The following is a 112,334-nucleotide window of genomic DNA, read 5'->3' as shown; positions in this document are numbered from 1 at the left end:
GCCATGAGCGACAAGTCGATTATCGGACTGTCACGCCTGATGGCGCTGCAGCAGGCGGTGGACAGTATCGCCAACAATGTCGCCAACCAGGGCACGGTGGGCTTCAAGGCCGAGCGGCTCAATTTCCGCGAATATCTGTCGGCGGAACGGGAGCGGCCGGACGAGGACTGGCCGGCCCGGCGCAGCTCGCTGGTCGATATCAGGAGCTTCACCGATTTTTCCAGCGGGCCGGTGAGTGCGACCGGCCATCCCCTGAACGCGGCGGTCGCCGGCGACGGCTTTTTCGTGGTGCAGACGCGGGCCGGCGAGCGCTATACCCGCAACGGCGCGTTCCAGGTCGATCAGGCCGGGCGGCTCGTCACCAATGCGGGCGATCCGGTGCTGACGGCGAGCGGGCCGCTGACCCTGTCGCCGCAGGACCAGGCGCCGTCGATCAGCGCGGATGGGTCGATCATCGCTTCGGGCAAGGTGGTCGGCCGGCTGCGTGTGGTGCGTTTCGCCGATCCGCGCGGCCTGTCGCCCGAGGGCGGCAACCTGTTCCGCGCGGCCCGGCCGCCGGAGGAGGTCGCGGTGGGCGCGGTCCGGCTGGTGCCGGGCAATCTGGAAAAGGCCAATGTCAGCGCGGTCATGGAAATGAGCCGCCTGATGGAGGTGAGCAATGCCTATAAGCTCACCGCCGCGGTGGTGCTGAAAGAGGATGCGGATAACGAGCTCGGGCGTCTCGCCGGCACGGAATAAAGCGGGGCGCAGGCGGCAGATTTTTTTGGTCAGCGAATCTCGTTGGGCGCCACCCAGAAGGTGCGGCGGCCCTGGGTGACTTTGACCGGGCGGTTCGGCCCGGCCGGGCTATAGCTGACGCGGGCGCCTTCCTCGACCAGCCGGCAGTCGCGGTAGATCCGCTGGTGGGCCTCCTCGCGCTCGCCATTGTCGAGGCCCTCGGGCCCGACCGGCTCCTTCGATGCGCGCCAGGCGAGCATTTGCGCCACTGGTTCCGGCGAGGGGCAGCCATAGACCTCGGAGCCGACGCGGCCGCGGCGCTCTGCGGCGGTGGCCGGCGCGAGCGACAGCGTCAGCAGGGCAAGCGCGGCGGCGAGGGGCTTCAGCATCGGTCATTCCCAGGGCATGGCGGGCAGGGCCGGGATGTGCCGGGGGAAACGGGCGAAAACGGGGCGTGGGGACGCGATGCAAGGCGGGGTTGCGGCGCGTACTGGACAGTTGGTCTGGAAATGGCGAACTTCGGATCGCTGATGGGGGCCGCCGCTGATGGCGGACAGGGGATGACGGCATGGGTCTGTGGGCGCGTCTGAAGATTGCCTTGCGGGTGGTCGCCGACATGCACGCGCAACGTCCCCGGCACAGGATGTTCATCGCGAAGAGTCTGGCATTGGAGGGGCAAGCGCTACGGCTGCGCATGACGGCAACTGAATATCGCGGGCACTACAGCTTCGGGCTCTGGTGCGACGACGAGGCGGGCTCGCGGGTCTGCACGATGACCGAGGCCGATATCATGGGGCTGCGCGTGCTGTTGGACCAGCTGGCGGCGGATGTGCGCGACGATCAGAGACGCATCAACACCTTCGCGGCGGATTGACTGCCGGTAGCGCGTCAGGCGGACAAGGGATCCAGCCCGGGCGGCGATGGGCCCACCTCCCCCCGGCGGGGGGAGGTCGGCGCGCCAGCGCCGGGAGAGGGGGAATTGCAGATTCAGAACAAAGCGCTGCGCGCGCCGCGTGGTGATCTTTTCGGCGAGCGCCCAGCCCCCTCTCCCGGCCTTCGGCCGACCTCTCCCCGCTGGGGAGAGGTGAAGGTGCTGGTTCGCGTGCGCGCCCTTTCGCGCGAAGAGAGCGCGTGTTCCGCCGGCTCCGTGCCCGCGGCCGTTCGTTCCTCGGCTCACGCCCCGGACTTCAGCTGCGCCGGGTCGATCGGCAAGGTGCGGATGCGCTTGCCGGTGGCGGCGAAGATGGCGTTGGTCACCGCCGGGCTGACGGCCGCGGTCGCCACTTCGCCGATGCCGCCGGGGGCTTCGGCGCTCCTCACCAGATGGGTCTCGACCACCGGTACTTCGTCGATGCGCATGGGCAGGTAGCTGTCGAAATTGCCCTGCTCGACCCGGCCGTCCTTCAGCGTGATGGCGCCGTGCAGCGCGGCGGTGAGGCCGAAAATGGCGCCGCCCTGCACCTGCGCCTCCACCGTGTCGGGATTGACCACCAGGCCGGCATCGACCGCGCAGGTGAGGCGGTGGACGCGCACCTGGCCGTCGGACGCGACCTCCACTTCCGCCGCCAGCGCGACATAGCTGCCGAAGGCGAATTGCACGGAAATGCCGCGGCCGCGCCGGGCCGGCAGCGGGCCGCCCCAGCCGGCCTTTTCCGCCGCCAGGTCGAGCACGGCGAGCGCCCGCGGATTGTGGCCGAGCAGCGCCCGGCGATAGGCCAACGGGTCCTGGCCGGCGGCTGCCGCCAGCTCGTCGATGAAGCTTTCCACCACGAAGACATTGTGGGTGGGGCCGACGCCGCGCCACCAGGAGGTGGGAATGCCCGGCGGCTCCACCCGGACATAGTCGACATGAATGTTGGGGAAGGCATAGGGCGGCTCGGCCGCGCCCTCCACCGCGTCGGGGTCGAGCCCATTGACGAAGGCGGCGGGGATATAGCGCGCCATGATCGACGAGCCGGCGACGCGGTGGGTCCAGGCCACCGGCTTGCCCGCGGCATCCAGCCCCGCGGCGAGCCGGTCGTAATAATAGGGCCGGTACATGTCGTGCTGGATGTCCTCCTCGCGGCTCCAGACCACTTTCACCGGGCCCTGCACCTGCTTGGCCACCTTCACCGCCAGAATGGTGCCGTCGACATCCAGCCTGCGGCCGAAACCGCCGCCGAGCAGGTGATTGTGCACCTTGATCTTGTCCTTGGGCAGGCCGGTGACCGCGGCCGCCGCCGCCACCGTGAAGGTCGGCACCTGCGTGCCCACCCAGATGTCGCAGCCGTCGGGCCGGACATGCACGGTGCAGTTCATCGGCTCCATCGTGGCATGGGCCAGGAAGGGCAGCTGGTAGACCGCTTCGAGCCGCTTGGCGGCGCTGCCCAAGGTCTTGGCCGCGTCGCCCTCGTTGCGCGCCACCACGCCCGGCTGGCGCGAGGCCTCGTCGAGCTGGCGCACGATATCGGCGCTGGAGACCTTGGCGTGGGGGCCGTCGTCCCACTGGATATTGGCGGCGGCGAGGCCTTTCTTGGCGGCGCCCATATGGTCGGCGACGACCGCCACGGCCTCGTCGATGACGACCACCTGGCGCACGCCCTTCACGGCGCGGGCGGCGGCCTGGTCCACCGTCTTCGGCTTGCCGCCGAAGACCGGCGAAACGGCGATGGCCGCGATCGCCATGCCGGGCACCTTCACGTCGATGCCGTAGAGCGCGTCGCCGGTGACCTTTTCGGCGGCGTCCAGGCGCTTGGCCGGCGTGCCGATCAAGCTGAAGGTTTTCGGGTCCTTCAGCGGGGCATTGGCCGGCAAGGCCAGGGCCGCTGCGGCTTCCGCCAGTTCGCCGTAACCCAGATGGCGGGTGCCCGCGCCGTCCGAGACCACGCCGTGGCGGGCCCGGCAGGTCGCGGGCTCGACGCCCCATTGCCTGGCCGCGGCCATCACCAGAAGCGTGCGGGCATTGGCGCCGGCTTGGCGCAGCGGTGTCCAGAAGCCGCGTACCGAGGTGGAGCCGCCGGTCATCTGGGCGCCGAGCAGCGGATTGCCGTAAAGCTTGTCGTCGGGCGGGGCATGTTCGAGTTCGACCTCGCCGAGATCGACCTCCAACTCCTCGGCCAGCAGCATGGCGAGCGCGGTATAGGTGCCCTGGCCCATTTCGACCATGGGCATGACCAGGGTCACCGTGCCCTGGTTGTCGATGCGGATGAAGGCATTGGGGGCGAAACCGGGGCCGCCTTGCGCATGGGCCGCGGTGAGGCCGGCGGGCATAGCGAGCGCGACGATCAGGCCGGCGCCGGATTTCAGGATGTCGCGGCGGTCGAGGCGGGGAGCGAGCGTGGTCATGACCTTCTCCCCCTCAGGCGGCGGCGTGGTGAATGGCGGCGCGAATGCGCTGATAGGTGCCGCAGCGACAGACATTGCCGGTCATGGCGGCATCGATATCGGCATCGGTCGGTTTCGGCGTCTCGGCCAGCAGGGCGGCCGCCGACATCAGCTGGCCGGACTGGCAGTAGCCGCATTGCACCACTTCGAGATCGAGCCAGGCCTGTTGCAGCGCCTTGCCCTTGGGCGTCTCGCTCAGGGCCTCGATGGTGGTGACCTTGGCTGTGCCCAGGCTCTCCACCGGCGTGATGCAGGAGCGCGTCGCGACGCCGTCGACATGCACGGTGCAGGCGCCGCAGAGCGCCGCCCCGCAGCCGAACTTGGTGCCGGTCAGCCCGATGACGTCGCGCAGCACCCAGAGCAAAGGCGTGTCGCCGTCGACATCGACGTTATGGGCGGTTCCATTGATGGTGAGGGTAAAAGCCATGGCTGCCTCGCGGAGCTTCAGGGAGATTGGAAGCGCTCCAACATAGGCTGGCGGCCAGGTGATGGCAGCCGGCGCGGGGCCGTGCTCGCGAAGAGTTGTAGGGGCGGGGGCGGTGGGCGGGGCGAGCTTTGGCCGCGCGCCTCAAAGGGACCCTACGTCACCCCCGGCGAGCGAAGCGAGGGAAGGGGGTCCAGAGGTGCAGGGCAAATTGTTTGACGCAGCGAAATCACCTCGATGCCATGCGCTCAGATCGCGGCCCGGCGGCCCCTGGGCCCCCTTCCCTCGCCTCCGCAGAAGCAAGGGCTTCTGCTCCGGCTCGCCGGGGGTGACGTCGGGTGGTTCGGGTGTGTCGCTTGCCGCGGTTTCGGCCCATGCCTGTGCGAACGAGGCAGCAAACCGGCTTGATTTCCAAGCCCCCACGAAGGGATGGTGGGCCCTAGGTAGCGCAAGGCCGGAGGAGGCCCCACCCTGTATTACGTGTACATGATGGCGAGAGACCGTAACGGTACCCTTTATGTCGGCGTCACCAACGATATCGCGCGGCGCGCCTATCAGCACCGGACCGGCGCAGGTGCCGCTTTCACGCGCAAATATGGCGTTCTGAAGCTGGTCTGGATGGAGCCGCACGACAGCATCGTCGAAGCCATCGGTCGGGAGAAGCAGATCAAGGGCTGGAACCGCGCCTGGAAACTGAAGGCGATCGAACGCGACAATCCGCGCTGGGACGATCTCGACGAGAGCTTGAACGGGCGGCCGGATTGAGGGCCGTCCGACCTTTGCGTGGGCCTCGACGGCGCGCGCGAGAACCACGACGTCACCCCCGGCGAGCCAGAGCAGAAGCCCTCGCTTCTGCGGAGGCGAGGGAAGGGGGGCCAGGGCCACTTCACGGCGCCCTCAGCCCATGCGGTTTGGGAATTTCGCGGCGTCGGGGAGGAGCCCTGCAACTCCTGGACCCCCTTCCCTCGCCTCCGCAGAAGCAAGGGCTTCTGCTCTGGCTCGCCCGGGGGTGACGTATCTGGTTCACGCACCAAACCTCGCCGGACGATCGGCCTCGATGGTGCCCCTTATCCCGGCCCGTTGGCGAGCCGCCGTTCCCAGGCATAGGCGTGCTCGACGATCTCGCCGAGGTCTTCATGCGCGGGCACCCAGGCGAGCTTGGCCTTGACGCGCGAGGGATCGGCGACCACGGCGGCGGCGTCGCCCGGGCGGCGGGGGGCGTAGTCGGTGCGGAATTCGACGCGGGTCACCTTGCGCACCGTGTCGATCACCTCCTGCACCGAATAGCCCCGGCCGTAACCGCAATTGGCCACCATGCTGGCGCCGCCGGCGCGCAAGTAGGCGAGCGCGGCGGAATGGGCGCGGACGAGATCGGTAACGTGGATATAGTCGCGCACGCAGGTGCCGTCGGGGGTGGGGTAATCGGTGCCGAAGACGTCCATCTTCTGGCGCAGGCCGAGGGCCGTCTGCACCGCCACCTTGATCAGGTGGGTGGCGTTCGGCGTCGACTGGCCGGTGCGCCCCTTGGGGTCGGCGCCGGCGACGTTGAAATAGCGCAGTACGACATAGGTCAGGTCATGGGCGGCGGCGGCGTCGCGCAGCATCCATTCGGTGACCAGCTTGGAGGTGCCATAGGGGCTTTCCGGCCGGGTCGCCGCGTCCTCGTTCACCGGCATGACCTCGGGCGTGCCATAGACCGCCGCCGTCGAGGAAAAGATGAAGTTCTTCACGCCGGTGGCGACAGCCGCGGCCATGACCGCGCGGGTCTTGACCGTATTGGCGAGGTAATAGCCCAAGGGATCGGAGACCGAATCCGGCACGACGATGCGCGCGGCGAAATGGATGATGGCGTCGGCGCCGTGCTGGCGGATGACCCGCTCGACAAAATCCTGGTCGCCCATGTCGCCGACCACGAGCGTCGCGCGCTTGTCGACCGCCCAGGCGAAACCGGTGGAGAGATTGTCGAGGACGATGACCGGCTCGCCGGCATCAAGCAGTTCGAGGACCATGTGGCTGCCGATATAGCCGGCGCCGCCGGTGACGAGCACTGTCATGCATAACTCCGTTAACCACCCAGCCCAACCTGGCGACCCTCACCCGATAGCCGGGAGAGGTCAAGAAACCGCTAGGAGACCTTGTTGCATTGCAGCGAATGGCTGGTGCCCGGTCAAAGGCATGGCCTCGGGGCTCACGCCGCGGCCGACCGAGACATAACGCAGGCCCGCCCGTTCGGCGGCGGCCGGATCGAACAGGTTGCGCAGGTCGACCAGCAGCGGCGTCTTCAGGCTCTCGCGCAACTGGCCGAGGTCGAGTGTCCGGAACTCCGCCCATTCGGTGATCAGCACGGCGAGATCCGCTTCGCGCGCGGCGGCGAGCGCGCTCTCCGCCATCTGAACGCCGGGCAGCAGCGGCGCGGCTTGCGCCATGCCGGCCGGGTCATAGGCGCGGATGCGTGCGCCCGCCTTGATCAGCCGGGGCAGGATGATCAGGGACGCCGCCGAGCGCATGTCGTCGGTGTCGGGCTTGAAGGTGAGGCCGAGCACGGCGATGGTCTTGCCGGCGACCGAGCCGCCGGCCGCGCGAATGATCTTGCGCACCATCTCGCCCTTGCGCGCATCGTTGACGGCCACCGCCGTTTCGACCGAGCGCAAGGGCATGCCGTGGTCCTGGGCGGTCTTCATCAGGGCCAGCATGTCCTTCGGGAAACACGAGCCGCCGAAACCCGGGCCGGCTTTCAGGAACTTGGCGCCGATGCGGCTGTCGAGGCCGATGCCGCGCGAGACGTGCTCGACATCGGCGCCGACCTCCTCGCAGAGATTGGCGATCTCGTTGATATAGGTGATCTTCAGCGCCAGGAAGCAATTGGCGGCATATTTGATCAGTTCGGCGGTGCGCCGGTTGACGCTGACCAACGGCGCGCCGGCCGCCGTCAAGGGCGCGTAGAGTTCGGCCATCAGGCGGAGCGCCGCGTCGTCCTCGCCGCCGATGACGATGCGGTCGGGACGCATGAAGTCGGCGATGGCGACGCCCTCGCGCAGGAATTCCGGATTGGAGACGACGGCGAAGCGCGCATCGGGACGGATGTCGCGGATGATCGCCTCGACCTCGTCGCCGGTGCCGACCGGCACGGTCGACTTGGTGACGACAAGGGTGAATTGGTCGAGCGCGCCGGCGATCTCGGCGGCGACCGCATAGACGCTGGACAGATCGGCATGGCCGTCATCGGGGCGCGGCGGCGTGCCGACGCAAATGAACACGGCTTCGGATGTGGCGACGGCCGGGGCGAGGCCGGTGGTGAAGGTCAGGCGCCCGGCCGCGACCGTCCCGGCGACCAGAGCCTCGAGACCGGTTTCGTAGATGGGCATGACGCCGCGCTTCAGGGCCTGGATCCGGCCATGGTCGCGGTCGACCACCGTCACCCGATGGCCTGACCCGGCAAGGCAGGCGCCGGTAACGAGACCGACATAACCCGCTCCCACGATGGTGATGTTCATGACGTCGACCCCCGGCGCTGGCGGCGGCTTCGGGACGGGCAGTGAATCGGCCCGAAGGCTGGTCAAAGGTCAGTGCCAGCAAGCCATGACAGGGGGACGACAGGGGGAGCAGCTCCGGCCAAGGCGAAGCACGGGAACCACCGACGTCACCCCCGGCCGAGGCGAAGCCGAGGGGAAGGGGGTCCAGGAGTCGACAGGCCGCGCGATCAGCGCATGCTGTCAGGTGATTTCGCGGTGTCGGGGGAGGGGCCCTGCAACCCCTGGATCCCCTTCCCCTCGGCTTCGCCTCGGCCGGGGATGACGTATGAGTCTGTGGGCGATGGCAGCGCGAGCCTCGAAGGACAGCTGTGCGCCGTGTAGGGCTTTCAGCCCCTTGCGCCCACCACCCGCTTCGGCTTGGCCGCGCTACGCTCGCCGAGGCAGCGCATGGCGATGTCGAGGCTGGCGAGGCCGTCGGCGCCGCCGACGACGGGGGCGGACTGGCTCTTCACCGCATCGACAAAGGCGACCAGCTCGGCGCGCAGCGGCTCGGCATAGGCGACCGAGAGGTGGCGCATGGAATAGCTGCCGTCGGGCTTGTAGTCGAAGCACTCGGTGACCTGGCGGGTGATCAGGTCGCCGGTGATGTATTTGTTGCGGGTGGCGACATGCACCGTGCGCGCCTTGAAGGGGGTGAGCCAGTTGGTGTTGATATGGGCGAGCACGCCCGACTCGGTGCGGAACTGCAAGAGCGCGATGTCCTCGCGCGCCGCATGGATCGAATTGGTCTGCGGCTGGATCTCGGCGATTTCCGAGCCGGTGAACCAGCGGATCAGGTCGATGTCGTGAACCGCGAGGTCGATGACCACGCCGATATCGGACATGCGCGGCGGGAACGGCCCGACGCGGGTGATCTGGATCGACAGGATCTCCTCGTCGGCGACCGCCTGCTTGATCGACTGGACCGCCGGATTGAAGCGCTCGACATGGCCGACCATCAAGGTGACGCCGGCCTTGGCCGCGGCGGCGATGATGCGGGTGCCTTCCTCGACCGACTGGGCGATCGGCTTTTCGACCAGCACATGGACGCCGCGGGCGATCGCCTCGAGCGCGATCGGCGTGTGCAACTGGGTGGGGGCGGCAATGGTCAGGGCGTCGATGCCGGCATCGAGCAGCGCCTCCAGCGTCGCGAAACCGCCGCAGCCGAGCCGGCTGGTGACGAATTCGACCTGTTCGGCATCGGGATCGGCGACGCCGATCAGGCTGACGCCGGCGAGTTCCGAGAAGACCCGGGCGTGGTTCTTGCCCATCACGCCGCAGCCGATAACGCCTACGCGCAGGGGTGCCCCGCCGTCCTGGATCCTGGTCATGCTGGTCTTTTCCTTAAAACGCGCTGCGCCGGGCAAAGGCCGCGGGCGCCCTCCCTATACAGTTTCCCGCGCCGCCCGCGCAAATGGCCCGCCATCACGCTTGCTTACCGATTGCGTCCCCCCGGATACAAAACGGCCGGTGGCGAGCGACCTGTGCGGGGACGACCGGGCGACGGCGGCGGCTCGCCGATTTCGGCGTTGGACAGGCGCGCGCCCGTTCCTTAAACACGTCGCCAACGGTATCGAGGGAGGCGGTCATGCCTGTTCTGGCGGATCTCAAGATCAAATTGTACACCGACGGGGCCGAGAAGGCCTCGATCCTGGAAATGGTGCAGAAGCCGTGGATCCAGGGCTTCACCACCAATCCGTCGCTCCTAAAAAAGGCCGGCGTGGTCGACTACGCCGCCTATGCCAAGGATCTGGTCGCGGCGGTGCCGGACCATCACATTTCCTTCGAGGTGTTTTCCGACGACCTGAAGGAAATGGAAGCGCAGGCGCGCGTCATCGCGACCTGGGGCAAGAATGTCTATGTCAAGCTGCCGGTGACCAATACCGCCGGCGAGCCGCTCTACGACCTCATCCACAAGCTGTCGCGCGAGGGCGTGAAGATCAATTTCACCGCGCTTTATACCGAAGGCCAGGTGAAGGCTTCGGTCGATGCGCTGCGCGGCGGCGCGCCGTCGATCATCTCGGTCTTCGCCGGCAGGCTGGGTGACGCCGGCCACGACTATATGCCGGTCATGAAATATGCCGTGGGCCTGGCGCGCGGCACCGATACGATCGAGGTGATCTGGGCCTCCACCCGCGAGGTCTGGAACGTCATCGAGGCCGACCGCATCGGCTGCCACATTATTACCGCGCCGGCGGATATCCTGAAGAAGCTGGAAGGCCTCGGGCGGGCGGCGGAAGCCATCTCGCTGGACACGGTCAAGGGTTTCCGCACCGACGCGCTGGCGGCGGGCCTGACGCTGAAGGTTTAGTCGCCTGCAGAAAGGTCGGCCGTCCATCTTGGGCGGCCGTTGCATCAGGGGAGGCCGTCCTTCGAGGCTCGCTACGCGGGAGGTGCGAGCGAAGCGAGCCTCGAAGGACGGCCAACCTCGATGCCATATGCTTCGATCCGAAACGATCACTCTCCAACCAGCCGGGCCCCTCGTTGATCAAGAGCATCTTCTCGGTCTCGGCGCTGACGCTGGTCAGCCGCATCATCGGCTTCGTGCGCGATGTGATGCTGGCGAGCGTGCTGGGCGCCGGCACCGTGTCGGACGCCTTCAACGTGGCGTTCCGGATCCCCAACCATTTCCGCACGATCTTCGCCGAAGGCGCGTTCAACGCCGCCTTCGTGCCGGCCTTCGCCAAGGTGGCGGCCAAGCGTGGCCATGACGCGGCGCTGGTCTTCGCCGACCGGATCTTCGCCTATCTGATGATCGTGCAGATGCTGTTGCTGGGCGGCGCGCTCATCTTCATGCCGGCGGTGGTGTCGCTGCTGGCGCCCGGCTTCGTCGGCGACGATGCGCGCTATGGCCTCGCCGTCGAGCTGACCCGCATCACCTTCCCCTATCTTGCCTTCATCTCGCTGGTGGTGCTGGTCGGCGGCGTGCTGAATTCGGTCGGCCGGTTCGCAGCACCTGCCGCCACCGCCATCCTGCTCAATCTCGCGATGATCGTGGCGCTGCTGCTCTCGGGCTATTTCCCGACCGCCGGCCATGCGGTCGCCTGGGGCGTGCTGGTCTCGGGCGTGCTGCAATTCGTGCTGGTGGCGGCCGATGCGCTGCGCGCCAATGTCATGCTGGAATTCCGGCTGCCCAAGGTCACTCCCGAGGTGAAGCAGTTCTGGTCGACCTTCCTGCCGGCGGCGGCCGGTTCGGCCGGCAGCCAGATCGCTGTTTTCGCCGACACCATCATCGCCAGCTTCCTGGTCGACGGCGCCATCACCTGGCTCTATTTCGCCGACCGGATGAACCAATTGCCGGTCGGCGTCATCGCGGTGGCGGTCGGCACCGTGCTCCTGTCGGAAATGAGCCGGCGGATCGCCGCCGGCGACGAGGCCGGCGCGCGCCACGCCCAGATGCGCGCCATCGAGCTGACCCTGGTGTTCACCTTGCCGGCGGTGGCGGCCTTCATGATCCTGCCGGACACCCTGATGGGCGCGCTGTTCGTCCACGGCAAGTTCACCGCGGCGGATGCGCTGCAATCGGCCCGCGCCTTGTCGGCCTATGCCTTCGGGCTTGCCGCCTTCGTGCTGATCCGCACCTTCACCGTGACCTTCCATTCGCGCGGCGACACGCGCACGCCGGTCATCGCCATGGTCATCGCGGTGCTGCTCAATATCGGCCTGAAGCTGGTGCTGATGCGGCCGCTCGGCCATGTCGGCCTGGCGCTCGCCACCGGCGCGGGCGCCTGGATGAACCTGATGCTGCTCGGCTGGTTCGCCCGGCGCCAGGGCCTGATGGCGCTGGACGCACGGGCGAGGCGCGTGCTGCCGCGCCTGCTCATCGCCTTCGTCGTGCTGTGCGCGACGCTGGTGCTCGGCGGCCAGGGCCTGAAGGCGCTGATCGGCAGTGGCGCCGGCGCCGACCGCATCGCGCTGGTCGTGCTGATGGCGCTCGGCGCGGTGGCTTATGGCGGCGCGCTGATCGCCCTGTTCGGCCGCGAGTTCATCCCCGAGCTGAAGCGGCTGCGGCGTGGCGTGGGGACGACGGAAGGGTAAGGGCACGACGTCACCCCCGGCGAGCGAAGCGAGGGAAGGGGGTCCAGGAGCCGACGGGCTGCGCCATCAGCGTTTCGGTCGAACGGATTTCGCAGCGTCGGAGGACCAACTCTGCAACTCCTGGACCCCCTTCTCGCTACGCCCGGCCGGGGGTGACGTAGAGGTTCTCGGGCCAATTTCGGCCGCCCCAATCCCCCTACCGCTTCCGCTCCGTCGGCGTGACGCTGGCATAGGCGATCTGGCCGCCGCGCAGATAGGTCACCTCGACCGGCCGGCCGATGCGCGCCGAGACCATCAGCCGGATGACGTCGTCGGCGCCGGTCACCGGCGTGCCGTCGATGAGCAGCATGACGTCGCCTTCGCGCAGGCCCGCGCCCGCCGCCGGGCCGTCGCTGTCGACGGAGGCGATGCGCGCGCCGCTCTCGGCGCCGAGATTGAGCGCCAGCACCACCCGGCGCGGGATCTGCACCTGCTGGGCGCCGATGCCGAGATAGGCGCGCCGGACATGGCCGTGGCGGATCAATTCGCCGAGCACGACCTGGGCGGTGTTGGAGGCGACCGCGAAACAGATGCCCTGGGCGCCCATGATGACGGCGGTGTTGATGCCGACCACCTCGCCCGCCGACGACACCAGCGGCCCGCCGGAATTGCCCGGGTTGAGCGCCGCGTCGGTCTGGACCACGTCGTCGATCAGCCGGCCGGTCTGGGCGCGCAAGGAGCGGCCGAGCGCCGAGATGACGCCGGCGGTGACGGTCGATTCAAAGCCCAGGGGGTTGCCGATGGCGACCACCAGCTGGCCGCGCTTCAAGGCCTTGGAATCGCCGAGCCTTGCCGCCGGCAGCAAGGCGGGATCGTCGACCCGCACCAAGGCGAGGTCGGTGTCGGGATCGTCGCCGACGAGGCGGGCCGACAATTCGCGGCCGTCCTGCGTCGCCACCTTGATGGCGCGGGCACCGCCCGCCACGTGGCTGTTGGTGAGCAGGAGGCCGTCGGGCGAAATGATGACGCCCGAGCCGGTGCCGGGGCGCCGCAGGTCGCGGCCGGTGACGGTCAGCTTGACCACAGCCGGGCCGACCTGGTCGACCACCTTGATCACGGCATTGGAATAGGCATCGAGCAGGGCGCCGTCATCAATGGCGGCGGAAGGCGGTGACGAAACGCTCGGCGCGTCGTCGTCGAGGACGAAACGGGGGGAAACAGCGAGCATCGGGGCTCTCCTGGATGGGTTGCCCATCAAATAGGGAGGCCCGGGCGCCGTTGCGAGAGGGGCGGCGGGGCGACGGCCCCGGCGACGTGGCCGGCGCGCGCATTGCGCCGTTGCGTCAGGCGGGCCTTGCGCGATGCTGCACCGCCGTTCCATCCTGGCGGCCTACCTCCCGGAGCTTATTCATGACGCCGACGAAATTCGGAATGGGTCAGGCGCTGACCCGCCTCGAGGATGCGCCGCTCTTGAAGGGCGAGGGGCGTTATGTCGCCGACCTCGTGCCCGAGGGGGCGCTGGTCGGGTATGTCGTGCGTGCGCCTTATGCCTTCGCCGACTTCGTCATCACCGACACCTCGGCCGCCCGCGCCATGAAGGGCGTGAAGGCGGTGTTCACCGCGGAAGACCTTGAAGGCATCGGCCTGCTGCCGTGCATGTCGGTGGTGCCGACCAAGAGCGGCAAGCCGATCGTCACGCCGCCCTGGGAGGTGCTCTGCTCGAAGACCGTGCGCCATGGCGGCGACGGCATCGCCTTCGTGGTCGCCGATACGCTCGAGCGGGCGAAGGACGCGGCCGAGGCGATCGTGGTCGACTATAGCCCGCGGGCGCCGGCGATCGACGCGGTCGAGGCGCTGAAGCCGGGCGCGCCGCAGGTCTGGCCGGATATTCCGGGCAATCTCGCAGCCGAAGTGGTGCTGGGCGACGAGGCGGCGACGGAGAAGGCCTTCGCCAAGGCGGCGCGCACCGTCAGCCTGACCGTCGTCAACAACCGCCTGGTCACCAATTACATGGAGACGCGCGGCTGCCTGGTCGAATACGACACGAAGGCGAAGAGCTGGACCCTGACCATGGGCAGCCAGGGCGCGCACGGCGTCCGCAACATCCTGGCCGACAAGATCTTCAACATTCCGAAGGAGCGGATCCGGGTCATCACGCCGGATGTCGGCGGCGGCTTCGGCACCAAGACCTTCATGTTCCGCGAATATCCGCTGTGCATGCTGGCGGCGCAGAAGCTGAAGAAGCCGATCGCCTGGGTGCAGGACCGCGCCGAGCATTTCATGGCCTGCTCGCAGGGCCGCGACAATGTCTCGACCGCCACCGCCGCGCTCGACAAGCGCGGCCGGATCCTGGGCGTGAAGGTGGAGACGGTGGCCGACATGGGCGCCTATCTCTCGCAATATTCGACCTTCATCCCCTATGTCGGGGCGCTGATGCTGGCCGGCGTCTATGCCATTCCGGCCATGCATGTGCACCTGACCTATGCCTATACCAATACCGTGCCTGTCGACGCCTATCGCGGCGCCGGCCGGCCCGAGGCCGCCTATCTGATCGAGCGGCTGATGGACCGCATCGCGCTGGAAACCGGCCTGACGCCGGCCGAGGCGCGCCGGCGCAATTTCATTCGGCCTGACCAGTTCCCCTGGAAGACGCCGGTCGGCCGCACCTATGATTCCGGTGAGTTCGACGGCCACATGTCCCGCGCCATGGAAGTGGCCGGCTGGGACACGATCAAGGACCGGGTGAAGGCCGCGAAAAAGGCCGGCAAGGTGCGCGGCATCGGCATGGCCACCTATATCGAGGCCTGTGGCGGCGGCAACCCGGAAAATGCCTGGCTGACGCTGGAGAAGGACGGCGGCGTGACGCTCCTGATCGGCACCCAGTCGAACGGTCAGGGCCACAAGACCGCCTATGCCCAGGTCGCCTCGCAGCACCTGGACATTCCGATCGACCGGATCACCGTGATCCAGGGCGACACGGCGCTGATCCCGACCGGCACCGGCACCGGCGGCTCGCGCTCGCTGCCGGTCGGCGGCGCCGCCGTCGATCTCGGCGCGCGCAAGCTGGTCGACGTCATCAAGGAGCTGGCGGCCGCCGAAATGGAGGTCGGCATCGGCGACCTCGAGATCGCGGGCGGCGAGGTGCGCGTGGTCGGCACCGACAAGGTGCTCAGCTACGACAGAATAGCCAACTTGCCCGCCGCCAGCGACAAGCTGAAGACCCACGGCACCTGGACGCCGCCGGAGCCGACCTTTCCGAACGGCACCCATGTCGCCGAGGTCGAGATCGATCCGGACACCGGCGTGACCGAGATCGTGGCCTATACGGTGATCGACGATTTCGGCGTGACCATCAACCCGACCATGCTGGCCGGCCAGGTCCATGGCGGCATCGTGCAGGGCATCGGCCAGGCGCTGCTGGAGCGCACGGTCTACGACAAGGAGAGCGGCCAGCTGCTCACCGCCTCGTTCATGGACTATGCCATGCCGCGCGCCGACCACATCCCGAACTTCCACTTCGAGACACGCAACGTGCCCTGCGTGACCAACCTCCTCGGGGTGAAAGGCGCGGGCGAGGCCGGCACGATCGGCGCCTGCCCGGCGGTGATGAATGCGGTGGTCGACGCGCTCTGGCGGGCCTATGGCATCAAGGAAATCGACATGCCGGCAACCCCGCAACTGGTCTGGGCGACGATCCAGGAGGCGGTGGCGGCGAAGAAGGTCGCCTGAGGGCAGGGGCAGGAATTCGGTGAAGCGAGAGCCGCGGGCCGAAGGGTTCGCGGCTTTTTTTCGGGCCGGCCGGTCTGGATGCCTGGTCGCACGAGAACCACCACCCTCACCTCTCCCCGGCGGGGAGAGGTCGACCCGAGCGTAGCGAGGGGCGGGAGAGGGGAGGGGCGTTCGACGAGAAGACGCCATGCGAGAGCCTCAGGGTCTGTTCGGAGAGACCTGTTCCCCCTCTCCCGCCGCTGGCGCGGCGACCTCTCCCCGCCGGGGAGAGGTGGGGCGGTGGACCGTCTTCCGCGTCGTGCTGCGCTGCGCCCGCCATGGCGCGCGCCCTGCCATGCCCTTGACGGCCTTGACGTTCATTCCATGATGCGGGAGAAATTGTCTCGTATAGTGGAATGAATCCGAGACAGGTGGCGGCGATGGATATGACCCAGGTTGCCGCCGCCCTGCTGAGCGCGATGCTGCACGCGGGCTGGAATGCCGCGGTGAAGGCGAGCCGCGATCCGGCCCGGGCGATGACCGCGCAAATGGTGCTGAGCGCGGCTTTCACCGTGCCGGGGCTGTTCTGGTCCGGCCTGCCGGCCAACGGCGCCTGGATCTGGATCGCCACCTCCACGGTCATGAACATTCTCACCGTATCGGCGCTGCTGCGCGCCTATGAGCTTGGCGGCTTCGGCATCGTCTATCCGATCGTTCGCGCCCTGGCCGTGCTGGTGGTGGTGCCGCTGGCCGCGGGCTTTGCCGGCGACCGGCTGGGCCCGGCGGCGCTTGCCGGCATCGCCGTCATGACCCTGTCGCTGGCGGCGCTTGCCTATGACGCCGCGCGCGACCGGGCGGTGACGGGCCAGGCGCTCGCCTGGACCCTTGCCGCGGGCCTCGGCACGGCGGCCTATATCCTTTGCGACGCGCAAGGGGTGCGCGCGGCGGGATCGCCCTGGGCCTATGGCTTCACCGTCGCGCTGACCAATGCCGCGGCCATGTGCTGGCGCCGCCGCCGCTCGGGCTCGCCCTGGACGCAGCTCGGCGGGCAATGGTCGGTCGGCGTGCCGACCGCGCTCGCCGCCATGGTCTCCTATCTGCTCATTCTCTGGGTCTGGAGCCATGCGCCGATCGCGCCGGCTTCGGCCTTGCGCGACACCAGCGCCATTTTCGCGATCCTGATCGCGGTCCTGTGGCTGAAGGAGCCGTTCACCCGCACGCGCATGGTGGCGGTGCTGCTGGCAGCCGCGGCCGTGCCGCTGCTGCGCCTGGGCTGAGGCCGGCCCGCACGGCAAGGCGCGGGCCGGCGGCGTTCAGGTCACGGGTTGCGCGCGCGCACCGCGTCGATGCTCAGCGGGCCGGGGCCGGCGAAGGTCAGGTAGAAGAAGACGAAGCAATAGAGGATCGCCAGGTTGCCGTTGTTCTGGATCGGATAGAACGAGCGCGGGTGATGACCCATGAAATAGGCGAAGGCCATTTCGCCGGCGACGATGAAGGCGACCGGGCGGGTGAGCAGGCCGAGCACCAGGAGAATGCCGCCCACGATCTCGATGGCCCCGGCGAACCAGATCAACGAGAACAGCGCCGGTGCATTGGGCGAGGCCATGGGGAAGCCGATGAGCTTGACCAGGCCGTGCTGCAGGAACAAGAGGCCGGCGATGATCCGGAGCAGGCTGAGCACGGTGGGCGCCCAGGAATTGAGGGTGGAGGTCAGGCGGTCCATGGTTCTTCTCGTGTCCTGGGTCTGGTTGCGCGGGATCGATCGCTGTTAACGATCGGTTGAGCTTATCCGGGCCGAAGACGAAAGCAACGCGACGCGCCCCCGAGCGGCCGGATCATCCACCGGCACGGCGCCATCCGCCCCTGCGTCAAGCGGAAACATGAGAAAACAAGGGGCCGCAGGGCAATGCTGCGGAGAAAACGCTCCTCATGGTCGCGCGAACATGGTTGAAGGGGGTCTGCTCACCGATCGGCCGCCCCCCCGCCATGCCTGTCCTGTCCCGCGCCGTCACGGGAATCCTGCTCAAAGTCCTCTCGACCATGGCCTTCACCTGCATGTCGACGCTGGTGCGCGTCGCGGGCAAGGAGGTGCCCGTCGGCCAGGTGGTGTTCTTCCGGTCGTTTTTCGCGCTGGTGCCGCTGTTCATCATGCTGGCCTGGCGCCACGAGATCATGGACGCCTTTCGCGTCACCAGCGTCTCCTCGCATATCAAGCGCGGCGTCATCGGCGCCACCGGCATGTTTTCCGGCTTCGTCGGCCTGACCTTGCTGCCGCTCGCCGATTCCACCGCCATCAGCTATGCCGCGCCGCTGATGGTGGTGCCGCTCGCCGCCATCATCCTGGGCGAGCGCGTGCGCATCTATCGCTGGAGCGCGGTCGCCATCGGCTTCGTCGGCGTGGTGGTCATTCTCTGGCCGCATCTCGACGTCGAGGCGCTGCGCGCCATGTCCGACGGCCAGACGGTGGGCGCCATGTTCGCGCTCGGCGGCGCCGTCTGCGCGGCATTCGCCACCATTCAGGTGCGCAAGCTGGTCAATACCGAATCGACCGCGGCCATCGTTTTCACCTTCATGATGCTCTGCGCCATCCTGGCGCTGTTCACCTGGCCGGCGGGCTACGTGCTGCCGATCGGCCGCTGGATCGTGCCCGGCGCCTGGCAGGCGGTCATCCTGGTGGCGGTGGGCGTGTTCGGCGGCATGGGCCAGATCCTGCTGACCATCAGCTATCGCCACGCCGACACCTCGCTGATCGCGCCCTTCGAATATTTCTCGATGATCTGGGCCATCGTCATCGGCTATTTCGTGTTCCGCGACGTGCCGAGCGTCTATGTCTTGACCGGCGGCGGCATCGTCGTCGCCTCGGGCATTTTCGTCATCTGGCGCGAGCAGCGCCTTGGTCTCGAGCGCGCCCGCCAGCGCAAGGTCTCGACCCCGCAGGGGTAGGTGGCACCAGAGGGGAACAGTGCATGACGAAGCGTTGGCGCCTGGGCCTGTCCATCGCGGCGGCCGGCCTTCTGGCCGCATGCTCGCCCTGGGCGACGGAGGAGGTGCTGCTGCGCAAGCCGTCGCCCGATGGCGCGCGCGAGGCGGTGCTGATGCACTGCCGCGACCCGGCCAACCCTGCCGCCCGGCAACTGATCGGGGCGGTGTTCAGGCTCGGGACCGGGCCGGCGCCGGATTGCAAGAGCCTGGCCGCGTCAGCCGCGACCGCCGGCTGGTTCGCCGCCTCGCTGCAGGCGCTGCCGGAGGTGGCCGGCGAGAGCGTCGAATGGGTGGAGGGCGGCCGCGCCGTGTTCACCTTGCGCCGCCGGATCATCATCAGCGGGACGATCAAGGCCGGCGAGCCTGATGTGCTGGAGGTGCGCCTGCTGGATCGGCCGGAGGTGAGGTGAGGGGGGAGGCTGACCTGTCGGCGCTGGGCAGCCACCCTGAGCATATCGCGCGGACCAATGGAGAGGCTCTCCGTCGCTCCGCATGAGATCTACCGTTAGTATGTCTTCTCAGGCTCTCGATCTGCAGACGCCCACATCGCTATGTTCTGTTCCAAGCTAAATGGTCCTTCATCTGAGCCAGCTTTTTTTGCCCCCCAGTAAAGAGCGCGCCGCCGGTTCAGCACGTGGTCCATTGCATATTCCATGACATCTACTCGGATGAATTGGCCTACCCCGGAAATACACGGTCGAAGATACCCACGAACCTCGCGCGATCTTGGGTTCCCATCGCCCTTATCGAGTGCCCAGAAAGCGGTAGATCTACGCGCCAGGATGCATTCGCCGATATAGGAGCCAACGTCCCAGACGACATTTAAGCCCCTATGTTCGTCGGTCCATGTGCCCTGGTTGTCGTCGTAAGCTTCAATTGGTGTTTGGCCGGTGGGCACAAGGAGATGACCCGCGTACTGATGCGCCCATGTAGCGAAATTTAGCAGGTCGCGATCGTCATATCCTATTTTAACGTTGAATTTTGCGAGAAAATTACCAAGACTATCTAGCCTTCTTGGCTTTTGTTCCATGAAGTATTCGAAATTTTCTTGCGCAAGAATTTTTCTTTGCTTTCCGTCGATGCGGCGGTGGGGTGGTGAGTAGACGGGATAGCCTTCGATCGCGCGCTTCACGCGTCTGGCGTCCAGCCAACGAAATGGGGTGACGATCTTGGGTCTCATGATCTTGAGCAGCAGTTGCTGCCTTGGGGTCAAGCTGGACATGGGATCCATCGTCAAGGCCTCTGAGCTCTAATTTACGTTTCGGAAATTTTGGGGTCCGATTATATCAATCTAAGGTAGTATTTTGATTCGTATCTCGCGATCCTAGAGCTTACACTGTGCGTCTTGGAACGGATATGCTTGAGCGGCTTGGTATACGCATCTGTCGCTCGCCGGAGGCGACGGCACGCCATCAGGGCCCGTGCTTGAGCTCGCCGGTTGCCTGTGGGAGCCTTCCGCGCGTCAATATCAGGCGCAGCGAGGTTTCAAAGTGCAGGATCTTCTGGTTCTCGTCATCAATTGGTTGCCGCTGATCGCGATCCTTGCCGTCTTCATCCTGTTCGGCATCAGATATCATCGGCTCTACGCCGAGGGGCTGGATCTCTACCGGCAGAACACCCTGGCGGTGAGGGAAAACACCGAAATGCTGAAGCGGCTGGCGGAGAAGTTGGGCAGGACCTGAACCGGAGAGCAGGGCCGCCGGCTCGCGGCAGCGTGGTCCGGGCCAGCTCTGTCCCTGTCGCCACCGCGCGTCCCGCGGACGCGCCCACGGGCCGGAACACCGTTCCGCCGCCGCGCACCGCTGTAATCTCCGGTAATGCCTGTTCAATTCCCTTTTTCACGATAACGCGTAAAAGGCCTCCCATCGCCCCGCAGAGGTAGGCCATGAAAGTTCCCTTTATCGATATTTTGCGGTTTGAGGCCGGTTTTTATGAAACCGTGACCGAAAAGACCGCGCAGCTCATCAAGAATGGCCATTTCGCCGGGGGGCCGGTGGTGGGCCAGTTCGAATCGGCGCTCAAGGCCTATACCAAGTCGGCCCATGCGCTCGGTTGCGCCAATGGCACGGATGCGCTGCAGCTGGCGTTGCGCGCTGCCGGCGTCGCCAAGGACGACAAGGTGGTCATTCCCGACATGACCTTCTGGGCGACCTTCGAGGCGGTGGTGAATGTCGGGGCCATTCCCTGCACCCTCGATGTGTCGCGCGAGACGCTGCATCTGACGGTCGCCGCGGTCGAGCAGGCGATCGAGACCTTCAAGCCGAAGGCCTTGCTGCTGGTTCACCTCTATGGCTGGGCCTGTCCGGATACGCTCGCGATCCGCGCGCTCTGCCGGGATCGCGGCGTGATCCTGATCGAGGACTGCGCGCAGTCCATGGGCACGGAAATCGGCGGCGAGAGCCTGATCGGCGGCGCCGCCGTCGCCACGACGAGCTTCTATCCGGCCAAGGTGCTGGGCGCGAGCGGCGATGCCGGCGGCGTGTTCTTCCAGGACGAAGCGCTCGCCAGGGATTGCCGCATCCTGATCAACCATGGCCGCATCAGCCATTACGGCCATGGCATGATCGGCTGGAATTCGCGCCTGGGCGCCTATGAAGCCAATTTCCTGCTGGAGTCGCTTCGCCATCTCGACGCCCGGCTCGACAGCCGCCGCAAGGTTTGCACCCAGTACCGCGAGCGGATCAGGCTGCCCGGCCTCAGCTTCATCGCGCCGGCCGCCAACGTGCTGGAGAACGGCTATCTCTCGGTCGCGGTGATGGATCCGCAGAGCCGGCCGGCTTTCGAGGCCTTCCTGAAGTCGAAGGATATCGGCTACGGCGTCGTCTATCCCGGCGCCATGAGCGAGCAGCCGGGCGCCGCCGGCCATATCGGCGGCAGGATCTCCCATGGCAATGCCCAATGGGTCGCGGGCGCGGTGATCAATCTCCCGTGCTTTGCCCATATGCGGCAGGACGAAGTGGATTACGTCGTCGACAGCGTCAATTCATACCACTGAGCTCGCGGCGTGCGATGCGCGCCGGCCCTGATCAGAAGGCCGGGCGCATGGGCTGCCAGCCGTAGGGCGTCTGAATGTAGTACTGGCCGCTGTTGTCCATGACGAAGGTGTTGCCGCGGCTGTCGCGCTGGGGCACCCCGGGCTGGGTGTGCGGCAGCACGAATTGCTGGCCGTTGGGGGCAAGATAGGTCGAATTGCCCTGCAGCTGGTTGCCGAATTCCTGGTTGTTGCGCTGGTAGCCCTGGGAATAACCCATCTGGGCCTGGCCGCGGGCGGCCTCGGCCTCGCGCAGGCCCTGCATGCCCCGGCGCTGCTGGTCCTCGATCTGGCTGCGCGAGTTCTGGAAATTCCGCATGCCCTCGGCGGTGAAGCGGCCGCGGGCGGCATATTCCAGCGCATATTGCTGCGGCGGCATCTGGCCGCCCTGCATGCGATATTGCTGGTACATCTGCTGGAAATGCGGCAGCTGCATCACCTGCGCCACGATCTGCTGCTGCTGCAGCATCATCTGGGCATTCATCTGCGCGTTCATCTGGGCGTTCAGGGCATTGAGATCCATGCCCTGGGCGATGGCCGGCGGCGACGCCCAGCCCATGGCCATGGCGAGGAGAGCGGCGGGCCATGCCCGGCGGTGACGGAAGGCCATGTCCTGTCTCCTCGTTTCGAAGGGCTGCGCGTGATGAAGCAGCCGGTCCGGCGCCGCGCGGGGCGCCACGTCTTGCACTGGCAGGATGGCCCCGACACCGGCCGGCGCCTACCCTCCGTTCGGAGGGGGCGGGGCCTTTGCCGGCCAGCCCGGCGAGGTCACGGCCGTGAGGCCGGCCAGCGCGTCGCGTTGCTGTTGAAAGGCTGAATATTACCTAGCGTAATCCAGGGTATCGATGCGCTCTGGTGCGAGGCTCGTTTCAGTCGCCGCCGCCGATCCGTCGACTTTTCTTTGAAATATCGTGAGCCGACCAATGGATGCCTGGTCGTGGGCGGCACGCCTGCACTGTCCCGATACCGCCACGTGTTACCGTTCCGCAACATATGCAGCCAATTCACCGCAACTTGAGCCGCGATATTGCCGGGTTCCACACCGCAAGGTAGTGAATATTGCCGCGCGGCCAAGTAATCCCCACCGATTCCGCAGAGTTACGGTCGGTATAAAAACAGACTTGGCGGCGGCGGGTTTTTCGATGGGGCGGGCCATGCGCGGCGGCAAAGCAGAGTTTTCGCGGGATTTGGACAATCGGAAGGTGCGCGCGCCAGGCCTCTACGGCAGGTTGCGGCGGATGCTCCTGGGCGGCGCGGCCTTGGCCGCGATGGGCATGGGCGGCGGCGCGCAGGCCCAGACGATTGACACCACGACGGGCTGGAACGGCTCGAGTTTCATCTCGTCCTGGGGGGTGACCAACACCGCGACCTACGGCCAGACCATCACCGGGGACGCGGCGCATCACCAGCTCACCGGTTTCACCTTCTATCTCAACAGCAACAACACGTCGGCGGCGCCGCAATATCAGGCCTATGTCTATCAATGGGATCCGGTCGGGCAGCGGGTCACCGGACCGGCGCTCTATACCTCGGCGGTGATGACGGCGCCGAGCGGTAGCACCTATGTCCCCGTGACCTTCAATACCGGCACCATCACGCTGACCTCGGGCCAGCAATATGTGCTGCTGCTGACCACCTCGGGCATCCCTCAGGGCTGCTGTTCGGGCTACCGCTACGGATCGCTGGGCGATGTCTATAGCGGCGGCAAGTTCGTGTTCATCAACAACGGTCCGGATTTCAACCAGCTCAGCACGGTGCCCTGGAGCAGTATCAACCAGGATCTGGCCTTCATCGCCAATATGCTGGCGGGACCGCTGTCGCCGTCGCTGCCGGCCGGTGCGCCGGTCAATGCGACCAATGTCGCCCGCGGCATCGACAATGCGGTCGCCGGCGGCGCGCAACTGCCCGCCGCCATCCTGCCGACCTATGTGCTGGTGGGCCAGCCGCTGGTGGCGGCCCTGAACCAGCTGTCGGGCGAGAACAATACCGCCACCCAGGAGGCCGCGCTGCAGGCCTCCAGCCTGTTCCTCAACATCATGCTGGACCCCATGGCGGGCGCCCGCGGCGCCCAGGCGGGCCAGGCCGGCCCCTCGCTGATCCAGATGGCGGACCTGTCCAATCCGCGCGCCCGTCCGGGTGAAGCCGGCTGGAGCGTCTGGACCAAGGCTTTCGCGCAGAGCGGGCGGATCAATGGCGATGCCAATTTCGGCTCGGGCACGACCAGCACCGGGCTGTTCGGCGTGGCGGCCGGTGCCGACAAGCGCATTTCGGCGGATACGCTGGTTGGTTTCGCGCTGGCCGGCGGGGGCACCAGTTTCGGCCTGAACAACCGGGGCAACGGCACCGGCAACATGTTTCAGATCGGCCTTTACGGCTCGACCCGGCTCGGCGACGGCTATGTCTCCGCGGCGCTCGCCTATGGCTGGAACGCCTTCGAAATGAACCGGACCGCCGCCGGCGCGCCGGCCGAGACCTATATGTCGCGAGTCACCGCGCAGACCTATGGCGGCCGCATCGAGACCGGCTGGCGCTTCGGGCTGACCGGCTTCGGCGTCACGCCATACGCGGCGATCGAGGCCATCGGCTATAGCGCGCCGCGCTATGGCGAAACCTTCAGCGCGCCGGCCACCGGCGGCCTGGCGCTGACCTTCGCCGGCCGCAGCACCGTCTCGCTCCGCACCGAGCTCGGCGCCAGGCTCGACGCCAAGACCCAGGTCGCGCCGGGCAGCGAGCTGATCACCTTCGGGCGGCTCGCCTGGGGCTATCAGGCCAAGACCGACCGCTCGATCGACGCGAGCTTCCAGGCCATGGCCAATTCCGGCTTCACCGTCTTCGGCGCCCGGCCCTCGACCCATACGGCGCTGGCTTCCATCGGCGCCGAGCTCCGGCTGTCGGGCGGCATGCGGCTGTCGACCTCGATCGACGGCGAGCTCGGTGATCACCACCGCTCGATACGCGCCAATGCCGGGCTGCGCTATAGTTGGTAGGCCCGTCGGCCAGGGGCCGACCTCCCTCCATCACCATCCGCAGCGCGCGGCCCGCCAAGGGTCGCGCGTTCGGCGTTTTGGGGGAGGAAGGTGATTTGAACTTTGCATTGCTTGCGTCGGGTGATCGTTGGCGTTGCCTGCCTGTTTCGGCTGAGCTGGTCTGAAGGCTCGATGTCACCGCCGGCCGAGCGTAGCGAGGGGAAGGGGGGCCAGGAGCCGTTTCACCGCGCCCTCGGAGCATATGTCCAAGTGATTTCGCTGCGCTGGGCGACAGGCCCTGCCACTCCTGGCCCCCCTTCCCCTCCTTCGCTTCGCTCAGTCGGCCGGGGGTGACGTGGTGGTTCACATGCGTTCCGTGAAGGTCGAAGCGAAAGCTTCGTCCTTTGGGGATGATACCCTCTCGGGCGATGCCACGCTTCTCAAGCGCCCACCCGCTCAGAACGCCTTGAAGGTGATGATGGTGTGGGTGTCCTGGATGCCGGGGATGACCTGCACCTTCTCATTGACGAAATGGCCGATATCGACCTCGCGCTCGACGTAGAATTTGACCAGCAGGTCGAAATTGCCGGCGGTCGAATAGATTTCTGACGCGATCTCGCGGTCGGCGAGCTGGGCGGCGACCTCATAGGACTTGCCGAGCTGGCATTTGATCTGGACGAAAAACGGGATCATGGCGTGCCTCTTTGCCGGCGCGGAGAATCCACGATGGCGGTGCCGGCCGCAAGGGCGGCCAGGCTGTGGTCGGGGAGATTCCATGACGGCGGGGCCGGCGGCAAGGGCGATCCCGGCATGAGCCGCGAAATTCCACAAGGGCGGCACCGCGGGCGGGGGCGGCCTGCGCAAACGGGCCGTGCGCGGAGCGCTCTTGCAGGCCCGGCCGGCTTGGCCTACCACATGGGTCCTGTCTCGTCGGGGTGCCCTAAGCCAAGGGCTGAGAGGCCGCTGGAGCGGTCAACCCGTCGCACCTGAACCGGGTCATGCCGGCGGAGGAAACCGAGATGTCCGGATGGTTCGTCTTGAACGGGGGCCGGTGATGGCCGCAGCCGCGCTCGCCTGGAATGCCGCCGCCCTGCTCGACAAGATCCGGGCGCGCCACCCGCGCATCCATTGCATCACCAACGGGGTGGCCCAGGGCTTCACCGCCAATGCGCTGCTGGCGATCGGCGCTTTGCCGTCCATGACCACCTCGCCGGAGGAGATCGGCTCCTTCGTGCAGGGGGCCGACGCGCTTCTGGTCAATCTCGGCACGCTCGACGACGACAGGCGCCAGGCCATCCGGCTGGCGATCGCGGCGGCCAAGGCCAAGGCGCTGCCCTGGGTGCTCGATCCCGTGTTCATCGAGCGCTCGCCGAGCCGGGCGCTGTTCGCCCGCGAGATCGCCGGCTGCGGCCCGACGGTGGTGCGCGGCAACGAGACCGAAATCGCCGCCTTGAGCCAGGGCCAGCCGGTCGACAGCTATGCCCGCGCGCTGAAGGCGGTCGTCGCGGCCACCGCCGAGACCGACCATGTGCTCGACGGCACCCGCATGGTCGGCACGCCCAACGGCCATCCGCTGATGGCCAAGGTCACCGCCATGGGCTGCGCCGGCGCGGCCCTGATCGCGGCCTTCCTGGTGGTCGCGGACAATCCGTTCGACGGTTGCGCCTGCGCCCTGGTGGCGGCCGGCGTCGCCGGCGAGATCGCGGCCGAGCAGGCCGACGGCCCGGGCAGTTTCGCCAGCGCCTATATCGATGCGCTCTATGGCCTCGATTCCGGCAAGCTCGCCACCCGCGCCCGGGTGCTCTGAAGGGTATTTGCCGTGACGGCCGATCTTTCGCTTTATGTCCTGGTCGATCCCGAGCGGTCGCGCGGCCGCCCCTTGGCGGAGCTGGCGGCGGCGGCCGCGGCCGGCGGCGCGACGCTGATTCAGTATCGCGACAAGCGCGCGGCGACGGCCAGGATGATCGAGACCGCGCATGCCATTCGCATCGCGCTGACCGGCTCGGGCGTGCCGCTCCTGATCAATGACCGCGTCGATGTCGCGCTGGCCGCCGGCGCCGACGGCGTCCATCTCGGCCAGGACGACATGGGGGTGGCGGACGCGCGCCGGCTGCTCGGCGACGAGGCGATCATCGGCCTGACCATCACGTCGCGCGCGGAGGCCGAAGCGGCCGCCGTCGAACTGATCGATTACGCCTGTATCGGCGGCGTCTTCGCCACCACGTCGAAGGACAATCCGAACCCGCCGATCGGCATCGACGGTTTTGCCGCGATCCGCGGCGTGTTCACCCGCCGCTGGCCGCGCCTGCCGGTCGGCGCCATTGCCGGCATCGATGCGAGCAATGCCGCCGCTCTCGCCCGGGCCGGCGCCGACGGCGTCGCCGTCATGTCGGCGGTTACCATGGCGGATGATCCGCGCGCGGCCGCGGCCGTGCTGAAGGCGGCCTTTGCCGCGGGCCGGCCGGAACCGCGCCAAATCGGGAGTGACCAGCCATGACGGCGATCGCTGTGACCATCGCGGGTTCGGATTCCGGCGGCGGCGCCGGCATCCAGGCCGATCTCAAGACCTTCTCGGCGCTCGGCGTCTATGGCGCCAGCGTGATCACCGCGCTGACCGCCCAGAACACGCTCGGCGTGCAGGGCATTCACGACGTGCCGGTGGATTTCATCGCGGCGCAGATCGATTCGGTGTTCTCCGACCTGGCGGTGAAGGCGGTGAAGATCGGCATGCTGTCGCAGCCCGAGGTCATCGCCACGGTGGCCGCCGGCCTGAGGCGCCACGGCGCGGCGAACGTGGTGCTCGATCCGGTCATGGTGGCGGCCTCCGGCCATCGCCTGCTCAACCCGGCGGCGATCAGCGCGCTCTCTACCATCCTGATCCCCGAGGTCATGCTGATCACGCCCAACCTGCTGGAGGCCGCCGCCCTGCTCGACCAGCCGGTGGCGAAGGGCGAAGACGAGATGCTGGCGCAGGGCCGCCTGCTGATCGCGCGCGGCGCCCGGGCGGTGCTGATGAAGGGGGGCCATGGCACGGGCCCGCTGAGCGTCGACCTCCTGGTTCTGCCCGACACGGTGGCGCGGCTGGAGGCCCCCCGCATCGTCACCAGGAACAGCCATGGTACCGGCTGCACCCTGTCCTCGGCGATCGCCGCCGGCCTCGCCAAGGGCCTGCCGCTCGGCCATGCGGTGACCGAGGCCAAGGACTATGTCACCAAGGCGATCGCCGCCTCCGACCGGCTCGCCATTGGCCAGGGCCATGGGCCGACCCATCATTTCCACGCCTGGTGGTGAGCCGATGAGCCGTCTCGACCGCCGCGCCACATTGGCCGCCGCCGCCGGCCTGATCGCCGCCCCGCAGGTCGCGCGGGCGCAAACGGCACGGCGCTGGCGCATGGTCACCGCCTGGCCGAAAAACCTGCCCGGACCGGGCTTTTCGGCGCAGCGCATCGCCGACCGCATCACCACCCTGTCGGCCGGCCGCCTGGCGGTGCAGGTCTTCGCCGCGGGCGAGCTGGTGCCGGCCTTCGCGGTGCAGGAGGCGGTGGGCAATGCCACTGTCGAGCTCGGCCATACCGCGTCGTTTTTCGGCATCGGCCGCGAGCCGGCCTCCGCCTTCTTCACCGCCATTCCCTTCGGCTTCACCCCGGCGGAACATGCCGCCTGGATCCTCGAAGGCGGCGGCCAGGCCTTGTGGGACGAGACCTCGGCGCGTTTCGGATTCAAGCCGCTGATGGGCGGCAATACCGGCGTCTCCATGGGCGGCTGGTTTCGCCGCGAGCTGCAATCGGCCGAGGATGTGAAGGGCCTGAAGATCCGCATGGTCGGGCTCGGCGCCGAGCTGTTCCAGCGGCTCGGCGCCACCGCGCTCGCCGTGCCGCCGGCCGATATCTATCCGGCGCTGGAGCGTGGCGCGATCGACGCCGCCGAATTCACCGCGCCGGGCGCCGACATTCAGCTCGGCCTCTATCGGGTGGCGCCGTTCTATTATGCGCCGGGCTTCAACAAGCCGAACGGCGCGAGCGAGTTCCTGGTCAACAAGGCCGTCTGGGACGGGCTGGAGCCCGAACTGAGAGCGGTGGTGGAGACCGCTTGCCTCGCCGAGCTGACGGTGGCGCTGGCCGAGATCGAGCAGCTCAACATGGAGGCGCTGGCGGTGCTGGTGGCGAGCCATGGCGTGAAGCTGCGCGGCTTTCCGGCGGACATGCTGAGCCTTGCCCGCCGCCACGCCGCCGATCTCGTCCGCGACCTCGGCACCCGCAGCCCGATGGCGAAGAAGGTGGGCGACAGCTACACCGCCTTCCAGGCCCGCGTCTCGCCCTGGACCCGGGTGTCGCTGCACGCGGCGCTCGGGGCGCGGGAGGCCTGAGGGCCCGGCGTTCGCGCGCATCTTTCGGATGAGTCTGAGTGCGCCGCCTCTCGCGATCACGCGTGGGAAATGCCACTCCCCGCCTCTCCCCGGCGGGCCAACGTTCGCACGCGTCTCAGAATGGCTATATTTCAAGGCCTTGCACGAAGGAAAGGCCGTCCTTCGAGGCTCGCGAGAGCTCGCACCTCAGGATGAGGTTTGTTGGAGTATGGCATTGATGTTGCTCATGAAACGTGACGGTTGAAGCGCACCTGGCATCGGGGCTGGTGTCAATCTCTACACCCCTCATCCCGAGGTGCTCGTGCCCTTGCGCGAGCCTCGAAGGACGGCAAACCGTCATGCAAGGCATCCGGAGCCAAGCCCGCCGCGATCCGCGCGAACCTGAAGCACCCATCCGGTGCCCGGGCGGTTCGCGCGCCGGCCAAACCCCTCTGTCAAATGGTGTTTTCCGGGCCGCGTCGTTTTGTTTGCGCTGGTCGCGCCGACGCGGAGGCCTGGTTCGCGCAGGCGGCGGATTTTAGCCTTGCCCGGCAATGTGTTAGACGCGTGGGAGTCGCTCCCCGTGCGGGGGCGTGGATCGAAACAGGTTCGGGTCGGGTGCGCTGCGGCGCTTCTTGGGTCGCTCCCCGTGCGGGGGCGTGGATCGAAACTTTCGGCGGATGGCGTCACGGCCAACCTAACCGTGTCGCTCCCCGTGCGGGGGCGTGGATCGAAACTGGTTCTTGACCGTGCTCGCCGGAATGGATGGCCAGTCGCTCCCCGTGCGGGGGCGTGGATCGAAACACGTCGATGCCGGTAGCGATACCGATGAACCGGCGTCGCTCCCCGTGCGGGGGCGTGGATCGAAACAGCAGCGCCCTGCTGGCCTTCGCCGGGTCGCTCCCCGTGCGGGGGTGTGGATCGAAACGCGAGGATCACGGCCTCGTCGAAATCGCCGAGGTCGTCGCTCCCTGTGCGGGGGCGTGGATCGAAACGGGTTGGAGAACATGAAGCGGATATCGAGACCCGGGGTCGCTCCCCGTACGGGGGCACGGACCGAAATTCCTCCCTCGGGTTGAGCGCGCGAGGCGAGGCCCTCGGCCGTCTTACGCGCCGCCGGGCCCCCGCTTCAGCACGACATGCGTGGCGTGCGCCGTCGGCACGTGTTCGGCGCAATGATAGCCGAGCCCGGCGGTGTCGATGCCGGCGAAGAGGTGTTCGCCCGTGCCGAGCAGGACCGGGGCAATGGCCAGGTGCATTTCGTCGATCAGCCCGGCGCTGAGATATTGCCGGATGGTTTCGACGCCGCCGCCCAGCCGGACGTCCTTGCCGCCGGCCGCGGCCTGCGCCTGGCGGAGCGCGGACTGAATGCCGTCGGTGACGAAATGGAAGGTGGTGCCGCCATCCATGGCGATCGGCGCGCGCGGGTGGTGGGTGAGGACGAAGACCGGCACGTGATAAGGCGGATTGTCGCCCCACCAGCCTTTCCACGTGTCGTCGGGCCAGTTGCCGCGGATCGGGCCGAACATGTTGCGGCCGAGGATCCAGGCGCCGACATTGTCGAAGCCGCGCGCGGCGAAGCGGTCGTCGACATCGGTCGTGCCGCCGTCGCTGCCGAACATCTGCCGGAAGGTGCGGGTTTCGAACGCCCATCCGTGCAGGGCCTTGCCGCCGATGCCGAGTGGATTTTCGAGGTCCTGGGCGGGGCCCGCACCATAGCCGTCCAGCGAGATGGTGAAACTTTCGACGCGCAGCCGGGTCATGGGCAGCTCCTCCTGGTTCACGTGAAGTGATTGCAAAAGGCGACTGGTTTCCTTTTTGCGCCATCCTGGGCCGCGTCGCAACCGGTTTCGCTCGGCGACGAAAACCGTCGCCGACGGGCCGCCTCACCCCGGCTGCCGCCCCGCCGCCCGCTTGGCCTGATAGGCGCGGCGGACGCGCTCGCGATTGCCGCAGGTTTCCGTCGCGCACCAGATGCGCGAGCGGTTGTTGGTGTGGTCGATGAAGATGGCGTCGCAGTCGCTGGCCTGGCATTCGCCGAGCTTTTGCGTGTCGTCGGAAACGAGCAGGGCGGCGGCGGTCCAGAGCACCGGCCAGAGCGGTTCGTCCAACTGCGCGCCGGGCAGGTCGAAGACGATGCGGTCGGCGTCGCCGGCATAGCGGAGCGCCGGCGCGGCCGGCAGCCGGGACAGCCTTTCATTCAGCCGGGGCAGCAGCGGCGCCGGATTGTCCACCCGCCGCAGCGCGCCGGTCAGCGCCCGGATATCGGCGCGCAGCGCCAGCGCCTCGGCCCAGACCGCCGCCGCGGCCGCCGGCGCCTTCAGTGCCATGGCCGCCAGACGGTCGTGGGCGGCCTGGCCGAGCGATCCGCGCGCCAGGCTCCAGCGCAGGATCGCCGCGTAGTCGACGAACAGGTCCTGCTCGCGCGCGGTGCCCGGCACGTCGACCGAATTGATGAAATCGAGGCAGAGCGCGCCGCCAACGAAACGGTGCGGCCACAGCGCGGATGTCGTGATCGCCTTCACGGGAACCTCTTGCATTCTTCCGGCATTAATATAATGGGTGTAGGCATTAGATGCTAATGGATACAGACATTAGACAACTATCACCTCGCCTGTCGCCAACCAAGGAGTTTTCCCATGACGGCCTCCCGATCTTCGACAACGACGCCGCGCGGCGTCTGCACCGTCGCCTATCTGGCGGCCGATCATGACGGCGCGAAAAAATGGTATGCCGAGGTGATCGGCGTCGCGCCCTATATGGACAAGCCCGGTTATGCCGAATTCCGCTTCGGCGACTATCAGCACGAGCTCGGCATCATCGACGCGAAATTCATCGGCGTGCTCGGCGGCGGCGAGGCGGCTTCCGCGCCGGCGCCTGGTGGAGCCATCGCCTATTGGCACGTCGACGACATCCAGGCGACGCTCGACCGCCTGGTCGGCATGGGCGCCAGGCCGTTCCATCCGCCGCGCGACTTCGGCGAGGGGTTCATCGGCGCCACCGTCATCGATCCCTTCGGCAATGTCTTCGGCATCATGCACAACCCGCACTACCTCGCGGTCCTGGCAGGGCGGGTCGGACAATGACCGGGGAGCGCAATGGCGAGAACCGGATGAATGCGGGCGCCGGCGCGACGGTGGCACGTATCTGGCGCGGCCGCACCCGCAGGGAGCGCGCCGACGATTACGAGGCCTATCTCGACGCGGAGGGCGTGAGCGAGTTGCGAGAGCGCGCCCTCGGCGTCCAGATGCTGCGCCGCGATGCCGGCGGCGAGACCGAGTTCGTCGTCATCTCGTTCTGGGAAGACGTCGCGGCCATGTCGCGTTTCGCCGGCAGCGACCCGACGAAGATCCGGCATCTCGACCGCGACGCCGACTATCTGATCGCGCTGCCCGAGACCGTGCAGATCTTCGAGATCAGGTCGAGCAGCCTGCCCGGCGCTTTCGGTCGGCAGCGGGCCGGGGCCTGAGCGCCGCGGACCGAAACCCTGCACCGAGGAGAGCCGGTCTTGTGCGGCTCCCCTTGGTGCATTGCACGCAGGCGAAAGGATCAACCGCCCGGCGCCGGCCGTTGTTCACCGTGGGTGAATGGTGACTGTGCCGGATCGATATTGCCGCCGGCGCGACAAGCAATTAGCTCGTTCACTCAAGACGTCGCGGATCCGGTTCGACCGGTTTGCGCATGCGGCGCCAGCCTTGGGAGGGCGAGACATCATGCCGAGATTTCTGTGCAAGGCCTGCGGCATCCAGTATCCGGACAGCGCCGCGCCGCCCGCCCATTGCTTCATCTGCGAGGATGAAAGGCAGCTCGTGCCCAAGGCGGGGCAGGAATGGGTGACGCCCGAGGAGCTGGCGGCCGGCCGCTTCAACGCGTTCCGCAAGGTCGCGCCCGGTCTCCATGCCATCGTGAGCATGCCGCAATTCGCCATTGGCCAGCGCGCCTTCCTGGCGATCACGCCGCATGGCAACGTGCTGTGGGACTGCATCAGTTTCCTCGACGCGGCGACGGTCGAGATCATCCGCGCGCTCGGCGGGATCAAGGCCGTGGCGATCTCGCATCCGCATTTCTACAGCGCCATGGCTGAATGGGGCCGCACTTTCGATTGCCCTGTCCTGGTGCACGAAGCCGACCGGCAATGGGTGGCGGAGCCCGATCCGTGCCTGCAGTTCTGGTCGGGCGAGACCAGGCAGATCCTGCCCGGCCTGTCGCTGCATCGCTTCGGCGGCCACTTCCCCGGCAGCTCGGTGCTGCATCTCGAAGAGCGGCGCACACTGCTGGTCGGCGACACCGTACTGGTCACCGGCGACAGGCGGCACGTGTCGTTCATGTGGTCCTATCCGAATTACGCGCCGCTGCCCGCGGCCGAGGTCGCGCGGATCGGAACGCGCTTCCAGGCGCTCGACTTCGACGCGCTGCATTCAGCCTTCTGGGGCCGGGGCGACATCGAGCACGACGCCAAGGCGGCGGTCGCGCGCTCGGTGAAACGCCACATCGAAGGGCCGGGCGTGGCCATGGACTATCGCGAGGGCCAGCCGGCCTGAGCTCACCTGCGGCGGCCTCGCCGCCTTCCGTCATCGCGGTGTGACGCCGCGGGCCGCGAGCCCGCGCGATCGGCCGTGCCGTCTTCAAAATCTCCCATGGGAAAGTCGATCATCATGCGCATCACAGTGTTCGGCGGGGCCGGCAGCGTCGGCTCGCGGGTCGTCACCGAGGCCTTGTCGCGCGGCCACGCCGTGGTGGCCGTCACCCGCAATGCCGCGAGCCTCGCCGCGCTTGCCGCCGGCGCCGAAGCCCAGCTCGGCGACGCCGGCAAGATCGACGACGTCATCCGGCTGAGCCGGGGCCAGGACCTGGTCATCAGCGCCACCCGCCCGGTGCCGGGCCAGGAGGCCGAACTGGTGGCGACGACCGAGACCCTGCTCGCAGGCCTTGCCGAAACCGGGGTGCGGCTGCTGCTGGTCGGCGGTGCGGCGAGCCTCGCCGTTCCCGGCGCGGGCGGCGCCACCGTCATCGACGACCCCGATTTTCCCGCCGAGATCCGGGCGCTGGCGCTCGCCTGCGCCCGCCAGCTCGAGGCCTGCCGCGCCGCCCCGGTGGTCGACTGGACCTATCTCAGCCCGCCGGCCCTGCTGCAGCCGGGCACCCGCACCGGCCGCTACCGGCTGGGCGCCGACGAACTGCTGGTCGACACCGCCGGCCACTCGGCGATCTCCATGGAGGATCTCGCCGTGGCCTTGCTCGATGAGGCCGAGCGGCCGGCGCACAGGCGGCGGCGGTTTACGGTGGCTTATTGAGGGGCCTCGGCTCAGCCCCTTGCCGCAACGGTGGCGGCCTGGATCCAGCCGTCGAACCGCTCCTGGTTGGTCTTGATCCATTCGCGTGCGTGGCGATCGATGTCGGGTTCGCGGTTCTCGCCGGCGAGCATGCGGGCATTCTGTTCGGCGCGATCGTTCAGGTGCATCTTGACCAGCTTGAAGAAGGTCAGCGCCGCCGGGTTTTCGGCGGCCCAGCGGCGGTTGACCGCGATAAAATAGACCGTTGGCAGCCAGCCGATATTGCAGGGATTGGAAGCGCAGCCTTCGACATCGGGCATCGGCTTGTAGGTGCTCATCTGGTCGCCGGGCAATGAGACGGTCTTCAGCTCCAGCCAGACCAGGTCGCGGCCGGGTTTCAGCTTCATCGTGGTCGGGTTCGGGTACCACGTGTAGAGCAGGATCGGCTTGCCGGCGGCGAACCGGCCAACGGCATCGGCGGCGAGCGTGGTATATTCGCCCTGCACGAGATTGACGGTTTTCTCCAGGCCGAGCGACTTGATGTGGTTGAGGGCGACGGCGGACGAGCCACTCCAGGTCGCGGAGGGGCCGACCATGTCGGCCCGGCCATCGCCGTTCTGGTCGAACAGCGCCGCGATCTCCGGTTTCGCGAGATCTTCGAGATAGCGGATGTTGTGTCTGTCGGCGGTGACCTTGTCGACCATGTAGCCCTGTACCGTACCAGGGTCCATGACCGGGCCGACCGGCATCACCTGCTCGGCGGTGCGGGCATAGAGGTCGGCATGATTGGGCAGGATCGTGTCGACGCTGTACATGAGGTCGCCACGTGCGATCGAGGTGAAGATCGCCGCGGGCGCCAGGGTCTTCGGCGCCTCGACCTTGTAGCCGAGCCGCGCCATGCCGATGTCGACGATCTTCTGGCCGAACCAGAAGGAGTCCCAGTTCGGCCGGGCCGGCATCACCGTTCGGCCGGCGCCCGGCAATCCCGCCTGCGCGATGACCCGTCCGCCGGTGCCGGCGGCGATGGCCGCGCCCGACAACACGGTGAGCGACTGCGCCAGAAATGACCGCTTATCCATGTGAAATTCCCCTTTTGGATTGCCAGGCCGGTTGTGAAGGCAGGCCTGGTTCAGTCGAATACGTGATCAGTGGGCGCCGGCCTCGGCCGGCGTGAAGCTCGGCGCCGCCTCACCGGACGGACGTGCGGCCCGGCTGCGGCTGGTGCGCTGGACCAGGCCCTGCGTGATCCGGTCGAGACTGATGGCGAGCAGGACGATCGACAGGCCGCCGATGCCGGCGAGGCCGACATCCAGCGCGCCGATGCCACGCAACACCGTGAGGCCGAGGCCCTCGGCACCGATCATGGCGATGATGACGCTCATCACCAGGGCCATCAGCAAGGTCTGGTTCAGACCGGCCAGGATCGAGGGCAGCGCCAGCGGCAGCCGAATCTTGACGAGCGCCTGCCACTCGGTGGCGCCGAAGGCCTCGCCCGCCTCGACGGCATCGCTCGGCACCTGGCGAATGCCGAGATTGGTCAGGCGTATGATCGGCGGCATGGAGAACACGATGGTGGCGATGATGCCGGGCACGGTGCCGATGCCGAAAAGCATGACCACCGGAACCAGATAGACGAAGGACGGGGTCGTCTGCATGAGGTCGAGGATCGGCCGGATCACCGACCAGAACCGGTCGCTGCGGGCCGCGGCGATGCCTAAGGGAATGCCGACGATGAGGCAGAACGAGACGGCGGTAAGCAGGATGGACAGCGACATCATCGCCTCGTCCCACAACCCCATGAGGGCAATGAGGGTGAAGGAGACGGCACAGAACAGGCCGTGCCACGCGCCGGCGAAGCGCCAGCCGAGCAGCGCGAAAAACAGGATCACCGACCAGAAGGGCAGGTAGAGCGTGAAGTCGAGGACGGCGTTCATCACCTGCGCGATCGGCCAGCGCATCGCCTGGAAGGCCGGGCGCCACTCATAGACGAGCCAGTCGACGAAGCCCTGGATCAGCTTGTCGATCGGCAGGAAATACTCACTCGGAAGCCGGTGCATCGTGAACAGCCTTCAAACGCTTTTGGAAGTTGCCGGTTCGACAGAACCGCCGGCGGCGGGCAGGGCGCGCCGTGGCCGTCCCTCGGCCATGTCGTTGAGCTGCATCAGCACGTCGCTCGCATCCATGGCGCCGATGGCACGGCCCTGGCCATCGAGGATCGCGACCGGAAGACGCTGTTCAAACGAAGGAAACAGATTGGTCAGGACGGAGGAACCGGCAGCCGAGACGACGGCGTCGCGCTGGAAGGCCGAGACCGTCCGGCCGATGAGGCCGTCTCCGGCATTGGCCAGTTCCTGCCGGCAGACATAGCCGAGCGGCATACGCTCGGCATCAACGACGAGAGCATGCGCCTTGTCGCCCTTGCGCAGCCGATCCAGAGCGGCACTCGCCGACAGGTCGGCGGTCACCAGGGGGATGCGCATATGGGCGATGTCGCCGGCGCAGAGCATTTTCGACCGGTCGAGGTCGCGCGCGAAGTTCGCGACATAATCGTCGGCGGGGCGCAGGACGATCTCCTGCGGCGTGCCGACCTGGACGAAGCGGCCGTCGCGCATGATCGCCACGCGGTCGCTGAGCTTCACCGCTTCATGGAAATCGTGGGTGATGAAGACGATGGTCTTCTTGATGTCGCGCTGAAGCTTCAGCAGGGCGTTCTGCAGGTCGGCGCGGATCAGGGGATCGAGCGCGCTGAACGGCTCGTCCATCAGCAGGATATCGGGATCGTTGGCGAGGGCGCGGGCAAGTCCGACCCGCTGCTTCATGCCGCCGCTGAGATTTTCGGGGCGCCGGTCGATCCATTCGGACAGGCCGACCCGCTCGATCGCCTCGAGCGCCTTGGCCCGCCGGGCCGCGGCCGGCTCGCCACGCAGATAGAGGCCGAACTCGACATTCTCCAGCACCGACTTGTGCGGCAGCAGGGCGAAGTTCTGGAACACCATGGCGATCTTGGTGCGGCGGATCTCGCGCAGCCGGGCGGGCGATGCGGCGGCGATGTCCTCGCCGTCGATGAGGATCGCGCCGGCCGATGGTTCGACCAGCCGGTTGAGGCAGCGCACCAGCGTCGATTTGCCGGAGCCGGACAGCCCCATGATCGTGAAGATCTCACCCTCGCCGACGGCAAGCGAGACATCCGAAACCGCCAGGACCTGCTGGGTCCTCTGCAGGATCTCGCGCGATTGCAGCCCCTGTCCGGCGAGCTTGATGGCCTCGCCGGGATGGGCGCCATAAACCTTGAACAGCCTGCTGGCCTCGAGCTTTGCCGTCATGGGGTGGTCTGTCTCTCTGCCTGCGGCCAGCGGCGGCCGGATCCGGTCCTGTGGTGCATCTTGCGTCCGAGCGGTGATGGGGTCAGCGGTCACGGGGTCTACCGGTCATGGGTCCCAATGTCCCGTTGCATGCCGTGCCAGCCCGTGGCCGGCGCTCTTCTCTTTGGCGTCATTCTTGGCGTGAAGGCCCGGAAAACCGGCACTTTCGTGAGGATCCGTCGCTCTCGGCCCGGTCATGAGAGCAAATGGCCTTCACAAAGCAAATCGATAATTTTCATGGCAAGTTCGTTTTTATTGATGGCTTAACGGGCATTCCCGGCACCGTAACGGGTTGGCTCCTGTCATCAAAATAAACGAATATGAAATTGAAATTATCGATTTGACCGATGCATCGATCACCCCCGCATAGTCACTCCGGATCGGCCAATCGAGCGCCGCGAGACGAAGCAGGGAAGCGGGATGACCAGCGGGACAACCACGAGCAAGACGGACGGAGAACTCAAGGATCTGCCTGACGCGATCGACTGCGCCCACTGGACGGCAGGCGAAGGCGAGGCCCTGTTCCTGATCCACGGCATCGGTGCTTCGCACGCCACCTGGGACGGGATCGTCAGCCATCTGAAGGCCGACTTCCAGTGCATTTCCTACGACCTGCGAGGCCATGGCGTTTCGCCGCTGCCGGCCGGCCCGTTCGGCCTGGACGCGCTGGTCGCCGATCTCGAAGCGCTGCGGGCCAAGCTCGGCATCGAGCAGGCGCATTTCGCCGGTCATTCGCTTGGCGGGATGATCGGGCCGGCCTATGCCCGCCGGTTCCCGCGGCGGGTGAAGACGCTGGGGCTGTTGTCGACGGCCGCCGCGCGCACCGAGGACGACAGCGCCAAAGTGCGCGGCGTGGTCGCCGCCATGGAGCGCGACGGCATTCCGAACATTCTCTCCACCCTGGTGAACCGCTGGTACACCGACGATTTCGCCAGGGCCAACCCGGATATCGTCGCGGCCCGCCTGGCCCAGATCACCGGGATGAGCGCGGCGGTCTTCCTCAACGTCTTCCACATCTATGCCGAAACGGAAATGGCGCCGTGGCTGCATGAGGTCGGCGCGCCTTCGCTGGTGCTGACCGGCGAACTCGACGGCGCCTGCAATCCGCGGCTGAACAAGATCATCCACGATCTGCTTCCCGTCTCCGAACTGGTGATCCTGGAGGGCCTGAAACACTCGATCCTGATGGAAGCGCCCGAGCGGGTCGCGGCCGAGCTCCGGCGCTTCATCCGGTCGGGCCGGAGGCAGTGATGGGCGGTCGAGGGACGGAGGCATGGCAATGAGCGAGACGAAACCGACGGCCGAGATTGCCGGTGCCGGACTGGCGGGGCTCGCCGCCGCGGCCGCGCTGGCGCAGCGCGGATGGAAGGTCCGCGTGCATGAAAAGGGGCGGCAACTGCGCGAGATCGGCGCGGGGCTCTATCTCTGGGAAAACGCGCTCGACGCGATGCGTGAGATCGGCGTCTATGACAGGATCGCCGAGGTCGGCGTGCGCTCGACAACGCCGCGGGCGCTGCTCGACCACAATCACAGCGAGATCGAGCTGCGCCGGGCCGACGACGTCGTGCCGGAGCTGATCGTCGTGCTGCGCACCGAGCTGCACCGCATTCTGGCCGAATGCGCCATGGACCACGGTGTCGAGATCGTCACCAATTCGCGGGTGCTGGGCGCCGATCCGGAGGGGCGGCTGGAATTCGAGAGTGGCTACGGCCCGAAGGCCGACCTGGTGATCGGCGCCGATGGGGTCTTCTCCAAGGTGCGCGATTCCCTCAAGCTCGCCACCGATATCATCGAGCTGAAGGATGGCTGCGGCCGTCACCTGATCCCGCGCAAGCCGGGCGACAGCCTGGACGAGCGCCGGGTGGAAATGTGGAGCGGCGGCCGTCGCATCGGCATGGCGCCGGCGAGCAAGGATCAGCACTATGTGTTCCTCTGCTGCCCGGAGAGTGACATTGCCGGGCGCACTCAGCAGCCGTTCAACCTGGAGGCCTGGGTCGAATCGCATCCGTGGTACCGGGAATATCTGGAACGCCTGCCGCGCCATCCGGCCGAACATTGGCGGCCGTTCTACAATGTCCACTGTTCGTCCTGGTCGAAAGGGCGGGTGTGCATCATCGGCGATGCCGCGCATGGCATGGCGCCGAACCTCGGGCAGGGGGCCTGTGTGGCGATGGTCAACGGGGTCGTGCTGGCGCGCACGCTGACCGGCGCCCACGATGTCGAAGCGGCGCTCAAGACCTGGGAGGCGAGCGAGCGGCCCTACATCCTGCAGACCCAGCGCATGTCTTATCTCTATGGCGCAGTCGGCACGCGCTGGCCGCGCAAGCTGCTGGGGCTCAGGAGCAAGATCCTGCCGATCGTCGCCAGGACCGATCGGTTCCGGCGCAGCCTGCGCTGCGCGCTCGACCACCGGCCCCTGCTGTAACGCCGTATCGAGGCACCTGCCGTCGTCGATCGGCGGGTGCCTGCAGTCAACCACTCCATCTTGCCTCACAACGAAAGGACGAAACGACCATGCCGATCATCCGTGTCGAAATGTTCGAGGGACGCAGCAGCGAACAGAAGAACAGCATGACGAAGGAGCTGACGGACGCCTTCGTGCGCACCTGCGGCAGCACGCCCGACCAGGTGCAGGTCATGATCACCGAGTTTTCGCCGAAGCATTGGGGGTCGGGCGGCAAACTCGCCAGTGAAAAAGCCAAAAGCTGATAGCGGCCGGGGAGGCGCAGGTGGCATTCGTGCAAGGCCAGGGTGATCCGATCATCTTCGTTCACGGCAACGGCTCGACCCACGAGACCTGGGCGGGCGTGATCGGTCATCTGGACCAGGACTTCCGCTGCGTCTCCTACGATCTGCGCGGCCATGGGATGGCGTCCGAGGACGCCGCCCAACTGGACATCGAGGCCTTTGTCGAGGATCTCGAGCACCTGCGCGGGGAGCTCGGCCTCGGCCGGGCTGCCTTTGTCGGCCATTCGCTCGGCGCGGTCATCGCGGCCGCCTACGCGCTGAAATACCCCAACCGGGTCACGGCGCTCGGCCTGCTGGCCGCACCCGCCGCCCGCACAGCCGCGGACCGGCAGGCGGCCGACGCGCTGATCGACAGCCTGAGGTTCCGGGGCGTCAAGGCGACCATGTCGACCCTGGTCAAGTCCTGGTACACCGACCGCTTCGTCGCCGAGCACCCGGAGGCCCTGCGCGACCGCTTGAGCCATTTCGACACGATCGACGACGACGTATTCATCCGGACCTATGCGCTCTACAACCGCACCGACATCGACGGCTGGCTCGCCCGGATCGGCGCGCCGACGCTCGTGCTGACCGGCGAGTTCGCCAGGGCCGCCGGGGCCGATGTCGCCACCTTCATCGCAAGCCGCCTGGCCGATGCCAGGCTGGTCGTCATCGCCGGCCTGAAGAACGGCATCCTGACGGAGGTGCCTGCGCAGGTCGCGGCCGAGATCCGTGACTTCCTCAGGCGGCCGCCGGCCATCCCGGTCGCCGCACCCTGAAACCCTTGAGCCCACGCCGCCCGCACCCTATCGATGAGGAGGATCGATGACCCCTGATCAAGGCGACGCGTATCTGATGGCTCTCTCGCGGCATATCAACTGGAACCTGCTCTACACTTTCGTCGTCGTCGCCGAGGTCGAGAGCCTGTCGCGCGCCGCCCAGCTTCTGCGGCGTGGCCAGCCGGCGATCAGCGCTGCCTTGAAAAACCTCGAACGGCAACTCGACCATCAACTGGTCGAGCGTGGGCCACGCCATTTCAGGCTGACCGAGGCCGGCAAGCTGCTCTATCGGGAGGCGCGGGAAATCTGCGGCTCGATCGACCGCATTTCCGCGCTGCTGAAGGATCCGGGCGAGGTGCTCACCGGCAATGTCAGGCTGACCATTGCGAGCCATATGACGAGCGGGCTGATCGATCAGTCGCTGTTCGAATTCCATCAGCGCTACAAGCGCGCCACCATCTCCACAACGGTCATGAACAGCCGCGAGATGCTGGAGGCCATGGCCGACCGCCTGATCCATTTCGGCATCGGGCCGATCTTCAGCAAGCGGCCGGAATTCGAGTATTTTCACATCTTCAAGGAGTATTGCGCGTTTTATTGCGGAGCGAGCCATCCGTTCTTCGGACGAAGGGATATCGATCTCGCGGAAATGCAGGATCATTCGGCGATCATTTATCGCTCCTCGATCGAGTCCGACACGCTGCAGTCGATCACCGAGCTGACCAAACAGGTGAAATTCGCCATGCCCTCCACCGGCGTCGCGAACAATCTGGAAGAGGTGCGCCGGATGATCGTCTCGGGGCTCGGCATCGGTGCGATCCCGGTCCAGATCGCCGAACGCGACGTGCGGGACGGCATCCTCTGGCGCCTGCCACCCTATGAGGACGTCATGCCCATCGACGTTTTCCTGATCACCAATGGGCGGGTCCGTCCGAGCGCGACCGAGGCCGCCTTCATCGACGTGCTCAAGGAGGTCGTGCTCAGGACGCCGGAGGAGAAGCGGATCTACGCCAAGGACACGGTGTCCTGAAAGTCGCGTTCGGAAGATGTTCTGAACCGCCTGCGTGAAGCTCGGACGGACAGTCTTCGGTCGCCCGGTTTGCGGAGAAGGTGGAATTTTCCGAGCGGCGGTACTGTGTTCTTGCCGCGGCGGCCGGTCCCTCGCGGGAGCGTGGATCGAAACGGGGGAGGCAAGCTCGTGGTCGAGGCGGGCCTGTCAATTTCGGTCGGAATGCGCTGACGCCGCCGTCAGGCGCCGGGTGAGAGTCTGAAGAGGGCCATGGCTCTCTTGCGAGAGCGCCGATCGATAGAGCCCGATCACCGCATGGCATGCCGCATGAGACACCGGAGCCGATGGGTCCGGTCCAACGGGGCAACATGTTGTCGGGGATCCCCGCGAGGCGTCTTCCCTGGCGGCGCCCCATCTCCGCGTGCAACGGCCATCTGCCCTCGTCACGGTGGACGGCCATGCCCCTGCCGGGCGACAAGGGCGGGTTCAATGCAAGACCCACCTCACCAAGGGACGAGACCACCATGCCGATCATCCGTGTCGATATGTTCGAGGGACGCACGAGCGAGCAGAAGAGCAAGCTGACCAGGGAATTGACCGAGGCTTTCGTGCGCACCTGCGGCAGCACGCCCGACCAGGTTCAGGTGATGATCACCGAGTTCTCGCCGGCGCATTGGGGCGCGGGCGGCACGCTCGCCAGCGAAAAGGCCAAGAGCTGATCGGCTGCGGCGGGGAGCGCGCCTGCCGCGGAGGTTCGCGCGGGCCACGGTAGGGACAGGCAGCATCCCGATCAGGGGTGCTTCAGGGCGGTCAGGAGCGCTTCCGGCGGTGGCGCTTCCGGCCAGTGCGGCACGTCGTCCGCGATGACGAGCCAGGGCTGTTTCCGCTTCGCCCAGATATGGGCGACGACATGGAGCTCGTCGCTCCGGTCGAGCGTGCCGGCGCGGAGCACCACCAGTTCGGGCCGGGCGCTGTTGGTGTTGTAGATCCGGGTGTGGCAGGTCGCGCAGACGCGCTGGCGGGAGATCCGGCCGCTCGGCGAGGTCAGTTCATACAGAGCGACCGGCCCGGTCACGGTGAAGGCGCTCTCGGCGATCACGGCCTGCTGGCTGAAGGCACTGCCGCTCCAGGTCTGGCAATCCAGGCAGTGGCAGGCATAGCTGCGCGGCAATGCGTCGAGGGCGAGCCTGTAGCGGACCGCGCCGCAGCGACAGCCTCCCTCGATACCGCGTGTCATGGCCGTCATCCCTCTTTCACCCCACCTGCGCCCGCCGCCCGGCGGCTGTCTCGTCCGGTCCGCCGGCCGCGCTCGCCGCCACCCGGGTGAATTTCTGGAAGCGGCCGAGCGCCGCCGGTTTCGGCTGGTCGGGAAAGACCGCCAGCCAGTCGGTGGCCGCGACCTCGCCGACATACATATCGCCTTGCGAGTCGAGCGCGATCGCGTGCGGCGAGACGAACTGGCCGGGTTCCAGGCCCGCGCCCTTGCCCCGGTCGATGCGGGAGAGGAGCTTGCCGGACCGGTCGAGAATGCTGACGCGGGGACCGAGATTGGGCGTCAGCCGGTTGACCGGCTGATAGGGCGCGAGCTCGCCGACGATGCAATGGGGGCAGGGGCCGGGCGTGATGGCAAGCCCGCTCGGCCGGTGCATGTTGTTGATCTGCGTCTCGTAGCGGCCATGGCCGTCGAACACCTGGACGCGATGGTTCTCGCGGTCGGCGACATAGACCCAGCCGTCGGCGTCGCAGGCGATGTTGTGCGGCAGGTTGAATTCGCCGGGGCCGCTGCCCGGCCGACCCCAGGAGGCGAGATGCCGGCCGTCGGGTGCGAAGCGATGGACGGCGGCATTGCCGTAGCCGTCGGAGACGTAGATGTCGCCCTTGGGCGACAGCGCCGTGTGGGTGCAGCGGCAGAAAGGCGTTCCGCTCATGAAGGCGGCGGGTTTCTTCGGCTCGCCGATCTGCAGCAGCAGCCGGCCGTCCAGGCTGAATTTCCTTACCGTGTGGTCGCCATTGTCGGTGAGGTAGATCGTGTCGTCGGGACCGATGCTGGCGCCATGGGCATTGGTGAAGACGCCGTGGCCCCAGGAGGTGATGAAGCTGCCGGCCTGGTCCAGCACCACGACCGGGTGCTCGCCGCGATTGAACAGATAGACGCGGTCGCGGCGGTCGATCGCGATGCCGGCGACATCGCCGAGCACGATCCCGGCCGGCAGCTTCGCCCAATCCGGCGCCGCGTCGAAGCTGAATGCGTCCTGGCCCCATTGCTCCGTCATGAATCGCGCCCTCCCGCGCCGCTGCCCGACCGGTTCGCCGGTCGCATCCGCCGGCAGTGGAGAGCGCCGCCGGCGTGATGTCAAAGACCGGCTGCTCCGCTTCGCCGACGCGCCCCCACGACAGGCACCCGTATTGCTGCACGGCGATCATGATGGCTTGATTGTCGCGGCCATCCACGAGTCCAGCCGTTCAGCTTTGAAAATCTCCAGGACAATGTCGCCGAATCTGTCCGCTCAAAGAGCCAAATTCACTGCGACGGAACACTAGCCCCGGTGCATCAGGATCATCTTGTCCTGGGCCATTTCGCGCATGGTGTAAGGGATGCCGCCAATGCCGTAGCCGGACTCGCGCCGGCCGGCGAAAGGCATCCAGTCGGTGCGGAAGGCGGTCGGGTCGTTGATCATGACGGCGGAGGCATCGAGCCGGTCGGCGGCGCGCATGGCGACACCGATATCCTGGGCGAAGACGCTGGCCTGGAACGCCACCGGCAGGGAATTGGCCTCGGCCACCGCGTCTTCGAGGCGCGTATAGGGGTAGACGCAGACCACCGGGCCGAAGATCTCCTCGCGCGAGACGCGGGCGTCGCGGGAGGGACCGAGCAGCACGGTCGGCTGCAAGGTGGTCTCGGACAGGCGGCCGCCGCCGGTCGCGATGCGCGCGCCGCCGGTGACCGCTTCCGCGACCCAGGCGGCGATCCGGTCGGCCTCGCGCGGATGGATCAGCGGTCCCACCTCGGTATCGGCGAGCGTCGGGTCGCCGACCCGCAGCTTGGCGACGCGCGCGACCAGGCGCTCGGTGAATTCCGCGGCGATATCGGCATGGACGAAGATGCGCTGGGTCGACACGCAGACCTGGCCGGCATGGTAATAGCCGCCCTTGACGATCGGCTCGATGATCCGGTCGAGATCGGCGCTGCGGTCGACGATGGCCGGCGCCGCGCCGCCATGTTCCAGGGCCGAGCGTGCGCCATGGCTCAGCTTGCCATGCAGGTACCAGCCGACCTTGGCCGAGCCGATGAAGCTGAGGAAGTTGATGCGCCGGTCGGTGGCGAGCTTCTCGGCCAGCGCATTGCCGTCCGGGATGAAGCTCTGGCACCAGGGCTCGGCCAAGCCGGCCTCGTGGACCAGGGCGACGATATCGCGGCATGACAGCGGCGTCGGGCCGGCCGGCTTGATGATGACCGGGCAGCCGACCGCGATCGCCGGCGCCACCTGGTGGACGATCAGGTTCAGCGGATGGTTGAAGGCCGAGATGGCGGCGACGATGCCGATCGGCTCCTTGGTGGTGAAGGCCCAGCGGTCGGCGCCCGCCGGCGACAGGCCCATCGGAATTTCGCGGCCGGCGAAATTGCGCAGCTCGTCGGCGGCATTGTGCACGCCGTCGATGGCGCGGTTGGTTTCGACGATCGCGTCGGGCAGCGGCTTGCCGCCCTCGCGCGCGATCTGCCGGGCGAAATGGTCGCGGCGGGTTTCCATCAGCGCGGCGAGGCGGCGCAACACCGCGATCCGCTCATAGGGCTTCAGCCAGTGGTCGCGGTCGCGGAACACCCGTTCGGCCGCTTGCAGCTTGGTTTCGAGGGCGGCCTCGTCGTCGGTCTCCACCTCGGCGATGGGCGCGCGGTCATAGGCTTGAACGACCTGTAGCATCGTCGATCTCCTGATCTTGCTGACGTCGATATCGGCCGCGCGGGCTCGTGCCCGATGTCGCCGACCGGCGCGGGCAGCCGCCGGCATTATTGCGCGCGTGCCGGCCGCAGCGGAAGCCCCGGAGCCGCGTCGGGCCGATGCCATCGCCGGGCCGTCAGGCCCACTGGACCGGCGCGGCCCGGCCGGTGATAGTGGCCCATGCGGACGACCACTCCGTGGGTGGGCGAGGTCGCCCCAAACGACGAAGGCGGGCCATGATGCGCCACCGCCGACGGGCCGCGTCCGCGGCCGCCCTGGCGGGTGCCCTGCTGGCGCCCGATCTGTCGCGGGCCGAGAACCGCGGGCTGGTCTATGACGGCGACGGCTTTGCCGTGCGCGCCCATATCGAGGCCGGCCTCAACGCCGTGTTCGAGCGCAACCTGTTCTGGGAGCTCGCCAGGGCGACGTCACCGGCGGTGCCTTTCAACCCGAACACCCAATGGCTCGAGGCCTATGTCAAACCCGGGCTGAGCTGGACCGCCAGTCTCGCCGACGGCCTGACCGCCTATGGCAAGCTGTCGATGGTCGCTTCCGGCACCCACGGTACCGACGCCTTCGGCACCGGCAATGTCGGGCGCGTCACCCTGGAGGAGGGGTATGCCGGCCTGCGCGCGGTCACGACGGGCGGCTGGACGGTCGATCTGTCGATCGGGCCGCGCGAATTCAAGGCAGGCACCGGCATGCTGCTCGCCAATGGCGGCACCAGCGGTTTCGAGCGCGGCGCGCTGAAGCTCGGCCCGCGCAAGGCCTGGGAGTTCGCGGCGTTGGGGCGTGTCGCCGCCGGCGGCTTCACCGCGACCGCCTTCTATCTCGATCCGAACGAACTGCCGGCCAATAACAGCTTCACCAAGATCGCCGGCGTCGATTTCCGCTATGACGGGCCGGGCGGAACCTTCGCCGGCCTCACCTATGGCCATGTGCTGCAATCGCAGGCGCCCTATCCGCAGGCCGCTCCCGGCGGCATCGGCCCGCCTTCGATCATTCCCGGTGGGCGCAACGGGTTGAACTTCGTCAATCTCTACTGGCGCGCCAAGCCGTTCGGCGGCGTGCTCGAGCCCTTGTTCTTCGCCGCCGATTTCGCTTATGAATGGAACCGCTCGGTCGACCTGCAGGCCTGGGCCGCGCGCATCCAGATCGGTTATACCTTCGCCGACCTGCCATGGTCGCCGACGCTGACCTATTCGTACCAGACCTTCTCCGGCGACAACCCGCTGACCAGGCGCAACGAACGGTTCGACCCGCTCTATTTCGAGGGGACGCCGAGCTCCTGGTCGACCGGATCGAAGTCGTCGATGGTGTTCATCAATTCGAACGTCAATGCCCATCAGATCGCGCTGAGGCTGAACCCGACCGAGCGGGACACGCTGACGCTGCGCTATTCCAATATCAATGCCAATCAACTGGGCAGTCCGATCCAGTTCGGCCAGGGCACCCGCCTGGAAATCTATAACGGCGTGCCGATCCTGATCACGGGGGTGACCACTCCGCACCTCGCCGACGACATCTTCATCGAATATACCCGCAAGGTGAACGCCAATACCTATCTGACCGCCGGCTTCAGCGTGTCCTTTCCCGGAGCCGGGATCGCCTCGATCGTGCCGTCCAAGACGCCCGCCTGGTCCGGAGGTTTCATCAATGTCGTCGTCAGCTATTGAGGGCCGGCCTGCGGCCAGGGGCCCGATATCCCGGTTCATGATCATGGCGGTTGTCGCGACCGCCGTCGGCGGCGCGATGGGACCGATGATCGCGCGGGCCCAGCAACCGCCGGCACCGCTGTCGGCGGAGGCTTCCGACCCGCGGACGCTCGGCTGGATGCGCGGAGCGCCGCCGCCGGCCGACAAGGTGATCCGCTTTTCCGATCCCGATTTCTTCAGTTTTCCCCGGCTGCGCTGGACCGTCTGCCATAATCGCGAGCTGATGCCGACGGTCGGCGTCAGCCGGGGCCTCGGCGCGCCGGTGCCGCTGGCGCGCCGGATCGACGAGACGATCGACGCGGTCCGGTTCACGCCGCTCGGCGGCGGAGCCGAGATGACCTGGGCGCAGTCGCTCGCCGCCAATTACACCGACGGCGTCGCCATCCTGCGCGACGGCGTGCTGGTCTATGAGCGCTATTCCGGCTGCCTCGACGCAGGCGGCCAGCACGCCGCCATGTCGGTGACCAAGTCGCTGACCGGATTGCTCGGCGAGATGCTGGTGGCCGAGGGCGTGATCGACGAACAGGCCAGCGTCGCGACCATCGTGCCGGAGCTTGCCGGCAGCGCCTTCGGCGACGCGACGGTGAAGCAGGTGCTGGAGATGACCACCGGGCTTCGCTTCAGCGAGGACTATGCCGATCCGCAGGCCGAGGTCTGGCAGCATGCGGCCGCCGGCAATCCCTTGCCGAAGCCCGCCGGCTATAGCGGGCCGCGCAGCTATTTCGACTTCCTCCGGACGGTGGCGAAGCAGGGCGAGCACGGTGCCGCCTTCGGCTATCGCACCGTCAATACCGATGCACTCGGCTGGATCATCGCGCGGGCCACCGGCAAATCCGTCGCGACCCTGCTGTCGGAACGGATCTGGAGCCGGATGGGCGCCGAGCAGGACGCCTATTATGCGGTGGATTCGATCGGCACGCCATTTGCCGGCGGCGGCCTGAGCGCCGGCCTGCGCGACATGGCGCGGATCGGCCAATTGATGCTCGACGGCGGCATGATCAACGGCCAGCGGCTGGTGCCGGAGGCGGCGATCGCCCGCATTCGCGCCGGCGGCGACCGCGCGGCCTTCGAGAAGGCCGGCTATGCGCTGCTCGGGGGCTGGAGCTATCGCGGCATGTGGTGGATCAGCCACAATGCCCATGGCGCCTTCATGGCGCGCGGCGTGCACGGCCAGTCGATCTATGTCGATCCGGCCGCGCGCATGGTGATCGCCCGGTTTTCGTCGCACCCGCAGGCCGGCAATGCCGCCAATGATCCGACCACGCTGCCGGCCTATGAGGCGGTGGCCAACCACCTGATGCGCTGACGGTCACCCTCCCGGCGGTCACATCATCGTCAGCGTGGAGCTCCGGTCGCCCGCGCCAATTGCACCCTGGCGCGGGCTCGTTATCGTCGCCGTTCCCGTTCGGCGACCCAGGAGCCTTGGATGTCCGATCTCTCAGCCTTTCCGATCGCCACGCGCTGGCCGGCCGCCCATCCGGACTGGCTGCAGCTCTATTCCCTGCCGACGCCGAACGGCGTCAAGGTCTCGATCATGCTGGAGGAGATCGGGCTGCCCTACGAGCCGCATCTGATCGATATCGGCAAGAACGAGAGCTGGACGCCCGAATTCCTGGCGCTCAACCCGAACGGCAAGATCCCCGCGATCATCGATCCCGACGGGCCCGATGGCCGGCCGCTGGCCTTGTTCGAGTCGGGCGCGATCCTGATCTATCTCGCCGAGAAGACGGGCAAGCTGCTGCCGGCCGACGCGGCGAGGCGCTACGAGACCATCCAGTGGGTGTTCTTCCAGATGGCGGCGGTCGGGCCGATGTTCGGCCAGGTCGGCTTCTTCCACAAGTTCGCCGGCCGGGAGTTCGAGGACAAGCGGCCACTGCAGCGCTATGTCACCGAGTCCAAGCGCCTGCTCGGCGTGCTGGAGACGCGGCTGGCCGGCCGGCAATGGATCATGGGCGACGACTATACGATCGCCGATGTTTCTCTGCTCGGCTGGGTGCGCAACCTGGTCGGCTTCTACGGCGCCGGCGAGTTGGTCGAGTATGACCGGCTCAGCCAGGTGCCGGCCTGGCTGGAGCGGGGCCTCGCCCGGCCCGCCGTGCAGCGCGGCCTGGAGATCCCCAAAAGGGGGTGATGGGCGCCACCGAGCCGCGCGCGATCGAACCGCCCGTGGTCAAGCGGCTCGTGGTCATGCGGCCCGTCCTGGCGCCGGCGGGCGCCGGACATAACCGCGCGATACGGCGCGGTCGCGGTCCTCGGCGAGGGTGCGGATATCGCTCATCAGGGCGCGCAACGCCGCCCTCGGGTCGCCGCCGAATTCGGCGATGACGGCGTCGATCTCCGCTTCGCTCGGGGTTCTGTCATCGTGACCGGCGGCACCGGCTGCTTCGCTGGTCATGGCTGTTCCCTATCCATTCGCCTTGGATTTTCTCTTTTTGTTCCCGTTTTGTACGTGTAGCAAGAGGTCGGCCGCTACCTGAGGCTGGTCATCGGTTGCAAAACGGCACAATTCCCCAAGACCTGGCCCATCGGCGCTCAGCGCCGGACCGGGGGGCCGCGCGGTGGCGCGGGCCGGGACCAATGGTCGGGCCCCGGCCGGTTCATCCGGTATTCACCCGAGGGGCGGCCTATTGGCGGCGGGGGCGCAGTGAATTGAAGGAATCGGCATGAGCGAAAATACAATGTCCCGCAGGGGCTGGCTGCTGGCCGCTCTTGGTGGCCTCGCGGTCATGACGGTCGGCGCCGCGGAAGCGGAAGCCCGCGACGGTCATGGCCACCGGCATGGGCATGGCCATCGCCATGGCCATGGTCATCGCCATGGTCACGGGCATGGCCACGGCCATCGGCATGGCCACCATCACCACCGTCATCGGCATGGCTGGGGCGGCCACTGGGTGCCGCCGGGGCATCGCCACCGGCACCACCGGCACGGCCCGCCTCCGGGCCATGGCTGGCGCCGCTCGTCCGGCTGGTAAGGTCTGAGATCGCGGGCCGGCGGGACCATGGTCCCGCCGGGCTTGCCCGGCAGCGAAGCGCCGCGGCGACCCCTGGGCAGTGGGGCGGACGACGATCTCGCCGGCATCGTCATCGGCCGGCCGCGCGGGCAGGGGCGAAAAGCGCAACAGAAATAGCCCTCTCCCAGAGGGAGAGGGCTATTTGGTGCCCCTCACATCAGCTTGTCGAAAGTGATCGGCAGGTCGCGCACGCGCTTGCCGGTCGCGTGGAACACCGCGTTGGCGATGGCCGGCGCCACGCCGACAATGCCGAGCTCGCCGACCGCCTTGCCGCCGAGCGCGGAAGCGTGGAGATCGGGGACGCCGACCGAGATCACCTGGAGGTCGGGAATGTCGGCATTGGTCGGCACCAGGTAGTCGCCGAGATTGTTGTTGATCACCCGGCCGTGCCTGGCGTCGACCAGGCCTTCCTCCAGCAAGGCCTGGCCGATGCCCATGATGATGCCGCCCTTCCACTGGCTTTCGGCGAGCTTGGGGTTGTAGAGCCGGCCGGAATCGAAGGCCGAGACCATGCGCGAGACGCGGACGGTGCCGAAATCCTCGTCGACGCGCACCTCGACGAAATGGGCGCACCAGCTGTGCATGGAATAGTCGCCATCGGTCGGTGCGCGCATGGTCGAGACCGTGGTGAAATTGTCGTAGCGCCTGGCCTCGGCCGTGCGGTTCTCCGCGAGGGTATCGCGCAGGGCCTCGATCCGGTCGCGGCCGAGCCTGCTCATCAGATCGGCGATCGTGAGGTCCGGACCGCCTTGCCGGGGCGATCCAATCCGGCCATCGGCGACGACCAGCGTATTGGCCTGCAGCTCACGGAACGGCGACGCCGGATCGGCGATCGCAAGTCCGATCAGCGCGTCGCGGGCGGCGAGCGCGGCCTTGTGCACCGCCCCGGTGATCAGGTTGGCGAATTGCGAACCGCCGGAGACCGGCGCGCGCGGCAGTTCGGAATCCCCGAGCTTGACGCGGACCTGCCCCACCGGCACGCCGACCGCATCGGCGGCGGTCTGGGCCAGGATCGTATAGGTGCCGGTGCCCATGTCGGTGCCGCTGCTCGCGACCTCGACGGTGCCGTCGGCGAGAATGCGCACCAAGGCCTCGCCGGCGGTGCGGCGCACCGGATAGGTGCCGGCCGCCACTCCCCAGCCGATCAGTTGCCGGCCGTCGCGCATCGAGCGCGGCGCGGCCGAGCGCCTCGACCAGCCGAAGGCTTCGGCGCCGGCGGCATAGGCTTCGCGCAGCCGGCGGGTCGACCAGGGCTTGTCGGCCTGCTGGTCGCGCTCGGCATAATTGATCAGCCGGATCTCCAGCGGATCGATGCCGGCGGCATAGCTCAGCTCGTCGATGGCGCTTTCCAGGCCGAAGGCGCTGGGGTTTTCGCCCGGCGCCCGCAATGGTCCGGGCAGCACGGTATTGACCGGCACGACATTCTGCCGCGACGACAGGTTGGGCGTCGCATACATGATCGTGGTGACCGAGCCGAGCGGCTCCACCGCGACGCCGTCGACGGCGGTTTCGTTGGCGCCGCGCTGAATGATCGAGACGAGCTTGCCGGTCCGGTCGGCGCCGAGCGACAGGGTCTGGCGGGTTGCCGGCCGCCCGCCATAGGCGGTGAAGGTCTGGGGCCGGGTGACGGCCAGCTTGACCGGGCGGTCGAGCAATTTCGCCGCCATGACGGCTATGGCGCCATGGCCGTAGGCGAGCGCCTTGGAACCGAAGCCGCCGCCGATGAAGGGCGAGATCAGCCGGACCTTGTCGAAGGGCAGGCCGAACCATTCGGCATAGGTGCGCGCCATGCCGTCGAGCCATTGGCTCGGCTCCCAGACGGTCAGCCCGTCGCCGTCCCAGCGGGCGATCAGCCCATGCGGTTCGATCGGCACGTTATATTCGCGTGGCGTGCGGTATTCGGCCTCGATGCGGATGGGGGCCGCGGCAAAGGCCGCCGCCGCGTCGCCCCATTCCGCGGTCATCGGGGCGAGCGGCATGCCATCGCCGGCCTTGGGGTCGTCGAGGCCCGCTATCGCTGCCGTCCGGTCATAGCTGATGTCGATCAGCGCCGCCGCGGCGGTCGCCTGTTCGAAAGTCTCGGCGACGACGGCGGCGACCTGCTGGCCGTTGAAGGTGATGTCGCGGGCGAGCGGATGATAATGCGGCTCGGCCGGCGGCGCGCCGAGCCAACTCGAGGCGCCGTGCAGCGGCGGCGCATTGTCGTGGGTCAGCACCAGCAGCACGCCGGGCGAATCCTCGGCCGCCGTCACGTCGATGCTGCTGATCCGGCCGGCGGCAATCGTGCTCTGCACGGTCACGGCATAGGCCAGGCCTTCGACGGGATGTTCGACCGCGTAGGTGGCGCGGCCGGTGATCTTGGCCGGGCCGTCCAGGCGTGACAGGCGGGCGCCGAGCGCGCCGCCGCCATCGGACGCGTCGCCACGTTTCATCGATGTGTCGGGGCTGGTCATGCCGTCTCTCCCAAAGCGAGGATGGCGCGCGCCACGACGCGCGGCGCGAGATCGATCTTGGCGTGGTTGGCGCCGGTGGCGACCGCGCCTTCGACCGCCAGCAGGCTGGCGCGCTTCACCGTTTCCGGCTCCAGCGGCCGGCCCTTGAGGGCCGTCTCGAGGCTCGAGGCCCGCCACGGCTTGGTGGCGATGCCGCCGAGCGCCACCCTGATGTCGCGAATGGTCCGGCCGTCGGCTTCGAGTTCGAGGCCGACGGCGGCGCTCGCCGCGGCGAATTCATAGGACTGGCGGTCGCGCACCTTGAGAAAGGTCGAGCGGCGCGCGGCGGCCGAGGCGGGCAAGGTCACCTTGGTGATCAGCTCGCCGGGCGCGATCGGGTGCTCGCGCTCGGGCGTGGCGCCCGGCAGCAGGAAGAAGTCGTCGATCGCGATCTGACGCTCACCCAGATGCACCAGTGCGTCGAAGGCGGTCAGCGCCACCGCGAGATCGCCGGGATAGGTGGCGATGCAAGCCTCGCTCGCCCCCAGCACCGCATGGTTGCGGGTGACCCCGCCGAGCGCCGCGCAGCCCGAGCCGGGTGCCCGCTTGTTGCAGGCCGGGAAGGTGGCGGGATCGCGGAAATAGGCGCAGCGCGTGCGCTGCATCAGGTTGCCGCCAATGGTCGCCATGTTGCGGATCTGCGCCGAGGCGGCCAGCGACAGGGCTTCGGCGACGGCCGGGAAAAACGCCTTGATGCCGGCATGGCCGGCGACATGGCTCATCTTGGCGAGCGCGCCGATGCTGGCGCCGCCGGCATCGGCGCGAACCCCGTCGAGCCCGGCGAGATGGCTGATGTCGACGACCTCGTCGGGCTCGGCGACGCCGCATTTGGCGAGGTCGAGCAAGGTGGTGCCGCCGGCGAGCAGCATGGCGCCGGGCAACGCCGCCCATTGCCGGGCTTCGGCGGGGGATGTGGCGCGCAGATAGGTGAAGTCCTTCATGACATCACCTCCGCGGCCCGGCGCACCGCCGCGACGATATGGGGATAGGCGCCGCAGCGGCAGAGATTGCCGGCCATGGCCTCGCGGATCGCGTCGTTCGAGCCGGCATGGCCTTCGCGGATACAGGCGACCGCCGACATGATCTGGCCGGGCGTGCAATAGCCGCATTGGAAGGCGTCCTCGGCCAGGAAGGCGGCCTGCACCGGGTGCAGCGCGCCGTCGGGCCCGGCAAGCCCCTCGATCGTGGTGATGGCGCGGCCTTCGGCCTGCACCGCCAGCGTCAGGCAGGACAGCGCCCGTTCGCCGTCGATATGCACGGTGCAGGCGCCGCACTGGCCCTGGTCGCAGCCCTTCTTGGTGCCGGTGAGGCCGAGATGATCGCGCAGCGCATCGAGCAGGGTGACGCGCGGCTCGAGCGCCAGGTCGAAGGCCTGGCCGTTGATGTCGAGATGGATGGTGGTTCGGTTCGCCATGGCTGTCCGGCTCCGATGGGGTTTGGACGAGGGTGCGAAAGGGGCATGAAGCATGGGGCGGCGGGGGCGGTCGCCCGCGTCGGACTGTCGGGCTGGTACCGCCCGAACCTCGTGCGGAGCGGGCGGGCCGAGATGCGGGCGCCGGCGCCGCGATCCCGTGTTCGGGGCTGTCGGAGCTTACACCCAATAAAAGCGGGCAGGGTCAGCTCTTGCAACGTCACGGAGGCATGACATGTTCGGTCGAGGGTGAGATAAGGGCTCGAAGCCGCCCCGGCCAATAAACGGAGGCGCCTCCGTTTATGCAACATAGAGGTTTGGCCGGCGCGGTTCAAGCCCCTGTCGGCGTGGGAGTGGATCTTTGGCTGGCGAACCATCGGCCGGACCTGAAGCGGTCGAGGCCGACCCCGACAAGAAGGCCCTGCGGGCCGATGCCCGGCGCAACCGCGACAGGCTGGTCGAGGTTGCGGCCGCGGCCTTCGCCGAGCATGGGCTCGACACCTCGCTGGAAGACATCGCACGGCGCGCCGGCGTCGGCATCGGCACGCTCTACCGGCACTTCCCGACCCGCGAGCACCTGGTCGAGATCGCCTATCGCCGCGAGGTCGAGGCGCTGATCGCGGCAGCCGACGAACTCGCCGCGGCCGGGCCACCGGATGTGGCTCTGGCCGAGTGGATGCAGCGCTTCGTCGGCTATATCGCCACCAAGCGCGGCATGGCCGACAGCCTGCGCATCCTGCTCACCACCAAATCGGAACTGTTCGCCCAATCCTCCGGTCTCGTGCCCCTGGCGCTGAAGCGGCTGGTCGAGGCGGCCATCGCCGACGGCTCGATCCGAGGCGATGTCGAGAGCGCCGACGTGCTGCATGCCCTGTTCGCGACCTATTCGACGCCCGATACACCGGACTGGCAGGCGCGTTCGCGCAGGCTCGCATCGCTGCTGATGGACGGCTTGCGGTGGGGGGCGCCGAAGGGCCGATGAACGCCGGGGAGCTGTCGATGGGATATGGCTCGGATGTCGGTTTCGTCGGGTTCGCCGTCGACGGCAGCCAGTTGCCGCGTGCGCCGCGTCGTGATCCACTTGGCCTTGTTGCGGCATGTGCGTTGGGATTCCGGCCAGACCATTCTGGATGCCCATGACCTCCTCCGTTCTCACCTGGTCGACCGACAGCCTGCCGGTGCGCGAGCGTTTCGACTTCTGGCGCGAGGAGCGCGGTCGGCGGCTCAGCGGCGTCACCATCGAATTGCCGCCGGAGCGGCGCTCCGCCTTCCGGGGCGAGATCGCGGTCCAGGCGCTGGGCGGCGCGACGCTCGCCGAGATGCGCGCTTCCGCCTATGTCATCAGCCGCACGCCTGCCGACATCGCCCGCGTCGCCGCCAACAGCCTGGTCATTTCGCATCAGATCGCCGGTCCCGGCTGGTGCGAGACGCCGGCGGGCCGCTTCGAGGTCAAGGCCGGCATGATGGGCGTCGGCTATTCGGAAATGCCCTATTCGGGGATCCCGAGCTCGCAGTCCGACTTCCACTTCCGTGTCCTGCAGATCCCGCTATCGGGCGACGCGCTGCTGGCTCGCCGGTCGCGCGACCTGTTCAGGACGCCGCTGGCGACCGACCAGCGTTATGCCAGGCTGCTCGCGGCATCGTTCCGGTCCCTGGTCGACAATGCCGGGCATTTCGCCGGCGCCGAGGCCGACGACGCGGTCGGCGGTCTCGCCCAATTGGCCTTGCTCGCGGCGGGCGCGGCGGGCGCAGGCACGCCGGAGAGCCGCTGGGCCCTGAAAAACGCTTATCTGCACGCGGCCCGGCGCCTCGTTCGGGACAATCTGCATCGTCCCGAATTGTCGGTCGATCTGGTGGCGACGCGGCTGGGCGTTTCCGTCCGGCAGGTCCATCTGCTGTTCGAGCCGACGGGCGTGAGCCTGCACCGGACGATCATGGCCATGCGGATCGCCGAGGCCTGCCGGCTGCTGCTGGAGATGCCCAACCGGCCGGTCGCCGCTATTGCCTTTGCCTGCGGTTTCGACAGCCTCGCCACCTTCTACCGCACCTTCCGGACGGTCGCGGGGACGACGCCCAACGACTACCGCTGGGCCCTCATGGCGGCGGAGCCGGAGCGGGCCGTGGGCGGCCCCGCCCGTGGCGGGGCTTGAGCGCGCCTATCGGCCGCCGCCGCGTGCGGCTCTGGCGACCATGGCGACAATGGTCTCGAACAGCTCGCGCTGCGCTTCATCGGCGGTGATCTCGCCGGTGGCCGCGGCATGTGACAGCGCCTCGGCGGCACCGAGCATGGCCCAGAGGCCGGCGGAGGCAATGGCGCCGGTTCCGGCGAAGGGGGTGAGCACGGCGCGGCACTTCTCGATGAAAGCCACCTCGTAGTCGCGCTTGATCTTTTCGAGCTCGGGTGAACCGGCGAGCGCGGCGATCACGCCGGGGATTTCGCGGCCCTGCAGCAGCACGCAGCCGACATAGGACGCGGCGATGACCGTGGCGATGCCGGTCAGGCTCGGTTCGCTGGCCGCGAGCGCTGCGTCCATCAGCGCGGTCTGGCGCGCGTCGAACTCCTGATAAAGCGCCGCCAGCAGGCCGCCGCGCGTGCCGAAATGATCATAGACCACCGGCTTGGTGACGTCGGACTGCTCGGCGAGCCGGCCGAGCGTCAAGGCCTCGGTTCCCTCGTCGCGGACCAGCCGCCAGGCGACGTCGAGGAGCTGGCGATGACGCTCCTGCCTGGCCAGCCGGCGACGCGGCTGATGCGCCGGGGGTTGATCACGGGTGGTGCTTGACATGGTTATATACCAAACGTAACTTACAAAAAGTATATAACGCTGGTCCTTCCCCCGCAATCCACCGCCAGGAGTTTCCGCCATGCACGCGCTCATCGTGGTCGCCCATCCCGAGCCGGGCTCGCTCAGTCACGGCGTCGCCGCCGGAATAGCCGAAGGGCTGTCGCTCTCCGGCGCCGGCCATTCCTTCGACATCGCCGACCTGACGGCGGAGGCCTTCGATCCGCGCTTCGGCATGGCCGATCTCGCCGTCCACCGCCGGCAGGCGCCGCCGCCCGCCGATGTCGCCGCCGAGCAGGCGCGGATCGATCGCGCCGATGCCCTGGTGCTGGTCTATCCGGTCTATTGGTGGTCGATGCCTGGCCTGCTCAAGGGCTGGATCGACCGGGTCTTCGCCAATGGCTGGGCCTTCGACTTCCGGCCGGATGTCCCGCTGGAGAAGAAGCTCGGGCGCTTGCGGGTGCACCTCGTCGGCATTGGTGGCGCCGATGCGGCAACCTATGCACGGCACGGCTATGCCGGCGCGATGACGACGCAGATCGATCACGGCATCTTCGACTATTGCGGCGCCTGTGTCGCGACATCCGCGCTGATGCTCGATTCCGAAGCGCAGGATCCGGCGATCCACCTCGCGGCGGCGCATGCCATCGGCCGCGACCTGTTCGACGGTGCGGCGCGCTGCGAGGCCAGGCGCGCGGCATGAGCTCGTTCCGATGACGCGGCCGGCGGGCCGGGCCGGGCCCGGCGTTCGACCATGGCGGGGAGCGCCGCCGGCACCCCAATTTTCCTCATGGCTCAGCCCAGTTATCATCGTTTGCCAGAGCCTGGCTGGGGTCATAGACGGCTGACGGGTCATTGAAGCTCTGGAGGTTGTCTTGGTCTCACGCCTGTTTCCCCGCATGGCCGCCGGCGTCCTCGCCGTGGCGCTCGGCCACGTTGCCCCTGCCCATGCCGACCCCGCGCGGGATGCGCAGGTCAGGCAAGTGGTCGATGTCGCGATGAAGCCCGTCATCGAGGAGTTCGGCATTCCCGGACTGGCGGTGGCCGTGACGATCGGCGGCCAGCGCCACTTCTTCGACTACGGCCTGGCCTCGCGGCAGCCGCGGGCCGCCGTCAGCCGGGACACGCTGTTCGAGCTCGGCTCGATCAGCAAGACGTTCACGGCGACGCTGGCCACCTCGGCCGAGATCGCCGGCAAGCTCTCGCTCGCCGGCCGGATCGGCGACTATCTGCCGGAACTCGCAGGCAGCGCGCTCGGCGGCGTCCGGGTGCTCGACCTCGCCACCCATACCGCCGGCGGCTTCCCGCTGCAGATGCCCGACGAGGTGCGCAATCACGACCAGATGATGACCTATTTCCGCAATTGGCAGCCCCGCTTCGCCGCCGGCACCCAGCGCACCTATGCCAATCCGAGCATCGGCCTGCTCGGCATGGTCGCGGCCAGGAGCATGGGGCAAAGTTTCGAGGGCCTGATGGAGCGCCGGCTGTTCCCGGATCTCGGCCTGCGCCGGACCTATATCACGGTCCCGGCCGACCAGATGAAGTCCTATGCCTGGGGCCATACGGCCGCCGGCGCGCCGGTCCGGGTCGGTCCCGGCATGCTCGCCGCGGAAGCCTACGGGGTAAAGTCGAACGCCGTCGACATGATCCGCTTCGTCGAGTTGAATATGGGCATCGGCCAGGTGCCGGAGGCGACCGGCCGGGCTCTGATGGCGACCCATGCCGGCTATTACCGGGCCGGACCCTATGTCCAGGATCTGGTCTGGGAGCAATATTCCTATCCCGCCGGTCTCGCCGACCTCGTCGCGGGCAATGCGCCGGCGGTCAACCGCAATCCGGTGCCGGTCAGCCGGATCGAGCCGCCCATGCCGCCGCGCCAGGACGTGCTGATCAACAAGACCGGCTCGACCAACGGCTTCGGCGCCTATGTCGCCTATATTCCGGCCCGGCGCATCGGCATCGTCATGCTCGCCAACAAGAACTATCCCAACGAGGCGCGGGTGCGCGCCGCCTTCGCCGTGCTGTCGCGGCTCGCGGAGTAGCCCGGTGCGCCAGGTCGCGGCCGGCGCTCAAGGGGGCCGGCCGGCGTCCCGCGCCCATCACGGTGTCGGCCTCGTCCGGCGCCGGCCCGGAACGCCCCTGGCGCAAGCCGGGGGCGGATCATTTGACGACCTTCACCTCGATCGTGTTGTTGTCGCCGAGGGTGACATTGATCTCGGTGAAGGACCCATAGGCGGTCTCGACGCCATCGATCGACACGCGGCCGTCGAGATTGACCACGACCACCCGCGTGCCGAGCTTCAGCCGGGTCGCCGTGCCGTTCTGCTCGACATCCGAATTGCGCGGGGCGCTGCCGCTGGCGAAGACATTGATCTTCTTGCCATTGACCGTCGACGACGAGATCAGCGTCGGCCCGAACGGATTGCAGGCGGCGAGGCCTGCGGCGAGCGCGATCACCGCGATGAAGTTCCGGCGCGAATGCGTGATGGGCTGAGGTCCCGACATGTCCCGTCTCCGGCAGCGCGTTGAGCGATCCAACGCTTCTGGGGACATTCTGGAGCAAAGCGGGCGGGGCGGAATTGCGGGGTATTGCGTGGGGTTGCGAGGAGTGGTGGCAAGGTCGACGGCAGCGGAACAGGACGCCGCCATCGACCGTATCGTGCTCACGAGGGAACACGCATCCCGCCCCGCAGGCGACGCCTGGGGCCGAAGAGAGACATGCCCGTCACGGCAATCAACCCTCCAGCAACACCTCGCTCACCTCATCCGAAAACCGCTTCTTCCGCCCCGCCAGCACGACGCCCTCCGGATCATCAGGATCCGGGGTCGCGCGGGGCATGCCGTGGTCGAGGAGGGCGCGGGCGCAGCCGATCCAGTCGCCGTCATCGACCGGCTGGTTGAGCGAAGCCCAGGAGAGCGTGCCCGAGGCGTTGTCGCCGAAGCCGTGCTCCTCGGTCCAGCTGGCGCCGTGTTCGAGCAGGAAGCGGGTGAGCGCGGCATTGCCGCGAAACACCGCGAGATTGAGGGCGGAGGCGTTCCAGTCGCCGCCCTTGGTCTCGATCGGCCAGCCGAGCTCGACCATCAGGCGGGCGCCGGCATCGCCGCCCTCCGCCGCCATCTCGGGCAGGAGGCGCAGTTGCGCCGCCGACAGCGAAGCCGGCAGATCGGGCCGCCCGGCGGCGATGCGCCGGGCCTCGGTCGCGTCGCCGCGGGCGCAGGCGGCGACGAAGACCTCGTCTTCCGGCAGCGCGGTCCCGGCCCCCTTCGCGCGCAGCAGGTCGGCGACCTCCAGGAGGCCGAATTGCAACGCCAGCCGATAGGGCGTCAGCCCGTCCCGGGTCGTCGCCGTCAGATCGGCGCCGGCCGCGATCAGTGCCGCGACATGGGCCGGCGAGCGCCGCCGCCGGATCGCCCGGAGCAACGGCGAGCCGGTATGGGTGAGCGGCGCATTGCCGGCCGGCTCGTTGGCATTGCCGCCATGGCGGAGCAGCATTTCGAGCGGGGCGGGGTCGTTGAGATCGAGCGCCCGGTAGAGCGCGTTGGTGCCGGCGATGCGCGCGCCATGGTCCAGCAGCAGGCGGGTGCAGGCCGGATTTTCCAGCGAATGGTAGAGCGATTCGTTGTCATTGGGATCGGCGCCGGCCGCAAGCAGCATCGCGGTCAGCGCGGCGTCGCGGTTGTTGCCGGCGGCGCCATAAAGCGCCGAGAGCGGATAGTCCGGATCCGGCTTGTCGAGCGAGGCCGGCGGCCAGCGGCTGTCGATCCGCTGGTTCGGGTCGGCGCCGGCGGCGAGCAGCACCTGCGCGCAGGCGTGCAGGCGGTCGCGAAAGGCGTCGAGCTGGACGAGGCTCGACTGGGTGACGGCGACCAGCGGCGGCAGGTTCAAGGGACCGCCCGGCCGGTTGATCCAGGCCGGGTCGGCCTGGATCGCCCGGCGCAGCGCGGCATCGTCGCCGACGGCGCAGGCCAGATAGGGGCTTTCCGCGCCGAGGCCGGGGTTCTCGGCGAGCACGCGGGCGGCGACCCGCGGATTGGCGCGGTTGGTCGTGCCGGCGACATCGCCGGAATAGACCAGGCCGAGCCAGCGCCGGACCAGCGCCGCGCGCTCGCCGGAGGCTACGGCTTGAACCTCGACATAACCTTTCAGGTCGACCCAGGAGAGAAAACCGTGCTCGCGCGCCAGGCACGACTGGGCGTCATGCAGGCGAAGGCCGAGGGCCGATAGGGCGGCATCGCTCAGGCCGGCGGCCGCGGGCAGGCTCTCGCGGAAGCGCGAAACGGCCCCGGCGTCGCCGGCGCGGTAGAGCCGGATCAGCTCCTTGGCCTGCTTTTTCAGGTGGTCGAGATTGAGCTTGGGGGAATAGCGATCGGGCGCGCTGGTCATCGGAAAACCTCCGTGCTTCACATCGCCGACGGTCCGCAAAACCGGCTGCACAAAGGTTTGGAGTGCTCACTGGAAGCAGCAAGTGGGTTCAACCCTTCCCGCGGACCCGGGTGCGGCTTGCTCCGCGCCGGCAAAATAGGGTGGGTCGTTGCGGCGGTCAATCCGGGGCTCGGGTCGAAATTTTTGATGGCCGTCGCATGTCGGTCGGTCGGAATCACGCCCGTCTGAACATGCCCGGCGTCATGCCATGCATAGCGCGGAAGGTGCGCGAGAGATGGCTCTGGTCGGCGAAACCGGCGGCGAAGGCGGCGTCGGCGAGGCTCGCGCCGTCCGCGATCAGCTGGTTGGCACGCCGGAGCCGGCGGTCGCGGATGAAGGCCGCGGGCGTCAGGCCGGCCACTTTCTTGAAGTCCCGGATCACCTGGAAGCGGGTGACGCCGGCAGCCAAGGCGAGCCGCCGCAGGTCGAGCTCGGATGCGAGGCTGGCTTCGATCACCTGTTCGTAGAGCGCGAGCCGGCGTCGCGATCCCGAGCCCTCGATCGGCTCCGGCCGGCCGTCGCCGCCATGACGCAGGATCAGCTGGCGCAGCGCGACCAGCATGGAGGTCTCGGCGCCGGTCGCGTCCGCAGCGGTCGAGCCCAGATGCGCCGCGCCGAGCGCCGCGGCGAGGTCGCGATCGGCGATGACCTCGCGGGCGAACAGCGGCGCGCCGTCGCGCCCGAGTTCGGCCGAGATCGCGCTCATCAGCTCGATCGAGGGATAAAAGGTCCGGTAGGCCCAGCCGCCATCGGCGCCGGCCTCGCCGTCATGCCATTCTTCCGGATTGACCACGAGGACCGAGCCGGTCGGCGCGACCAGGCTGCGGTTGCCGACGCCGACGCGCTCGCAGCCGTCGGTGATCAGGGCGATGACATAGGTCGGGTGGGTGTGCCGGTCATAGCGGTGCCGGCGGAAGCGCGCCTTGAGCAGGCCGAGGTCGCGGAAGCGCGGATGGCGCCAGAACTCGGTCCTTTCCTCTGCCGTATCGATCATCATCCCGGTCAATCTGGTTCAAGACGGCCGCCGGTCGGGCGCCCTAAGTCTCAGGCGAGCTGTTCCCGAACGAGCCAGGCTGAGCCAGCCAGGCAGGAGACGACCATGCGCCATAATGACCCCGTCGCCGCCATCACGCCAGAGGTGATCGCCTGGCGCCACCAGATCCACGCGCATCCCGAGCTCGGCTTTCAGGAGCACGAGACCGCGCGTTTCGTCGCCGCGCAGCTCAGATCCTTCGGCCTGGAGGTGCATGAGGGCATCGGCGGCACCGGCGTGGTCGGCGTGCTTCGGAGCGGTGCGGGCAAGCGTGCCATCGCGCTGCGGGCCGAGCTCGACGCCCTGCCGGTGACCGAACGCACGGGCCTCGCCTATGCCTCCACCAAGGACGGCGTCATGCATGCCTGCGGCCATGACGGCCACACCGCCATGCTGCTCGGCGCGGCCAGGCTGCTCAGCCAGCAGCCGGATTTCGACGGCACCGTGCATTTCGTGTTCCAGCCGGCGGAGGAGAACGAAGGCGGCAGCATGCGCATGATCGAGGCTGGTCTGTTCGAGCGTTTCCCGGTCGAGGCGGTCTATGCCGTGCACAACTGGCCGGGGCTGGCCTTCGGCACGATCGCCACGCGGGTCGGCGCGCAAATGGCGGCGGTCGACAATTTCGAGCTCCGGTTCAGCGGCACCGGCGCCCATGTCGCCATGCCGCATCTCGGCGACGATCCGATCCTGGCGGCCGGCGCCTTCATCGGCGCGGTACAGCGCATCGTCAGCCGGGCGGTCGATCCGCAGGTGCCGCTGGTGGTCAGCCTGACCCAGGTCCATGGCGGCAATGTCGGCAATATCGTGCCGGGCGAGGTCTGGCTGCAGGGCACCTGCCGCTTCTTCGATCCGGCGCTGTCCGACACATGCGAAAGGCTGATCGGCGAGATCGCCCAGGGCATCGCCGCGGCCCATGGGGTCACGAGCAAGCTCGACTACAAGCGCGGCTATCCGCCGTTGATCAACACGCCGGAGGCGGTGGCGGTGGCCGCCGCGGCGGCGGCATCGGCTGTCGGCCCCGACCAGGTTTCGACCGCGTTCAGCCCGAGCCTCGGCTGCGAGGATTTCGCCTATATGGTCCGCGCCGCCGGCGGCTCCTATGCCTGGATCGGCGCCGGCCCGGTCGGGCCGGGGGAGGGCCTGCACGGCAACCGCTACGTCTTCAACGACGCCATCGTGCCGATCGTCCTGCGCTACTGGGTCAACCTGGTCGAGCAGGCCCTGCCGAAGGTCCCGGCATCATGAACGGGGCCAATCGCCAGGTCATCGGGAGCCGGCGCGGCGGTCGTGTCGTCCTGGATGGCGCCGACGTGATCATGCTCGGCGCCAACGACTATCTCGGCCTGTCCATTGATGAGCGGGTGCTGGCGGCGACCCGCGCGGCGCTCGGGCGCTACGGCACCGGCACGGGCATCTACCCGGTCTTCGCCACCACGCCGCTGCACGAGGCGCTGCGCCAGGAGCTCGCGGCGTTTCTCGGGGTCGAGGCGGTGGCGCTGTTCTCGTCGGGCGGGGCGGCCAATGCCGGCGTGCTGACGACTTTGGTCGAGGCCGGCGACATCATCATCTCGGACCGGCTCAACCATGCCAGCATCATCGACGGCTGCCGGCTGAGCCGCGCCGATGTGCTCGCCTATGGCAATCGCGACGTCGACGCCCTGCGGGAGGCGCTGGTCAAGGCCGGGCCGGCCCGGCGCAAGCTCGTCGTCACCGACGGCATTTTCAGCATGGAAGGCGGCGCTGCGCCGCTCGCCGAGATCCACGCCCTGGCGCGGCAGCACGACGCCCTGCTGGTCGTCGACGAGGCGCATGCGCTCGGCGTCGTCGGCCCGGAGGGGCGCGGCACGGCGCCGCTCGCGGGCATCCCCAATGGCGCGCCCGGCCTGGTGCTGACCGGCTCGCTGTCCAAGGCCATGGGCGGCGCCAGCGGCGGTTTCGTCGCCGGTTCGCAGGCGGTGATCGACGCCATCGTCGCGCGCTGCCGCAGTTGGATCTTCACCATGGGCCTGACCACGGCCAATGCCGCGAGCGCACTGGCGGCGCTCGAGATCTGCCGGACCGACGCCGCGCCGCGCGAACGTCTCTGGGCCAATCTCGATCATGTCCGGGCGGCGTTCCGCTTTTACGGACTTGCCTGTCTCGACAGCGACAGCGCGATCACCGCGTTGAAGATGGGTGACGAGGAGCGGGCGCGCCGGGTGAGCGAGGCCCTGCGCGCGGCCGGGGTCTATGCCCCGGCGGTGACCTTTCCGATCGTCGCGCGCGGCGAGGCGCGGCTGCGCATCCAGGTCAGCGCGGCCCACACGACAAGCGATCTCGACGAGGCGGCGGCCGCGCTCGCGGCGGTCATGGCCGACGACCGGCCGTGAGCCGCAGAAGGGCGATCCGACGATGAGGCAGATCCTGGTCTATGGCGACAGCGTCACCTGGGGCATCGGCACGAAACCGCTGCGGCGGTCTCTGCACCACGCTCGGCCATCCTTCGAGGCTCGCAAGAGCGAGCACCTCAGGATGAGGAATGTGGAGAGCTGCATCAGCGACAGTGCAGAACGCACGACGCCGGCGACGCCTCGTGAGCAACGCTGATGCAGCTCATTTCCGATCCTCATCCTGAGGTGCTCGCTCTTGCGAGCCTCGAAAGACGGCCGACCTGGATGCAGGTCTCCGTCATCGCCCGAATGTCCGACGCGACATCAGGTCGCCATCATCCCTGGATGAGCGCCTTCGTCTATATCCTGCGCTGCGCGGACGGTTCCTATTATGTCGGCTCGACACGCGGAGACGATGTGGCGCGCCGTGTCTCCGAGCACCAGGGCGGGCTGCTGCCGGGCTATACATCCAGACGCCGTCCGGTCGTGCTGGTCTGGGCCGGCCATTTTCCCCGCATCGTCGACGCGATCGCCTTCGAGCGACAGGTCAAGGGCTGGCGACGGGCAAAGAAGGAAGCTTTGATCGAAGGCGAGTTGGAGCGCCTCCCGATGCTCGCTTCTCGGCTTCATCCGCAAACATGAACGGCTGAGGGGCTGGGTCCCGCTTGCGTGAAGGACCGTTCTTCCCCCCACCCGCCTCAGCTCGCGCTGGCGACCACGATGAGGCGGCGCACTTCGCCGCGCAGATAGGCCTGCAGGAAGCGGTTGTAGTCCCTGAAGGAAATGCAGCCGTTGGAATCGCCGCGCGGCCCGAGCATGTAGGTATGGGCGAGCAGGCCGGCGCGGCCGTGAATGGCGCGGCTGCCGCCGACCGGATTGAGCCGCAGCGCCCGCACGCCGTGGAACAGGCTCTCGCGCTCGGTCAGGTCATAGGTATGCGGCGGGGTTGCGCCGTGCATGCGGACATGGACGTGACGCGGGTCGTCCATCTTGTCGCCGAGGCCGGAATGGGCCTCCAGCCGCTCGCCATTCGGCAGGTAGACCGTGCGGGCGGTGATGTCATAGACGGCCGTGCCGGGGGCAACGACCGGCCCGGGGCCGGGCATGAAGCCGCCGAGCAGGCGGCCGCTGCCGCCGCCGCGCACCGGCGCCGTGCCGGCATCGTCGGAGGGCGCATAGGCCAGCACCGGACCGGCGGCCGGACGCTGTTGCTGACCGAAGAAGCGCTCGAAGAAGGAGCGATTGTCCACCGGGGCCGCAGGCGCCGCCGGCAGGCTGGCCGTGCGGGTGCGCCGCGACGGCTGCGGGCTCGCCACCCGCTGGCGTTCCGGCGCGGTCGAGGCGAGCAGTTCCGGCGGACGCGGCACCGGCATGGGCGCGCCGAGCACCAGCCGGTTGCGCGGCTGCGGCACCGGCACCGGCTGATCGTCGTCGATGTCCTCGGGCACGGTGGGCAGGGCGGCGAGCACGGTCGGCGCGCTGTCCGGCTCGGCGGCCTGGGTGCCGAGGCTCGCCTGGACGATCGGAACCTGCCCGGGTTCGAGCACCGGGATGGGCAGGCCGGCGACAGCCGTCTGGGCCGGCGCGAGGGGGCGCAGGCTCGCCTGAAGCGGCGCGCTGGAGCCGATCGGACGCGGCGCGGGGGCGGACCAGGAGGCCGGGTCGAGCAGGCCGTCATAACGGTCGATCGCCGCGAAGCCCGCCGGCAGAGCGGGGTCGAGCAGCGGGTCGAGCCGCGGGTTGCGGTGGCGGGCCGGGGCGAGGCTCGCCGTGCCCCACATCAGGGCCGGCGCGGAGATGCGTGGTGCCGGGCGATCCGGACCGCCGGTGACAAGCAAGGCATGGTCATGGTGCGGCCGCAGGGCGACGCCGACGACGCCGGCCGCGACGGCGAGCCCGAGCGTGGCGCCGAGCCAGGCGAGCCGCGGCAAGCGGCCCCGGGTCTCGGGATGGCGGGAGCGCGAATCCAGGCCAGGCGGCCGACGGGTGGTGTTACGCATACGTCGCGCTCTCGGGATACTCGGATACTCCTTCCCCGACCGACACGCGCCAGCCATCGCTCCGCCGGGCTCGCCAAAACGAGCCGGGCGGACCGCCTCGGACCGGTCCTCGGTGCAGGGAAGCCCTAATGACGTTCAGCTTCCATAAGGCGCGCGTCTGGTTAATCCGGGGTGAATCGAAATCATCTTTTTTGCTTGCAATCGCGGCCTTGCCGCCAGGCCCTCGGCGTGAGCGCCCGGTCGTGCCGGGCGCCAATCATCCGAAGATCGCGGCGCTTTTTGGGCTTGCCTGTGGTCGAGATGCACCACAGGGCAGGGCTGCCGGGACTACTCTGGCGCGGCGACATAGGCGCGGACCGCCCGTCCGAGCCGTTCCGCCGCGGCGGTCAGCGCGCCGAGATCATGGCCGGCGAAACCGAGAATGAAGCCGTCGGGCGACGCCGGGAGCATGCGGGTTTCGGCCAGCAGCCAGGCCTCGATGCCGGCCCGTTCGCGGATCCTGGCGGCGGCCCCGGCGGGCAGGCCGGCCGGCAACCTGGCGAGCAGGTGCAGCCCCTGCTGCGGCACGACGATGTCGAGCAGGTCGCCCGCGGTCCGGCGCAGCGTTTCGGCAACCGCGTCGCGGGCGACGCGGTAGCGCATGCGCATGCGCCGGGTGTGGGCGGCCAGCGCTCCGTCGGCGAGAAGCTCGGCGACCGCGCCCTCGGTCAGGCTCGGCGGGAACCGGTCGAAGGCGGCGCGGGCGGCGACGACCGGCTCCACGGCGGCCGCCGGCAGCACGACATAGGCGAGCCGCAGGCCGGCGAACAGCATCTTCGAAAAGGTGCCGAAATAGATGATCCGGTCGCTGCCGCCGAGGCCGGCGAGCGCCGTCAGCGGCGGTCCGGCGTAACGGAACTCGTTGTCGTAATCGTCCTCGAACACCCAGGCCTGCGCGGCGCGGGCCCAGTCCAGCAGCTGGATCCGCCGCCCCATGCTCATGGTGACGCCGGCCGGAAACTGGTTCGACGGCGTGACATAGGCCGCGGCCGCCGTGGCCGCCTGCCGGCGGCCGGCCGCGACGTCGAGCCCTTCGCCGTCGACCGGCACGGGCACCAGCCGCGCGCCCGCGGCCGCCAGCGTCCGCCGGGCCACGGGGTAGCCGGGATCCTCCATCCAGACGGCATCGCCGGGCCGCAGCAGCGCTTCCATGCACAGGCGCAGGCCCTGCTGGACCCCGCTGACCACCAGGATGTGGCTGGGGTCGCACAGGATGCCCCTGCTGGCCGCGAGCTGCGCGGCGATCTGGCGGCGCAGCGCCTCGCTGCCGCGTGGATCGCCGTAACCGAGCTCGGCGCCGGTCGCCGCGGTTATGCGCCGGCGCATGACGCCGGCCAGCCGCCGCATCAGGATCGGGTCGGCGCTGGTCTGGCCGAGCGCGAAGGCGCCGCGCCGGGTCTCCGCCACCTTGTGGGGCAGGGCCTCGGGCATGGCGGAGCGCCGCGGCAGGCGCGCGGCGACAAAGGTGCCGGCGCCCTGGCGCATCTCGACCAGGCCGTCGCTCTCCAGATGCTCGAAGGCGACCACGATGGCGTTGCGCCGGATGCCGAGCTGGTCGGCCAGCGCCCGGCTCGACGGCAAGCGGAGGCCGGCGGCCAGGCGGCCGTCGAGGATCGCCGAACGGAGGCTGGCATGGACCTGCCGCGCCTGGTTGCCGGCAGCGCGATCGAGCTGGAGCGGAATCTCCAGGGCTTCGCGGCGTCGCTTCGAAGTGGTTGGCACGAATATTCTCGGATTGGTCCTCGCGCCAACCACTTTCGCCGTGCGACGCCTCTTTATCAACCGTTGGAGGTCAAGATGCTGGACGAGACCGCGCAGAGCTACCCGATCGACCGGACCAACCGTGTGAAGCGGCGGCACGACCGCGGCTTCTACGATCACGCGACGGTCCACGCCCTGCTGGATGCGGCCGCCTTGTGCCACGTGTCCTATGTCGTGGACGGGCAGCCCTATTGCACGCCCACCCTGTTCTGGCGCGAGGACAGCCGGCTCTACTGGCACGGCAGCAGCGCCAGCCGCATGCTGCGCAACCAGTCCGAGGGCGAGCCGGCCTGCCTCACCGTCACCCATCTGGACAGCCTGGTGCTGGCACGCTGCGGCTTCAACCATTCCGCCGATTATCGCTCGGTCATGGCCTTCGGGCGTGCGCGGCTGGTCGAGGATGCCGAGGAGAAGCGGCGTGCCCTGGTCATGATGGTCGACCGGTTCTTCCCCGGCCGGACCGCCGGGCTCCGGCAGAGCACCCGGCAGGAGATCAAGGCGACGGCGGTCGTCATGATGGATATCGAGCGCGCCTCGGCGAAGATCCGCGCCAAGGGCGTCGCCGACGACGACGAGGACTATGCCTTGCCCATCTATGCCGAGCGCCTGCCGGTCAGCACCGTGATCGGCGCGCCCGAGCCCTGTCCGCGGCTGCTCGCCGACGTCACGCGTCCGGCGACGCTGGGCGGCTACCGGGGCGGGCGGCTGCTGGAGGAGGCCCTGGTGGAAGCCTATGCGGCGGCCTATGGCTGACGGCGCGGGCGGTCAGGGCCATGCCCGCGCTCGCCGGATGGTTGGCGGCGCTGGCCGGCTGGTTCAGGGACTGGCTGGCGCGGCTCGACGGCGGGGGGCCGCCGCCGACGCCGCCGAGCCCCGGTTAGGTCGGTGCGAGGAAGTCGTGGGTTCCTGGGATGGGTCTGGTCGAGACGGACAGAGTGTCCGATGGCCGCTCTGTCCGTCTCGGTCGGGCCCCTCCTTGATATCCAAGACTTGAGCCATATTTCCGCGGCGAGCCGGAGCGTCTCGCCATCCCGCCCTATTTCTTCTCGACGTTCCAGAACAGCATGACCGGCGCGGTCAGCACGCCCGAAATATTGGTCCGCCTGGCATAGGGCTGGTCGAACTGGCCGAGCACCCGGTAAGGCTGCATCTCGGCGAGCCGCCGGTGCAGCGCCTCGACCGCGCTCTTGCGCGCGGCGTCATCCGTCGCATCGACCACCGCGCCGCGCAGACGCTCGGCCTCGGCATCGCAGGGCCAGCCGGCCCATGCGCGCTCGCAGCCCATATTGGTGCCGATATTGGTCATCGGCGACTGCATGGTCGCGCCCGAGGCATAGGTAACGAACAGGTTCCAGCCGCCCTGGTCGGGCGCGCCGCGGTTCTGCTGGCGTGTGGTCACCGTGCCCCAGTCGGAGAACTGGACGTCGACATTGAAGCCGACCTTTTTCAGCGCGTCGGCGGTCACCTCGGCCATGCGGCCGATCGCGGCGATGTCGTTGCTGGTGGTCAGCACCAGGCGCTCGCCATGATAGCCGCTCTCGCGCAGCAGCCGGCGGGCGGTGTCGAGATCGGGCCTGGCGTAACCCTCGGTGCCGGCCTCGGTGCCGTTGGGGCCGCCGCAGACGAAATAGGCGTTGCAGCGGCGCCAGAACTGCTCGTCGCCGAAACCGCCGGCGAGGAAATCGGCCTGGTCGGTGGCATAGGCGAGCGCAAGCCGCGCCTTGGGATTGTTGAACGGCGGGTAGAGGTGGTTCGGCCGCAGCATGACCTGGTTGGCGAGGTTGGAATAACGCTCGACCCGGACGCTGCGATTGGCCGTGACGACGGGGATGAGGTCCTGGCTCGGCTGTTCCCATATGTCGATCTCGCCGGTCTGCAGCGCCGCCGCGGCGGTCGCCGGATCGGGCATGATCAGCCACTCGACCCGGTCGACCTTGACCACGCGGCCGCCGGCAAGCCCGTCGGCGGGTTCGCTGCGCGGCACGTAGTCGGGATTGCGGTCATAGACGACCTTGGCGCCGCTGCGCCATTCGGCCCGGTTGAAGCGGAACGGACCGCTGCCGATCGCCTCCGTGACCGGCTTCATCGGATCGCTCGAGGCATCGCTTTCACGCATGATCGCCGGGATCTGGCCGACCGCCGAGCCGAGCGCGAAAGGCACGAGGGCGAAGGGCCGCTTCAGCCGCAGCACGAAGGTGCGGTCGTCGGTCGCTTCCATCCGGTCGGTATATTCGCCGAGCTTGCCGCCAATGGTGTCGCGCGCCATCCAGCGCTTCAGCGAGGCGATGACGTCGCGGGTGGTGACCGGCTGGCCGTCGTGGAATTTGAGGCCGGGGCGCAGGGTGAAGGTCCAGGCCAAGCCGTCGGCCGAGGCCTGGAAGCTCTCGACCATTTGCGGCCGGGGCTGGAGGTTCGAGTCCCAGGCGAACAGCGTCTCATAGATCATCAGGCCGTGCATGCGGGTGATGACGATGGAGGCGGCGACCGGGTCGAGGGTCTTCAGGTCGGCATGGGGGGCGACGCGCAGCACGCGTTGCGGCGCCGGCTGGGCATGGGCCTGGACGGTGGCGAAGATCGATGCGGCGGCGAGGCTCAGGGCGACAAGACGGGGGCGGGTCAAGGCGTTTTCCTCATGCGATCCGATCGAATTCCAGTATTCGCGAACGGTCTTATGCGATCCGATCGAATTCCAGTATTCGCGAACGGTGGCTGGCCAGCAAGAGACTGCCGTCGGGCCGCAGCATCGCGCAGGGCCGGTGACGCCAGGGGCCGTGGCTGAGCTCGATCAGCGCGCGGGCGCCGGGCAAGGGTGTCAGCCCGGCCTCGATCCCCTGCGTGCCGGCGAAGGGCACCAGCGCCGTGCCGTCGTCGCGCAGAACCATCTCGCGGCCAGACCGGCGCGCGCGCCAGCGGCCGGTAAGCGCCGTGTCGAGGCGGGTTCCGCCGGGGACCCGCACAAGGCGACGCGCGACGCCGCCGAACCGCCCCTCCAGGACATCCGGGCCGGACTGCCTGAAGCGCATGTCGAGATAGGCCGGCAGGCTGGCAAAGCCGCCCGCGCCATCGGCGACGAGGCTTTCGAACCCGCCCATGAAGCTCAGCGCATCGGCCGATAGCTCGGCCCAATATGGCCCGTCTTCGGCCGTGAAGAGGCCTGGCGCGAGGCCGCGCGGCGGTGCGGGCAAGGGCGCTGCGGCAAGGCTCGCGAGGATCCGGAGCGCCGGTCCGAGCGCGTCCTCCTCGCGATTGGTCAGCACCACGACACCGGCGCCGAGCGACGGCGCGATCAGCATGTGGTTGCGATAGCCGGGCAGCGAGCCGCCATGGCCGATCCAGACGAGGTCGCCGAGCTCGCCGCAAACGAGCCCGAGCCGGTAGCGGCTTTGGCCGCCGTCGACGAAAGGCCGGGGTGCGGTCAGCCGGTCCAGCATGCCGGCCAGCGGGCCGTGGCCGGACAGCAAGGCGGCCCCCCAGCCGGCGAGCGCGGCGGCGCTCGCCACCATGCCGCCGGAGGCCGAGAAGTGGAAACCGTAGCGGCCGCGCCGCCATGCCGCGCCGTCGCGCCAATAGCCGTTCGACAGCCCGGCGACCAGTTCGGTCTCGTCCTGGACGAAGCGGATGCCGAGGCCGAGTTCACCCATCAACGCGGCGACGGCCTGCGCATAGGGCATGCCGAGGCGGCGGCTCAGGATGATCTGGGCCAGGCGCCATCCGGTGTTGGAATAGGCCATCTCGGTGCCCGGCGCGGCATTGAGGGCAGGCAGTCCGAGGGCGCGGCCGGAGAGCTCGGTTTCGCCGAGACCCGTGGTGAAGGGCACGCCGTCCTGCCAGAGCAGCTCCATCATGTCGGGCAGCGCCCCGGTCATGTCGAGGGCGCGGCCGAGCGGAACATGGCCGACCGCCGGCGAAGCATCGGCCAGGAGGCTGCCGAGCGGTGCGTCGAGCGGCACGCCGGCCCGCAGCAGGAGCACCGCCAGCATGTGCTTGCTGATCGAGGCCAGGCGATGGTTGGTCGCGGCCGTAAACGGCACGCCATGCTCGACGACGGCAAGGCCGCCGGCGCTCTGCTCGCGCAGGCCGTGGTGGTCGAACAGCGCGACGGCGCCGCCGGGGCCGCTCCTGCCGGACCAGCGGCCGGTGATGTCGGCGGCTTCCACCCGTGCTCTTGCCCAATCCAGCATTTGCGGCCGGCATCCTGATCCGTTGCGGAGAACGAACCTTAGCGAGCGTCCCATGGGTGCGTCGAGACGGGGGGCGGGCAGGGCAGCACCGACCGGAGGCGGCGTCCCGCGCGATCGGCGGGGGAAGGGCTGATGCCGCAATTGCGGGCTTCTCCCGGCGTGCTATTGGAACGACAATGCTGCACTGCCTTGGTTCGGCGAAAAATGATGTGCGTGCCTGTGGGAGCCGGGAGATGAAGAGGCCTGTTGTCGGCGTGATCGGGAATTCCGCCCTCGTCGACAATCGTTTCACCGTGCAGCTGGTCGGCGAGCGAAACCTCAGGGCGGTCGCCGAGGTCGCCGGCGCCCTGCCGCTGATGTTTGCCGGCGTGCCCGAGATCACCGATATCGGCGCCCTGCTCGACGTGGTCGACGGCGTGCTGTTGACCGGCGCGCGCGCCAATGTCCATCCGACCCATTTCCGCGCCGAGCCCAATCCCCGGCACGAACCCTATGACCAGCCGCGCGACGCCATGGCGCTGGCGCTGGCGGAAGCCTGCGTCGCCCGCGGCGTGCCGATCTTCGGCATCTGCCGCGGCTTTCAGGAAATGAACGTCGCCTTCGGCGGCTCGCTGCATCCGGAGATCCGCGAACTGCCCGGCCGGATGAATCACCGGATGCCGCGGCTGGAGACCGGCGAGGTGCATCCGGATCCAGCCGTGGTGTTCGCCGATCGCCACGACGTCGCGCTGGTGCCGGGCGGCGTCTTCGCCACCTTGCTCGGCCGCGAGACGATCCGGGTCAATTCGCTGCACGGCCAGGGCATTCTCGATCTCGGCGAGCGGGTGGTGGTCGAAGGCGTGGCGGAAGACGGCACGATCGAGGCGATCCGCATCGCCGATGCGCCGGGCTTCGCGCTCGGCGTGCAATGGCATGCCGAATATGACCCGCAGCGCAATCCGGTGAACCGGACGCTGTTCGAGGCCTTCGGCGCCGCGCTGCAGGGGCAGAGGCCGCCGATGGGCGCGGTCGCGTCGTCACGCGGCTGAGCGAGGCCCGGTTTCAGGGAGCGCTTGCTCGCTGCGCGCCGGCAAGCCGTCCATCCAGGCTCGTGCGAAAACCGCTGCCGCACTTCTCCCTGCCGGGGCGAAGGGGCGTGGTTGTCGCACGAGGTGTCGACGGACGGTCGAGGCTTGTGCCGGCCTCGTCACCTGGACGCTCCGGCCTCTGATCGACGCGCATTCTGCATTGGAATTGCGACTGACCGCCCGCACGCATCGCGTATTAAATTTAGACAATATCGATTGACTCGTCTAAATTTTATGACACTATCCCTCATAACGTTCTCAAAGAGATCGCCAGGGGGCATGTTGCAGCACAGTTTCAACCGATCGCGCGTTGCGGCCGCTGGCTGACGGCGAAGTCACCGACAACACCACAGGCAGGCTGCTCGCCATCGTGGCGCCAGGGCTCAACGCCCCGGTCGCTGACCGTGCGTGCCCATGCCTTCCTCCATCACCGCGAGATCGTCGACCGGCCCGACCGACGGGCCGGGGCGCCTCGCCATGACCGAACGACGACCGAACGACGGCGGAAACCGCCGCGGATCGCACCACAGGGGAATGTTCATGACCGTGCCTTCGCACCCCAAGCTTTCGCGCCGGGCCGCTGCCGGCCTCATCGCCGCCGCACCGCTCTCCGGGCTCTTCGGGCGTTCCGCCGCGGCCCAGGACGTGGTCAAGATCGGCGCGATCTTCCCGCTGACCGGCGCCAATTCGGTGTTCGGCAACCAGAACTACCAGGGCGTCGACATCGCGGTCGACATGATCAACGACGCCGGCGGCATCAACGGCCGCAAGATCAGCCTGTTCAAGGGCGACGGCCAGAGCCCGCAGGGCGCGATCAGCGAGACCAACCGGCTCGCTTCGCGCGAGGGCGTCGGCATCTTCGTCGGCAGTTCGACCAGCGCCGCCGGCATGGTCGCCAGCCAGGAGGCCGAACGCAATGGCGGCTTCTACTGGGAAGGCATGGCGGTCGCCAATTCCTATACCGAGCGTGGTTTCAAACATGCCTTCCGCATGGGCCTGAGTGCCTCCGGCCTCGGCCAGCCGGCACCGCTCTACACGGCGGAAGTGCTGGCGCCGCTCCTCAAGATCGAGCCGAAAAACCTCAAGGTCGCCGTTGTCGCCGAGGACTCGGCCTTCGGCGTCGACGTGTCCAAGGCGGCGATCGAACAGGCGGAAAAGCTCGGCATCAAAATAGCCTTCCGCGAGCTCTATTCGGCGCGCACCACCGATCTGTCGCCGCTGGTGCTGAAGCTCAGGTCGCTTTCGCCCGACGTCATCATCGCGACCCAGTTCATCAACGACGCCATCCTGCTGCAGCGGCAGATGAAGGAAATGAGCTATACGCCCAGGGCCTTTGTCGGCACCAGCGCCGGCCATTCGACGCTGTCCTTCGCCGAGGCGATCGGCAATGACGTCAACGGCATCTTCTCGTCGTCCTTTCCGCTGGAGGCCAATCCGGCCTCGCTGTCGGAGGGCGCGCGCGCCGACCTCACGGCCTTCGCCCGGCGCTACAAGGCCAAATACAATGTCGATCCGGCGGTGCAGGAATCGCTCGGCTTCGTCGTCGGCCTCTCGCTGATCCGCGACGTGATCGGCAAGGCGGCCTCGACCAAGGCCGAGGACCTGCGTGCGGCGGCGCTGAAGGCCGACGTGCCCGTGGGCGCCTATATCAACGGCTGGGGCATGAAGTTCGACGACAGGGGGCAGAACCAGCGTGCCTTCGGCAGCGTCGTGCAGTGGCAGGACAAGCGCATGATCCCGGTCTACCCGCAGGCCAGCAAGCTGAAGGAGCCGATCCTGGTGCCCCTGCCGGCCTGGAACGCCCGCTGAGGCGCGGCCCCGGCGCCGGCCGGTGCGCGAGCGCCGGCCGGGCTGGCCCCAAGGGACCCCTTTCATGGATATTTATGCTCAGCTGGCCCTGTCGGGCCTGTTCATCGGCGGCATCTACGCCCTGATCAGCGTCGGCCTGACGCTGGTGTTCGGCGTGCTCAGGGTGGTCAATTTCGCCCATGGCGAATATCTCACCATCGCGATGTTCCTCACCTATTTCCTGTTTCACCGGATGGGCATCGATCCCTTCCTGGCGAGCGCCGCCGTCGTCCCCTTCATGTTCCTGCTGGGACTGGTGACCGAGCGGCTCCTGATCCGCCCGACGCTGGATGCGCCGCATGTGGTCCAGGTCTTCGTTACCTTCGCCTTGTCGCTGTTTCTGCAAAACCTGCTGCTGGCGCTGTTCACCTCGGATTTCCGTACGGTCAGGACGGCCTATGCGACCGCCTCGTTCCAGATCGGGCCGCTCTACGTGTCCTGGCTGCGCCTCGCCATCTTCGTGGCGGCGATCGCGCTGGCCGTGGCGCTCGCCGCCTTCCTGAAATACAGCCGGATGGGCAGCGCCATCCGGGCGACAGCCCAGGACCGCCGCTCGGCCAGGCTGGTCGGCATCGATGTCGACCGGATCTATGCCGTCACCTTCGCGCTCGGCTGCGCGCTGGTCGGGGCCGCCGGCGTGCTGCTGGCGCCGCTGCTGCCGGTCAATCCCTATAGCGGCGCCGACATGATCCTGATCGCCTTCGTCATCGTGGTGCTCGGCGGCATGGGCAGCATCGCGGGCGCCGTGCTCGCCGGCCTGATGATCGGCGTGGTCGAATCCTTCTCCAGCTATTTCCTCGGTGGGGAGATGAAGCAGTTCGTCTATTTCGTCTGCTTCATGCTGATCCTCGCCTTCCGCCCGGCCGGCTTTTTCGGCCGCAAGGGCGCCGAAGTCATGGACGTCACATGAGTGCCGATATCATCCTCTCCGGTCCTGCCGCGCGCGCGCCGTCGCGCCTGGCGGGGGCCTGGCGGCCGCTCGCCGGCTTTGCCCTGCTGGCGGCGCTGCCGCTGGTCTTTTCCGACCCGTTCACGCTCGGCATGGTGACCCTGTCGTTCCTGGGGGCCGCCGCCTCGCTCGCCTGGAACCTCAGCGGCGGTTACGCCGGACAGCTGTCGCTAGGACACGCCGCCTTCTACGGCATCGGCGGCTATACCTCGACGCTCCTGTTCCTGAAGGCCGGCGTCAGCCCGCTGATCGGCATGTGGCTGGGGGCCGCGATCAGCGCGGCGGCGGCCGTCGTGCTCGGTGCCGTCACCATGCGGCTGAAGGGCTCGTTCTTCGTCATGTCGACGCTCGCCTTCGGCGCGGTGATCCATATCAGCGCGATCAACCTGCGCGACCTGACCGGCGGTTCGTCCGGCCTGTCGATCCCGCTGCAGCCGAGCGCGGCGAACCTGATCTTCGCCGACAAGATCGCCTATGCCTATGTGGCGCTCGGACTGGTGGCGGCCTATTACGCCGCGACGCGGCTGATCGCCGGCAGCAAGATCGGCTATTCCCTGGTGGCGTTCCGGGAAAACGACGACGCGGCGCGCGCCTTGGGGATCCGCACCTTGCCGCTCAGGATCGGGGTCTTCGCCCTGTCGGCGGCGATGATCAGCCTCTGCGGCACGTTCCACGCCCAATATTACCTCTATATCGACCCCGACAGCGTCGGCAGTCTCAACCTGTCGCTGAACTTCGCCCTGATGGCGATCGTCGGCGGCCTCGGCACCGCCTATGGCCCGATCCTCGGCGCGCTGATCGTCACGGCGGTGGCCGCCACCATGCAGGCCCATCTCGGCGACCAGATCTCGGGCCTGACCCAGCTCGCCTATGCGGTGATCGTCATCGCCGTGCTGCTCGCCGCGCCAGGCGGCCTCGGGCCGACGCTCGCCAAACTGCTGAAGCGGAGGCTCGCATGGCGACCCTGACGGCCCGCGGGCTGAACAAGAGCTTCGGCGGCCTGGCGGCCGTGCGCGGCGTCGGATTCGAGGCACGTCCCGGCAAGGTCCTGTCGATCATCGGCCCCAACGGCGCCGGCAAGACCACGGTGTTCAACCTCTTGACCGGCTTCATCACGCCGGATGCCGGCGAGGTGGCGCTGGACGGCCGCTCGATCGCGGGACTGGCGCCGGAAGCGCGCTGCCACGCGGGGCTGGTGCGGACCTTCCAGATCGTCCAGCCGTTCCGCGGCCTGAGCGTGCTCGACAACGTGGTGATGGGCGCCATGCTGCGCACCAATTCGATCGCCGCGGCGCGGGTTATCGCGCGCCGGGTGCTCGACGATCTCGGCATGGCGGCGCTGGCCGAGGCGCCGGCCGGCAGCCTGCCGATCGGCGACCGCAAGCGGCTGGAAATGGCCAAGGCGCTGGCGACCTCGCCGGGCGTCCTGCTGCTCGACGAGGTCATGGGCGGCCTGATCCCGATCGAGGTGAAACGGATGATCGCCTTCATCCAGGGCCTCAGGGACCGTGGCCTCGCGATCGTCGTCATCGAACATCACATGAGCGCGGTCATGCAATTGTCGGATCACATCCTGGTGCTGCAGAACGGCCAGCCGATCGCCGAGGGAACGCCGGCGGATATCGCGCGCGATCCGGTGGTGCTCGCGGCCTATCTCGGTCCGAAATTCGCGATGGCGGAGCACCGGCCATGCTGAGCATCCGCGACCTCAATGTCCGCTATGGCGACGTGCTGGCGCTCGAGCAGCTCACCTTCGACGTCGGCCCAGGCCAGATCATCGGCCTGGTCGGCGGCAACGGCGCCGGCAAGACCACCACGCTGTCGGCCATTTCGGGCCTGGTGAAGGGCCGGACCGGCGCGATCGAGCTCGACGGCCAGGACATCACCCGGCTCGCCGCCCATCAGATCGTCGAGCACGGCCTGATCCACGTGCCCGAGGGCCGCCGGCTGTTTCCCTTCATGACGGTCCAGGAAAACCTGGAGATCGGCGCCTATGGCAAGGCGGCCAGGGACAAGAAGAGCCGCCAGCTCGACGTCGTCTTCGCGCTGCTGCCGAAACTCGCCGAGCGCCGCCAGCAACTCGCCGGCACCTTGTCGGGCGGCGAGCAGCAGATGGTCGCCATCGGCCGCGGGCTGATGTCCTGTCCGCGCCTCCTGATGCTGGACGAGCCGACGCTGGGCCTGGCGCCCATGCTGGTCGAGGATATCTTCACCCTGGTCAGGACGATCCGGGACAGCGGCGTACCGGTGCTCATCGTCGAGCAGCAGGTCGTCCACGTGCTCGAATGCGCCGACTATGCCTATGTGCTGGAAAGCGGGCGCTGCGCGATGCAGGGCCTGGGACACACCCTTCTTCAAGATGATGGATTGCGCCGTGCCTATCTCGGACTCTGACCTGAGCGCGCAGCAGATCGACAGCAAGGAACGGCGCAAGCAATTGCGTATCGGCCGGCGCCGATCCGAGATCCTCGATGCCGCCAAACAGGTGTTCCTGGCGCATGACTTCGCCGCGGTGACGATCGACGAGATCGCCGAGGCCGCGGGCTTTTCGCGCGCCACCATCTATCTGTATTTCAAGAGCAAGCAGGAGGTTTATACCGGCGTCCTGCTGCGCGACCTCGACCGGATGATCAGCGGCCTGACGGAGGCGTTGAACCGGACCGACACGGTGCGCAACAACCTCTACCGGATGTCGACCTCCTATATGAATTTCTTCCGGATCCATCCGGAATATTTCACCACGCTGTCGTTCTTCTTCTTTCCGGGACGCAAGGAGAGCCTGCCCGAAGAGGCGGCGCAGACCATCGAGAACCGGCTGGCCGACGGCATTTCGGCGATCGAGGAAGCGATCCGGCTGGGCATCGAGCGCGGCGAGGCGCGGCCGGTCGACGCGCGCGCGGCGACGCTGTCGCTGTGGGGCCAGTGGATGGGCAATGCCTATCTCGCCATTACCGGTCACACCGCCATCTACGAACGCACCATCGAGCAGGTCTATGCCGACGGCATCGAGATCTTCCTCGAAGGCCTGACCATTCGACAGCACGGATGAGCCGCAGCTGAAGCATCCGCGCTAGCGCCGACCCGACCTTCCATTCGCCTTGGCAACACCGTTTTCACGGAGCGACGAGTCATGACCGTAGAGACCCATATCCTCAGGGGGAACGGACGCGTGCCGAACTCCCGCCTGCCGCTTCTGATCTATCGTGGCGTCGTGACCGATGGCCCGGTCGCCATGGAAGACGCGCTGCGCACAAACGCCTGGCCGCCCGACTGGCACAGCGGCTTCGGCATGTATCCGCGCCATCATTTCCACAGCGACACCCACGAACTGATCGCGGTGACGCGCGGCACGCTGACCGGCCGGTTCGGCGGTCATGACGGCATCAGCGCCATGCTGTCGGCGGGCGACGTGGTGGTCATTCCCGCCGGCGTCGGCCATTTCGGCGAATCCATCACCGACGACCTGCGCCTGACCGGGGCCTTCCCGGTCGGCTTCGGCGTCCACGACTTCCGGCTCGGCTACCCGGACGAATATCCGCGCATGGCCGAGCGCGCCAGGAAAGTGCCCATCCCGGCGACCGATCCGCTGTTCGGCCCGGGCGGGCCGCTGCCGGAGATCTGGGCACGAGCAGACAAGGGAAACCACTGACATGCCAATCGCTGAAGTCGTCGGCGGCGGGATTGCCGGGCTCGTCGCCAGCATCATGCTGGCGCGCCAGGGCTGGTCCGTCCGCGTTCACGAGAGAAGCCCCGCATTGCGCGCGAACGGCAACGGCATCACCATTTTCGAGAACGGCCTGCGCGTCTTGGAAGCGCTCGATCTCGACGATGATGTCTGTGCCCGCGGCTACCAGCTCGACCGTTTCGCCATCTTCCGCAACACCGGCCAGATGATTGTCGAATACGATCCCTTCGAAGCCACCGGCGGCCGCATCGTCATGTTCCAGCGCCAGGTGCTGATCGACCTGATGGCGAAAGCGGCCCGTGCCGCCGGTGTCACGATATCGGTCGGTTCGAAGGTCGTCGGCGCCGAAGAGGCGGGCATCGTCCTGCTCGAGGGCGGCGAACGGCTGGAGGCGGACCTCGTCATCGGCGCGGACGGCATTCATTCCACCGTCAGGCGATCGGTCGCGGGGCAGGTCCCGCTCGGCAAGCATCGCAAGGGCGCCATCCGCATGCTGATCCCGATCGAGGCGGGTGACTTTCCGGACGGCAACACCCGCGTCGCCCGTGAGTTCAACCATCCGAACGGCCGCCGCGTCGGGCTGCTGCCCTGCTCGGACACGGTGATGTACATGATCCTGGTTTCGCTCAGGACCGACACCGAGGCCCATGCCATCCCGGTGCAGCCGGCGCTCTGGGAGGAGTCGTTTCCGGGCCTTGGCCGCTACTTCGCCCGGATCGGCGCGAACGGCCATTACGACGCCTATCACTCAGTCTCGCCGCCATCCTGGCACTATGGCCGCTGCGTGCTGGTCGGCGACGCCGCCCACGGCATGACGCCGGCGCTGGGGCAGGGCGCCTGTTCCTCGATGATGACCGCCTATGCGCTGGGCTCGGCCAAATTCGGCGAGGCGCCGCTGCCGGTGGTGCTGGAGCGCTGGGAAAAGAACATCCGGCCGCTGATCGATTTCACCCAGAGCTATGCCGAGGGCATTACCGAGGGCCGGCTCGATCCGAACAACGAGGTGTTCTTCAGCGATCCGAGCCTGCGCCCGCTGCTGAACGCCGATATCCCGCGCCTGGTCCAGGACCCCGCCATGGCGCTGCAGGCCGGCCAATGAACGAGGACAAGACGATGTTGAAAGCCCCACCGTCACCCGAGAGCTACGACACGCTGGCCGATACGTCGGGTTATGCGCGCCCCGCCGACGATTTCGGCGACGTCCAGGCGGCCGGCGATCCGATCGCCAACCTGGTCAAGCTGCGCCGGATGCTGATCGACAAGCGGCGCTACCTGGTTCAGGACGCGATGACCTATCCGGTCGTCTTCGTCGGCCGCGCGCAGGACGTGGCGGAGATCCAGACGCTGATCAAGGCGCTGGACGAGGCGATCGCCCATGAGCGCGCGATGGGCGATGCGCTGAGCCACGCCTAGAACCGCGCGGCCGCCGCGACATTGATCCGCCAGCCATCTTTGCCCGGGCCGTCGGTGAACTCCCGCGCGGCTTCGAGGCTGAGATCGAGCGCGCGCGGTCCGTAAGGCAGCGCCACCGGCAGCAGGGTGCTGCGGATGCCGAGCCCGGCATTGGTGGCGCCAACGGTCCGTGGCTCGACGAAGGTGGGCCGCAGGTTGACCGCCTGACCGCGCGACACGAACAGATAGGGTGTCATGGGACCGGCGCCGGCCGGCCCTCGTGGCAGAGCGACGGCATATTGCAATTCGGCGCGGACGAGCCAGCCAGTGTCGCCGACGAGCCGGCCGGAATCGAGTGCGCTCAGGCTTCGGATGCCGCCGAGCGTGAAGCGTTCGCTGTTCAGCAACGGGCCGCTCAGCGCATATTGCGCTCGCCCGCTGAGCTCGATCGTGAAATTCAGTGGCAGGGCCTGGGCGACGCGCGCGCGCAGTTCGACCTTGCTGAACAGATCGTTGCCAAGCGCTCGCGAGATCGGCCGGTTGATGGTCGCATCGTCGCGGCCTCGGCTGCCGAGCCATGAAAGCCCTTGCGAATAGTCCAGGCCGAAGCCGAGCATGGTGCCCGAGGTCATCAGAACATGGCTCCAGTCGAAACCGAAGCGTAGCGGGCGGAGCCGGTCGTCATAGAGCACCGCTGCGAAGAGCGGCGCGCGCTGTTCTTCGTCGGTGATCTCGAGGGCAGCGCGCAACGTCAGCGAGGTGGTACGGCTACGGATCAGCGGATAGGCGAGGCGGAAGGCGAAGCGCCGGAATGTACTCTCGGTTTCCAGCACATCCCGCCCGGACCGCGGTTTGGTGTCGGAGAGCGTCGCTTCGGCGTTGAAGGTCAAGCCGTGGGGACCGAGCGGTATGATGACACCGGCGGCGATCAGCCGGCGCGGGCTGTCGGCCGACAGGAAGCCTTGGCCAGGCGCGCCGGAGGTGGTGGCGTAGATCAGTTCACCCGCACCCATCAGGGACTGGAACGCGGCCGACAGCGTCGCTGAGGTGGTGCCGAGCGATTTCTGCAGTGAATTGTCGACCGAAAGTTCGGCGGCGAGTGGCCGGTGATCACCGGTCAGCACCAGCCGTACCGCGCCGGTGCCACTGCCGGGAACGAGCATCGAGCGCAACGCGAGGCCGGGTGTATCGCCGGCGATCAACAGGCGTCGCTCGAATTCGCCGAGCGGCAGCCGGCGCCGGCCGGTGATGCCGGCCAGCACATCGTCGACGCGCGACCGCGCCTGCGCCGGCAGGGCCGTCGTGTCGACCCCCTCGATATAACCCTCGATCACGCGCAGCCTGAGCGTGCCGCCGTGGCGGACATTCTGTGGCGGCAGCACCACCCGCGTCAGGAAATAGCCGCGCGCCGCATAGGCCCGCTCGATCGCCGCGGCCGCAGCATAGACCTCGGCGACCGCCACGGTGCGGCCCCGGATCCGGGCGATCGCGGTTTCTGTCGCAGCCGCGAGCGCGGGATCACCGCCCTCGACAAGGATTTCGCCGACCCGTAGCGGAATAGCCTCGGAGCCTCGGGGGGCTTCCGTGCCGTCCATCTGGGGCAAGCCGACACCGGTCGGGCCGCGCTGGATTTCCGGCGCCAGCGTCCGCGGCGCAAGCTGGCCAGGAGAGGGTGTCTGCTGTGCTTGGGCCGCGGGAACGGCGAGACCGGCCAGCAGGAATAGCACCGAGGACCGGATTAGCATGCGAGTCCTGTACGGAAGGTCGAGGGCCCAACACCGATACGCTCCCGTGTGTGGTTCCCAGTCGCCAGAGGCCGCGATATCACGCTCAAGGTGCTGCTCCGCAACCCACGGTGCCGGTCGCGCCGATCCGACATGCGCGACCGCTTCTTGGTGAGGCGCCGGCTGTGAGGGAGGTGGCCGGGACGGGCGCATGGAGCCCGTCCAGCACGGCCATATCCGCAGGGTGTGGCGACGAATGGTTGTGCGCCACCGGGAATACATTTGGCGAGGGCGCCGGCTCGATGCGGAACTGGCCGCCTCGGAAGGTCATCTGGTAGTTGGCGCTTGCCGCCAAACTGCCGATGAGGATGTCGTAGGAGCCCGGTGCATCGCCTGCCGCGCGAACGAGTGCGCCGGTAAGGCTGTCGCCATTGACGAGACTGCCGGCCATGATGCGGTAGCTCAGAGCCGGATCCGGCTGGCCGTAGAGCCGGGATTGGTCGTCGGCGGCGATCGCAAGGGCGCGCGGCGTGACGGTGAGCCCGCCGGCGAGTGTCACATAGGTGATCGCATAGTTCGCGGCCGACCCCGCGCTGAACACGGCGGAGGAGCCGGCGAGGTCATAGACGCCGACACCGGAGGCGGCCGTCGCGGCCGTGGTAAGGCTGACGCCGGCAAGACTGTCGCCGTTGGCCAGGTTATTCGCCGTGCCGGCGCCGCTTGTCGGGTTGGCGTCGCCATAGACACGGCTCTGCGCACTGGCGGTGATCGTCAGCGCGCGCGGGGTGACGGTGAGATCAGCTGCGATATAGGTGATGGAATAGTTGTTGTTGCCGAGCGTGCCCTGGCTGATCCCATAATTGCCGATGCCGGAAGCCGTGTTGGCAGCAGTGCCGAGGCCGCCGGCGAGCGTGTCGGTGCCAACGAGGTTGCCTGAGGTGAGCTGGTAGGTCAGTGCCGGATTGGCGTCGCCATAGCTGCGGCTCAGAGCATTTGCCGCGATGGTCAGAGCACGCGGCGTAACGGTCAGGTCGGCGCCCTGAAAGGTCACCGCGTAGTTCGATGAGATGGCTAGCGTATTCTGGGCGATGGCATAGGAGCCGACACCCGAGGCCGTGGTCGCAGCCGTCGCGAGCTCACCGGTCAGTGTGTCGCCGTTGACCAGACCGGCGCCGCCGATCGTGTAAGTCATTGTCGGGTTGGCTTCGCCATACGTCCGGCTCTGAGCATCTGCCGTAATCGTCAGAGCACGCTGCGTGATTGTCAGATCGGCGCTCCGATAGGTCACAGCGTAATTTGGCGAGGCGACAAGCGTGCCCTGAGTGATCGCATAGGTGCCGACGCCAGAGGCAGTGGTTGCAGCGGTCGCAAGCTCTCCGGACAGGGTGTCGCCGTTGACCATACCCGCGCCACCGATCGCGTATGCCAGCGCCGGGTTGGTCGCGCCATAGGCCCGGCTCTGAATGTCGGCTGTGATCGTCAGGGCGCGCGGCACGACTGTCAGCCCGGCGCCCTGATAGGTCACGGCGTAATTCGGCGAGGCGGCGAGCGTGCCCTGGGTGATGGCATAGGAGCCGGCACCCGAGAGCGCAGTCGCTACGGTCGCAAGCCCGCCTGTCAGAATGTCGCCGTTGACCAGACCGGCACCGCCAATCGTGTAAGTCATAGTCGGATTGGCGTCGCCATAAGTCCGGTTCTGTGCATCCGCCGCGATCGTCAGCGCGCGCTGCGTGACGGTGAGGTTGGCACTCTGATAGGTCACGAAGTAGTTCGGTGAGGCGGCAAGTGTGCCCTGGGTAATAGTATAGTCGCCCACACCCAAGGCCGTGGTTGCAGCGGTCGCAAGCCCTCCGGTCAAGGTGTCGCCGTTGACCAGGCCGGCGCCGCTGATCAGGTAGGTCAGTGCAGGGTTGCCTTCGCCATAGGCGCGGCTCTGTGCATTCGCTGTGACAGTAAGGGTGCGTGGCGCGATGGTCAGGTCGGCGCTCCGGTAGGTTACGGCGTAATTCGGCGAGGTGGCGAGCGTACCTAAGGTGATCGCATAAGCGCCGACGCCCGAGGTTGTGGTTGCAGCCGTTGCGAGGCTACCGGCCAAGGCGTCGCCGTTGACCAGGCCAGCGCCGCCAATGGTGTAAGTCAACACCGGGTTGGCCTCGCCATAGATCCGGCTCCGCGCGTCCGCCGTGATGGTCAGGGTGCGTGGTGCGACGGTCAGCGCGCCGTCGATGTGGACGATGCGGCTGGCGCCGCCGGGCGTGAAAGTGGCAGAACCCCCGCTGGCGGTGACGGCATAACCGCCGATACCGGAAGTCGAGTTGACGCTCGTGGCCTGGGTCGCCGCGCTGGTTATCGTGTTCCAGTATCCGACGCCAAGATAGGTCAAGGTGTCCGGCACGGTATCGCCATAGGACATGGTCGTATTGGCCGCGCGTACCCCGACCACGCCGGAAACGCCGTAAAGCTGTGGCCGGAAGCCGTTGCCGGCCGGCGTCCATGCCGTGTCGAAATCGAAGCCGGCGAAAATCGTGCGATAGGTTGCACCATTGGTCATATCGGCCGTGTCGAGGCCAATGGCGCCTGACACATTGCTGCCGCCGCCGATGCCGACGGTCGGCTGGCCGCTCGTCTGCCTATCCCAATATGTGGCGGTGAGGGTTCCGTTATTGAGCCCGATCAAGCCGCCGACGGACGTGCTGCCGGTGACCGCGCCAGTGGCGTAGCTCTGCCCCACGGTACCGGTGACGTTGGCCCCGACCAGCCCCCCGACATACCGGACGCCCGCGACCGTGCCGGTGGCGTAGCTCTGTCTGATGTTGCCGTCGTCGTTGCGCCCGACCAATCCGCCGACATAGTCTTGGCCGGCGATCTGGCCGGTGGCATAGCTTTGCTCTACCGTCCCGTTATTGTGTCCGACCAGCCCACCGACATTGCTGGAGCCGCCCAATGTGCCGACCGCACCGGTGGCATAACTCTGTCGCACGGTGCCGCCATTGTTAGTTCCCACCAATCCGCCACTGGTGTGACCAAGAACCCTACCGGTGGCGTAGCTTTCTTCCACGGTACTTTCGAAATTCGTGCCGACCAGGCCACCGGCGGAGTTGCTGCCGGTGACCGCGCCGGTGGAATAGCTCTGCCGAACCGTGCCGCCGTTATTGTTGCTCCCAATCAGCCCCCCGACCGAACCGCCGCTGCCGTAGACCACACCGCTTGCGAAACTTTGCCACACCGTGCCGCCGAAATTCGCCCCGACCAGCCCGCCGATAGCGATCTCACCGCTGGTTCTGCCGCTTGCGGATCCCTGCTGCACCACGCCCCTGTTGGTCCCGACCAGGCCGCCGACATAATAAACGCCGTCGACCGCGCCTGTAGCGTAGCTCTGCCGAACCGCGCCGCCGCTATCGTTGAGCCCAACCAGACCGCCGACATTCTGGCCGCTGCCGGAGACCGGGCCAGTGGTGTAGCTTTGCTGTACCGTGCCGCCCCTGTTGGCCCCGACCAAGCCGCCGACGGAATTTCTGCCGCTTATGCTGCCGTCGACGAGACCAATATTGGATATGAGGGCGCTGCTGCCGCTCATGTTGCCGATCAAGCCGACATAGTCGGCGTACCAGTTCTTGATGGTCAGGCCGCTGATCACATGGCCCTGGCCGTCGAGGACGCCAGTGAACGCCATGCTTGCATTGCCGATCGGCACGAATCCCCAGTTGCCGTTCCAGGCCGCGGTCGCACTGGCGTCGATATTGCGGCCGAGTGCATAGCGGCCGGCGAGATTGGTATTCAGCGCCTGCAACTGGAAAACGTCGTTTACCAGCATGAGGGCCCGGAGCGCGCCGGTGACATTGCCGGCATAGTTGGTTGGCGTCGTGTAGGCCGTCGGGTTGTAGAGGATCTCGACCGAGCCGGCTGCGAGGCTCGCCGTGCTGCCCGTGCCGAAATTCACCGTGCCGACGCCGGTGCCGCTGTTGTCGGCGCGCAGGACCAGGCCAGCGCCGGCCGTTGCGTTGGAAATGCTGACACCGTGGCTGATCGTGATGTCGCGATAGGCCGAGAGGGTCAGCTTGGTTGCCGCCGTCCAGGTGATATTGGCGGCGACCGTAATGTCACCGGCCTGGCTGCCGGCGCTGCCCGCTGCACCGGTGGTGACGATGACGTTGGCGCCGGCGAGCGTGGCCTGCAGCGTCGCGACATTGATGATGCTGTCGTTGCCGGTGGCGGCGAAGCCGCTTTGATTGCTGTCGGCGGCGTTGGAAATGGTGATGTCATAGGGATCGAGCAGCAGCGTGCCGGCTGTACCCATGGGAGCGAGCGCGTCGACGCGGCCGGTGAAGTCGAGCTTGGCCTTGCCGGAGACTTCCGCGAAACCGCCATTGCCGCCGAAACTGCCACCGCGTGCCGAGAGTGCGCCAGCATAACTGGTGAATTGGTCCGACCAGAGAATGATCCGGCCGCCGTTACCAATCGTGGTGGCGTCCGCCGCGATGGTGCTGGTCAGGTCTACGCTCAGCGTCGATGCGCGCGCCAATCTGTCGCCGCCCTGATAATCGCCGCCGATGCGGATGCCGCCGCCGCCGGTGGCGCCCGAGGCGTCGATGCGTGCGTCCGACAACGCGATGTCGTGGCCGGTGATGGTGATGTCGCCGCCCTTCGCGCGCTGGCTCGTGGCGGAGATACGGCCTGAGATCGCAACCTGGCCGCTCGCGCCGCCGTCGATGGCGATGCGCCCGCCATTGCGGGCCGGGGCCCGGGCCAACCGGGTCTCAGGACGCCTGCCAGATGCCGGTGCGGCTGTGCCGCCGCCGAAGGAGACGCCGCCGGGGGTGCGCCGCACGCTGCCGGCTTCGATCTGCCCGGAGATATTGATCGCGGCGCGGGCGATATCGGCCGTCGTCGCGGCGCGGGCCTCCACCCGGCCGCCTTGGGCGCGGATGCGGCCGGTATGGCTGATCAGCGCCTGGGTACGGTGGGGATCGCTTGAAGGCACGGAGACCGTGAGAAAGCCGTCGCCCTCGACATCGACGCTGACATGTTCGCCGGCGGCAAGGCCGACCCGACCACCCGGTGCCAAGATGTCGCCATTGTTCACGACGCGGCCGCCGATCAGCACGGCGTCACCGCCGCGCCTAACGCGGATGCGGCCGTCATTGTGCACCGTAGCGGAGGCGCCGTTGCCGGAGAAGATGTTGCGGCCGGCAATGAAGTCGCCGTTGCTGATGCCGAGCGCCGAGGCGGTGAAGCCGGCGGTATCGATCGTTCCGGTTGAGGTGATCTGGATGCCGTTGGGATTGACCAGGTAGACCTGGCCATTGGCGTTGATCCTTCCGGCAATGGTTGTGGACGTTGCGCCGGTGACCCGGTTGAGCGTCGCAGCAGTCGCCGATGGCTGCTGGAAATTGACCGTGCCCGCCGAGCCGACCGAGAACGAATTCCAGTTGATGATGCCGCGATCGGTGCTCTGGCGGATGGTCATCGTGCCGTTGGCGGGTGCGCCGATGGTGACGCCGCCATGCACGACCGTGCCACCTTGCGGCAAGGTCTGCGCGCTGGCGCTGCCGGCAGCGAGCAGCGCGCCGGCGGCGACCAGCAGCGCGCGGTGGGAAACGGGACCTGGGGTGAGACGCGCGGCGGGACCGCGCCGTGACGCTTGATCTAAATCTCCCGCCATACAGTCCCCCAAACACGCCAGTCAAACGTGCGTTAACAGACTGTTTCGATCCAAGCAATCACACTAAAATGCAGATTTAATCTGCACAATCAAAGGTTTGTCGAGTACGTCGTTCTTGTCCGGCATTTGCGCCGCCCCCGGGCAATGATCCCGTCGATGTTGCTTCGTCAGGGGGCGCCTGGGCCCGATCGAAAAAGGTCGGCTTGGTCAGCAAGGAGCCTTCGACCCCATAGGCGGCCTCCCGGGCAAGACGATATTGCTCCTCGGCCCTGGTGACATCGAGGAAGCGGATGGCGGTTCGAGGCATGGAAGCGCGGCATGCGCCCGAACCCGTCGGACAGCGCTTGGCTGCCGGGAATGTCATGCAGCATGGATTGTGATGTCATCGCGGTTAGCGAGACGTCTCGCCCGCCCTGGTCGCGGCTGGTTCAAGGCATCGGGGCCTGCCTTGAACCAGTGGCGCGCGGCGCTCGCCGGCATGGTAACGTGACCGGCCGGCGCCTGCCGAATGACCTGACGGACCTTCTGGCCGCTGCTTTTGGTAGCCACGATTCCCGGCCTGCTGATGGACCGTGAAGCCCCCAGCGTTTTCCTGGGTGAATCGATCAGCGCCGGGAAACTGAAACTGGCGTTTTTCCCACCGGAGGTTCGGCCTGTCCTCACCGCGCCGGACGCGGTGCGGGCGGCGGCGGGCAGGTGGCGCCGCTGCCGAGCGAGCGCTGGACCATGACGCTGTCGGACCAGCGGCCATGGCGATAGGCGACCGCCGGCAGGAGGCCGACCCGGGCAAAGCCGAAACTCTCGTGCAGGCCGAGGGAGGCGGCATTGTCGCCGTCGATATAACCGATCATCTGGCGGAAGCCGGAGGCGGCGCAGGCATCGATCAGGCCCTGCATCAGCAGGCGCCCGACGCCACGGCCGAGATGGCCGTGGTGGACATAGATCGAGTGCTTGACCGTGTAGCGATAGGCCGGCCGCTTGCGGAACAGCACGGCATAGGCATAACCGACCACCTCGCCGTTGATCGTCGCCACCAGATGCGGGAAGCGGCGGTTGCGCAGGTTCTTGCGCCGGTCGCGCAGGTCGTCCGGCTCGGCCGCCTCGCTGTCGTCGAGCCGCTCCTCGATGCCCTGGCGGATATGGCGGCGGTAGATCGCCAGCATGGCCTCGACATCGGTGTCGCGCGAGGGCCGCACGACGATCGCCTGCGGGCTTTCGGTGGGCATATTCTGCGGTGCATCGTCCATGGGTTCAGGTCACCTCCGTTCGCCCGAGCTTATTCGGAGACGACATAGGTATGAAGCCGCACACGGCCCGACGCGTCGATCTCGCGATAGAGGCCCTGGATCTCCACCTCGAAGCCGGGAAAGGTGTTGAAGCAGGTCTCGAACATCCTGAGATAGTCGATCATCGGCTGGGCCCGCTCGCTGAGCCGCTCGCCCGGCACGATGGTGGCGATGCCGGGCGGATAGACCACGAAGGGCGTCGTGGCGACGCGGCCGGCGATGGCGTCGATCGGCAGGTAGTCGACATCGTTGCGGGTGAGGCAGCGCGCCGCGTCATGGGGCGACATGACGATTTCGGGCAGGTGCTCGGCCGAGAACTGCCGGGCCTGCAGGGCGCTGACATTGGCGTCGCGGAAGAAGCGGTGCATGTCGGCGCAGAGATCGCGCAGGCGCACGCCGGCATAACGCGCCGGCCGGCGCCGGAAGAATTCGGGGATCGCCTCTTCCAGCAGGGCATTGTCGTCATGCAGCTTCTTGAAGGCGACGAGGCCCGAGATCAGCGTGCCGGCCTTGCTGGCCTCGACGCCGGGGGTGAGCAGGAACAGCAGCGAGTTGAGGTCGTTCTTCTCGGGCACGATGCGGTTCTCGCGCAGATATTGCGCGACGACGGGGGCGGGAATGCCGTGCTCGGCATAGGCGCCGGTGGCGCGGTCGAAACCCGGGGTGAGCAAGGTCAGCTTGTTCGGATCGGTCATGGCGAAGCCCTCCGCCATGCCGGCGAAGCCGTGCCAGCCGGCATCGGGGGCGAGCTGCCAATAGGCCGGATTGGTGGCGAGCTGGTCGGTGCCGACGGTTTCCCAGGTGACGTGGTGCACGCCGCCCTCGCGCGAGACGTCGGGGATTTCCACCCGGTCGGGCACGAAGGGCTCGAAGAACCAGCGCCGCTCGGGCCGCGCCTCCTTCTCCTCGAACTCGCGGCGCACCGCGCGGATCTTCTTGCGCAGCTCGATGCCGAGCCGGATCGTGTCGTCCCAGAGCACCTCGCCGGAGCGGCCCTTCATCATCTGCGCGCCGACATCGAGCGAGGCGAACAGCGGATAGAAGGGTGAGGTCGAGGCATATTGCATGAAGCTCTCGTTGAAGCGGCGGTGCTCGACCCGCCGCTTCTGGCCGCGGATATGGCGGTCCTTCATGTGGATCTGCGAGGCCTGCGAGAAGCTCGCCAGCTGCTTGTGGGTCGATTGCGTCGCGATGATGCCCGGCGCATCCGGGCCGAGATCGGACAGCCCCATGGCGAAGCGCCCGGCATAAAGCGGGTGGAATTTCATGAAGCCGGCCCAGGCCTCGTCGAACAGGATGTAGTCGCAGAGGTGGCCGATCCGGTTCAGGATCATCTCGGCGCTGTGAATGGTGCCGTCATAGGTGCATTGCTCGACCACCGCGACGCGGAACGGCCGGGGCTTGCGCCAGGCTTCCGGATCCTTGACGAGCGGATGGTCGCGAATGCGCTCGCGCAGCGCCTCCTCGTCGAAGGCCTCCCAGCACATCGGGCCGATCAGACCCCAGGCATTGCGGACGGTGGGGATATAGACGGGAATGCCGCCGCCGATCAGCAGGGCGCCGTGATGGGCGGCCTTGTGATTGTTGCGGTCGAACAGCACCAGGTCGCCGTCGGTGACCAGCGCCGCCAGCGCCACCTTGTTGGAGGTGGAGGTGCCGTTCAGCACGAAATAGGTCTTCTCGGCGCCGAAGATCTTGGCGGCTTCCTTCTGCGCCTGCAGCGCCGGGCCCTCATGGGTCAGCAGGTCGCCGAGATCGAGCACGGAATTGTCGAGGTCGTCGCGGAACACCGCTTCGCCGAGATGTTCCATGAACACCCGGCCGATCGGGCTGCGCGAATAGAACACGCCGCCATTGTGGCCCGGGCAGGTCCAGAGCTGGTTGCCCTCTTCGGCATAATCGACCAGCGCGCCGAAAAACGGCGTTTTCAGCGTCTCGGCATATTGCTTCAGGCGGCTGATCAGGTTCTTGGCGATGAAGGCCGGGGTTTCCTCGGACAGGAAGACATAGCCGTCGATGAAGTCGAGCACCTCGACCGGCAGGTCCTCGAAGCGCTTGCGCCGGATCAACAGGATGATCGGGAAGTCGAGGCCGCGGCGGCGCATCAGGTTGATCAGCGCGGCGGTCTTGCCTTCCAGGCCCTTCTTGCCCCAGTCGACCACCATGCAGCCGATGGCGGCATCGGTCTGCACCGCGATCTCGGCATCCTCGAGCTTGCGCGCCTTGACCACCTCGAAGCCGGACCGCTCGATCTCGTCGACGATCTGGCCGAACCGGATGCCCTCGAGATCGTCGCCGTCGAAGGAGGGCGTGGCGAACAGGAAAGTGAATCGTCGGAAATAGTCCATGGGTGCCCCGATCATGTCCGCTGCGTGCTGTCGTCGCGTTAGATGACACCGCAGTGACAGCAACTGTCGATAGGGCGTCCCGGATCCCGAAAAAATGCGACGCGGCCGTGTCGATGCGTCGGGCGACGAGGACGTGCCCGGTGCGTCAGATCTGCCAGCGCAGGGCGCCGGGCGTCGTGCCGAAGGCGCGCTTGAAGGCGGTGACGAAGTTGGCGGGGTTGGAATAGCCGGCCAGGAAGGCGGCTTCCGCCACGGAAATGCCGTCCGCCCTGAGCGCATCGCGGGCCCGTTCGAGCTTCAGCCGGCGGACATAGTCGAGCACCGTCGTGTCATGGGAGGCGCGAAACAGGCGCTGCAGGGTGTTGACGCTGAGGCCTGCCTCGCGGGCGAGGCCGGCAAGCTCGATCGGGGCGTCGATATGGGCCGCGATATAATCCATGACCCGGTCGAGCCGCTGGCGGTCGCGCGCGCCGATCCGGCGCCGTTCGTCCGGCGAACCCTGGCGGGTGATGACCTGGAACGCCTCGGCGATGATCTCGATGGCACGGCTCTCCAGGTAGAGCGGCATCAGCGCGGCGTTGAGAGGGGCGGGGCGCAGGACCTGCTCGACGGTGCGCAGCAGGCCGGCGCTCGGCCGCCAGGTCATGGTGTCGGTGTGGCGGCGGGCGAAACCGCCGATCAGCGCCTGCTCGCCGATCTCGGCCAGGCCTCCTGATTCAAGCCATTCGGGCGTCACCGTCACGGTGACCTTGCGCACCTTCTCGCCCCGTGTGGTGCGCCGGACGAAGCTGTCGGCGCGGGCGCGGGCGAAGACGACGCCCTCGATATCGCCGGGACGGCGCGACGAGGCGTGGGAGCCGAAACTCAACTGGCGGTCGCCGATCGCCACGTCGGCGCCGCCGCACACGAACATGGCGCAGGTAATGCCGGCGGAATGGACGGATTCGAATCTGAGGTCCTGCGTCTCCGTGACATCGGCCGAGTGGAGAAACAGGCCCTGGCGCAAGCGGATCTGACCGATACGGCCATGCATGGCGACAATGTCGTCCTGTAGCGACGGATCGACCATCCAGAAGTCGGAGACATTCCAGGTGTTCATCTGGGCCAGGTCCGACTTGCGGATCGGCCGCTGCTCATGATCCGCGGTCATAGATCTGGAACGATTTCAAAGAAGAATTGTGTAACTGCATGATATCAGGGTGCGTATCGAAAATCTAGATACTCGATTTGATAGATTAAACTGTTTCTAAAGTGTTCAAACCTCAGTGTTTGCCGGAGAGATAACCCTGCGCACAACAGAATGGCGATTGCGCAAAACTGATGATCGTGGCACGGGCCGCACCCCGGCGATATGGATGACGGGCAAGGAGCGAGCGAGCTCCTGACCTTCTGCGCCGATCGAGGATGCCATGACTGCCGCGCGTATCGCTTTTCCCGCCATGTCCCTTCGTCCGAGGGCTGTCGACGTGCTGCTCGCCACGGCGGCGCTCGCCGGCCTGATGGCGGGTCCCGCCCGGGCGCAGATCGCGCCGGCGGGCGAGACCACCCAGCTCGGCGTCATCGTGGTCGAGTCCGCGGGTGACCGGCCCGTGGGACCCGACCAGGGTTACGTCGCGCGGCGCAGCCTGACGGCAACCAAGACCGACACGCCGCTGATCGAGACGCCGCAATCGATCAGCGTCATCACGCGCCAGCAGATGGACGACCAGAATGCCAACAGCGTCGCCGAGGCGCTGCGCTATACCGCCAATGTGGTGCCGGAGGTGCGGCCGACGTCCGGGCGCTATGACAGCATCGTCCTGCGCGGCTTCGGCGGCGGCGGCGTCGACGCCAATTATGTCGGCTTTCTCGACGGCCTCAGGCTGGGCCGCGCGATTTCCTACCTGGTGCCGACCGTCGAGCCCTATGGCCTGGAGCGTATCGAGGTGCTGCGCGGGCCGGCCTCGGTGCTGTTCGGCCAGGTCAATCCGGGCGGGCTGGTCAATCTGGTCAGCAAGCGCCCGACTGAGCAGCCTTATCGCGAGATCAACGTCCAGTTCGGCAGCAATGCGCGCAAGCAGGTCGGCTTCGATTTCAGCGGTCCCGCCGATCCGGAAGGACGCTTCCTGTACCGCATGACCGGTCTGGTGCGCGACGGCGATACCCAGGTGGATCACACCCGCGAGCAGCGGATCTACCTGGCGCCGTCCTTCACCTTCCGGCCGAACGCCAATACCTCGCTGACGGTGTTCGCGAAATACCAGCGTGATCCGGCGGGCGGATTCTACGGCACGCTGCCGGCGGTGGGCACCGTGCTGCCGAGTGCCGCCGGCCGCATCCCGACCTCGTTCTTCCCGGGCGAGCCGAGCTTCGAACGGTTCAGCCGCACCATGGCGACGGTCGGCTATGCCTTCGAGCATCGCTTCAACGATGTCTGGTCGGTCCGCCAGAACTTCCGCTACATGGATGCCTCGCAGGTGTTCGCCACAGTCTCGGCCCGCGGCCTCGTCGGCAGCCAGATCAGCCGCGCCTCGGTCTATTCGTCCGAGCACCTGCGGTCGCTGGCGGTCGACAGCCAGGCCGAAGCGGTCTTCGATACCGGTGGCCTGAGCCACAAGGTGCTGTTCGGCAGCGACTTCCAGCAAGGCATCGCCGACCGCGGGCTGGGGCAGGGCGCCGCGCCGCCGATCGACTATCGCAACCCGGTCTACAACCAGGCCATCGCGATGCCGAGCTTGACCTGGCTCGACCAGTACCAGCGCCAGCTCGGCTTCTACGCCCAGGACCAGATCAAGTTCGGCCGCTTCGTGCTGCTGCTCGGCGGCCGTCTCGACTCCGCGCAGACCTCGCAGATCACCCGCGCGAGCGGCGCCCGCACCAACCAGTCGGACACCGCCCAGACCGGTCGCGCCGCCTTGCTCTACCGCTTCGACAATGGCATCGCGCCCTATGCCAGCATCTCCACCTCGTTCGATCCGGTGGGGGGCGTCAGCTTCGCCGGCACGCCGTTCCAGCCCTCGACCGGCCGGCAATATGAAATCGGCGTAAAGTACCAGCCGGACGGCTGGCGCGGGCTGATCCAGGTCGCCTTGTTCGACCTGACCCGCCAGAACGTGCTGACCGCCGATCCCGCCCATACCGGTTTCAGCCTGCAGCTCGGCGAGGTGCGTTCGCGCGGCATCGAGATCGAGGCGCGGGCCGACCTCTCCGAAAACCTGTCGGTGGTGGCGTCCTATGCCTATACCGACGCGACCGTGACGCGCTCGTCGGATGCCGCCAGTCGCGGCAAGCGGCCGACCATCGTGCCGGCGCATACCGCCTCGCTCTGGGCCAAATATTCATTCCTCGACGGCGGCTTCAACGGCCTGTCGCTCGGCGCTGGCCTGCGCTACGTCGGCGACACAGCCGGCGATCCGGCCAACACCCTGGTCGTGCCGGCCTATGCGCTGGTCGACGCCTCGATCTCCTATGATTTCGGCCGCACGCGGCCGGAGCTGAAGGGGCTGAGCCTGGCGGTCAATGCCCACAATCTCCTGGACAAGGAGTTCGTCTCGGGCTGCTTCTCCTATCTCGGCGCCGGCTGCGTCTATGGGCTTCGCCGCACGGTGACGGCAAGCCTCACCTATCGCTGGTGACCGGCATGGCGCCAGAACCGGCAGGGCGGGCAAGCGTGCCTTTCAGCGCCGAGATCCCGCTTGCCGGACCCGGCGGGGCCTATCGCCTCTTCGTCGCCTGGCCCGCCGCGCCACCGCCGCCGGAGGGATACCCGGTGCTTTACCTGCTCGACGGCAACGCCGATTTCGGCACCTTCGTCGACAGCATGCGCGCGCAGACGTCGCGGCCGGAGATAACCGGCACCGAGCCCGGCCTGATCGTCGGCATCGGCTACCCCTCCGACCAGCCGATCGATTTCGAGCGGCGGGCGCTGGATTACACGCCGGCCGTCGCGACCGGGCTGCTCGGGCCTCGGCCGAATGGCGCGCCATGGCCCGCGACCGGCGGGGCGGCGGCCTTTCGCGTCTTCGTCGAGACGCGGGTGAAGCCCGAGATCGCCGCGCGCTTCGCCGTCGATGCCGGGCGGCAGGCGATCTTCGGCCATTCCTTCGGCGGCCTGTTCGTGCTCGATACGCTGCTGGAGACGCCGGCGGCGTTCAGCGGCTTCATCGCGTCGAGCCCGTCGCTCTGGTGGGGCGAACGCATCCTGTTCGGGCGGCTGGCCGGCTTGCGCCCGGCCACGGCCAAAGTGCTGGTCAGCGTCGGGGGGCTGGAACAGACGCCGCCGGAAACCGCGGCGGCCGAGCTTGCCGGTTATGGCCAGTGGATGCGGCGCAACCGGATGATCGACAATGCCCGGGAGTTCACCGCGTCGCTGACGGAAACAGGCCTCGACGCGCGGTTTCACCTGTTCGAGGACGAACATCACGGTTCGGTCGTGCCGGCCGCGGCGAGCCGGGCGATCCGCCTGGCTTTTCGCCATCGGGGAAAGGGCAGGGCATGATCGCCGGCCGCATCATCGTTCTCGCCGTCCTGGCTGTCTCGGCCGTCGTGCTTGCCGCGGCGGCGCGACCCGCCGCCGCCCAAGCGGTGACCGGGACCGACGTGCTCGGCCGCCAGGTCAGCTTGCCGGCGCCGGCGCGCCGCATCGTGCTGGCGCAGGGGCGCCAGATCGGCGCGCTCGCCTTCATCCTGCGCGATCCCGTGGCTGTGCTGGTGGGCTGGGGCGGGGATTTCCGTCGGCAGGATCCGTCGTCCTATGCCCGCTATCGCGCGGCCTTCCCGGCGATCGATGGCATCCGCGTGATCGGCGAGGGCACGGCCGAGACGCTGTCGATCGAGACGCTCGTCGCGACCGCGCCGGATCTGGTCGTCCTCAGCCGCTCGATGGTCGGCGCACGGCGGCCGGGCGCGCCGGGGGGCGACCTGGTGGCGCGGCTGGAGCAGGCCGGCCTGAAGGTCGCGGTCGTCGACTTCTTCATCCAGCCGCTGACCGATACCGTGCCGAGCCTCAGAGCGCTGGGCAAATGGCTTGGCCGCGAGGCCGAGGCGGAGGCTTTCCTGACCTTCTACGAGGCGCATCTCGCCACGATCAGGCGGCGCGTCGCCGGCCTGCCGCCGCGGACGGTGTTCATGCAGGCCCATGCCGATGGTGCGGCCTGCTGCAACACGCCGGGGCGGGGCACCTTCACCGACCTGATCGAGGCGGCGGGCGGCAACAATATCGCGGCGGCCCTGCTGCCCGGTGTCACCGGCCAGCTCAGCGTCGAAAAGGTCATTACCAGCGACCCGGACGTATTCATCGCGACCGGCGGCGCGCATCTCGCCAGCCGCAACGGCCTGGTGCTCGGCCATGGCGTGGCGGCCGAGTCCGTCCGGGATGGTTTCCGCCGCATCCTCGCCACCCCGGGCGTCGGGGCGATCGGCGCGGTCGGCCGCGGCCGCGCCTACGGCTTCGCTCATCTCTTCAACGACACGCCGCTGCATATCGTCGGCATCGAGGTGCTGGCGAAATGGTTCCATCCCGAGCGCCTCGCCGATCTCGATCCGCAGGCGACGCTCGACGAGATCAACCGGCGTTTCCTGGCGGTGCCGGCGACGGGAACCTTCTGGTTCGACCCCGGCTCCGCGGCCGGCGCGGGGCGGTGACCATGCCGGCAACCGTCGAGGACAGGACGATGAGCTTGACCGCTGAGGCGCGCCTGCGGGTCGCCGATCCCCACGACCTGATGCAGCGGGTCGCCGCCCATTTGACCGAGCACGGCACGCCGATCGCCGGCGAGGCCGGGCGGCGCGTCATCGCCTTCCCGTTCGGCGAGGTCGGGCTCGCCGTCGAGGACGGCCTCTTGCTGCTGCGCGCCTCCGCGAGCGCGATCGAGGGCTTGCTGACCGCCCGCGCGTCGCTGGCGAGCCATGTGCTGGAATTCGCCTCGGGCGAACCGCCCGGGATCGTCTGGACCGGCGATGGCATAGACGTCGCCATCCCGCCGAGCTACCGGGAGCTGACGGTGCTCTCGGCTGAAATGGTGACGCCGCACATGCGCCGGGTGCATTTCGCGGCGGATGATCTCGCCCGTTTCGCCGCGATCGGCAACATGCATGTCCGGCTGGCCTTTCCGACGGCCGGCGCGGCCATGCCGAAACCCCGCCTCGGCCCGAACGGCTTGCCGGCCTGGCCGGCCGACCGGCCGAAGCCGGTTCAGCGCAAATATACCGTCCGGACGATCGATGTCGGCCGCGGTCGCCTCGCGGTGGATTTCGTCCTGCACGACGATCCCGGCCCCGGCAGCGCCTGGGCGCTGGCGGCGAAAGCCGGTGACCGCATCGGCATGTCCGGCCCCGGCGGTCTCGGCCTGGTCGACGCGGACTGGCATCTGTTCGCCTGCGACGAGACCGGCCTTCCGGCAGTCGCCCGCATGCTGGAAGTGCTGCCCGGCACGGCGCGCGGCCTGGCGATCATCGAGGTGGCCGATGCCGGCGAGCGCCAGGATCTGGCGCATCCCCAAGGCGTCGAGGTCGTCTGGCTGCTGCGTTCCACCGATGGTGCGGCGCCCGGCGCAGCGCTGCTCGGCAGGGCCCGCCTGGTCGTGCCGCCAGCGAAGGGCCGGATCCATGTCTGGGCGGCGGCCGAATTCGACACGTTCAAGGCGCTGCGTGCCCATCTGCGGCAGAACCTTGGCCTGACGACGGAGCAGCACCTCGTCGTCAGCTATTGGCGCCAGGGCGAGGCGCAATCGGCCTGATCCGCACCCTGGGCAGCGAGGGGCCCCGGTTGGAGCTGGCGGCCCATGGCTTCGACGATCCAGTCCTGCGGGCTCCACCAAGTGACGGGGCGACGCCGACGGCTTCCCGAAAAATGAGGGGCCTGCTCGCGACCTTCAGAGAGGCGCGCGAACAGGCCTCGGGCGTCGTCGATCCCGGGCTAGACTGCCCTCAGGCTGGCGACGAAGTCTCCGACCTCTTTTTGAAGCAGCGTGGATTGATCGGACAGGGACGCGGACAGGTCCATCAGATGGATCGCCGATGTGCCGGTCGTTTCGGCGGCCGCGCTGACCCCGGCGATGTTGTCGGTTACCGAGGTCGCGCCTGCCGCCGCCTGTTGGGTGTTGTGGGCGATCTCGGCCGTCGCCGCTCCCTGTTCCTCCACGGCCCCGGCGATCGACGCGGTGACTTCGCGGATCGTATCGACCGTGCGGACGATTTGAGCGATCGATTCGACGGCGATCGTCGTCTTGGATTGGATCTCCGCGATTTTTCGGCCGATTTCCTCGGTGGCTCTGGCTGTCTGCGAGGCGAGCTGCTTGACCTCGCTGGCAACGACGGCGAAGCCTTTGCCGGCCTCGCCGGCCCGCGCCGCCTCGATCGTCGCATTCAGTGCCAGCAGGTTCGTTTGCGAGGCGATGTTGTTGATCAAGTCGACGACTTCGCCGATCTGCTGGGCCGCCGCCGAAAGCGAGTGAATGTGCGCGTCGGTCGACGAAGCTTCGCCGGCCGCAGCTTCCGCGACCGTTGCCGAGCGGGCGACCTGCATGTTGATTTCCCGGATCGAGGCGGACAGCTCTTCCGCTCCGGCCGCTACAGTCTGCACGTTCACCGAGGCCTCCTCGGCCGCGCCAGCAACCGCCTGGGCTTGCCGGGTGGTCTCCTCGGCTGTCGCGGACAGAGCGCGTGCCGAATCCGCGACTTCTCCTGATGACTGCGCGAATGTCTCGGCCACGTGCTGCATCCGGGCAACGAAACCTTCGGCCAGCGCCACGCGGCGGGTGGATGCCGCGCTATCTGCTTCCTTCGCCGCCTCCTGAGCGGCGCGGGCTGCCTCGGCCGCGCGCAGTTCGCCGCGGAAGGCTTCCAGGCCCTTGGCGATCGTTCCGATTTCGTCGCGCCGCTCCGTCCCTTCGATACTCACCGCATAAGTGCCGCCGCCCATCGCCTGCATCACGCCAAGAAGCGTGCCGAGCGGCTGCGTGATGCTCCGCCGGATCAGCCAGATGCCGAGGAGGGCGGTGGCCAGGATGCTCACGATGATCGCGCCGAGCACGGTCTTGATCGTCCGATCCGTCAGCGCGGCAAGAGCGTCCGACGAGGACTTGTTGAAATCAATGATGCGCTCGTTGATCGCGGTGAACGCGTTCTGAACCCTGACGAGCGCGGGTTCACACGTGTTGAACATGTCATTCAACAGTTGGGTGAACGAGGGGTCGCCGGGGTGCGTGTGGTTCGCCTTGGCGATGACATCGCCGCATACGGACATCACCGTCGCATGCAGGTCGCCGCGCGCTTTATCAATCTCGGCCGCGAAGGAAGGAGCCCAGTTCTTCGCGCGGTCGAGACGTTCGCCAATCGATTCCAAGAGTTGCCGGCGCGCTTCGGAAGCCGCGCGGTTATCCGCCTCCGCCGTCGCGGCGAGATTGCGGTAGATCGTGACGGTGACGGACGAGATATCGCGGCTGGATCGGGCGATGCTGACCTGGGCTCGGCCAGGCCCCTCGATCAGGGACGTGTAGGTCGCATCGATCGCGCGCATTTCATAAGCCGCGTACAGGCCTCCGCCGATGGCACAAAGGCCGACCAGACAAATGAGCAAGATGGTTTTGACTATCAATGGTAGGTGATTAAAGAACATTGCAACTCCCGGTCCCGTTGCGTTTCGATCATTTGCGTTATCGGCGATCTATCCGCGCGAATATTTTCGGTTCCAAAATTGTCGATGAGTGTTAATTTGAAATTAATCATGAAAGATTCAACAATTGAGCTGAATTCAATCGTTGAATACAAATCTCGCCGGGCGAATATTGAGTATGAGGGTTGTGGCAAGTCGCGTTCGGTTATGATAGAAATCATCCAGGTTACAGCTGATGCAGTACAACCTCCGTAGTCTCCAGGTGCTTGAAGTGGTGGCGCGACATCGGTCGGTCACCAAAGCGGCGGCGGAGCTCGGGGTTACGCCGGGGGCGGTCAGCCACCAGCTTCGCGCATTGAGCGGCGAAATTGGCGAGCAGCTTGTCGAGCGAACCGGCCGCGGCATTCAGTTGACGCCAGTGGGAGAGCGACTGGCGTCGGGTCTGGATGCCGTCTTCCGGCAAATTGAGCAATCGGTCGGGGAAAGCATCGGTCAGTCGCGGCAGAGCCTGCGGTTGGCGGTTTGCAGCAGTTTCGGGCCGGGCTGGTTCATTGAGCGCCTGCCCGACCTGCGAGCCGAGCATCCCAGCCTGCAGATCACACTGAGAATGTACTCGGACTTTCCGAAGCTGACGGACTCGGTCGGCGACGCCTTCGTGACGGCCTATCCGATGAACAATGGCTATACCTCGACACCGCTCTTCGTCGAAAAGCTCGTCGCCGTCTGCGCCCGCGATGCCGACGCGCGTGTTCTGCCGCTCATTACCACGAGTATCGATACGCTATCGCCCGCCGCTGATTGGGTGAACTATCGAGCCCAGATTGGTTCCTCGGCGCCGGAGCTCAAAGAGGATGGCCTGATTCAATGTTCGCACTACGTCTTCGCCCTTGAAATGGCCAAGCACGGAATCGGCGTCGCGCTTGTTCCCGATTTCCTGGCCAAAAGCGCCTTGCATGCCAATGCGGTGCGAATGGTCTTCGGCGGTCCGGCAGCCTCGGGCCGGCAGTATTATTACTGTATCAAAACAGCGCGCCGGGACGAGGCGCCGCTGAAAATGTTGGCGTCTTGGTTCGTAAAGACGCTTTCGGGCGCGCAACAATCGCGCTGAAGCAAGGCGCCCGCGGAAGGGCGAGCATGACCGACATGCCGGTTTCCCGCCTCGGCGAATGATCTCCGACTTGCAAACTCAACTGAGATTGTCCGGGGCAGCGATCCGATTTTCCTCTTGGGGGTGTCCGCGGAGCCTTTGACAAAAAGCGGGGGATCACCTGGCCGCGGCCAAAGGAGGGGGGCCGTCGGCCTCGACGCCGTGAGTTCTCACGATCCCTATGGTGGGGGCCGGCCGTCCCAGCAGATACCCCTGTGCTTCGTCGCAGCCCTGGTCCTTCAGGAATGCCAGCTGCTGAGCCGTCTCGACCCCCTCCGCGAGAATCGCGATGTCCAAGCTGTCGCCCAAAGCAAGAACCGCGCGGATGATGGCGCGCGTCTGGGTGTCGTGCTCCAATTCGTCCATGAAGCTCTTGTCGAGCTTGATCTTGTCGAAAGGAAACGACCGCAGCGTCGAGAGCGACGAGTGGCCGGTGCCGAAATCATCCATGGCGATCGTAATTCCAAGCGCTTTGATCTGTCGCAGCGAGTGCAGGGCTCGCACGGGGTCTCGAATGACCGCCGTCTCGGTAATTTCCAGTTCGAGCCGGCTGGGCGGCAGGCCCGTATCGATCAGGATCTGATGGATCAGCGCCGGCAGGCCGACCTGCATCAGCTGAACGCCGGACAGGTTGACCGCGATGCGGTGTGGAACGGTCCATGTGGCCGCAATGGCGCAAGCCTCCCGCAGAACCCACTCGCCGATGGGCAATATGAGGCCGGCTTCCTCGGCGATCTGGATGAATTGCGAGGGCGGCACGTATCCATGCTCCGGGTGCCGCCAGCGCAACAGCACTTCGTAGCCGGTGATGTCGCCGGATCCGACCGACACCTGGACCTGAAACCGCAGCTCGAGCTGGTTGAGCGCAATGGCGTCCGCCAATGCGCGCGTGATGTTCCGGCGGGCCCGCACCAGCTCGTCCATTTCCTCGGCGTAGAAGCAGATCGATTCCGTCGTCGATCGCTTGGCGCGATACATCGCCAGGTCCGCATTGTTCATGAGGGCTGTCGGCGTGCCCGCGTCATCGGGGTAGAGCGCAATGCCGATGCTCGTGCCGCAGGAAAGCTTAGATGCCTCGAACGCGATGGGTTGGCTCATCCGATTGCTCAATCGATGAGACAGCGCGAGCGCCTCCGCGCGCGTGGCAACCGATGCGAGGACGACAAATTCATCGCCGCCGAGCCGCGCTGCAAACTGGTCGGCGGCGAGTTCCGCTCGAACACGGTCCGCCAATGTCTTCAAGACGAGATCGCCGGCCGCATGGCCGTGGGTGTCATTGATCTCCTTGAACCGGTCGAGGTCGATCGCGAGCAGTGCGATCGCGTGGCCCGTCTCTGCGTTCGCTACCGACTCTTCCAGGCGCTCGCGAAATGCGGATCGGTTGGGAAGATCGGTCAGTCCGTCGTGCCGCGCGATGTGCGCCATTTTCTGTTCTTGCGCGATGCGGAACCGAAGGTCGCGAACGGAATAGATCAGGAGGTTGCGCTCCGAGAACTGCCCTTCCTCCCTTCGGGTGACGATCTCGACCGGGATCCTGGTGCCGTTCAGGCCGCGCAACCCGGCCCGGACCAATTCGCGCTCGGGAATCTCGACACTCTCGGTGTTCAAGCTGCTGAAGCTGCGTCCGACAAGCTCGGTCCGGGGAAGGCCAACCAGGTTTGCGAGGGCGCTGTTCACATCGATGATGAGGCCGTCGCGCTCAATGGCAACGCCATCCACATTGCTTTCGGCAAGATGGCGAAAGCGCGTTCGCGCGCGTTCGCGGCTCTGCTGATCCAATGTGAAACTGGCGATTCCGGTGCCCAGCACCAGGAGCGCGACCCCGGCCACGGCAACCGCCAGCGCGGCTTTCGCGGAGGTATCGCTGGCGCTGCTCGGGTTGGGTGACAAGGGCAGCACTTCGAGCGCGGCCATGCCTGAGAAATGGAGCGAGACGATTGCGAGGAGCAGCAGGATGGCGCCGTAGATCGTCGATCGATTGCCCTTTCCGCCGTTTGCGGCAACGAACGCCGATGCCGAAAGCAACACGGCCAGAGCCAGTGATGCCATGACATAAGGCAAGTGCCAGATCACCACGCCGTCAATCAGGAACGCCGCCATGCCGGCATAGTGCATGGCCGAGATGCCGGCGCCGAACACGGCCCCGCCAAAGGTGGCAGCCATCGCGGTCCTCGTCTTGGCGATGTCGAGGGCGATCGCCGAGGCGAGAATCGCAACACCGAGCGAGACGGCCGTGAGCTTCGGGTCGCATGCCGTCGGCACGCCGGGTTCGTAGGCCAGCATGGCAACGAAGTGCGTGCACCAGATGGTCGAGCCGCCGGCCACCGAGCCAAGGAAGTGCCAGCCCATGCGGGAGCCTTGCGGGGCGGAATGCGTGCGTTGCAGCAGTCGGATCGTGACGAACGAGCCGACGAGGCAGATCGTCGCGGCCAGCGCGACAAGGACAAGATCATGCTCGGCTGTGAGACATGTAATGATGCGCATGGCTTGCATCCGTTTCGGAAGGTGGGGCTGGCGGCGAGGGCCGGGTCAGGCGACGAAGCGCACGCCGATATCCCGTTGCCCGCGCCGCATGGTCCGGCATTGCCGGCGAACCGTTTCGCCGGCGATTTCGAGTTCAAAAATTTCGGAGACGATCGTGGCTTCGGGGACCGCCAGTTTGGCGCCGCTACGGATTATTTTGCGCATCACAACCCGCATGGGCTGTCCCGAGCCGCGATGAATGCTGACCGGTTTGGATGTTCGGGTGGTTCTTCGTGATGGGGTTGCAGGTCTTTCTGAGCCAAATCGTTCGGCCATCCCGCTTTCGCCCGTGGAATTTCCTTTCCCGGTGCTCGCCGGCTTCGAGCCTCTCCCAAAAGTCCTCGCCATCGGCGCTATTGGCTTCTGTGCAAGAGACCAAGGCGCGATGGTTCTTCCCGGCAGTTCGTCTTTGCGGTTGCCAACGACGTCATGAAAGCTGTCTGGAGTCGTCCCCTCGAGATCGAAGCGGGCGATGGCGAATGAGCGATTGATGGCCTTCTGAAGTGAGGAGGCTGCATCCGGCCACCAAATATTCCAAGGCACTCATGAACTCCGTATTTCAGTATTGAATTATCAATTTCGTATTGGCCTCAAGTTTATTTCCAGTTAATTTAAGTAATGGTGAGCTGTGTGCCGCACTGTTGAGCAGATCTCAATCCGCGAATGAATTCTGCGGCTCGGGCAGCGCGGCCCGAATGCGGCGGAGCCGGTCCGGCGGCCGTTGAAGGCCGGCCGCATCCTTCGCGGGGAACGGTCACCCGCCCGCTCGTCATGACCGCAAGAGGGCATTCCGGAGATCGGCTTCGGCCGTGTCGCTTTTTTCACGCCGTCCCAGCCGTCGCCGGCCGGGACGCGACACCAGGAGGCGGCACCAAGAGGCGATGTCAGGCGGCGATGTCAGGAGGCGACGCTGACGGTCTCGCCGAAGGCGCCGGCGGTGCCTTGGGCGGCCGCGTCGCGAAAGGCACCGGCCATCCAGGCCGTCACCGCCAGAGCCGTCATCGGCCTGCCGATATGGTAACCCTGCGCCAGGTCGCAGTTCATGTCCTGCAGCAGCGCCAGGCTCGGGGCATCTTCGACGCCCTCGGCCGTGACCCGCAATCCGAGGCTGTGGCCGAGCCCGATCATGGCGCGGACGATCTTCCGGCATTCCTCCGACGCGGCCATCGGACGGACGAAGGAGGTGTCGATCTTGAGCTCGGAGAAGGGCAGGCGCGCCAGCTGGGCCAGCGACGAATAGCCGATGCCGAAATCGTCGATCGACAGCTGGAAGCCCTTGAGCCGCAGGCGCGTCGCGAGATTGAGCGTGGTCAGGGGGTCGACCATCGCGCTGGTCTCGGTCAGCTCGAGAATGATCCTGCCGGGGTCGATGCCCCGCGCGTCCGCCGCCGCCGCGAGGCGATCGGCCAGCCTGATGTCGTCGAGCGATCGGGCCGAGAGATTGATCGCGAGGTGCAAGGGCGCGGCGGCGAAGGACGAGGCGAGCCAGTCCAGCGCCTGATCCAGGACGAGGTCGGTCAGGTCGCCGATCAGATTGTTCGCTTCCGCCAGCGGGATGAAGGTGGCCGGCGGAATCGTCCCCTTGGTCGGATGCTCCCACCGTGCCAGAGCCTCGAAGCCGAACACTTTCCGGTCGGCGCAGCGGATTTTCGGCTGGTAGGCGAGGCTGAACTGGCGTCCGGCAATGGCCTGTTCGAGATCATGGGTCGACACCGCGCCTTCGGCGGTCGACGGCCCGCCGCCCCGCGGCGCGGGTTCGGCCGCGCCGGCTCGTCCGTCCAGCTCCATCAGGGCCTTGAATTTGGCGAAGGTGAACGGCTTGGCGAGCGTGCCGAGCACATTCAGGCCGTTCTCGGTGGAGGCGCGCCGGGCGGCGTCGAGCACGCGCGATCCGGCGCCGCTGGTGATGATGATCGGCGCCTTGCAGCCGCGGCGCGCGAGCTCCAGCAGAACCTCGACGCCGTCGACCCGCGGCATGACCAGGTCGAGCGCGATATGGGTGGGCCTGCGCAGTTCCAGAGCCTCAAAAAAGGCCGATGCGCTGTCCGTCGCCTCGACGGAAAGGGCCATGCGTTCGGCCATGATCCGGATCGTGCTGGCAACCGCCGCATCGTCATCGAGGATGAGAAGGGATTGTTCCATAAGCCCGGACCCGCACTGCCTGGAGGCCGCCGGTCCGGCGCCCGCGAAGCTGCCCGGTCCGGCGGAGATGTCACCGATACGATTGCCGGGCGGACGTTACACCGGGAGATACTAACAATTCTCGTGCGAGAGCTTCACCTTCCGCAGCAACGTCCGCCGGATCGCGCGAATTGATCGCCGGCGCGCCGGGGCTGGACGGGCAGGGCGGGCAGGGCGGCCCAGGCGTCGCGCCCGGCCCAGGCCCCGGTGGCGAGGTCAGCCGGTCGAGCCGAGTGCCAGGCGCAGCATGCGGGCGAGATCCGACTTGCGATAGGGCTTGGCGAGCAGCAGCACGCCCGGATCGAGCCGGCCGTGGTGAATGATCGCATTCTCGGTATAGCCGGAGGTGAACAGCACCTTGCAGCCGGGGCGCCGCCGCAGGACCTCGTCGGCGAGCTGCCGGCCGTTCATCGGGCCCGGCATGATCACATCGGTGAACAAGAGGTCGATCGCGCGGCCGGTTTCGATCACGGCGAGCGCCTCGGTGGCGTTTGCCGAAGCGAGCGTGACATAGCCGAGCCTTTGCAGCTGGGTCACCACATAGTCGCGGACCAGCATGTCGTCCTCGACGACGAGGATCGTTTCGTTGCCGCCGCTGGTGGCCGCCACCTGGACAGGCTCGCTGGTCGCGGGCAGTCCCGCGGCCGGCGGCAGGTAGATCTTGACCGTCGTGCCGTGACCTTCCTCGCTGTAGATCTTGATATGGCCGCTGGATTGCTTGACGAAGCCATAGACCATGCTCAGGCCGAGGCCGGTGCCCTTGCCGGGTCCCTTCGAGGTGAAGAACGGGTCGAACACCTTGTCCAGCAAAGCCGCGGGGATGCCTGTTCCCGTATCGCTGACCGCGATCAGCACATAGGGGCCGGGCCTGACCTCGTTATGCCTGGCGGCATAGGCCTCATCGAGATAGGCGCTTCCCGTCTCGAGCACGAGCTTGCCGCCACCGGGCATGGCGTCGCGTGCGTTGAGCGCCAGGTTGAGCATGGCCGTGGCGAGCTGGCTCGGATCGATCAGGGCAAGGCACTGCCCGTCGTCGAAGGCCAGCTCGATCTCGACGTGCTCGCCGAGCGTCGGCTTCAGCAGCTTCGAGGTTTCGACGATGAGCGCGTTGATGTCGGTCTCGCGCGGCTGCAGCGGCTGCCGGCGCGCGAAGGCGAGCAGATGCTGGGTGAGCTCGGCGCCGCGTCCCGCCGCCTCGTCGATCATCCGGGCAATGGTCGCAAGCTCCGGCTCCTTGGCGACCGCCTCGGCCAGGATCTCGATGGTTCCGGTGATGACCGTCAGGATATTGTTGAAATCATGGGCGATGCCGCCGGTCAGCTGCCCCACCGCGTCCATCTTCTGCGCCTGCCGGAACCGCTCCTCGGCGGCGATCTGCTCGGTGACGTCGCGAATGAAGCCGTTGAAGACGAAGCCGTGGCGGCGCTTGAGAGCCGTCACGCTCAGCTCGACCTTGATCTCCTTGCCGCCGCGCCCGACGGCGTCGAGCTGCAGGCGGCGTCCGAGGATCTGGCCCTTTCCGGTCTGCAGAAACCGCGCGAGCCCACGCTGGTGGCCGGCACGCTGCGCCTGCGGAACGATCAGGTCGCCGAGCGTCCTGCCGAGAACCTCCTGGCGCGGCCAGCCGAAGATCCGCTCGGCCTGGCGGTTCCAGTCGATGATCGTTCCCGCCTCGTCCATCTGAACGAAGGCATCGAGCGCGGTATCGACGATGCCATGGGCCAGCTGCTCGCTCTCGAGCAGGGCCTCCTGCGCCTGGCGGCTGGCGGTCATGTCGCGGCCGACGAGGAAATGGCGCTGCACCGGCGCCGACCATGTCCCCATCCAGGTGAGCGGGACCTGACGCCCGTTGCGGTGGAGCAGGCGTGTCTCGAAGTCGCGCATTTGCCGTCCGTCGATCACCGAGCGCAGTTCCGCGCGGGTGCGATCGAGGTCGTCGGCGTGGATGAACTCCGCCGCGTCGCGGCCGGTCATGTCTTCCGGCGGATAACCGAGAATGGCCTCGCTGCTCGGGCTGACCTGAACCAGAAGGCCCTTCGCATCGGTGACCAGGATCAGGTCCTGCGACGAATCGAAGATGCGCCGGCGTTCCTCGATCTCCTGGCTCAGCGCCCTCTGGGTTCTCCGGGCCTCGGTGATGTCGCGGGCGGTCTTGGACGCCCCGACGATCACGCCCGATGCCGACCGGATGGGCGAAACGCCGAGCGAAATATCGAGCGAGGTTCCATCGCTGCGCAGGCGCTGGGTTTCGTGATGCTCGATCCTTTCGCCGCGGCCGACGCGCTCCAGGATGTCATGCATCTCGTCGCGCCGGTCGGCGGGAACGATGATGTCGATGCGCTTGCCGACGGCGTCCTGCGCGGCATGGCCGAACAGGCGCTCGGCGGCCGGATTCCAGGCGGTGATCGTGCCGTCGAGGGTCTTGGTGACGATGGCGTCGTTCGACGACTCGACCACGGCGCTGAACAGCCGCTCCCGATCCTTGTGGTGGTCGCGCTCGGCGGCGGCATGTTGGCGCACGACCTCGAGCAGCCGGGCGAGCTGTGCCTGCAGGACGCTGGTTTCGACCAGCAGGACGGTCAGCACGAAGCCGGCGGCGAGCAGGCCATAGAGACGGCCGACATAGAAGCCGAGGTCGAAGCGGGCGACGTTGAGGATGGCCGACAGCGCGATGTCGAACAGCCAGGCGCAGAGGACCACCATCAGCCAGATGTCGAGGATCGAATGGGGCCGCCTGAACCAGAGCACGAGCAGGGCGGCCAGGCTGAGGCACCAGACCGAGGAGACGACGCCGAGCATCACTGGCGTGTAATGGCCTTCGCTGAGCAGGGTCGGGAGGGCGTCGTGGGCGCCGGTGGTGATCCAGGTGAGCGCCGCGACCGCGACAAGGACCGCGAGGATGCTCCAGGCGATCGCCGCCCGGACCGAGCCGTGGACGCGGGCGCCGCCATCAAGACCCTTCTGCAGGGCATAGCCGAGGGTCATGAGCGGAAAGCCGGCATGCCAGAACATGTAGAGCCAGACGGTCGTCTGCCGGTCGGCGCCGAGCAGGCCGGTGGGGCTGAACAGGCCGGGGAAGGTCAGGGCGTGAACGAGGGCGATGATCGCGGTGAACAGGTAGCCGCTCGCGAGCAGCAGCAAGGCGCGGGCGCGCAGGATGCTGAACTGGACGAACAGAAGAACGACGGTGATCAGGTCGATGATCGACAGCGAAAACTGGTAACCGGCGACAAAGGCCGGCACTTCCGGCAGTTTCACGCCGGCGAAGGGGACGGCGGCCAGGAAGAAGAACGCCGAGATCGCGACGGCGGCCCAGGCCAGCCTGCGATCGAAATCGGTGGCCGGCAGGGTCGCGAGAAAATAACCCTTGTCGTCGCTGTCCTGCATCATCATCTCCTGCGGCGCGGCCCGATCGCGCTCGGCGCGCCGGAGCCGGTCCGGCGGCTGGTCAAGGCCGGCTGCATTCTTCGCGCGGAACGGTCGCCGGCCCGCTCGTCATTACGGCAAGAGGGCCTTGCGGACATCGGCTTCGGTCGCATCGCCGTCAGTCATCGGCCGCGTCGCCGCGTTCCGGCAGGCATGATTGGACGGCGGCGAGCAGATCGCCCGGCCTGAACGGTTTCCTGACGCTCGCCACCGCTCCCAGCTGGGTCGCGATGCGCAGAAAGTCCGGCGGCGAGGAGGTTGACGACTGGAACTCGTAGCCGGAGATCACGATGATCGGGATGGACGGCCGCGCCTGGTGGATCCGGCTCATGGTTTCGAAGCCGTCCAGGTCGGGCATGAAGATATCGACGATGGTCAGATCGAAGGACCGGTCCTGCAGCAGCTGCAGGCCCTTCTTGCCGGTATTGGCGACCGTGACCTCGTGAGACTGCCGCTCGAGCAGTATTTTGATGGTCGTCAGGACCGCGTCGTCGTCATCTATTACGAGAATGCTCGCCATCGACGGCCCCGGTGAGTCGACGTGCCAAATTGGAAGCCGGCAGAGTTCTCCGATTCCTTATCCGGGACAAGACGCTATCGTCGGCGCGGAGGCGGCTTTGGCCGCTTTGTGGGCGCTGATCTTGAGACAGCGCCGGCCGTTCTGCCCTGCGCGCGCGGCGCCGCGGCGCGACACTGCGGTTCCCCTGCGAAATGCGAGCCTGCGTGAACCAGGACCGCCCGCTTCGAGCTCCGATCGCGTCGTCCGGGGAAGCAGGCGACGGCCGGGCGCGAAATCCGGTGCTCACGCCGCGAGGCGGTCGATCAGCGCCAGCATGGTGCGATAGTCCGGCATCGGCGTGACGGAATCGATGCGTGGCAGGATGCGATCCCGGACCAGCGCATTGCCGGCTTCGCCGGTCGTGCCGAGCGGGCCGCGGAAGCCGTGCCGGGTCCAGGCGATCTGCTGCACCTGCGGGCTCATCAGGGCCTCGATCAGGAGGCCGGCCTTGTCGTCCACCGCGAGCAGGGGATGAGCCGAGAACACGGTCGGCTGCGGATAGAGGATGACGGGCCTCGCGGGCGCCGCCGCCTCCAGCCTGCGCCAGCGCGCCTCGTCCTCGAGAACCCATTC

General features: G+C 67.6%; 97 protein-coding genes, 1 CRISPR repeat array and 1 riboswitch (1 of these 99 running past the window's edge). Of the genes, 52 read left to right on the top strand and 45 right to left on the bottom strand.

All coding sequences use genetic code 11. The features are described 5' to 3' along the window. Positions 1-3: 3 nt before the first annotated feature. Positions 4-738: a flagellar basal-body rod protein FlgF gene (flgF, locus tag AC07WJ_RS29095; protein ID WP_494938196.1), complete on the top strand. Its 735-nt coding sequence runs from the start codon at positions 4-6 to the stop codon at positions 736-738. Between the two features lie 29 nt (positions 739-767). Here flgF and AC07WJ_RS29090 read toward each other — a convergent pair whose 3' ends face one another. After that, complete coding sequence (locus AC07WJ_RS29090) at positions 768-1,106, bottom strand: hypothetical protein (RefSeq protein ID WP_494938195.1); 339 nt, start codon at positions 1,104-1,106, stop codon at positions 768-770. A gap of 179 nt (positions 1,107-1,285) precedes the next feature. Between AC07WJ_RS29090 and AC07WJ_RS29085 the strand changes: the two genes are divergently transcribed. After that, positions 1,286-1,591: a hypothetical protein gene (locus tag AC07WJ_RS29085; protein WP_494938194.1), complete on the top strand. Its 306-nt coding sequence runs from the start codon at positions 1,286-1,288 to the stop codon at positions 1,589-1,591. Positions 1,592-1,890: 299 nt separating this feature from the next. Here AC07WJ_RS29085 and AC07WJ_RS29080 read toward each other — a convergent pair whose 3' ends face one another. Next, a complete protein-coding gene (locus tag AC07WJ_RS29080; protein ID WP_494938193.1) occupies positions 1,891-4,041 on the bottom strand; it encodes a xanthine dehydrogenase family protein molybdopterin-binding subunit in 2,151 nt (716 codons plus the stop codon). Between the two features lie 13 nt (positions 4,042-4,054). Then, a complete protein-coding gene (locus AC07WJ_RS29075) occupies positions 4,055-4,507 on the bottom strand; it encodes a (2Fe-2S)-binding protein (RefSeq protein WP_494938192.1) in 453 nt (150 codons plus the stop codon). A 483-nt stretch (positions 4,508-4,990) separates the two neighbouring features. Between AC07WJ_RS29075 and AC07WJ_RS29070 the strand changes: the two genes are divergently transcribed. Next, on the top strand, positions 4,991-5,269 hold the full coding sequence (locus AC07WJ_RS29070) for a GIY-YIG nuclease family protein (protein ID WP_494938191.1): 279 nt from the start codon (positions 4,991-4,993) through the stop codon (positions 5,267-5,269). A gap of 302 nt (positions 5,270-5,571) precedes the next feature. Here AC07WJ_RS29070 and galE read toward each other — a convergent pair whose 3' ends face one another. The 3 genes from galE to AC07WJ_RS29055 form a co-directional block, all read right to left on the bottom strand. Further along, positions 5,572-6,558 carry a UDP-glucose 4-epimerase GalE gene (gene galE / locus AC07WJ_RS29065; RefSeq protein WP_494938190.1) on the bottom strand — a complete coding sequence of 329 codons (987 nt, stop codon included), beginning with the start codon at positions 6,556-6,558 and terminating at the stop codon, positions 5,572-5,574. A 60-nt stretch (positions 6,559-6,618) separates the two neighbouring features. Beyond that, positions 6,619-7,998: a UDP-glucose dehydrogenase family protein gene (locus AC07WJ_RS29060; protein ID WP_494938189.1), complete on the bottom strand. Its 1,380-nt coding sequence runs from the start codon at positions 7,996-7,998 to the stop codon at positions 6,619-6,621. Between the two features lie 365 nt (positions 7,999-8,363). After that, positions 8,364-9,347 carry a Gfo/Idh/MocA family oxidoreductase gene (locus AC07WJ_RS29055; protein WP_494938188.1) on the bottom strand — a complete coding sequence of 328 codons (984 nt, stop codon included), beginning with the start codon at positions 9,345-9,347 and terminating at the stop codon, positions 8,364-8,366. Positions 9,348-9,604: 257 nt separating this feature from the next. Here AC07WJ_RS29055 and AC07WJ_RS29050 point away from each other — a divergent pair, with 257 nt between their 5' ends. Continuing rightward, the gene (locus AC07WJ_RS29050; protein ID WP_494938187.1) at positions 9,605-10,327 is read left to right on the top strand and encodes a transaldolase; all 723 of its coding nucleotides are present in this window, start codon (positions 9,605-9,607) and stop codon (positions 10,325-10,327) included. A gap of 173 nt (positions 10,328-10,500) precedes the next feature. Further along, positions 10,501-12,054, top strand: a complete 1,554-nt coding sequence (murJ, locus tag AC07WJ_RS29045) for a murein biosynthesis integral membrane protein MurJ (protein WP_494938186.1) — start codon at positions 10,501-10,503, stop codon at positions 12,052-12,054. A gap of 196 nt (positions 12,055-12,250) precedes the next feature. Here murJ and AC07WJ_RS29040 read toward each other — a convergent pair whose 3' ends face one another. Continuing rightward, positions 12,251-13,261 (bottom strand): S1C family serine protease, encoded by a 1,011-nt coding sequence (locus AC07WJ_RS29040; RefSeq protein ID WP_494938185.1) that lies wholly within the window; start codon positions 13,259-13,261, stop codon positions 12,251-12,253. A gap of 182 nt (positions 13,262-13,443) precedes the next feature. On the opposite strand from AC07WJ_RS29040, the gene AC07WJ_RS29035 reads away from it, so the two are divergent. Together AC07WJ_RS29035 and AC07WJ_RS29030 are read left to right on the top strand one after the other, a co-directional pair. After that, a complete protein-coding gene (locus AC07WJ_RS29035) occupies positions 13,444-15,762 on the top strand; it encodes a xanthine dehydrogenase family protein molybdopterin-binding subunit (RefSeq protein WP_494938184.1) in 2,319 nt (772 codons plus the stop codon). Between the two features lie 419 nt (positions 15,763-16,181). After that, complete coding sequence (locus tag AC07WJ_RS29030) at positions 16,182-17,018, top strand: EamA family transporter (protein ID WP_494938183.1); 837 nt, start codon at positions 16,182-16,184, stop codon at positions 17,016-17,018. Positions 17,019-17,059: 41 nt separating this feature from the next. Here the strand turns inward: AC07WJ_RS29030 and AC07WJ_RS29025 are convergent, their stop codons facing one another. After that, positions 17,060-17,464, bottom strand: a complete 405-nt coding sequence (locus AC07WJ_RS29025) for a DoxX family protein (protein ID WP_494938182.1) — start codon at positions 17,462-17,464, stop codon at positions 17,060-17,062. Positions 17,465-17,727: 263 nt separating this feature from the next. Here AC07WJ_RS29025 and AC07WJ_RS29020 point away from each other — a divergent pair, with 263 nt between their 5' ends. Both AC07WJ_RS29020 and AC07WJ_RS29015 read left to right on the top strand, forming a co-directional pair. After that, the gene (locus AC07WJ_RS29020; protein ID WP_494938181.1) at positions 17,728-18,684 is read left to right on the top strand and encodes a DMT family transporter; all 957 of its coding nucleotides are present in this window, start codon (positions 17,728-17,730) and stop codon (positions 18,682-18,684) included. Positions 18,685-18,707: 23 nt separating this feature from the next. Continuing rightward, complete coding sequence (locus AC07WJ_RS29015; RefSeq protein ID WP_494938180.1) at positions 18,708-19,133, top strand: hypothetical protein; 426 nt, start codon at positions 18,708-18,710, stop codon at positions 19,131-19,133. A 95-nt stretch (positions 19,134-19,228) separates the two neighbouring features. On the opposite strand, the gene AC07WJ_RS29010 is transcribed toward AC07WJ_RS29015, so the two are convergent. Then, positions 19,229-19,945: a hypothetical protein gene (locus tag AC07WJ_RS29010; RefSeq protein ID WP_494938179.1), complete on the bottom strand. Its 717-nt coding sequence runs from the start codon at positions 19,943-19,945 to the stop codon at positions 19,229-19,231. A gap of 199 nt (positions 19,946-20,144) precedes the next feature. Here AC07WJ_RS29010 and AC07WJ_RS29005 point away from each other — a divergent pair, with 199 nt between their 5' ends. Then, positions 20,145-20,405: a hypothetical protein gene (locus AC07WJ_RS29005; RefSeq protein WP_494938178.1), complete on the top strand. Its 261-nt coding sequence runs from the start codon at positions 20,145-20,147 to the stop codon at positions 20,403-20,405. Between the two features lie 203 nt (positions 20,406-20,608). Next, positions 20,609-21,718, top strand: a complete 1,110-nt coding sequence (locus AC07WJ_RS29000; protein WP_494938177.1) for a DegT/DnrJ/EryC1/StrS family aminotransferase — start codon at positions 20,609-20,611, stop codon at positions 21,716-21,718. Positions 21,719-21,749: 31 nt separating this feature from the next. Here the strand turns inward: AC07WJ_RS29000 and AC07WJ_RS28995 are convergent, their stop codons facing one another. Next, on the bottom strand, positions 21,750-22,364 hold the full coding sequence (locus tag AC07WJ_RS28995; RefSeq protein ID WP_494938176.1) for a hypothetical protein: 615 nt from the start codon (positions 22,362-22,364) through the stop codon (positions 21,750-21,752). A 592-nt stretch (positions 22,365-22,956) separates the two neighbouring features. Between AC07WJ_RS28995 and AC07WJ_RS28990 the strand changes: the two genes are divergently transcribed. Further along, positions 22,957-24,741, top strand: a complete 1,785-nt coding sequence (locus tag AC07WJ_RS28990) for an autotransporter family protein (RefSeq protein ID WP_494938175.1) — start codon at positions 22,957-22,959, stop codon at positions 24,739-24,741. Positions 24,742-25,176: 435 nt separating this feature from the next. Here the strand turns inward: AC07WJ_RS28990 and AC07WJ_RS28985 are convergent, their stop codons facing one another. Then, complete coding sequence (locus AC07WJ_RS28985) at positions 25,177-25,413, bottom strand: Lrp/AsnC ligand binding domain-containing protein (RefSeq protein ID WP_494938174.1); 237 nt, start codon at positions 25,411-25,413, stop codon at positions 25,177-25,179. A 228-nt stretch (positions 25,414-25,641) separates the two neighbouring features. After that, positions 25,642-25,751, top strand: a riboswitch (TPP riboswitch). Between AC07WJ_RS28985 and thiM the strand changes: the two genes are divergently transcribed. The 4 genes from thiM to AC07WJ_RS28965 all read left to right on the top strand — a co-directional run bounded on the left by thiM (position 25,748) and on the right by AC07WJ_RS28965 (position 29,086). Next, positions 25,748-26,527: a hydroxyethylthiazole kinase gene (gene thiM, locus AC07WJ_RS28980; protein WP_494938173.1), complete on the top strand. Its 780-nt coding sequence runs from the start codon at positions 25,748-25,750 to the stop codon at positions 26,525-26,527. Its footprint overlaps the riboswitch before it by 4 nt. Before the next feature lie 12 nt (positions 26,528-26,539). Continuing rightward, positions 26,540-27,217 (top strand): thiamine phosphate synthase, encoded by a 678-nt coding sequence (gene thiE, locus AC07WJ_RS28975; protein WP_494938172.1) that lies wholly within the window; start codon positions 26,540-26,542, stop codon positions 27,215-27,217. Then, the gene (gene thiD, locus AC07WJ_RS28970) at positions 27,214-28,011 is read left to right on the top strand and encodes a bifunctional hydroxymethylpyrimidine kinase/phosphomethylpyrimidine kinase (RefSeq protein WP_494938171.1); all 798 of its coding nucleotides are present in this window, start codon (positions 27,214-27,216) and stop codon (positions 28,009-28,011) included. The genes thiE and thiD overlap by 4 nt, the downstream gene beginning before the upstream one ends. A 4-nt stretch (positions 28,012-28,015) precedes the next feature. Beyond that, positions 28,016-29,086 carry a TRAP transporter substrate-binding protein gene (locus tag AC07WJ_RS28965; RefSeq protein WP_494938170.1) on the top strand — a complete coding sequence of 357 codons (1,071 nt, stop codon included), beginning with the start codon at positions 28,016-28,018 and terminating at the stop codon, positions 29,084-29,086. 552 nt (positions 29,087-29,638) lie between these two features. After that, positions 29,639-30,128: direct repeats of the CRISPR family, unit length 32 nt; unit sequence GTCGCTCCCCGTGCGGGGGCGTGGATCGAAAC. Positions 30,129-30,171: 43 nt separating this feature from the next. Here AC07WJ_RS28965 and AC07WJ_RS28960 read toward each other — a convergent pair. Together AC07WJ_RS28960 and AC07WJ_RS28955 are read right to left on the bottom strand one after the other, a co-directional pair. Further along, on the bottom strand, positions 30,172-30,828 hold the full coding sequence (locus AC07WJ_RS28960) for a dihydrofolate reductase family protein (protein ID WP_494938169.1): 657 nt from the start codon (positions 30,826-30,828) through the stop codon (positions 30,172-30,174). Positions 30,829-30,951: 123 nt separating this feature from the next. Then, complete coding sequence (locus tag AC07WJ_RS28955) at positions 30,952-31,590, bottom strand: CGNR zinc finger domain-containing protein (RefSeq protein ID WP_494938168.1); 639 nt, start codon at positions 31,588-31,590, stop codon at positions 30,952-30,954. 114 nt (positions 31,591-31,704) lie between these two features. On the opposite strand from AC07WJ_RS28955, the gene AC07WJ_RS28950 reads away from it, so the two are divergent. The 4 genes from AC07WJ_RS28950 (at position 31,705) to AC07WJ_RS28935 (ending at position 34,359) form a co-directional block, all read left to right on the top strand. Continuing rightward, the gene (locus AC07WJ_RS28950; RefSeq protein ID WP_494938167.1) at positions 31,705-32,151 is read left to right on the top strand and encodes a VOC family protein; all 447 of its coding nucleotides are present in this window, start codon (positions 31,705-31,707) and stop codon (positions 32,149-32,151) included. Beyond that, complete coding sequence (locus AC07WJ_RS28945) at positions 32,148-32,534, top strand: hypothetical protein (RefSeq protein ID WP_494938166.1); 387 nt, start codon at positions 32,148-32,150, stop codon at positions 32,532-32,534. The genes AC07WJ_RS28950 and AC07WJ_RS28945 overlap by 4 nt, the downstream gene beginning before the upstream one ends. A 118-nt stretch (positions 32,535-32,652) precedes the next feature. Then, complete coding sequence (locus tag AC07WJ_RS28940; RefSeq protein WP_494938165.1) at positions 32,653-33,606, top strand: MBL fold metallo-hydrolase; 954 nt, start codon at positions 32,653-32,655, stop codon at positions 33,604-33,606. Positions 33,607-33,720: 114 nt separating this feature from the next. Further along, positions 33,721-34,359: an NAD(P)-dependent oxidoreductase gene (locus AC07WJ_RS28935; RefSeq protein ID WP_494938164.1), complete on the top strand. Its 639-nt coding sequence runs from the start codon at positions 33,721-33,723 to the stop codon at positions 34,357-34,359. A gap of 11 nt (positions 34,360-34,370) precedes the next feature. On the opposite strand, the gene proX is transcribed toward AC07WJ_RS28935, so the two are convergent. From proX to AC07WJ_RS28920, 3 genes are all read right to left on the bottom strand, one after another. Continuing rightward, on the bottom strand, positions 34,371-35,417 hold the full coding sequence (proX, locus tag AC07WJ_RS28930) for a glycine betaine/L-proline ABC transporter substrate-binding protein ProX (protein ID WP_494938163.1): 1,047 nt from the start codon (positions 35,415-35,417) through the stop codon (positions 34,371-34,373). Between the two features lie 66 nt (positions 35,418-35,483). Beyond that, positions 35,484-36,395 (bottom strand): ABC transporter permease, encoded by a 912-nt coding sequence (locus AC07WJ_RS28925; protein WP_494938162.1) that lies wholly within the window; start codon positions 36,393-36,395, stop codon positions 35,484-35,486. Positions 36,396-36,407: 12 nt separating this feature from the next. Next, a complete protein-coding gene (locus tag AC07WJ_RS28920; RefSeq protein WP_494938161.1) occupies positions 36,408-37,661 on the bottom strand; it encodes a quaternary amine ABC transporter ATP-binding protein in 1,254 nt (417 codons plus the stop codon). Between the two features lie 459 nt (positions 37,662-38,120). On the opposite strand from AC07WJ_RS28920, the gene AC07WJ_RS28915 reads away from it, so the two are divergent. The 6 genes from AC07WJ_RS28915 to thmT (AC07WJ_RS28890) all read left to right on the top strand — a co-directional run bounded on the left by AC07WJ_RS28915 (position 38,121) and on the right by thmT (AC07WJ_RS28890) (position 42,934). Next, positions 38,121-38,951, top strand: coding sequence for an alpha/beta fold hydrolase (locus AC07WJ_RS28915; RefSeq protein WP_494938160.1), 831 nt, complete (start codon positions 38,121-38,123; stop codon positions 38,949-38,951). A gap of 28 nt (positions 38,952-38,979) precedes the next feature. Further along, the gene (locus tag AC07WJ_RS28910) at positions 38,980-40,125 is read left to right on the top strand and encodes an FAD-dependent oxidoreductase (RefSeq protein WP_494938159.1); all 1,146 of its coding nucleotides are present in this window, start codon (positions 38,980-38,982) and stop codon (positions 40,123-40,125) included. Next, entirely contained in the window at positions 40,014-40,409 is a 396-nt protein-coding gene (gene thmT / locus AC07WJ_RS28905; protein ID WP_494938217.1) for a 2-hydroxymuconate tautomerase, read from the top strand. The genes AC07WJ_RS28910 and thmT (AC07WJ_RS28905) overlap by 112 nt, the downstream gene beginning before the upstream one ends. 20 nt (positions 40,410-40,429) lie before the next feature. Continuing rightward, on the top strand, positions 40,430-41,206 hold the full coding sequence (locus AC07WJ_RS28900; protein ID WP_494938158.1) for an alpha/beta fold hydrolase: 777 nt from the start codon (positions 40,430-40,432) through the stop codon (positions 41,204-41,206). Positions 41,207-41,252: 46 nt separating this feature from the next. Continuing rightward, a complete protein-coding gene (locus AC07WJ_RS28895; protein ID WP_494938157.1) occupies positions 41,253-42,236 on the top strand; it encodes a LysR family transcriptional regulator in 984 nt (327 codons plus the stop codon). A gap of 503 nt (positions 42,237-42,739) precedes the next feature. After that, on the top strand, positions 42,740-42,934 hold the full coding sequence (thmT, locus tag AC07WJ_RS28890) for a 2-hydroxymuconate tautomerase (RefSeq protein ID WP_494938156.1): 195 nt from the start codon (positions 42,740-42,742) through the stop codon (positions 42,932-42,934). Between the two features lie 71 nt (positions 42,935-43,005). On the opposite strand, the gene AC07WJ_RS28885 is transcribed toward thmT (AC07WJ_RS28890), so the two are convergent. The 3 genes from AC07WJ_RS28885 to AC07WJ_RS28875 all read right to left on the bottom strand — a co-directional run bounded on the left by AC07WJ_RS28885 (position 43,006) and on the right by AC07WJ_RS28875 (position 46,135). Continuing rightward, the gene (locus AC07WJ_RS28885) at positions 43,006-43,452 is read right to left on the bottom strand and encodes a GFA family protein (protein ID WP_494938155.1); all 447 of its coding nucleotides are present in this window, start codon (positions 43,450-43,452) and stop codon (positions 43,006-43,008) included. Between the two features lie 16 nt (positions 43,453-43,468). After that, entirely contained in the window at positions 43,469-44,488 is a 1,020-nt protein-coding gene (locus AC07WJ_RS28880) for a peptidyl-alpha-hydroxyglycine alpha-amidating lyase family protein (RefSeq protein WP_494938154.1), read from the bottom strand. Between the two features lie 264 nt (positions 44,489-44,752). Then, a complete protein-coding gene (locus AC07WJ_RS28875) occupies positions 44,753-46,135 on the bottom strand; it encodes an aldehyde dehydrogenase family protein (RefSeq protein WP_494938153.1) in 1,383 nt (460 codons plus the stop codon). Positions 46,136-46,389: 254 nt separating this feature from the next. Between AC07WJ_RS28875 and AC07WJ_RS28870 the strand changes: the two genes are divergently transcribed. From AC07WJ_RS28870 to AC07WJ_RS28860, 3 genes are all read left to right on the top strand, one after another. Beyond that, positions 46,390-47,829 carry an alginate export family protein gene (locus AC07WJ_RS28870; RefSeq protein WP_494938152.1) on the top strand — a complete coding sequence of 480 codons (1,440 nt, stop codon included), beginning with the start codon at positions 46,390-46,392 and terminating at the stop codon, positions 47,827-47,829. Between the two features lie 76 nt (positions 47,830-47,905). Continuing rightward, positions 47,906-49,174 (top strand): serine hydrolase domain-containing protein, encoded by a 1,269-nt coding sequence (locus AC07WJ_RS28865; protein WP_494938216.1) that lies wholly within the window; start codon positions 47,906-47,908, stop codon positions 49,172-49,174. A gap of 120 nt (positions 49,175-49,294) precedes the next feature. After that, positions 49,295-49,999: a glutathione S-transferase N-terminal domain-containing protein gene (locus tag AC07WJ_RS28860; protein WP_494938151.1), complete on the top strand. Its 705-nt coding sequence runs from the start codon at positions 49,295-49,297 to the stop codon at positions 49,997-49,999. A gap of 54 nt (positions 50,000-50,053) precedes the next feature. Here the strand turns inward: AC07WJ_RS28860 and AC07WJ_RS28855 are convergent, their stop codons facing one another. The 5 genes from AC07WJ_RS28855 to AC07WJ_RS28835 all read right to left on the bottom strand — a co-directional run bounded on the left by AC07WJ_RS28855 (position 50,054) and on the right by AC07WJ_RS28835 (position 54,785). Continuing rightward, positions 50,054-50,263, bottom strand: coding sequence for a hypothetical protein (locus AC07WJ_RS28855; protein ID WP_494938150.1), 210 nt, complete (start codon positions 50,261-50,263; stop codon positions 50,054-50,056). 229 nt (positions 50,264-50,492) lie between these two features. Further along, positions 50,493-50,795: a hypothetical protein gene (locus tag AC07WJ_RS28850; RefSeq protein WP_494938149.1), complete on the bottom strand. Its 303-nt coding sequence runs from the start codon at positions 50,793-50,795 to the stop codon at positions 50,493-50,495. Between the two features lie 236 nt (positions 50,796-51,031). Next, positions 51,032-53,332 (bottom strand): xanthine dehydrogenase family protein molybdopterin-binding subunit, encoded by a 2,301-nt coding sequence (locus AC07WJ_RS28845; protein ID WP_494938148.1) that lies wholly within the window; start codon positions 53,330-53,332, stop codon positions 51,032-51,034. After that, positions 53,329-54,312, bottom strand: a complete 984-nt coding sequence (locus AC07WJ_RS28840; protein WP_494938147.1) for an FAD binding domain-containing protein — start codon at positions 54,310-54,312, stop codon at positions 53,329-53,331. Before AC07WJ_RS28840 ends, AC07WJ_RS28845 begins: the two co-directional genes overlap by 4 nt. Next, a complete protein-coding gene (locus tag AC07WJ_RS28835; RefSeq protein ID WP_494938146.1) occupies positions 54,309-54,785 on the bottom strand; it encodes a (2Fe-2S)-binding protein in 477 nt (158 codons plus the stop codon). Before AC07WJ_RS28835 ends, AC07WJ_RS28840 begins: the two co-directional genes overlap by 4 nt. 358 nt (positions 54,786-55,143) lie before the next feature. Between AC07WJ_RS28835 and AC07WJ_RS28830 the strand changes: the two genes are divergently transcribed. Together AC07WJ_RS28830 and AC07WJ_RS28825 are read left to right on the top strand one after the other, a co-directional pair. After that, on the top strand, positions 55,144-55,764 hold the full coding sequence (locus AC07WJ_RS28830) for a TetR/AcrR family transcriptional regulator (protein ID WP_494938145.1): 621 nt from the start codon (positions 55,144-55,146) through the stop codon (positions 55,762-55,764). A 154-nt stretch (positions 55,765-55,918) separates the two neighbouring features. After that, positions 55,919-56,932, top strand: a complete 1,014-nt coding sequence (locus AC07WJ_RS28825; RefSeq protein WP_494938144.1) for a helix-turn-helix domain-containing protein — start codon at positions 55,919-55,921, stop codon at positions 56,930-56,932. Between the two features lie 6 nt (positions 56,933-56,938). Here AC07WJ_RS28825 and AC07WJ_RS28820 read toward each other — a convergent pair whose 3' ends face one another. After that, positions 56,939-57,568 carry a TetR/AcrR family transcriptional regulator gene (locus AC07WJ_RS28820; RefSeq protein ID WP_494938143.1) on the bottom strand — a complete coding sequence of 210 codons (630 nt, stop codon included), beginning with the start codon at positions 57,566-57,568 and terminating at the stop codon, positions 56,939-56,941. A 79-nt stretch (positions 57,569-57,647) separates the two neighbouring features. Between AC07WJ_RS28820 and AC07WJ_RS28815 the strand changes: the two genes are divergently transcribed. Both AC07WJ_RS28815 and ampC read left to right on the top strand, forming a co-directional pair. Further along, positions 57,648-58,268: an NAD(P)H-dependent oxidoreductase gene (locus AC07WJ_RS28815; RefSeq protein WP_494938142.1), complete on the top strand. Its 621-nt coding sequence runs from the start codon at positions 57,648-57,650 to the stop codon at positions 58,266-58,268. Positions 58,269-58,464: 196 nt separating this feature from the next. Next, entirely contained in the window at positions 58,465-59,607 is a 1,143-nt protein-coding gene (gene ampC / locus AC07WJ_RS28810) for a class C beta-lactamase (RefSeq protein ID WP_494938215.1), read from the top strand. Between the two features lie 118 nt (positions 59,608-59,725). On the opposite strand, the gene AC07WJ_RS28805 is transcribed toward ampC, so the two are convergent. From AC07WJ_RS28805 to AC07WJ_RS28795, 3 genes are all read right to left on the bottom strand, one after another. Next, positions 59,726-60,070, bottom strand: a complete 345-nt coding sequence (locus AC07WJ_RS28805; protein WP_494938141.1) for a hypothetical protein — start codon at positions 60,068-60,070, stop codon at positions 59,726-59,728. A 229-nt stretch (positions 60,071-60,299) separates the two neighbouring features. Next, a complete protein-coding gene (locus tag AC07WJ_RS28800) occupies positions 60,300-61,949 on the bottom strand; it encodes an ankyrin repeat domain-containing protein (RefSeq protein ID WP_494938140.1) in 1,650 nt (549 codons plus the stop codon). 214 nt (positions 61,950-62,163) lie between these two features. Continuing rightward, positions 62,164-62,982 carry an AraC family transcriptional regulator gene (locus tag AC07WJ_RS28795; protein WP_494938139.1) on the bottom strand — a complete coding sequence of 273 codons (819 nt, stop codon included), beginning with the start codon at positions 62,980-62,982 and terminating at the stop codon, positions 62,164-62,166. Between the two features lie 105 nt (positions 62,983-63,087). Between AC07WJ_RS28795 and AC07WJ_RS28790 the strand changes: the two genes are divergently transcribed. From AC07WJ_RS28790 to AC07WJ_RS28780, 3 genes are all read left to right on the top strand, one after another. Beyond that, positions 63,088-64,266 (top strand): M20 aminoacylase family protein, encoded by a 1,179-nt coding sequence (locus AC07WJ_RS28790; RefSeq protein ID WP_494938138.1) that lies wholly within the window; start codon positions 63,088-63,090, stop codon positions 64,264-64,266. After that, positions 64,263-65,390: an aminotransferase class I/II-fold pyridoxal phosphate-dependent enzyme gene (locus AC07WJ_RS28785; RefSeq protein ID WP_494938137.1), complete on the top strand. Its 1,128-nt coding sequence runs from the start codon at positions 64,263-64,265 to the stop codon at positions 65,388-65,390. Before AC07WJ_RS28790 ends, AC07WJ_RS28785 begins: the two co-directional genes overlap by 4 nt. 216 nt (positions 65,391-65,606) lie before the next feature. Continuing rightward, a complete protein-coding gene (locus AC07WJ_RS28780) occupies positions 65,607-66,032 on the top strand; it encodes a GIY-YIG nuclease family protein (RefSeq protein WP_494938136.1) in 426 nt (141 codons plus the stop codon). A 56-nt stretch (positions 66,033-66,088) separates the two neighbouring features. Here the strand turns inward: AC07WJ_RS28780 and AC07WJ_RS28775 are convergent, their stop codons facing one another. Together AC07WJ_RS28775 and pdxR are read right to left on the bottom strand one after the other, a co-directional pair. Next, on the bottom strand, positions 66,089-67,390 hold the full coding sequence (locus AC07WJ_RS28775) for a DUF2778 domain-containing protein (RefSeq protein ID WP_494938135.1): 1,302 nt from the start codon (positions 67,388-67,390) through the stop codon (positions 66,089-66,091). Positions 67,391-67,717: 327 nt separating this feature from the next. Beyond that, positions 67,718-69,151 (bottom strand): MocR-like pyridoxine biosynthesis transcription factor PdxR, encoded by a 1,434-nt coding sequence (pdxR, locus tag AC07WJ_RS28770; RefSeq protein WP_494938134.1) that lies wholly within the window; start codon positions 69,149-69,151, stop codon positions 67,718-67,720. Between the two features lie 75 nt (positions 69,152-69,226). On the opposite strand from pdxR, the gene AC07WJ_RS28765 reads away from it, so the two are divergent. Beyond that, a complete protein-coding gene (locus AC07WJ_RS28765; protein ID WP_494938133.1) occupies positions 69,227-69,943 on the top strand; it encodes a pyridoxamine 5'-phosphate oxidase family protein in 717 nt (238 codons plus the stop codon). Between the two features lie 283 nt (positions 69,944-70,226). Here the strand turns inward: AC07WJ_RS28765 and AC07WJ_RS28760 are convergent, their stop codons facing one another. Continuing rightward, positions 70,227-71,810 carry an ABC transporter substrate-binding protein gene (locus AC07WJ_RS28760; RefSeq protein WP_494938132.1) on the bottom strand — a complete coding sequence of 528 codons (1,584 nt, stop codon included), beginning with the start codon at positions 71,808-71,810 and terminating at the stop codon, positions 70,227-70,229. A 49-nt stretch (positions 71,811-71,859) separates the two neighbouring features. Then, positions 71,860-73,371, bottom strand: coding sequence for a serine hydrolase domain-containing protein (locus tag AC07WJ_RS28755; protein WP_494938131.1), 1,512 nt, complete (start codon positions 73,369-73,371; stop codon positions 71,860-71,862). A gap of 233 nt (positions 73,372-73,604) precedes the next feature. Here AC07WJ_RS28755 and AC07WJ_RS28750 point away from each other — a divergent pair, with 233 nt between their 5' ends. Next, the gene (locus AC07WJ_RS28750) at positions 73,605-74,399 is read left to right on the top strand and encodes a gamma-glutamyl-gamma-aminobutyrate hydrolase family protein (RefSeq protein WP_494938130.1); all 795 of its coding nucleotides are present in this window, start codon (positions 73,605-73,607) and stop codon (positions 74,397-74,399) included. A 422-nt stretch (positions 74,400-74,821) separates the two neighbouring features. Here the strand turns inward: AC07WJ_RS28750 and AC07WJ_RS28745 are convergent, their stop codons facing one another. Next, positions 74,822-74,980: a hypothetical protein gene (locus AC07WJ_RS28745; protein WP_494938129.1), complete on the bottom strand. Its 159-nt coding sequence runs from the start codon at positions 74,978-74,980 to the stop codon at positions 74,822-74,824. On the opposite strand from AC07WJ_RS28745, the gene AC07WJ_RS28740 reads away from it, so the two are divergent. The 9 genes from AC07WJ_RS28740 (at position 74,979) to AC07WJ_RS28700 (ending at position 82,333) form a co-directional block, all read left to right on the top strand. Next, entirely contained in the window at positions 74,979-76,247 is a 1,269-nt protein-coding gene (locus AC07WJ_RS28740) for an ABC transporter substrate-binding protein (RefSeq protein WP_494938128.1), read from the top strand. The two genes, AC07WJ_RS28745 and AC07WJ_RS28740, sit on opposite strands and share 2 nt — an antisense overlap. A gap of 64 nt (positions 76,248-76,311) precedes the next feature. Next, entirely contained in the window at positions 76,312-77,196 is an 885-nt protein-coding gene (locus AC07WJ_RS28735; protein ID WP_494938127.1) for a branched-chain amino acid ABC transporter permease, read from the top strand. Further along, entirely contained in the window at positions 77,193-78,203 is a 1,011-nt protein-coding gene (locus AC07WJ_RS28730) for a branched-chain amino acid ABC transporter permease (protein ID WP_494938126.1), read from the top strand. The genes AC07WJ_RS28735 and AC07WJ_RS28730 overlap by 4 nt, the downstream gene beginning before the upstream one ends. Then, positions 78,191-78,931, top strand: a complete 741-nt coding sequence (locus AC07WJ_RS28725) for an ABC transporter ATP-binding protein (RefSeq protein ID WP_494938125.1) — start codon at positions 78,191-78,193, stop codon at positions 78,929-78,931. Before AC07WJ_RS28730 ends, AC07WJ_RS28725 begins: the two co-directional genes overlap by 13 nt. After that, positions 78,925-79,629, top strand: a complete 705-nt coding sequence (locus tag AC07WJ_RS28720) for an ABC transporter ATP-binding protein (RefSeq protein ID WP_494938124.1) — start codon at positions 78,925-78,927, stop codon at positions 79,627-79,629. Before AC07WJ_RS28725 ends, AC07WJ_RS28720 begins: the two co-directional genes overlap by 7 nt. After that, entirely contained in the window at positions 79,610-80,284 is a 675-nt protein-coding gene (locus AC07WJ_RS28715) for a TetR/AcrR family transcriptional regulator (protein WP_494938123.1), read from the top strand. The genes AC07WJ_RS28720 and AC07WJ_RS28715 overlap by 20 nt, the downstream gene beginning before the upstream one ends. Positions 80,285-80,365: 81 nt before the next feature. Then, on the top strand, positions 80,366-80,884 hold the full coding sequence (locus tag AC07WJ_RS28710; RefSeq protein ID WP_494938122.1) for a cupin domain-containing protein: 519 nt from the start codon (positions 80,366-80,368) through the stop codon (positions 80,882-80,884). Between the two features lies 1 nt (position 80,885). Beyond that, positions 80,886-82,019 (top strand): FAD-dependent monooxygenase, encoded by a 1,134-nt coding sequence (locus AC07WJ_RS28705; protein ID WP_494938121.1) that lies wholly within the window; start codon positions 80,886-80,888, stop codon positions 82,017-82,019. Positions 82,020-82,033: 14 nt separating this feature from the next. Beyond that, positions 82,034-82,333, top strand: coding sequence for a hypothetical protein (locus tag AC07WJ_RS28700; protein WP_494938120.1), 300 nt, complete (start codon positions 82,034-82,036; stop codon positions 82,331-82,333). On the opposite strand, the gene AC07WJ_RS28695 is transcribed toward AC07WJ_RS28700, so the two are convergent. From AC07WJ_RS28695 to AC07WJ_RS28675, 5 genes are all read right to left on the bottom strand, one after another. Next, complete coding sequence (locus AC07WJ_RS28695) at positions 82,330-84,249, bottom strand: ShlB/FhaC/HecB family hemolysin secretion/activation protein (RefSeq protein ID WP_494938119.1); 1,920 nt, start codon at positions 84,247-84,249, stop codon at positions 82,330-82,332. The genes AC07WJ_RS28700 and AC07WJ_RS28695 overlap by 4 nt on opposite strands. Next, entirely contained in the window at positions 84,143-89,698 is a 5,556-nt protein-coding gene (locus AC07WJ_RS28690; RefSeq protein WP_494938118.1) for an MBG domain-containing protein, read from the bottom strand. Before AC07WJ_RS28690 ends, AC07WJ_RS28695 begins: the two co-directional genes overlap by 107 nt. A gap of 659 nt (positions 89,699-90,357) precedes the next feature. Next, positions 90,358-90,945: a GNAT family N-acetyltransferase gene (locus AC07WJ_RS28685; RefSeq protein WP_494938117.1), complete on the bottom strand. Its 588-nt coding sequence runs from the start codon at positions 90,943-90,945 to the stop codon at positions 90,358-90,360. Positions 90,946-90,974: 29 nt separating this feature from the next. Continuing rightward, positions 90,975-93,332 carry an Orn/Lys/Arg family decarboxylase gene (locus AC07WJ_RS28680; protein WP_494938214.1) on the bottom strand — a complete coding sequence of 786 codons (2,358 nt, stop codon included), beginning with the start codon at positions 93,330-93,332 and terminating at the stop codon, positions 90,975-90,977. 145 nt (positions 93,333-93,477) lie between these two features. Beyond that, a complete protein-coding gene (locus tag AC07WJ_RS28675; RefSeq protein ID WP_494938116.1) occupies positions 93,478-94,482 on the bottom strand; it encodes a helix-turn-helix domain-containing protein in 1,005 nt (334 codons plus the stop codon). A gap of 259 nt (positions 94,483-94,741) precedes the next feature. Here AC07WJ_RS28675 and AC07WJ_RS28670 point away from each other — a divergent pair, with 259 nt between their 5' ends. Genes AC07WJ_RS28670 through AC07WJ_RS28655 form a run of 4 tightly spaced genes read left to right on the top strand, consistent with a single transcriptional unit; the run spans position 94,742 to position 100,048 of the window. Beyond that, positions 94,742-96,946 (top strand): TonB-dependent siderophore receptor, encoded by a 2,205-nt coding sequence (locus AC07WJ_RS28670; RefSeq protein WP_494938115.1) that lies wholly within the window; start codon positions 94,742-94,744, stop codon positions 96,944-96,946. A 5-nt stretch (positions 96,947-96,951) separates the two neighbouring features. Next, positions 96,952-97,809: an alpha/beta hydrolase gene (locus AC07WJ_RS28665; protein ID WP_494938114.1), complete on the top strand. Its 858-nt coding sequence runs from the start codon at positions 96,952-96,954 to the stop codon at positions 97,807-97,809. Further along, entirely contained in the window at positions 97,806-98,954 is a 1,149-nt protein-coding gene (locus AC07WJ_RS28660; RefSeq protein ID WP_494938113.1) for an ABC transporter substrate-binding protein, read from the top strand. The genes AC07WJ_RS28665 and AC07WJ_RS28660 overlap by 4 nt, the downstream gene beginning before the upstream one ends. A gap of 29 nt (positions 98,955-98,983) precedes the next feature. Then, positions 98,984-100,048, top strand: coding sequence for a DUF2218 domain-containing protein (locus tag AC07WJ_RS28655; protein ID WP_494938112.1), 1,065 nt, complete (start codon positions 98,984-98,986; stop codon positions 100,046-100,048). A 179-nt stretch (positions 100,049-100,227) separates the two neighbouring features. Here the strand turns inward: AC07WJ_RS28655 and AC07WJ_RS28650 are convergent, their stop codons facing one another. Then, positions 100,228-101,928: a methyl-accepting chemotaxis protein gene (locus tag AC07WJ_RS28650; RefSeq protein ID WP_494938111.1), complete on the bottom strand. Its 1,701-nt coding sequence runs from the start codon at positions 101,926-101,928 to the stop codon at positions 100,228-100,230. A gap of 232 nt (positions 101,929-102,160) precedes the next feature. On the opposite strand from AC07WJ_RS28650, the gene AC07WJ_RS28645 reads away from it, so the two are divergent. Then, a complete protein-coding gene (locus AC07WJ_RS28645) occupies positions 102,161-103,033 on the top strand; it encodes a LysR family transcriptional regulator (protein ID WP_494938110.1) in 873 nt (290 codons plus the stop codon). A gap of 156 nt (positions 103,034-103,189) precedes the next feature. Here the strand turns inward: AC07WJ_RS28645 and AC07WJ_RS28640 are convergent, their stop codons facing one another. The 6 genes from AC07WJ_RS28640 to AC07WJ_RS28615 form a co-directional block, all read right to left on the bottom strand. Beyond that, the gene (locus AC07WJ_RS28640; protein WP_494938109.1) at positions 103,190-105,556 is read right to left on the bottom strand and encodes a bifunctional diguanylate cyclase/phosphodiesterase; all 2,367 of its coding nucleotides are present in this window, start codon (positions 105,554-105,556) and stop codon (positions 103,190-103,192) included. 45 nt (positions 105,557-105,601) lie between these two features. Beyond that, complete coding sequence (locus AC07WJ_RS28635; protein WP_494938108.1) at positions 105,602-106,138, bottom strand: hypothetical protein; 537 nt, start codon at positions 106,136-106,138, stop codon at positions 105,602-105,604. A 354-nt stretch (positions 106,139-106,492) separates the two neighbouring features. Further along, positions 106,493-107,737, bottom strand: coding sequence for an EAL domain-containing response regulator (locus AC07WJ_RS28630; RefSeq protein ID WP_494938107.1), 1,245 nt, complete (start codon positions 107,735-107,737; stop codon positions 106,493-106,495). A gap of 255 nt (positions 107,738-107,992) precedes the next feature. After that, positions 107,993-111,163, bottom strand: a complete 3,171-nt coding sequence (locus AC07WJ_RS28625) for a PAS domain S-box protein (protein WP_494938106.1) — start codon at positions 111,161-111,163, stop codon at positions 107,993-107,995. A gap of 157 nt (positions 111,164-111,320) precedes the next feature. After that, entirely contained in the window at positions 111,321-111,722 is a 402-nt protein-coding gene (locus AC07WJ_RS28620; protein WP_494938105.1) for a response regulator, read from the bottom strand. Between the two features lie 282 nt (positions 111,723-112,004). Next, on the bottom strand, positions 112,005-112,334 hold the 3' end of the coding sequence (locus AC07WJ_RS28615; protein ID WP_494938104.1) for a hypothetical protein. 780 nt of this gene lie beyond the right edge of the window; the window shows 330 of its 1,110 coding nt (coding positions 781-1,110); the start codon falls outside the window, past its right edge; the stop codon is at positions 112,005-112,007.

This window comes from Phreatobacter sp. GW821-FHT04C01, assembly GCF_059420385.1.
This window is presented reverse-complemented; position numbering and strand designations above follow the sequence as displayed.

Excerpts from the sequence above, each read along its gene's own strand:
- flgF (WP_494938196.1), top strand. The coding sequence starts at position 4 with ATGAGCGACAAGTCGATTATCGGACTGTCACGCCTGATGGCGCTGCAG.
- AC07WJ_RS29090 (WP_494938195.1), bottom strand. The coding sequence starts at position 1,106 with ATGCTGAAGCCCCTCGCCGCCGCGCTTGCCCTGCTGACGCTGTCGCTC.
- AC07WJ_RS29085 (WP_494938194.1), top strand. The coding sequence starts at position 1,286 with ATGGGTCTGTGGGCGCGTCTGAAGATTGCCTTGCGGGTGGTCGCCGAC.
- AC07WJ_RS29080 (WP_494938193.1), bottom strand. The coding sequence starts at position 4,041 with ATGACCACGCTCGCTCCCCGCCTCGACCGCCGCGACATCCTGAAATCC.
- AC07WJ_RS29075 (WP_494938192.1), bottom strand. The coding sequence starts at position 4,507 with ATGGCTTTTACCCTCACCATCAATGGAACCGCCCATAACGTCGATGTC.
- AC07WJ_RS29070 (WP_494938191.1), top strand. The coding sequence starts at position 4,991 with ATGATGGCGAGAGACCGTAACGGTACCCTTTATGTCGGCGTCACCAAC.
- galE (WP_494938190.1), bottom strand. The coding sequence starts at position 6,558 with ATGACAGTGCTCGTCACCGGCGGCGCCGGCTATATCGGCAGCCACATG.
- AC07WJ_RS29060 (WP_494938189.1), bottom strand. The coding sequence starts at position 7,998 with ATGAACATCACCATCGTGGGAGCGGGTTATGTCGGTCTCGTTACCGGC.
- AC07WJ_RS29055 (WP_494938188.1), bottom strand. The coding sequence starts at position 9,347 with ATGACCAGGATCCAGGACGGCGGGGCACCCCTGCGCGTAGGCGTTATC.
- AC07WJ_RS29050 (WP_494938187.1), top strand. The coding sequence starts at position 9,605 with ATGCCTGTTCTGGCGGATCTCAAGATCAAATTGTACACCGACGGGGCC.
- AC07WJ_RS29040 (WP_494938185.1), bottom strand. The coding sequence starts at position 13,261 with ATGCTCGCTGTTTCCCCCCGTTTCGTCCTCGACGACGACGCGCCGAGC.
- AC07WJ_RS29035 (WP_494938184.1), top strand. The coding sequence starts at position 13,444 with ATGACGCCGACGAAATTCGGAATGGGTCAGGCGCTGACCCGCCTCGAG.
- AC07WJ_RS29030 (WP_494938183.1), top strand. The coding sequence starts at position 16,182 with ATGGATATGACCCAGGTTGCCGCCGCCCTGCTGAGCGCGATGCTGCAC.
- AC07WJ_RS29025 (WP_494938182.1), bottom strand. The coding sequence starts at position 17,464 with ATGGACCGCCTGACCTCCACCCTCAATTCCTGGGCGCCCACCGTGCTC.
- AC07WJ_RS29020 (WP_494938181.1), top strand. The coding sequence starts at position 17,728 with ATGCCTGTCCTGTCCCGCGCCGTCACGGGAATCCTGCTCAAAGTCCTC.
- AC07WJ_RS29015 (WP_494938180.1), top strand. The coding sequence starts at position 18,708 with ATGACGAAGCGTTGGCGCCTGGGCCTGTCCATCGCGGCGGCCGGCCTT.
- AC07WJ_RS29010 (WP_494938179.1), bottom strand. The coding sequence starts at position 19,945 with ATGTCCAGCTTGACCCCAAGGCAGCAACTGCTGCTCAAGATCATGAGA.
- AC07WJ_RS29000 (WP_494938177.1), top strand. The coding sequence starts at position 20,609 with ATGAAAGTTCCCTTTATCGATATTTTGCGGTTTGAGGCCGGTTTTTAT.
- AC07WJ_RS28995 (WP_494938176.1), bottom strand. The coding sequence starts at position 22,364 with ATGGCCTTCCGTCACCGCCGGGCATGGCCCGCCGCTCTCCTCGCCATG.
- AC07WJ_RS28985 (WP_494938174.1), bottom strand. The coding sequence starts at position 25,413 with ATGATCCCGTTTTTCGTCCAGATCAAATGCCAGCTCGGCAAGTCCTAT.
- thiM (WP_494938173.1), top strand. The coding sequence starts at position 25,748 with ATGGTTCGTCTTGAACGGGGGCCGGTGATGGCCGCAGCCGCGCTCGCC.
- thiD (WP_494938171.1), top strand. The coding sequence starts at position 27,214 with ATGACGGCGATCGCTGTGACCATCGCGGGTTCGGATTCCGGCGGCGGC.
- AC07WJ_RS28965 (WP_494938170.1), top strand. The coding sequence starts at position 28,016 with ATGAGCCGTCTCGACCGCCGCGCCACATTGGCCGCCGCCGCCGGCCTG.
- AC07WJ_RS28960 (WP_494938169.1), bottom strand. The coding sequence starts at position 30,828 with ATGACCCGGCTGCGCGTCGAAAGTTTCACCATCTCGCTGGACGGCTAT.
- AC07WJ_RS28950 (WP_494938167.1), top strand. The coding sequence starts at position 31,705 with ATGACGGCCTCCCGATCTTCGACAACGACGCCGCGCGGCGTCTGCACC.
- AC07WJ_RS28945 (WP_494938166.1), top strand. The coding sequence starts at position 32,148 with ATGACCGGGGAGCGCAATGGCGAGAACCGGATGAATGCGGGCGCCGGC.
- AC07WJ_RS28940 (WP_494938165.1), top strand. The coding sequence starts at position 32,653 with ATGGTGACTGTGCCGGATCGATATTGCCGCCGGCGCGACAAGCAATTA.
- AC07WJ_RS28935 (WP_494938164.1), top strand. The coding sequence starts at position 33,721 with ATGCGCATCACAGTGTTCGGCGGGGCCGGCAGCGTCGGCTCGCGGGTC.
- proX (WP_494938163.1), bottom strand. The coding sequence starts at position 35,417 with ATGGATAAGCGGTCATTTCTGGCGCAGTCGCTCACCGTGTTGTCGGGC.
- AC07WJ_RS28925 (WP_494938162.1), bottom strand. The coding sequence starts at position 36,395 with ATGCACCGGCTTCCGAGTGAGTATTTCCTGCCGATCGACAAGCTGATC.
- AC07WJ_RS28920 (WP_494938161.1), bottom strand. The coding sequence starts at position 37,661 with ATGACGGCAAAGCTCGAGGCCAGCAGGCTGTTCAAGGTTTATGGCGCC.
- AC07WJ_RS28915 (WP_494938160.1), top strand. The coding sequence starts at position 38,121 with ATGACCAGCGGGACAACCACGAGCAAGACGGACGGAGAACTCAAGGAT.
- AC07WJ_RS28910 (WP_494938159.1), top strand. The coding sequence starts at position 38,980 with ATGAGCGAGACGAAACCGACGGCCGAGATTGCCGGTGCCGGACTGGCG.
- AC07WJ_RS28895 (WP_494938157.1), top strand. The coding sequence starts at position 41,253 with ATGACCCCTGATCAAGGCGACGCGTATCTGATGGCTCTCTCGCGGCAT.
- thmT (WP_494938156.1), top strand. The coding sequence starts at position 42,740 with ATGCCGATCATCCGTGTCGATATGTTCGAGGGACGCACGAGCGAGCAG.
- AC07WJ_RS28885 (WP_494938155.1), bottom strand. The coding sequence starts at position 43,452 with ATGACACGCGGTATCGAGGGAGGCTGTCGCTGCGGCGCGGTCCGCTAC.
- AC07WJ_RS28880 (WP_494938154.1), bottom strand. The coding sequence starts at position 44,488 with ATGACGGAGCAATGGGGCCAGGACGCATTCAGCTTCGACGCGGCGCCG.
- AC07WJ_RS28875 (WP_494938153.1), bottom strand. The coding sequence starts at position 46,135 with ATGCTACAGGTCGTTCAAGCCTATGACCGCGCGCCCATCGCCGAGGTG.
- AC07WJ_RS28870 (WP_494938152.1), top strand. The coding sequence starts at position 46,390 with ATGATGCGCCACCGCCGACGGGCCGCGTCCGCGGCCGCCCTGGCGGGT.
- AC07WJ_RS28865 (WP_494938216.1), top strand. The coding sequence starts at position 47,906 with ATGGGACCGATGATCGCGCGGGCCCAGCAACCGCCGGCACCGCTGTCG.
- AC07WJ_RS28860 (WP_494938151.1), top strand. The coding sequence starts at position 49,295 with ATGTCCGATCTCTCAGCCTTTCCGATCGCCACGCGCTGGCCGGCCGCC.
- AC07WJ_RS28855 (WP_494938150.1), bottom strand. The coding sequence starts at position 50,263 with ATGACCAGCGAAGCAGCCGGTGCCGCCGGTCACGATGACAGAACCCCG.
- AC07WJ_RS28845 (WP_494938148.1), bottom strand. The coding sequence starts at position 53,332 with ATGACCAGCCCCGACACATCGATGAAACGTGGCGACGCGTCCGATGGC.
- AC07WJ_RS28840 (WP_494938147.1), bottom strand. The coding sequence starts at position 54,312 with ATGAAGGACTTCACCTATCTGCGCGCCACATCCCCCGCCGAAGCCCGG.
- AC07WJ_RS28835 (WP_494938146.1), bottom strand. The coding sequence starts at position 54,785 with ATGGCGAACCGAACCACCATCCATCTCGACATCAACGGCCAGGCCTTC.
- AC07WJ_RS28825 (WP_494938144.1), top strand. The coding sequence starts at position 55,919 with ATGACCTCCTCCGTTCTCACCTGGTCGACCGACAGCCTGCCGGTGCGC.
- AC07WJ_RS28820 (WP_494938143.1), bottom strand. The coding sequence starts at position 57,568 with ATGTCAAGCACCACCCGTGATCAACCCCCGGCGCATCAGCCGCGTCGC.
- AC07WJ_RS28815 (WP_494938142.1), top strand. The coding sequence starts at position 57,648 with ATGCACGCGCTCATCGTGGTCGCCCATCCCGAGCCGGGCTCGCTCAGT.
- ampC (WP_494938215.1), top strand. The coding sequence starts at position 58,465 with ATGGCCGCCGGCGTCCTCGCCGTGGCGCTCGGCCACGTTGCCCCTGCC.
- AC07WJ_RS28805 (WP_494938141.1), bottom strand. The coding sequence starts at position 60,070 with ATGTCGGGACCTCAGCCCATCACGCATTCGCGCCGGAACTTCATCGCG.
- AC07WJ_RS28800 (WP_494938140.1), bottom strand. The coding sequence starts at position 61,949 with ATGACCAGCGCGCCCGATCGCTATTCCCCCAAGCTCAATCTCGACCAC.
- AC07WJ_RS28795 (WP_494938139.1), bottom strand. The coding sequence starts at position 62,982 with ATGATCGATACGGCAGAGGAAAGGACCGAGTTCTGGCGCCATCCGCGC.
- AC07WJ_RS28790 (WP_494938138.1), top strand. The coding sequence starts at position 63,088 with ATGCGCCATAATGACCCCGTCGCCGCCATCACGCCAGAGGTGATCGCC.
- AC07WJ_RS28785 (WP_494938137.1), top strand. The coding sequence starts at position 64,263 with ATGAACGGGGCCAATCGCCAGGTCATCGGGAGCCGGCGCGGCGGTCGT.
- AC07WJ_RS28780 (WP_494938136.1), top strand. The coding sequence starts at position 65,607 with ATGCAGCTCATTTCCGATCCTCATCCTGAGGTGCTCGCTCTTGCGAGC.
- AC07WJ_RS28775 (WP_494938135.1), bottom strand. The coding sequence starts at position 67,390 with ATGCGTAACACCACCCGTCGGCCGCCTGGCCTGGATTCGCGCTCCCGC.
- AC07WJ_RS28765 (WP_494938133.1), top strand. The coding sequence starts at position 69,227 with ATGCTGGACGAGACCGCGCAGAGCTACCCGATCGACCGGACCAACCGT.
- AC07WJ_RS28755 (WP_494938131.1), bottom strand. The coding sequence starts at position 73,371 with ATGCTGGATTGGGCAAGAGCACGGGTGGAAGCCGCCGACATCACCGGC.
- AC07WJ_RS28750 (WP_494938130.1), top strand. The coding sequence starts at position 73,605 with ATGAAGAGGCCTGTTGTCGGCGTGATCGGGAATTCCGCCCTCGTCGAC.
- AC07WJ_RS28740 (WP_494938128.1), top strand. The coding sequence starts at position 74,979 with ATGACCGTGCCTTCGCACCCCAAGCTTTCGCGCCGGGCCGCTGCCGGC.
- AC07WJ_RS28745 (WP_494938129.1), bottom strand. The coding sequence starts at position 74,980 with ATGAACATTCCCCTGTGGTGCGATCCGCGGCGGTTTCCGCCGTCGTTC.
- AC07WJ_RS28735 (WP_494938127.1), top strand. The coding sequence starts at position 76,312 with ATGGATATTTATGCTCAGCTGGCCCTGTCGGGCCTGTTCATCGGCGGC.
- AC07WJ_RS28730 (WP_494938126.1), top strand. The coding sequence starts at position 77,193 with ATGAGTGCCGATATCATCCTCTCCGGTCCTGCCGCGCGCGCGCCGTCG.
- AC07WJ_RS28725 (WP_494938125.1), top strand. The coding sequence starts at position 78,191 with ATGGCGACCCTGACGGCCCGCGGGCTGAACAAGAGCTTCGGCGGCCTG.
- AC07WJ_RS28720 (WP_494938124.1), top strand. The coding sequence starts at position 78,925 with ATGCTGAGCATCCGCGACCTCAATGTCCGCTATGGCGACGTGCTGGCG.
- AC07WJ_RS28710 (WP_494938122.1), top strand. The coding sequence starts at position 80,366 with ATGACCGTAGAGACCCATATCCTCAGGGGGAACGGACGCGTGCCGAAC.
- AC07WJ_RS28705 (WP_494938121.1), top strand. The coding sequence starts at position 80,886 with ATGCCAATCGCTGAAGTCGTCGGCGGCGGGATTGCCGGGCTCGTCGCC.
- AC07WJ_RS28700 (WP_494938120.1), top strand. The coding sequence starts at position 82,034 with ATGTTGAAAGCCCCACCGTCACCCGAGAGCTACGACACGCTGGCCGAT.
- AC07WJ_RS28695 (WP_494938119.1), bottom strand. The coding sequence starts at position 84,249 with ATGCGCCCGTCCCGGCCACCTCCCTCACAGCCGGCGCCTCACCAAGAA.
- AC07WJ_RS28690 (WP_494938118.1), bottom strand. The coding sequence starts at position 89,698 with ATGGCGGGAGATTTAGATCAAGCGTCACGGCGCGGTCCCGCCGCGCGT.
- AC07WJ_RS28685 (WP_494938117.1), bottom strand. The coding sequence starts at position 90,945 with ATGGACGATGCACCGCAGAATATGCCCACCGAAAGCCCGCAGGCGATC.
- AC07WJ_RS28680 (WP_494938214.1), bottom strand. The coding sequence starts at position 93,332 with ATGGACTATTTCCGACGATTCACTTTCCTGTTCGCCACGCCCTCCTTC.
- AC07WJ_RS28675 (WP_494938116.1), bottom strand. The coding sequence starts at position 94,482 with ATGACCGCGGATCATGAGCAGCGGCCGATCCGCAAGTCGGACCTGGCC.
- AC07WJ_RS28670 (WP_494938115.1), top strand. The coding sequence starts at position 94,742 with ATGACTGCCGCGCGTATCGCTTTTCCCGCCATGTCCCTTCGTCCGAGG.
- AC07WJ_RS28665 (WP_494938114.1), top strand. The coding sequence starts at position 96,952 with ATGGCGCCAGAACCGGCAGGGCGGGCAAGCGTGCCTTTCAGCGCCGAG.
- AC07WJ_RS28660 (WP_494938113.1), top strand. The coding sequence starts at position 97,806 with ATGATCGCCGGCCGCATCATCGTTCTCGCCGTCCTGGCTGTCTCGGCC.
- AC07WJ_RS28655 (WP_494938112.1), top strand. The coding sequence starts at position 98,984 with ATGAGCTTGACCGCTGAGGCGCGCCTGCGGGTCGCCGATCCCCACGAC.
- AC07WJ_RS28650 (WP_494938111.1), bottom strand. The coding sequence starts at position 101,928 with ATGTTCTTTAATCACCTACCATTGATAGTCAAAACCATCTTGCTCATT.
- AC07WJ_RS28645 (WP_494938110.1), top strand. The coding sequence starts at position 102,161 with ATGCAGTACAACCTCCGTAGTCTCCAGGTGCTTGAAGTGGTGGCGCGA.
- AC07WJ_RS28640 (WP_494938109.1), bottom strand. The coding sequence starts at position 105,556 with ATGCGCATCATTACATGTCTCACAGCCGAGCATGATCTTGTCCTTGTC.
- AC07WJ_RS28630 (WP_494938107.1), bottom strand. The coding sequence starts at position 107,737 with ATGGAACAATCCCTTCTCATCCTCGATGACGATGCGGCGGTTGCCAGC.
- AC07WJ_RS28625 (WP_494938106.1), bottom strand. The coding sequence starts at position 111,163 with ATGCAGGACAGCGACGACAAGGGTTATTTTCTCGCGACCCTGCCGGCC.
- AC07WJ_RS28620 (WP_494938105.1), bottom strand. The coding sequence starts at position 111,722 with ATGGCGAGCATTCTCGTAATAGATGACGACGACGCGGTCCTGACGACC.